This window comes from Streptomyces sp. NPDC058632 (assembly GCF_042717095.1).
GTDB lineage: Bacteria > Actinomycetota > Actinomycetes > Streptomycetales > Streptomycetaceae > Streptomyces.
On sequence record NZ_JBHXQZ010000021.1, the window covers coordinates 1 to 90,305 of the forward strand.

Sequence of the window (90,305 nt, forward strand, 5' to 3'; positions counted from 1 at the left end):
GTCCACGTGCCGCAGCACCACGGCCCGTCATGAAGCGAACCGACGACCGGCTGATCCCGGTCCTGCTGCTCTGCGCCCAGGCCGTGATGCGGCCTGGGCGGCGCCGGTGCGTGGCAACGTCACACCCGCGTCCGCCCTTCTCGTGGCCGTCCTGGTCGCCGGACCGGTGACGGCCGCACTTGTCCTGGTCTCCGCCGCCTGCGCGCTGGGCGCGGGGCCGCTGCAACCGCCCGGACCCGGCGTCCTGAGTTCCGGCATTACCAGGAAACCGATCACCCGGCGGCCTTCACGAGCTTCCCGTGCCGGACGGCTCGGGAAGAAGGCATGTGGCACGCGCCCTCTTCCGGCTGGAGGCTGACGCGGGCGGACCCAACCACATGAATGATCACTACGGGTAACCATGCGCAGGAGGGCCTTCCACGGAACCGCCCTTTGAACTGCGACAGGGCGTGAACCGAGGGGACGGTTACTCCGTTGAGTGATCGAACGGTTGTCGTCCACAGTGGGGAAAAGCATGGTCACCGTCGAAGGAACCAGTACTGCTCGGTTCGAACCGGTCCGAGCAGCACTGGCAGCACACATCGAGTCCGGCGAGGAATTGGGTGCGTCGATCGCCGTCGACGTCGACGGAGTCATGGAGGTCGACATATGGGGTGGGCACGCCGACGAGGCACGAACCGTTCCGTGGCAGCGGGACACACTGGTCAGCCTGTGGTCGGTCACCAAGACCCTCAGCAGTCTGGCGGCTCTTGTCCTCGTCGACCGGGGAGCGCTGGATCTCCACCGTCCGGTCGCGGAGTACTGGCCCGAATTTGCTGCCCAGGGCAAGCAGGACATAGAGGTGCGGCACGTCCTGGCACACACCTCGGGGCTCTCCGGCTGGCAGCAGCCCTTCACCATGGACGACCTGTGCGACTGGCCGACGGCGAGTACCCGACTGGCCGGGCAGGCGCCCTGGTGGAGGCCGGGGAGTGCCTCGGGCTACCACGTGCAGACCCAGGGCCAGCTTGTGGGAGAGCTTGTCCGGCGGGTCAGTGGCCGTACCCTGACCGAGTTCGTCGATACCGAGATCGCGGGGCCGTCGGAAGCCGACGTCCAGATCGGTGCGCGGGAAGCCGACTGGCCGCGTATCGCCGGGCTGGTGCCGCCGTCGCAGGCCCTCGAAGTACCCGCCGATCTCGATCCCGAGGCCATCTTCACCAAGACGTTGTTCGGAAGCCCCGCCCGGGACGAGCACGTCGACACACCGCAATGGCGCCGCGCCGAACTCGGAGCCGTCAACGGACACGGCAACGCACGGGGCGTGGCCCGTGCCCTCTCCGTGATCTCACGACACGGCGAGGTGAACGGCCTCCGGCTTCTCTCCCCGGACACCGTGGACAAGATCTTCGACGTACAGGCCGACGGAGTCGACCTGTTCCTGGGCGTTCCTGTGCGCTGGGGCATCGGCTATGCGCTCGCCGACCCGAGGACGATGCCGCACATGCCCACCGGAACGGTCTGCTTCTGGGTCGGCCGGGGCGGTTCGATCGTCATGATGGACCTCGATCGGCGCGTCACGTTCGCGTACACCATGAACCGGCTGGGCGCCGGACTTCTTGGCTCGGAGCGCACCCACGGCTACATCAGGCACGTCTACGAAGCTCTCGACGCCACGGACTGAAGGCCGCCCTCCGGGGTGCGGTGCACCCGGCGGTTGGTGACCTCAAGCCATCCGGCCGGCTGCGTGTCGAAGTCGGCCGGGGAAGCGAACACCCTGCCGGGCAGGAACGACGTCTCCAGGTAGCCGTTGCCTGTCCGATCGAGTACGCGAGCAGCACGCGGCCGTTCACGCCTTGCTGGACGAGGGACTCGGGCTGCGGCCCATCGCCCGTCGGCTCGGCCTGGCCCACGCGGCCACCGCGGACGAACTCCTCGTCCGACGGTGAACCGGACGCACCAGCATCCTCGATCCCTACAAGCCCCACCTGCACCAGCGGTGGGCGGCACCGCCGCCCGGCACCTGTTCGAGGAACTCCGTGCACTGGAGCCAAGACAAGTGCTCGCAGGCAGCGCGGCCACCCCGGTGGTGAGAGCGTCGTGAAGAGGTACGTGCACAAGCTCCGGGAAGCGTTCCCGCGCGACGATCCCGCCCCGCAGGAACCCGTCCACGCGTGACGTGACCAGCTGGATCACCCGCCGTCCCGACCGCCTCGACGACGACCGGGCCCAGCAGCTCAAGCAGATCCTCGCCCGCTGCCCCGAGCTCGACCGCACCGCCGAACACGTGCGGGCCTTCGCCGAGCTCATGAACAACCGCCAGGGCCGGCATCTATTGTGCCAGTGGATCGAGCGTGTCCAGGCCGATGACCTGCACGGCTTCGTCAACGGCCTCCCCCCAGGCCTCTGCCGCGCCAGGCATTCCAGTTCTCACGGGAAACCCGAAATTCTCCATGCGGGCCACACAGCAGGTCATGCCGCTCCCGAAGAGGGCGCCCGGCTTCACAAGCATGCTCTGGATGTCGCCCACGTGACCTTCGCGGCCACAAGGTCGATACTTCCCCCATAGGGCCCCACCGACACGCAGTCGACCCACCACAGAAACCTGACACACCGTCGGCAAAGTCGGCGTTGGGTCGGCATCAGCACCGCCAGCACTCGCTCACGACCGCCATGAACCGTCAAGACCGACAACTGATGAACCCACCCTGACCAGTGCGAACGCGGGTCAGAAGCCCACTTGCTGAACTCCCTGGGAGGTACCCATGAAGATGCTCATCAACGTGCCGGAGACCGTGGTCGCGGATGCGCTGCGGGGGATGGCTGCGGCGCATCCCGAGCTTGCGGTGGATGTGGAGAACCGGGTGATCGTCCGGCGGGACGCTCCCGTGGCCGGGAAGGTGGGTCTGGTCTCCGGCGGGGGTTCCGGGCACGAGCCGCTGCACGGCGGGTTCGTGGGGCCCGGGATGCTCTCGGCGGCCTGTCCCGGAGAGGTGTTCACTTCGCCCGTGCCCGACCAGATGGTGCGGGCGGCTGCTGCCGTGGACAGCGGGGCCGGGGTGCTGTTCGTCGTGAAGAACTACACCGGTGACGTGCTCAACTTCGACATGGCCGCCGAGCTGGCCGAGGACGAGGGCATCCGGGTCGCGAAGGTGCTGGTCGACGACGACGTCGCGGTGACCGACAGTCTCTACACCGCGGGCCGGCGCGGCACCGGTGCGACGTTGTTCGTGGAGAAGATCGCGGGCGCGGCGGCCGATGAGGGACAGCCGCTGGAGCGGGTGGAAGCCCTCGCCCGGCAGGTCAATGAGAACTCCCGCAGTTTCGGCGTGGCCCTGACCGCTGTCACCACGCCCGCCAAGGGCAGCCCCACCTTCGATCTGCCGGCGGGCGAGCTGGAGCTGGGCATCGGCATCCACGGCGAACCGGGCCGGGAACGGCGGCCGATGATGACCTCGGGCGAGATCGCCGAGGCCTCAGTCGACGCGATCCTCGGCGATCTCACGCCGCGCAATCCGGTCCTGGTCCTGGTCAACGGCATGGGCGGGACCCCGCTGCTGGAGCTGTACGGCTTCAACGCCGAGGTGCAGCGGGTGCTCGGCGAGCGTGGTGTCCCCGTCGCACGGGTACTCGTCGGCAACTACGTGACGTCGCTCGACATGGCGGGTGCCTCGGTCACCCTGTGCCAGGTCGGCGAGGAGACACTGCGGCTGTGGGACGCGCCGGTGAAGACCCCGGGGCTGCGCTGGGGCATGTGAGGAACACCGGGACAGAGGGTTCACCGTTCCTAGTACGCAAGGAGTTCCAGTGCTCGATGCCGACTTCTTCCGCCGTTGGATGGCCGTGACCGCCGCCTCCGTCGACCGTGAGGCGGAGCGGCTCACCGCTCTCGACTCGCCCATCGGTGACGCCGACCACGGCAGCAACCTCCAGCGCGGGTTCGGTGCGGTGCGGGCCGCGCTGGACAAGGAGCCGCCCCCCACGCCCGGCGCCGTGCTCACCCAGGCCGGGCGGCTGCTGATCTCGACGGTGGGCGGCGCCTCCGGGCCCTTGTACGGGACGCTGCTGCGCCGCACCGGCAAGGCACTCGGTGACACCACCGAGGTGAGCAGGGAGCAACTGGCCGAGGCACTGCGCACCGGGGTGGACGCGGTGCGGCAGCTCGGGGGTGCGGCGCCGGGCGACAAGACGATGATCGACGCGCTGGTGCCCGCGGTGGACGCGCTCGGTGACTCCTTCGCCGCGGCGCGGGCCGCCGCCGAGGAGGGTGCGGTGGCCACGACGCCGTTGCGGGCCCGCAAGGGCCGGGCCAGTTATCTGGGCGAGCGGAGCGTCGGACACCAGGATCCCGGGGCCACCTCGTCGGCCCTGCTGATCGCGGGTCTCGCCGACGCCTCCGAGGCCGTCGAAGCCGGGGAGGCGTCCGGTGAGTGACGGCGGGGAGCTGGTGGGCATCGTCCTGGTGTCCCACAGTGCTCAGGTGGCGGCGTCGGTGGCCGAGCTGGCCAAGGGCCTGGCGGGCGTCGGCGGTGCCGTGTCCGTGGCCCCCGCGGGCGGCACGGAGGACGGGGGTCTCGGTACGAGCGCCGGCCTCGTCGCCGCCGCGGCCGCGTCCGTCGACCGCGGCGCCGGGGTCGCCGTCCTGACCGACCTCGGCAGCGCGGTGCTCACCGTGAAGGCGCTGCTCGCCGAGGGCGACGAACTCCCGGAGCACACCCGGCTGGTGGACGCGCCCTTCGTGGAGGGCGCGGTCGCCGCGGTGGTCACGGCCTCGACGGGGGCGGACCTCGCGGCGGTGGAGGCCGCGGCGGCGGAGGCGTACACCTACCGGAAGACCTGACGAGCACGGGTGTGGCGGAAAGTGACGGCGGGCGGTTCGGCTCAGTCGCCGTTCACGAACCGCCGGGCCAGTTCCTCCCCCGTCGCCACCGCGGCCTTCCGGTCCTCGATGGGGGTCACCCGGCTGTCCTTGAACACTATGTAGGTGACACCGGAGGACGTGCCGCCGCTCAGCGGGTCGGGATCGATGCCGAGCGCTTCGGCCGTCGCGTAGGACGCCTCGCCGATGATGCCCGCGGGGCCGGTGTCGCCGACCACCGCGTACTGCACCTGGTCGCCGTACACGACGGCCACCACCGAGCCGCCGCGGACACCGTGCGCCCGGTAGTCCCAGAGCGCGCTCGGCGCCGGCACCACCACGAAGGGCAGGGTCGCGGAGTTCAGCGGACGTCCGTCGGACTGCGCGAACGCCGTGGAGGGGGAGAAGTACGGGTCGGTGGCCGTGCTGCAGCGGACGCTGGGCCGTCCGTCGCAGTCGATGTCCATGTCGGCCTTCCAGAACACGGCGTCGTCGGTGCCGCACACCGGGATGGTGGCGGGGGCACCCTGGTCGCTCCGGTATTTGCCGCGGGAGACGGGGGTGCAGTCACGCACCTCGGCCAGCAGGTCGGCGGCGCCGACGGAGCCGACGGAGCCGCCCTGCTGCGCGACCGGTGATGGTGAGTGGGCCTGCGGCGAGGTGCTGTGCGACGAGGTGCTGTGGAGCATCGTGGGGGTGATCACGGCGACGCCGGCCACGGCCAGTGCGAGCGACTGGACAGGGATCACGGTCTACGGGCCTCTCGTAGGGGACATTGACGGGCACTCGGCCTCGGCCCAATCTCGTCCCGGACCCGTGGCGCGGCCACCGCAGCGGGGCCGTACGGTGCACGTTCGACCGCCGGGTGAGGGGCCGGGTGCCCGGGCCGGCGCCGGTGTCCGTGAGCGGCTGGAGTCGCCCGAGCCGCCGCACCGCCCTCTTGATGTGATCGCGTCACCCACGTCACCATGGGGCTGGACTATTGGTCCGGACCATCCCCGTGTGCTGTCGGGAGGCGGAGTCGTGCGAGGTGTTCCCGTCGCCGTTGCCGTGCCCCCGCGCCGCCCTCCCCTGCCGCGCGGTGGTGCGCCCCGCTCGTCCCTCCCGCTCCGTGGTGTGCTCGTGCCGGCCCTTCTCCTGGTCGTCTCCTGCGGCGGCGCGTCCGGAGCCGGGAACGGGGACGGCGGGCAGCCGCCCGGGGCACCGGCGGGTGTCACGGCCGAGGCCGGCAGCGCCACCAGTGTGCATGTCATGTGGAACACCGTCGCCGCCACGAGCGCCCGGGTGAGCCGGTACGAGGTGTACCGGGGCACCACAAAGGTCAAGGATGTACCCGGTTTTGAGCACATGGTGGACGTCACCAGGCTTCGGCCCTCCACCACGTACGTCTTCACCGTGCGGGCACGGGACGCGGAAGGGCGGCTCGGGCCGCACAGCCGGGAGATACGGGCGACGACACCGGCGGTCACCGCGGCCGACCGGTCCGCGCCCGGCCGTCCCTCGGGCCTCCGCGGCAAAGCGGTCGGCAGCAGGGCGGTCCAGCTGTCCTGGTCCGCCTCGACGGACGACCGGGGCGTCCTGTCGTACGACGTCCACCAGGGAGAAACGAAGATCCACAGCGTCGGCGGGAGCCAGACGGCCACCGTGGTCACGGGGCTTCGGCCGGGCACCCGCTACTCCTTCACGGTCCGGGCGCGGGACGCGGCCGACAACCTGTCTCCCGCCGGTGCTCCCCTCCGCCTGACCACCCCGGGCAGCGACGACGGCCGCGCCGCGGCCCCCACCGGCTTCCGCGCCACGAGCCACCGGACCGAGGGCGCGTACCACATCGGCCTCAGCTGGGTACCGCCGCGTGTGGACGGGGTGATCACGGAGTACCAGGTGCAGCTGGACGGCCGCCCGGCCACCTCCGTCGTCTACGGCGGACAGGCACCGCGCGACCGGGCGACGTACAGCTTCTACGCCGGACGGGAGGCGGGGGTCAGCCATCGGGTACGGATCCGGGCCAGGCTGCCGGACGGAACCTGGGGCGGATTCTCCACGGAGCGCACGGTGACGACGGGCCCGAGGCGCTGAGCCGGGCCGAGGCGGACCGGACCGGGCCAAACCAGGCCAGGCCAGGCCGACGTGCGGGTTCGACCGGGCGACGGACGTCGTCACCTGCCCGGCGGCGGCCGGAATGCGCCGTGGACCGGGTGCGCATTGGCTGGGCCCGTGGCAGCACGGGCGCTCCCCGACCCTCGGCGGCGCAAGGGATGTACCGCCGGCCGTGCCGCCGGAAGGCAGTTCACATGCGCTACTCGAAGCCTCTGGCCCGTTCCGCTCTGACCGTCGCAGCCGCCGCCGCGCTGCCCCTGGCGCTGGCCGGCCCGGCCGCCTCGGGTCCCGGCATCTCCGTGAGCACGACCGGTTCGACCGTCTCCGTGATCACCACCGCGTGCGCCCAGCTCAACGGCAGTTGGGGCACCGCGTCCCTGCTCGACAGCAACCAGTCGAATTTCTCCGAGGGCCGTCAGGTTGCCCTGTCGGGAACCGGCGCGGGGCAGTCCGCCGCCTGGTCGGACGTCGGCTCGGGCACCCACACGGTGATCGTGATGTGCTCGAACGGGACGACCGCGGGCACCCAGTCCATCGTCGTCTCGCCCGCCGCCACTCGCACCCCCAGCCCGTCGGTCACCGCCTCGCCCTCGCCGTCCCTCGGAGTGATGGGCGGCATCGGAGGAAGCTCGACGGACTACGGGACGGTGACACTGGTGGCGGGCGGCGCGCTCGTCGGTACCGGTCTCGTCGCCACGGCCTGGTACCTGCGCCGACGCAACAAACCGAACCGGTTCTGAGACGGCGCCGGTCGCCACCATGTCCGACGCGCTCCGGTCGGGCGGCCGGCGTCACTCCCGTCCGGAGCCCGAACCGTCCGGCTCCGCATGCCGGGAGCCGGACGGTTTCGTGTGTGCGGGGCCCCGAGGCTCGGCCCCCTCGACGTCCGCCGGCCGCGCGTTCACCGTGATCTTCGTGCTGTCCTCGTTCTCCGGGTTCTCCGGGTTCTCCGGGTTCTCCGGGTTCTCCGGGTTCTCCGGGTTCTCCGGGTTCTCCGCGAGCTGCCGGTTCTCCGCGAGCTGCCGGTTCTCCGCGAGCTGCCGGTTCTCCGCGAGCTGCGTGAACTCCGGGATCTCTGCGAACTCCGCGAGCGCGTGCCCGAGCCACCCGGTCCAGAAGGTCTCCAGGTCGATGCCGGCCCGGAGCACCAGATGCCGCAGCCGGTCGTCCGGGGCGTCCCTGCCGGGCGGGAAGTCCCGTCGCTCGATCTCCCGGTACTCCGCCAACTGCCTTTCGTGCAGTTCCAGATGACGCCGGAGGTCGGCCTCGAGGCCTCCGGCGCCGACCACCGCCGCCGCCCTCAGCCGCAGCAGCAGCGTGTCGCGCATCGGCTTGGGGTCCTGCGCCGTGGAGGCCCAGCGGGCCAGTTCGGCGCGTCCCGCGGGCAGGACCTCGTAGGCCTTCTTCTGCCCGCGGGCGGGTTGTCCGGCGGACAGCGCCCGGATCAGGCCCTCGGCCTCCAGTTTCCCCAGCTCACGGTAGATCTGCTGATGCGTCGCGGACCAGAAGTAACCGATCGACTTGTCGAAGCGACGGGTCAGCTCCAGCCCCGACGACGGCTTCTCGAGCAGAGCGGTGAGGATCGCGTGCGGGAGTGACATGGTCCCATCCTAGGGACGGCCCAGGGTCGGGTCAGAGAGCCGCCGCCAGCTCCGTTCCCTGCTTGATGGCCCGCTTGGCGTCCAGCTCGGCGGCCACGTCGGCGCCGCCGATCAGATGGACGGGGCGGCCGGCGGCGACCAGCTCCTCGTACAGGTCGCGGCGCGGTTCCTGGCCGGTGCACAGGACGATCGTGTCCACCTCCAGGACGGTGCTCCCACCGTCGACGGTGACGTGCAGGCCCGCGTCGTCGATACGGTCGTAGCGCACGCCGGGGACCATGGTGACGCCGCGGTTCCTCAATTCGGTGCGGTGGATCCAGCCGGTGGTTTTGCCCAGGCCCGCACCGACCTTGGAGGTCTTGCGCTGGAGCAGGTGGACGGTGCGCGGCGGGGCGGGCCGCTCGGGTGCGGCGAGGCCGCCGGGCGTGCGGTGGTCCATGTCGACGCCCCACCGGCGGAAGTACGTCTCGGGGTTCTCGTGCGCCTTGTCGCCGCCGTCGGTGAGGAACTCGGCGACGTCGAAGCCGATGCCGCCCGCGCCGAGGACGGCGACCCGGTCGCCGACGGGGGCGCCGTCACGCAGGACGTCGAGGTAGCCGAGCACGCTCGGGTGGTCGACACCGGGGAGGTCGGGGACGCGCGGGATGACGCCGGTGGCGACGACGACCTCGTCGTGGCCTGCCACGTCGTCGGCCGTTGCCCGGGTGTCCAGGCGTACGTCGACGGCCAGTTCGGCGAGCCTGGTGCGGTAGTAGCGCAGGGTCTCGTCGAACTCCTGCTTGCCGGGGACCTTGCGGGCGACGTTGAGCTGGCCGCCGACCTCGCTCGCCGCGTCGAACAGGGTGACGTCGTGGCCGCGTTCGGCGGCGCTGACGGCGCAGGCCAGGCCGGCCGGTCCGGCGCCGACGACCGCGACCCGCTTGCGGTGCCTGGTCGGGGACAGCACCAGTTCGGTCTCGTGGCAGGCGCGCGGATTGACCAGGCAGGAGGTGATCTGCAGGTTGAAGGTGTGGTCCAGGCAGGCCTGGTTGCAGCCGATGCAGGTGTTGATCGCTTCGGGCCGGCCGTCCGCGGCCTTGGCCACGAAGTCGGGGTCGGCGAGCATCGGACGGGCCATCGACACCATGTCGGCGTGTCCCTCGGTGAGCAACTGCTCGGCGAGTTCGGGGGTGTTGATCCGGTTGGTGGTGACGAGCGGGACCGAGACCTCGCCCATCAGCCGCTTGGTCACCCAGGTGTAGGCGCCGCGCGGTACGGAGGTGGCGATGGTCGGGATGCGGGCCTCGTGCCAGCCGATGCCCGTGTTGATGATCGTGGCGCCGGCCGCCTCGACGGCCTTGGCCAGCGTGATCACCTCGTCCAGGGTCGAGCCGCCGGGGACGAGGTCCAGCATGGAGAGCCGGTAGATGAGGATGAAGTCCTCGCCGACCGTCTCGCGCACCCGGCGGACGATCTCGAGGGGGAAGCGCGTCCGGTTCTCGTACGAGCCGCCCCAGCGGTCGGTGCGGTGATTGGTCTGCGCGGCGATGAACTCGTTGATCAGGTAGCCCTCGGAGCCCATGATCTCGACGCCGTCGTAACCGGCCTGCCGGGCGAGGCGGGCGGTGTGGACGTAGTCGTCGATGGTGCGCTCGACGTCCGCGTCGGTGAGTTCGCGGGGTGTGAACGGGCTGATCGGCGCCTTGACGGGACTGGGGGCGACCAGGTCCCGGTGGTAGGCGTACCGGCCGACGTGCAGAATCTGCAGGGCGATGCGTCCGCCCTCGCGGTGCACGGCCTCGGTGACGACGCGGTGCTGCTCCGCCTCCTCGTCGGTGGTGAGCTTCGCGCCGCCCTCACCGGTCCGCCCCTCGTGGTTGGGTGCGATGCCGCCGGTGACGATGAGGCCGACGCCGCCGCGGGCGCGGGCGGCGTAGAACCCGGCCAGGCGTGTGAAGCCGTTCTCGGCCTCCTCCAGGCCTACGTGCATGGAGCCCATGAGGACCCGGTTGGGCAGGGTGGTGAAGCCCAGGTCGAGGGGGGACAGCAGGTGCGGGTAACGGCTCATCGGGCCCTCCGTGCGCGGTGTCGTCCCTCTGTTGTAGAGGACGCGCACCCGCTTTTGCAACTAGTTGCAAAAACGTGGTGGAGGGCACACCGGCCCGGTGACGCGCACGGGCGGGAGCGCCCTGTCCGTGCGTACGTCCCGCTGTCCCGTCGTCCCGGCCCCGGCGGCGGTCACCGGCTTTCGAGGCGGACGTGCAGTTCCTCCTCCTGGTCGCCGGAGACCGTGCTCAGGTCGTGCACCGTGAACAGGTCGTTCAAAGTGGCGCGGAACCGGTCGATCGCCCAGTAGCCGCCGTACACGTCGGCGTCGACCGAGGACGCCAGTCGCACCGGGTCACCCGGGCGGGCGCCGCCCTCGTGCGGGTCGGCGACGTCGAACGTGCCGAGCCACACCGTCGGGCGGGTCTCGGAGAACTCCTCCGGCACGTCGTCGGAGCGCCGGTCGGACGCGAAGCACGCGCGCAGCATGTCGAACACGATCCGTGCGTCGTTCTTGTCGCACCCGCTGAGCTCGACCGAGACGGATTCCGGGTGCGGTCGCTCGCTGCCCATGGTGATCGCTCCTCTCGTCGCCACGCCTTGTCAGGCGGTGTCATGCCTTGACAAGGGGCGTTCCCGCCCCTCCCCCGGCAAAACACCGCGTGCGCGGGAGCACCGCCCGCGCACGACCGGCGTGCCCGCGGGATCGCGGGGCACCCGGCGGAGGAAAGGAAGACGGTGGAGGAGACAGCCGGAGAGGCGGAAAATCGCCCCCACGCGCGGTAGAACAGGTGATGGCGGCACCGTCACGGCGTGCCGCGGAGATCGGCGAAGGCGGGGCGTGCGATGAGTTCATCCGGGTCACCCCTGGTCGAGGGCGACGGAGACGGAGCGGTCCCCGGGCCGGTCCGTCCCAGCGGGCTGCTCGACGTGCTGCGCGTGGCCTCGGTGGTGCTGGACCCCGAAGGCCGGATCGTGCTGTGGAGCCCTCAGGCCGAGGAACTGTTCGGGTACGCCGCCGAGGAGGCGCTGGGCCGGTACGCCGCCCGGATCATGGTGCACGAGCAGTACCTGGATCTGGTCGTGAAGCTGTTCTCCGACGTCATGCGGACCGGGCAGAGCTGGGCCGGGGCGTTCCCCATCCGGCGCAAGGACGGCAGCACCCGGCTCGTGGAGTTCCGCAACGTGCGGCTGACCGACGACCGGGGCGCCGTCTACGCCCTCGGCCTCGCGGTCGACCAGGCGACCGTGCGCCGGATGGAACAGGACGTGGCGCTGTCCACCCGGGTCGTCGCCCAGTCCCCGATCGGGCTGGCCGTCCTGGACACCGACCTGCGGTACGTCTCGGTCAACCCGGCACTCGAACGGCTCAACGGCGTCCCGGCCGAGGACCACCTGGGCCGCACGGTCCCCGAGGTACTGCCGCAGCTGGACATCGGCACCGTCGAGGCCACCGCGAGGCAGGTCCTGGAGACGGGGGAGCCGGTCGTCGAACAGTTCATGATCGGCCGGACCCCGGCCTATCCCGACGAGGACCACGCCTGGTCAGCCTCCATGTTCCGGCTGGAGAACGCGCTCGGCTCGGTGCTGGGCGTGGCCCTGTCGGTGGTGGACGTCACCGAGCAGTACCGGGCGGGCCTCGAGGCCGAGCGGGCCCGGCGCCGGCTCGCTGTCGTCGCCGACGCCTCGGCGCGGATCGGCACCACGCTCGACCTGGAGCGTACGGCGCGTGAGCTGGCCGAGGTGGCCGTACCGGAGCTGGCCGACGTGGCCGCCGTGGACCTGCTGGGCGGGGTGGTCCTGGGCCGCCGGAGCACCCTCGGTCCGACCGAGCCGGCGGTGATCCGGGCGCTGGCGGTCAAGGGCACGGGCGCCGGCTCGGGGGACGCCCTGCTGGCCGCCGATCCGCCGGGCGGGGTGACCCGGTACGCCCCGGACCGGTTCGTCACCGAGTGCGTACGCACCGCCCTGCCCGTGCTGCTGCCGCAGGTCAAGGACGAGGACCTGCCCCGTATCGCCCGTTCCCCCCAGGCGGCCGAACTGCTGGGCCGGGCGGGTGTGCACTCGTATCTGGCCGTGCCGCTGATCGCGCACGGCGAGGTGCTCGGCGCGCTCGACCTCAAGCGCGTCAGCAACCCGCTGCCGTTCGGCGAGGACGATCTGCTGCTGGCCCGGGAGCTGGCCGCCCGCGCGGCGGTGCAGATCGACAACGCCCGCTGGTACCAGAACGCCCGCGACGCCGCGCTCACCCTGCAGCGCAGCCTGCTGCCCAGCCATCCGCCCGTGACGGGCGGGCTCGAGGTCGCCTCCCGCTACCAGCCGGCGGGCGCCACCAGTGAGGTGGGCGGCGACTGGTTCGACGTGATCCCGCTGGACGGCGGCAGGACGGCCCTCGTCGTGGGGGACGTGATGGGCAGCGGCATCCCGGCGGCGGCCACCATGGGGCGGCTGCGCACGGCGACGCACACGCTGGCCTCGCTCGGTCTCGATCCCGCGGTGCTCCTGGAGCACCTCGACCGGATCACCGGCGATCTCGAGGACGCCATCGCCACCTGCGTCTACGTCGTCCACGACTCCCGTGAGCGGCAGTGCCTGATAGCCAACGCGGGGCATCTGCCGCCGGTGCGGGTCAGGGCCGGCGGCACCCCGGAACTGCTCGATCTGCCGACCGGGGTGCCTCTGGGGGTGGGCGGCGTCACGTTCTCCACCACCGTCGTGGGGCTCGAGCCGGGCGACCGGCTGGTGCTGTACACCGACGGCCTGGTCGAGACCCGGCACCACCCGCTGGACGAGCGCCTCGACCGCCTGCTCACGCTGCTGCACGGCCGGTCCGACCACTCCCTCGAGGAGATGTGCGACCTGCTGCTGCGCACCCTGCACGAGCCCGACAACTTCGACGACGTGGCCCTGCTCATCGCCCGCGCCACCCTGCCCGGCGGTGCGGCCTCCCCCGGCCGTCCCGCCGCGTCGGGCGGAGCTACGGCCTGACGCCGATCACGACATGGGCGTACTCCTCCTCCGAGACGGCCAGACGGGTCCGCAGTCCGGCACCGGTGAAGGCGGCAGCGGCGGCGGGGGCCTGGCGGCGGCTGGTCTCCACCAGGAGACAGCCGCCGGGTGCCAGCCACTCGGGGGCCCCGGCGGCCACCCGGCGCAGCACGTCGAGCCCGTCCGCGCCGCCGTCGAGCGCGACGCGCGGCTCGTGGTCGCGGGCTTCCGGGGGCAGCAGGCCGATCTCGTCGCTGGGCACGTAGGGCACATTGGCCGCGAGGATGTCGACCCGGCCGCGCACCGTACCGGGCAGCGCATCGAACAGGTCTCCGGCGTGCACCAGGCCGCCGACGTCCGCGACGTTGCGGCGGGCGCAGCGCACGGCGGCCGGGTCGATGTCGGCGGCGTGCAGTTCGACCGTGCCCAGTCCGTCGGCCAGGGCGGCGCCGACGGCACCCGAACCGCAGCACAGGTCCACGACGAGGGCCGCGTCGGGTGCCTGCGCGAGGGCCTGCGCCACGAGGAACTCGGTACGGCGCCGGGGGACGAAGACGCCGGGGGCCACGGTGATCCGCCGGCCGCTGAACTCGGCCCAGCCGACGACTAGTTCGAGGGGCAGTCCGCGGGCCCTGTGCGCGACCATCTCGGTCGCGTGGTCCGGGGTGGGCGCGGCGGCGAGGATCAGTTCGGCCTCGGCCTCGGCGAAGACACAGCCCGCGGCGCGCAGCGCGGCCACGACGGGGTCCGGTGCGGCGGGCGCGGACGGGGTGACGGGCGAGGAAGAGACGGAAAGGGAGGAAGCCTGCGAGGAGCGGGACAGCATGGCGGCAGGAGCCTTTCGAGAGCCGAGGATGCTCCCGCGGTCACCTACTGGGGGCGATCCGCGTCGCTTCGTGGTGAGAGCACCCGACCTGACAGAGCGGTAATGGGTCTCACCCCCTCGGCCGTCGACGACTGGGACCGTCCGCAGCCGGACCGCAACAGTACCCGACGACATCACCGGCTGTCCGGCGCGTTTCCTGTGGCCGGCGAGCCCGCGGGGCGGGCGGCCCGCAGGGGGCCGGAGACCGGGCAGGACCGGTGTGTGCGGGTGTTTCCGGGCCACCCCGTACGGTTGGGTCCCGAACCACCTGCACCACTCGCAACGGAATCGCCGATCACGTGAACATCACCCGCGGCTTCACCGGCCGCCCCCGCCTGCACAACCCCGGTCTGCCGCCCGGCCAGTACGACGCGGGCGACGAATGGCCCGTCCTGTCCGCAGAGGTCACGCCCGACCTCGCGCCCGCCGACTGGGCGCTGCGGATCGACGGGCTGGTGGCGGAGCCCCGCACCTGGAACTGGGAGCAGGCCCACGCCCTGCCGGCCTCGGCGTACGAGGGCGCGATCCACTGTGTGACGAGCTGGTCGAAGTTCGGGGTGCGGTTCGGGGGCGTCTCCCTGGACGCCTTCTGGGACGCGGCCCGGCCCCATGGGTCCGCCACACATGTGGTCGCCTACTCGCACACCGGCTACACGGCGAACCTGCCGCTCGCGGACCTGACCGGCGGGCGGGCCTGGATCGCCTGGGAGTACGACGGCAGGCCGCTCGCACCCGAGCACGGCGGCCCGGCCCGGCTGATCGTGCCGCATCTGTACTTCTGGAAGAGCGTCAAGTGGATCGCGGGCCTGCGGCTCCTCGACCACGACGAGCCGGGGTTCTGGGAGGGCAACGGCTACCACGCGCGCGGCAATCCCTGGGAGGAACAGCGGTACTCCGGTGACTGAGGTGGCTGGAGTGACTGGAATGGCCGAGGCGACCGAAGGGACTGCGGTGACGGAGCGTGCGGTGCAGCAGCAGGGGGCACGGAGCCGGGGGGCCGAGGCCTCGCCGGCGCCGTTCGCCCCTCCGACGCGGTTCGCCGTGCCCGGACGCATCGGGGTGAGCGAGCAGACGGCCTCGGTGTGGCGGACGGCGACACTGACCGGCATCCGTCGCGAGACCCCGCGCGCCGCGACCTTCCGCTTCGCCGTGCCGGACTGGCCGGGGCATGTGCCCGGCCAGCATCTGCTGCTGCGGCTGACCGCCGAGGACGGCTATGCGGCCCAGCGCCACTACTCGATCGCGTCCGCGCCGGACGACTCCGGGCACATCGAGCTGACCCTGGACCATGTGGCGGGCGGCGAGGTGTCGGGCTGGTTCCACTCGGTGGCCCGGCCCGGTGACCGGGTCGAGGTGCGCGGTCCGCTGAGCGGCTTCTTCGCCTGGCCGGGCGACCGGCCCGCGCTGCTGGTGGGCGCCGGCTCGGGCGTCGTCCCGCTGATGTCGATGGTGCGGCACCACAGGGCCCGGGGCCTGTCACTGCCCCTGCGGCTGCTGGTGTCGGCGCGCAGTCCCGAGGAGCTGATCTACGGGGGCGAGTTCGGTGCGGAGACCCTGCCGGTGTTCACCCGCAGCGCGCCGGTGGGCGTGGCCGTGGGACGTATGGCGGCCGCACATGTGGCGCCGCTCCTGGCCGAAGCCCCTCCGGGTGGGTGGGAGGCCTATGTGTGCGGTTCCAACTCCTTTGCCGAGCATGCCTCCAGGCTGCTCGTCGCGGCCGGACAGCCCGTGGACCGGATCCGTATCGAGCGCTTCGGCTGACCCGCGCCGGGAGGCGGGAGCCGGGGCTGCCGCTCCAGGCCCATCGGCGGCAAACGCTTTCCACGCCCTTTACCTGCGGCTCTCTGTTCCTGCGTATACATGGACCGAGTCCGGCGAAGGGTCTGGCGGGCGCCACGACGGCCCACGTACGGTGTGATCGCTTCGTACGGTCCCGGCACAAAGGCGGTCCTTCACATGCCCCTGTTCGACCTTCCCCTCGACGAACTGCGCGCGTACCGGAGCGCGTCCACGGCACCGGGCGACTTCGACGCGTTCTGGACCAGGACGCTCACGGAGGCGCGGGAGCACGATCTGGACGCCCGCTTCGAGCCGGTCGACACCGGCCTGTCCACGGTGCGGGTCTTCGACGTGACGTTCGCCGGGTTCGGGGGCCACCCGGTCAAGGGCTGGCTGACGCTGCCGGCCGGGGCCGGGGCGCCGCTGCCGCTGGTCGTGCAGTTCATCGGCTACGGCGGTGGCCGCGGGCTGCCCCACGAGCATCTGCTGTGGGCCTCGACGGGCCGGGCGCACTTCGTGATGGACACCCGCGGCCAGGGCAGCGCCTGGGGCGGCGGTGGCGGCACGGCGGACCCGGAGGGCGGCGCGCCCGCGTATCCCGGGTTCATGACGCGCGGCATCGACGCGCCCGAGAACTACTACTACCGCCGGGTGTTCACGGACGCGGTACGCGCGGTGGAGGCGGCCCGTTCCCACCCCCTGACCGATGCGGCGCGCACCGCGGTTCTCGGCTCGAGTCAGGGCGGCGGCATCACCCTCGCGGTGGGCGGCCTGGTCCCGGACCTGGCGGCGGTGGCCCCGGACGTGCCGTTCCTGTGCGACTTCCCGCGGGCGACGACGCTCACCGACCGGCATCCGTACCGGGAGATAGGCCTCTACCTGAGGACGCACCGGGGCCGCACCGACGACGCCCTGCGCACTCTGTCCTACTTCGACGGCGTGCACTTCGCCGCCCGCGGCTCGGCACCCGCGCTCTTCTCGACGGGACTCGAGGACCAGACCTGCCCGCCCTCGACGGTCTTCGCGGCGTTCAACGCATGGACGCACGACGACAAGTCGATCGAGGTGTACGACTTCAACGACCACGAGGGCGGCGGCCCCTTCCAGGAGGCAGCCCAGCTCCGGTGGATGCGCTCGCACCTCTGAGGGACCGAACCCCTGGCTTTCGGACAGGACGGCTGCGGCGGCTCCCGCGATTCATCCGCTCCCGGAGAAGAGGACCCGGCCGCCGCGGCACCGCACGCACGCCCCCGCACGGCACCGTGCGGCGGGCATCGCCCCGGTCCCGTTTCGGCCGAACTTCCGGACCGCTCTTCCCTGGTGGTTTAGACCAATGGTAGATGTGGTGGCGCAACGAACCCACACCACTACGGGACGTCACCAACAGGAGGCGCGGTATGGCCCGCACCACCCCGCACGACCCTCCGCAAGCCTCGCCACCCACCCCACCGCACACCGTTTCGCACGGCCCTCCGCACTTCGGCGAGGAGCCGCTCTACCGGCGGATCGCGACGGAACTGCTCGGCGAGCTGCGCGACGGAGTCATTCCGCCCGGCGAACGGCTCCCGGGCGAACGGCAGTTGGCCGAGCACTTCGGGGTGAGCCGGGAGACCGTACGACAGGCGCTGGAGGTGCTGCGCCGCGACGGTCTGGTCGCCACCGACCGGCGGGGCAGCCATGCCACCCTGCAGGGGCCGCCGGTGGAGACGCCCGCCTCGCTCACCTTCCCGGTCGGCGCACGGTACGCCGGCCGGGACGCGGGGGCACGGGCCATCGTGTCCTGGGAGTCTCCGCCGCCCGGGCACGCCGAGGCGCTGGCTCTGGCACCCTCCCGGCCGACACTGGTGCACCGCTACTGGTCCGCGTCGGCCGACGGACGCGAACTGCGGACGGCGGTGAGCTCGTTCTCCGCCGTCGCGCTCTCGGAGGTCGAGGAGCTGGCCCGCTGTCGCGACCGCGCCGACGGCGCCGCGGAGTTGCGGCGCGCCTACGACTGGCTGCGCAGGGCGGGGCTGACACTGCACCACCGCGACACGATCACCAGGATCGCGGGCACGCCGTCCGTACGGGTCACCCGGCGGGTGCACGACCAGTACGCCCGGCCGCTGGAGATCACGGAGCTGATCGTGGACACCCAACAGGATGCGCTGGTCTACGAGTTCACCCTGCCCGCGGCGGTCTGACCGGCCCTAACGGCCGGCCCGCTGCTCCTCGGGCCGCTCCGCGACGACCAGGCGGACGCGCGGGCTGCCGTCCGGCCGCTGCCCGAACCCGGGCAGCGGGTGGAGCGCGACCCGGAATCCGGCCCGGTCCAGCTCGCGCTGGAGATCACCGAAGCCAAGGGCGCGGTAGTACATGACGAACGGCGGGCGCCACACCGCGTTACGCACCCGCATCGCCACGTCGAAGCCCAGCAGCGCCCCGTACGCGAGGGAGCCCGGCCGGGGCGGGGCGGCCACCGGGAAGGCGAACCGTCCGCCGGGCCGCAGTACACGGTGGACCTGGGCGAACAGCCCCGGCAGCTCAACCGGCAGGAAGTGGCCGAGCGCCCCGAAACTCACCACCAGGTCGAAGGCCGGCCCGAACGGCAGCGCCCGCGCGTCCGCCCGCACCCAGCCTGCCGTCGGCCCTTCGGGCCGGGTCCGCTCGCGCGCGACGCCGAGCATGCCCGCGCTGAAGTCGACGCCGGTGACACTTCGGTGGCACACCCGCGCCAGCACGTCCGTTCCCGCGCCGGTGCCGCAGCACAGATCGAGCCCGGAGCCGAACGGCCCCAGCCTCCGCAGTGCCGCGGCGGTGGCCTCGAGCACCGAGTCGGGCGTACGGAAGGGGGTGTGGTCGAATTTCGGCGCGAGGAGGTCGTATCCGCGTTCCACGGACGACAGCGCCTGGACGGCGAGTTCACGCAGGCGGGGGCCTTCTGGGCTGAACATCGGATCAGCCTAGCCCCGCGGGATCGTCCCGGGAGGCTGACCTCGTCCGCACGGTGCGATCCGCCGACTGTGAGGAGTTGTGATGCGGGCATTCCGTGAGGCCGTGGAGGCGCACGACATGGACGCCGCCGAAGCGCTGCCGGCCGAGGATGTCGTCTTCTCCAGCCCGGTCGTCTTCAAGCCGTACACCGGCAGGCCGGTCACCGCGGCGATCCTGCGCGCTGTGGCGGAGGTCTTCGAGGACTTCCGTTGTGTGCGGGAGGTCGACGACGCGAACGGCCGTGACCACGTGCTCGTGTTCACCGCTCGGGTGGGTGACCGCGCGGTCGAGGGCTGCGGCATCATCCACGTCGACGACCACGGTCGCATCGACCGACTCACCGTGATGGTGCGTCCCTTGTCGGGCGCGCAGGCGCTCCGGGCTTCCATGGCCGCGGAGTTCGACCAGACCGCACGGGCCGCACAGGACCGCTCGGCCTGAACAGCTGCGTCCGGACCGCTCCGCCCGAGGCCCTCGCTCCGAACCGCTCCCCCAGCCCGTCCCGAGGGCCCGCCGGTCGCTTCCGGCGGGCCCTCCTGCGGCTGCCTCCTTCACGCATGCACACCCCGGTGGTACGGTGCGAACAGCATCCGTTTCGCGCCCTCCTTCAGGCGCCGGTGCCCGTTCTTCCTCGGATTCTCATCGGTGCGCCGTTCCGCCCGTGGTTTCGGGCCGGCCGTCCGGCATTCCCACACCACCTCGTGAGCGGGGCTTCACCGCCATGGCCGAGGTGCTGTTCCCACCGCCCCGGGCGCTGAATGCGTCCCCCTGTGCGGTTCTCCCCTTCCCAGCGTGTGTTCCTTCCCTCCAGTCGTGCCCGAAAGGACCGGCCCCATGACCACCACCACACTCGACCGCCCCGGCATCCAGCAGCAGCCCCGGCCCGTCAGCGGCGTCCTCGACATCGTCCCGTCCGGCACTCGCCACGAGGAACTGCTGCTCACTCCGGCGGAGTTGACGGCTGCCCGCGGTCTGCGCAGGGTGCTGCGGTCCCGGGACGGGCAGTCCGGCCTGGAGACGCTGCTGGAGCGGATGCGCGAGGCCCCCGACAACGCGACCTTCCTCCGGCGCGTCCAGCCCACCCTGCCCGGCAGCTGACGCCCCGGGCAGCCGACCGTGCCCGGCACCCGCCCGTTCCCGCCGCTGCGCCTCCCGGCCGCGGACAGCCGTCGCCGTCGTACCGCCGTGCGGCATCCGAGTGCTTGCGGAGGGCCTCCGGCCCGGTCACCGCGGCCGTCCGGGGTCCCCTTCCTACGTTTGCAGTATGACTATCGGATTTGCTTCGCGGGCGGCCGTATCCACCTGTGCCCTCTGCACAGCGGGCCTGCTGGCGTTCGCCCCCGCCGCGGCGAGCGCCGGTACGCGGGCGGACCCCGCGCCGTCACCCGGCTCCGGGGCACGGACGGCCACGGGACCGCGAGCCGCACCCGCGGCGGCGCCGAATGCGCTGCTGTACCGCTCCGGCACCCAGGTCCGCCCGCGCGCCGGGGCGCCCGAGGTCCCGGAGCCGTCCGCCCGGTCGTGGCTGGTGGCCGACGCCGGCTCCGGTGAGGTGCTCGCCGCGCACGACGCGCACCGCAGGCTGCCGCCCGCCAGCACCCTCAAGACCCTGTTCGCGCTCACCCTGCTGCCCGTCCTGCCCGCCGGCATCCGGCACACCGTCAGCGAGGAGGAACTGGCGGGCATCGGCCCCGGCAGCAGCCGTGTCGGGGTCGCCGAGGACCTCACCTACCGGATCTCCGACCTGTGGAACGGGGTCTTCCTCGGCTCCGGCAACGACGCCGTGCGCGTGCTGGCCTCGCTCAACGGCGGCTGGAAGGTCACCGCCGAGCGGATGCAGGACAAGGCCCACGCCCTCGGCGCCCACGACACGCGGGTGAAGTCGCCCGACGGCTACGACGCCCCGGGCCAGGTGTCGTCGGCGTTCGACCTGGCGGTGTTCGGCCGGGCCGGACTGCAAAACCCCGACTTCGTCCGGTACTGCTCCCTCGAGGAGACCGTCTTCCCGGGCCGCGACGACGGGTCGTACGCAATCCGCAACACCAACCGGCTGCTCACCGGCTCGGACGGGGTGGAACGGTACCCGGGGATCGTCGGGATCAAGAACGGCTACACCAGCGGCGCCGGCCACACCCTCGTGGCGGCGGCCCGCCGGGACGGACGCACCCTCGTGGTGACGGTGCTGAACCCCCGGTGGGGCGGTGCGCACGCCGTGTACGAGGAGGCCCGCACGCTGCTGGACTGGGGGTTCGAGGCGTCGGGCCGAGTCGATGCGGTGGGATCGCTGGACGCCCTGCGGGTCACGTCGCTGCCGGGGCCCGAGGCACAGCCCGCGCCCGCCCCGGCCCTCACCGCGGTTCCGGCGGCACGGGACGACGGGCCCGAGCGGACGGTGGTGTGGGCCGTGGCGGGCGCGGCACTGCTGGGCGCGGTGGGCACGGGCCTGTTCCTGCGGCTCAGGTGGGGTCCGGTGGTACCGGACTGACCGGCCGCGACGCGTGTCGCCCACCGCACCAGCGCTCCGCGCACCTCACCCCACGCCCCATCACACCGCTCGGCGCTCCGAGAGGCCGTCAGCGTCGTGCGGCGGTCCCGGGCAGCGGTTCCAACGCCGGTACGGGGCGAAGGCCGCCGACCGGCAGGCCGCCGCCGAGCAGCGGTTCGCCGGTGAACGCGGTGAGCGCGGCCGGGTCGACCCCGGCGTGGACGAGGGCGGCCGCGGTCACCGGGACGCGTGCCCGGTCGGCTCCGTCGGAGATCTTCACGGCGACGGCACTGCCGTCGGGCAGGGCGGCGACCTGTACGCCCTCGAAGCCGTCCTTGGCGAGCAGCCCGGGTACGGCCCCCATCAGGGCGGCGACGTCCCGGCCGGAGCCCGAGGCCATCGCGGGGTGCTCACGCATCGCGTCGGCGACCCGGGCCTCGGGGGTGCCGGGCGGGGCGGTGGTGATCCGGGCGGCGGCGCGGGCGAGGCCGTGCAGGGAGACGGCGAACAGGGGTGCGCCGCAGCCGTCGACGGTCACCCGGGCGACGCGCTGCCCGGTGAGCTCCTCGACCGTCCCGGCGACCGCCCGCTGGAGGGGGTGGGCGGGGTCGAGGTAGTCGCCGAGGGACCAGCCGTTGAGGCGGGCGGTGAGGAGCATGGCGGCGTGCTTGCCGGAGCAGTTCTGGGCGAGCCGGGAGGGCGGGCGGCCCTCGCGCACCCAGGTCTCGCGTACGGCGCTGCCGAACGGCAGGTCCGGGATGTTGCGCAGGTGCTCCTCGGCGAGTCCGGCGCCCGCGAGGACGCGCCGGACTCCGGCGAGGTGGCGTTCCTCGCCGGAGTGGCTGGCGGCGGCGAGGGAGAGCAGCTCGCCGTCGAGCGGGAGCCCCGCCCGCACCATGGCGACGGCCTGGACGGGCTTGAGCGCGGAGCGCGGGTAGCAGGCGGCCTCGATGTCACCGAGCCCGAGCCGGACCTTCCCGTCGGCGCCGAGGACGACGACGGAGCCGTAGTGGACACCTTCCACGACCCCGCCGCGGACGAGCCGGGCGACGGGGGCGTGGAAGGGCTCGCGGACCGGGGGTGCGGCCGCGGGGGACGTGCTGTTCATCGGGATCGGTTCTCCGTGGGGGCGGGCCGGTGGGGGTCCATCGGGGTATGCGTGTGCGGGACCTCGCCGTCCGCCGCGCGGACCGGGCGCACGAGGGCCGTCAGGGCCGTCCCGACCCGGTCGAGATGGTGGGACATCGCGTCGGCGGCGTCCTCCTCGGAGCCGTCGGCCAACGCCTGGACGATCGTGCGGTGCTCGCGGTTGGACTGTTCGCGCCGGTCCCCGAGCTGGTTGAGGAAGGCGGACTGGCGGGCCAGCGCGTCCCGGATCTCCTCGATGACCTTGCGGAACACGGGATTCTGGGCGGCCTCGGCGACGGCGAGGTGGAAGTGGGTGTCCATGGCCGCCCAGACGGTGGTGTCGGTCTCCCGGTCCATTCGTTCCAGCAGGTGGTGCAGGAGGCCGAGGTTCTCGGGGGTACGCCGCCGGGCCGCGTAGCGGGCGGCCGGGATCTCGACGTGGCGGCGCACCTCCAGCAGGTCGCCGGCCGCGTAGTCGCCGAAGGTGGGGTCCCCGACGGCGTCGGCGACGACGAAGGTGCCCTTGCCGGTCCTGGACGCGGTCAGGCCCATGGTCTGCAGCGCCCGCAGCGCCTCGCGCAGCACGGCCCGGGAGACCTCGAGGGTGCGGCACAGCTCCGCCTCGGAGGGGAGCTTGTCCCCGACGGCGTACTCGCCGCGCTCGATGGCGTCGCGCAGGTGGGAGAGGACCGCCTCCATCGCGCTGACGCGCCGCGGCCCGAGCCCACCTGTCCGGCTGTCCGACAGGTTCACGGAGGTGATGGTGCGGGTCGGACGCGAGAGGTGTCAAGCCGGACAGGACGGTGCCCGCGCGGGGGCTGCCCACACCCTCGTCCCGGGGGTCGTCACCATTCTGCGGCGGGGCTCGCGTTCCCATACTCACGTACATGGCCGATCCAACAGTGCTCGATCCGACGATGCTCACGGAGAACCCGCCCGCCTCCCCGTCCCCGCGTGCCCGCGGGAAGGGGAGCGACTTCGCCGAACTGTCACGGCGCATGGCCGCCGAAGGGCTGCTCGGGCGCCGCCCCCTCTACTACACCCTGCGCCTGGGGACCGTGGGCCTCGCCCTCGCGGGAGGTGTCGCCGCCTTCCTCGTCCTGGGCGACAGCTGGAGCCAGTTGTTCGTCGCGGCGGCCCTGGCCGTGGTCTTCGGGCAGCTCGCACTGGCCGCCCACGATCTGGCGCACCGACAGGTGTTCTCGCGCCGGCGCCCCAGTGAGGCCGGTGGTCTGCTGGTGGCCGACGTGCTCCTCGGCATGAGCTACGGCTGGTGGATGGACAAGCACACCCGCCACCACGCGAATCCCAACCACGGGCGCAAGGATCCGGATGTCGCCCCCGACCTGCTGGTCTGGTCGCGACGCCAGGCGAGCCGGGCTCAGGGCCCCGCGCGGTTCATCGGCAGGCACCAGGCCGCCCTGTTCTTCCCCCTGCTGACGCTGGAGGGCCTCAACCTGAGTTTCAGCAGTTTCAAGGCCCTGCGCGGCCCGGCGGTGAAGCGGCCGCGGCTGGAGGGGACCCTGCTCGTCGTCCACTTCGCCGTGTACTTCGGCGGCCTGTTCGCGGTGCTCTCCCCCGGCAAGGCGCTTGCCTTCGTCGCCGTCCACCAGGGTCTGTTCGGGATCTGCCTCGGCTCCGTGTTCGCCCCCAACCACAAGGGCATGCCGATGGTCGAGGAGGGGGAGCGGCTGGACTTCCTGCGCCGCCAGGTCCTCACCTCCCGCAACGTCACGGGCGGTGTGTTCGTCGACGTCTTCATGGGCGGGCTGAACCACCAGATCGAGCATCACCTCTTCCCCAGCATGCCCACTCCGGCTCTTCGCCGGGCCCAGGTCATCACCGAGCGGTACTGCGCCGAGCTGGGCATCCCGTACTGCCGGACGGGGCTGTTCGCCTCGTATGCCACGGCGCTGCGCCATCTCAGGAGCGCGGGGGAGCCACTGCGCGAGGCCCGCTGACGGACGGCGGCCCGCCTTCCGGCGGGAGGGCGGCAAGGACGGGCGGCCCACTACGCCCACAGCGCGCCGGCCAGGGCCGCGCCCGCGAACGCCGCGCCCAGGCCGGCCGCGACGCTCGCCACGACGTTCACGGCGGCATAACGGGTGGCGCCCGCCTCGGTGAGGCGCAGCGTCTCGTAGGAGAAGGTGGAGTACGTGGTCAGGGCGCCGCACAGACCGGTTCCGAGCAGCAGCTGGAGCCGCGGGCCCGCGGCGCCCGCGGCCACCGCGCCGGTGAGCAGGCCGAGTGTCAGGCAGCCGGCGACGTTCACCGTGAAGGTCCCCCAGGGGAAGACCGAGTCGTGCCGCGACTGCACCGCGCGGTCGGTGAGGTAGCGCAGGGGCGCCCCGGCCATGGCGCCGAGGACGACCAGCAGCCAGGTCACGGGCCCTCACCCCCCGTCCCGGGCGCGTGGGCACGACGGCCGCCGTCCAGGTACCGGACGACCTCGCAGGCCTCGAGGGTCACCAGGCCTTCGGTGACGAGCGCGTCCAGCTCCGGCAGGAAGGCGCGTACACGCTCCTCGGTGTCGACGACCACGACCGCCACCGGCAGGTCCTCGCTCAGGGACAGCAGCCGGGAGGTGTGGACGAGCGAGGAGGCGCCGAACCCCTCGATGCCGCGAAAGACACTGGCGCCCGCCAGTCCTGCCGCATGGGCACGGTGGACGATCTCCGAGTAGAGGGGCCGGTGATGCCAGGTGTCGTTCTCGCCGATGAGCACGGTCAGGCGCAGAGCGCTGCCGGTCAGCCGTGTCATGACTGCCTCCTCTTCAGAACGCGGCGGGTCGCGGACGCGGCCGCCCACACGGCGGCCAGCGCCGCGAGCGGGGTGACGGCGAGGTAGACGAGGGCGGGACCCCCGCTGCCGCCGTCGAGCAGGTTCCGGCCCTCGACGGCATAGGACGAGAAGGTGGTGAAACCTCCGAGGACACCGGTGCCGAAGAACGGCCGGACGAGGGGGTGGGCGGCCCGGGCCCCGGTGAGGACCGCCATGAAGACGCCGATCACGGCGCAGCCGGTGATGTTGACCCACAGGGTCGTCCAGGGGAAGCCGTCCGCCGGTGTCGGCCACCACAGGGAGGCGGCATGGCGGGCGGCGGCGCCCGCTCCCCCGCCGGCTGCCACCACGGCGACGACGGGAGCGTGCGCGCGCAGGACGGGGCGTGCGCGGTGGGTCCGGGTGGAAGGGGGCGGGGGTGGCACGGGCGTACGTCTCCTACTCGTCGAGCGGCCCGGACGTGCGGGCGCGCGTCTGCAACAAGTAGGGACCGTTGGCGGCGGTGCCGCGGTTCGGGTACGGCGGGCCCCACCGCCGCGCGCCGTAAGACGTGCTCGCGGCCGAGTGCCAGTTTAACGCCCGCGGCCACGGGAGCCCGCGGACGTGTATGCCGTCGGCCGTATGCGCTACCAGCCCTTTTCGAACATCCGCGCGACCTCGGCGATCCGCGCCTCGTCGCACCGGTAGTACGGACGCCCGGCGGCGCCTCCGGTGCGCAGCAGGCCGACGGCCGTGAGCAGCCGGAGGTGGGTGAGGGCGACCGGGTGGGGCATGCCGAACCGGCCGGCGACGGCCTCCGCGGTGGCGCCGTGCCCGGCGCGGCCGGGTTCCCTCAGCCAGGCCAGGATGTGCAGCCGTGTCCCGTCGTCGGGAGTCCTGATCATGTCGTCCGCCTCCGCCCCGGCGTCCGCTCCGGGCACTGACACCGTCCCGCGACCGGAGCCCTCGTGTCATGCGCTCCGGCACCTTGTCCGGGAGCCGGCCCACCCCGACCACGAAGTGGTCGGACAGCGTCTCGTCCGGAGGCACGGGGCCCGGCCGCACACGTACCGTGGGTGCGGCCGGGCCCCGCCGTGAGTCAGGAACTCACGGACTCACCGGTGACCGAACCACGACATCGCGGGCAGTGCCCGGTCGTCGTAGCCGAACAGCGCCTGGTTCTCCCAGCCGTTGCCGGAGGCCGGGTCGGCCGGGTCCCAGCCGTTGCCGGTGCGGGCGGTCCAGGTGGCCTCCCAGTAGAAGATCCCGAGGCCCCGCCCGTTCGGGACGGCCTCCACGATGCTCGCCACGTCGTTCATCCACCGGGTCTGGCCCGCCGTGGTCGCCGGGTAGCCGGGGACGAGTTCCCCGGTGAGGTCGATGATGTTCTCCAGCCCGTCCTCGCTGTCGAGGCGGAACGGATAGGCCGTCTCGGCGAGGAAGACCGGCTTGCCGTAGCGGGTGGCGGCGTCGTCCAGGGTGGTCTGGACGTCGTGCAGCGTGCCGTGCCAGTAGCCGTAGTACGACAGCCCGATGGCGTCGAATTTCACGCCCTGGGACACCGCGTTGTCGAACCACCAGCGGGTGCCGTCGAGGTCGCCGCCCTCGGCCAGGTGCAGCGCGACGGTGGTGGACGGGGCGACCGCCTTGACGGCGTCGTAGCCGGAGTTGAGCAGGCCGGCGAGCTGCGTCCAGTTGCCTGTGGAGCCCTCGTTCCAGAGCATGCCGCCGTTGATCTCGTTGCCGACCTGGACCATGTCGGCGGTGGTGCCCTGCGCCTTGAGGGCGCTCAGGACGTCGTACGTGTGCTGGTACACGTCCGTCTTCAACTGACTGTAGGAGTGTCCTGCCCAGGCGGCCGGCTTGGTCTGCTTGCCGGGGTCGGCCCAGGTGTCCGAGTAGTGGAAGTCGACCAGCAGCTTCATGCCCTGGGCCTTGACCCGCTTCGCCATGGCGAGGACGCGTGCCTTGTTGTTGTAGCCGTCGGCCGGGTTCACCCAGACCTTCAGGCGGGCGTAGTTCATTCCGGCCGAGCGCAGGATGGCGACGCCGTCACCGGCGCTGCCGGAGGCGGTCCGGTAGACGCCGCCCTTGGCCTCGCTCTTGGGCAGGGACGAGATGTCGGCGCCCTTGACCGCAAGTCCGGAGGTGCCCGGGGCGAAGGTCAGATCGTCGACGTTGATCCAGTTGCCCGCGTCGGCATCGCTGTGGACGCTGATCGTGCACTGGTTGTTCGTCACCCTGACGGGCACGACGATCCGTATCCAGTCGCTCGCGGACACCGGCAGGTCGGTGCGTTGTTCGGCGCCGCCGCAGTTCTTGAGGGCGAGGTAGGCGGCGTTCTGGCCGCCGCCGGAGCGGACCCAGGCGGTCAGCTTGTAGTCGCCGTTGGTCAGACCGGACAGGTACTGGTACGTCTCCACCTGGTAGGCCGAGGACGACCAGTGGGAGAGGCGGTGGCTGCCGCTGCGTCCACCGGACTCGGAGTACGAGGCGGCGGTGGAGCCGTACTCCGACCAGCCGCCCGGGGTGGCGGCACCCGAACCGTCGGCTTCGAAGCCGCCGTTGGTGAGGGTGCCGGCCGCGGTCGCGGTCTGGGCGGGCAGTGCGGTGAGGGAGAGCCCCGCGGCGAGCGGCAGCAGCAGGGCCCTGAGGACGGCCGTACGGGTGTGTGTGCGCGTGCGTCTGGGATGGAACATGGGTGTTCGTCGTCCCTTCGACGTGGGGAGAGGAACTGCCCCCGCCCGCGGCGGGGGCCTCCCTCCGCCCGCGGCGTGTGCTGCTCGCACGGGCGGAGGGGAGTCGCGGCTCAGCCGTCGAGTCGCACGACCCGGACGGCTCCGGCCGGGACCGCCAGGCGGCCCGCGGCGCGTTCACCCGTCAGCAGCTCGGTGCCGGGGGTGTCCAGCGGCACCTTGGTGTCGCCGGCGGTGTGGTTGATCACGAACAGGAAGGTGCCGGACTCCCCGGTGCGGCGCACCACTTCGACGTCGCGGGGCAGGCCGGCGCGCGGGGTGATCCCGGTCTCCTCGACGGCCCGGCCGAGCAGGGTGTCCAGTCCTTCGGCACCCAGGCGGGTGGAGACGTACCAGGCGCTGCCCTCGCCGAGGCGGTGCCGGGTGACGGCGGGGCGGCCGGCCGTGAGGCCGTCGGCGTAGGTCCAGACGGTCTCGGCGCCGTGCGGCACCACGAACTCGGACCATACGTCGGCGTCGAGCTCGGAGCCGTCGGGGCCGGTCAGACGCACCCGCCCGCCGGCCGGGAGCGGCGAGAACTCCTCGACGGTCAGGCCGAGGACGTCCCGCAGAGGGCCGGGGTAGGCGCCGTCGTGCACGGCGTCGTGTTCGTCGACGATGCCGGAGAAGTAGGAGACGACGAGGGTGCCGCCGTTCTCGACGTACTCCTTGAGGTTGTTCCCGGCCGCCTCGGTCATCAGGTACAGGGCGGGGACGACGACCAGGGGGTATCCCGACAGGTCGGCCTCCGGGTGCGCGAAGTCGACGGTGAGATGGCGGTCGTAGAGCGCCTCGTAGAAGGAGTCGGCCCGTTCGCGGGCGTCGTGGTCCTCGCTGGGGTGCCAGTCGAGGTTCTGCGCCCACCAGGAGTGCCAGTCCCACAGCACGGCGACGTCGGCCTCGGTGCGGGTGCCGCGCAGGGGTGCCAGCGCGTCGACGTGCGCGCCGAGTTCGACGACCTCGCGCCACACGCGGGTACCGGTGCCGCCGTGCGGGAGCATCGCCGAGTGGAACTTCTCGGCGCCGCGCCGGGACTGGCGCCACTGGAAGAACATGGCGCCCTCGGAGCCGCGGGCCACGTGGGCGAGGGAGTTGCGGGCCATCTGGCCGGGTGCCTTGGCGGGGTTGCGGGGCTGCCAGTTGACGCCCGAGGTGGAGTGTTCGAGCAGCAGCCAGGGGGCGCCGCCCGCGACGGAGCGGGTGAGGTCGGCGGACATCGCCAGGTTCACGTGGGTGCGGCGGCCGTCGGTGATCAGGTAGTGGTCGTTGGTGACGAGGTCGACCTCGCGGCCCCAGGCCCAGTAGTCCATGGAGTCGCACTGGCTGAGGGCCGTCATGAAGTTGGTGGTGACCGGGATGCCGGGCGCGAGGCGGTGCAGGATGTCCCGCTCCGCGGTGAAGTTCTCCCGCACGGTGGCGTCGGCGAACCTCCGGTAGTCCAGCGCCTGGCCGGGGTTGCCGACCGTCGGGGTGGCCCGCGGCGGGTTGATCTGCTCGAAGTCGGCGTAGCGCTGGCCCCAGAAGGCGGTGCCCCAGGCCTCGTTGACGGCGTCGACGGTGCCGTAGGTGCGGGCGAGCCAGCGGCGGAAGTGGGCGGCGCAGCCGTCGCAGTAGCAGGCGGAGACGGGGACGCCGTACTCGTTGTGGACGTGCCACATCGCGAGCGCGGGATGGTCTCCGTAGCGCTCGGCGAGCCGGGTGGTGATGTCCGCGGCGGCGGCGCGGTAGGCGGCGTTGCTGTGGCAGATGGCGCCGCGGGAGCCGAATTCGTAGCGCACTCCGTCCGCGGTGACCGGCAGCGCGTCCGGGTGGGCGCGGTAGAACCAGACGGGCGGCACCACGGTGGGCGTGCCGAGGTCGACGCGGATGCCGTTCTCGTGCAGCAGGTCCAGGACGCGGTCGAGCCAGCCGAAGTCGTGGACGCCGGGCTCGGGTTCCAGCAGGGCCCAGGAGAAGATGCCGACGCTCACCATGGTGACGCCGGCCTCACGCATCAACCGGACGTCCTCGGTCCAGACGCTTTCCGGCCACTGCTCGGGGTTGTAGTCCCCACCGAAGGCGAGCCCGGTGAGGCCCGTGGGGGTGGTCTCCGGCATGGATTGTCTCCCGATATGTCGAACCGCTGGGAACGTGCACACACACTTTGGGTGGCACGAAGCCAACATAACCGCACAGCAACAACCATTGACAAGTGTCCGGGATGTTTCTCTACTGTGAACGCTCACAGAGCAGCGCGAGTCACGGTACGAGCCGCGCGCAGCTGGGCAGCAGGTCTTCGCGAGAGGCGGGGGCCCAGGTCAGGGGAGAGTTCCATGCGATACACGAAGCACCGTCGCCTCGTGAGTTCCGCCATAGCGGTCACGCTCGGCGCCACCACGCTGGCCGCGTGCGGCTCGTCGTCGGACGACGACAGCGGGGTCCAGTCCGGTCCGGTCTCACTGACGTACTGGACCTGGGCCCCGGGCATGGACAAGGTCGTGGACCTGTGGAACGAGGGTCCCGGCAAGAAGGAGCAGATCAAGGTCACGGTGAAGAAGCAGGCGTCCGGCGACACGCTGGTCACCAAGATCCTCACCGCGCACAAGGCGGGCAAGGCCCCGGACCTGGTGCAGGCGGAGTACCAGGCACTGCCCACGCTGGTCAGCAATGACGCGCTCGCCGACATCTCGAAGGAGGTGGGCGACGCGAAGAGCAAGTTCGCGGACGGCGTCTGGCAGCAGACCACGCTCGGCACCGACGCGGTGTACGCGATCCCGCAGGACATCGGCCCGATGATGTTCTACTACCGCGAGGACCTGTTCAAGGAGTACGGCCTGACGGTGCCGACGACCTGGGACGAGTTCGCGGACACCGCGCGCAAGCTCAAGGAGGAGTCGCCGGAGACGGACCTGACCACGTTCTCCGCCAATGACTCGGGGCTGTTCGCGGGGCTCGCCCAGCAGGCCGGCGCGCAGTGGTGGACCACGTCCGGCACCAAGTGGAAGGTCGGCATCTCCGACGACGCGACCAAGAAGGTCGCCGAGTTCTGGGGCGGCCTGGTCAAGGAGGGTGCCATCGACAACCAGCCGATGTACACCCCGGCCTGGAACAAGGCGCTCAACACCGGCAAGCAGATCGCGTGGGTCAGCGCCGTGTGGGCGCCGGGCACACTGAGCACGGCCGCGCCCGACACCAAGGGCAAGTGGGCCATGGCCCCGCTCCCCCAGTGGACCGACGAGGAGAACCGCACCGGCAGCTGGGGCGGCTCCTCCACCGGCGTCACCACGGACTCCAAGAACAAGGAGGCCGCCGCGAAGTTCGCCGCCTGGCTGAACACCGACCGCGAGGCGCTGAACGCGCTGGCGAAGGAGAGCGGCATCTACCCCGCCTCCACCTCGGCCCAGCTCAGCGGCGCCTTCACCAGCCCGCCGGAGTACTTCTCCAACCAGCCGGACTTCTACAAGAAGGCCGCCGAGATCGCGCAGAGCACCGCGCCGTCCGCCTGGGGTCCGAACGTCAACGTGGCGTACACGACGTTCAAGGACGCCTTCGGTGCCGCCGCGAAGAACAAGTCCGACTTCGTCGCCGCCGTGGACAGCATGCAGCAGGACACGGTCGCCGACCTGAAGAAGCAGGGCTTCGAGGTCGCTCCGTGACATCCCCGGCACGTGGGAAGGCGTACGGGGTCGAAGGGGCCCCGTACGCCCGCCCGTCCCGCACCTCTGCCCTCAGGCGCACCCGCAGCGCCCCCTTCCTCTTCCTGATCCCCGCGACGGTTCTCTTCCTGCTCTTCTTCGCGCTGCCCATCGGGTACGCGGTCTGGCTCAGCTTCCGCAAGGTGCAGGTGTCCGGGCTCGGCCTGGGCGCGGGTGCCCGCAAGGAGGTCTGGGCCGGCCTGGAGAACTACACCGCCGCCCTCTCCGACAGCGAACTGCTGGACGGCGCGCTGCGCGTGCTCGGCTACGGCTGCATCGTGGTTCCGGTGATGCTGGGGCTCGCCCTGGTGTTCGCGCTGATGCTGGACTCCGAGCGGGTGCGGCTCGCGCCCTTCACCCGGCTCGCGATCTTCCTGCCGTACGCCATCCCCGGCGTGATCGCGGCGCTGCTGTGGGGCTTTTTGTACCTGCCCGACGTGAGCCCGTTCTACTTCGTGCTCGACAGGTTCGGCCTGCCGCAGCCGGACCTGCTGGACGGCGGTCCGCTGTTCCTCGCCCTGTCGAACATCGCGGTGTGGGGCGGCACCGGCTTCAACATGATCGTCATCTACACCGCGCTGCGGGCCATCCCTCTCGAGGTGTACGAGGCGGCGAAGCTGGACGGCGCCACCCCCCTGCAGATCGCGCTGAAGATCAAGATCCCGATGGTCGCGCCGTCGCTGGTGCTCACCTTCTTCTTCTCGATCATCGCGACGCTCCAGGTGTTCAACGAACCGACCACGCTGAAGCCGCTCACCAACTCCGTCTCCACCACATGGAGTCCGCTGATGAAGGTGTACCAGGACGCCTTCGGCAACGGCGACATCCACTCGGCCGCCGCGCAGGCCGCCCTCATCGCGCTCGCCACCCTGGTGCTCTCCTTCGGCTTCCTGCGGGCCGCGAACCGACGCAACAAGCAGGAGGCGGCCCGATGAGTTCCGTGGCCCTGAACAAGGCCGAGCCCGTGGCCGGCACCGCCCCGGGCACCGGCCGGGCTCCGGCGCGGCCCCGCCGGACCGCCCTGGTCCCCACCCTGACGCTGCTGCTCGGCGCGCTGTACTGCCTGTTGCCGGTCGCCTGGGTGGTCATCGCGTCCACCAAGTCCGGCAGTGAGCTGTTCTCCACGTTCACGTTCTGGCCCGGCACCGGCTTCACCGAGAACCTCTCCGACCTGAACGCCTACCGCGACGGCGTCTACTGGACGTGGATGGGCAACTCCGCCCTGTACGCCGGCCTCGGCGCCCTGCTGTCGACGTGCGTGTCGGCGGTCAGCGGCTACGCGCTGGCGGTCTACCGCTTCCGGGGCCGCGAGACGCTGTTCAACGTGCTGCTCGCGGGTGTGCTGATGCCGCCGGTGATCCTCGCCGTCCCGCAGTACCTGCTGCTCGCCCAGGCGGACCTCACGGACTCCTACCTGTCCGTGCTGCTGCCGCAGATCCTCTCCCCGTACGGCGTCTACCTCGCGCGGATCTACGCCGCGGCGTCGGTGCCGTCCGACGTGGTGGAGGCCGGGCGGATGGACGGGGCCGGCGAGTGGCGCATCTTCACCCGGGTCGCGCTGCCGATGATGCTGCCCGGACTGGTGACGGTGTTCCTGTTCCAGTTCGTCGCGATCTGGAACAACTTCCTGCTGCCGTACATCATGCTCAGCGACGACGAGAAGTTCCCGATCACGCTCGGTCTGCACACGCTCCTCGAACAGGGCGCCAACACGCCGGCGTTGTACACCCTGGTGATCACGGGCGCGTTCCTCGCGGTGTTCCCGCTGGTCGCGCTCTTCCTGGTCATCCAGCGGTTCTGGAGCCTGGATCTGCTGTCCGGAGCCGTAAAGTCATGACCATGAGCAACACGGGGGGCAGGCGCAGGCCGCCGACGATCCACGACGTGGCGCGCGAGGCCGGTGTCTCGCGCGGGACCGTCTCGCGCGTGCTCAACGGCGGCCACTACGTCAGCCCGTCCGCGGCGGAAGCGGTCAACGCCGCGATCCGCAGAACGGGTTACGTGGTGAACCGGCACGCCCGCTCGCTGATCACCGGCCGCTCCGACTCGGTCGGCTTCCTGCTGACTGAGCCTCAGGAGCGGTTCTTCGAGGATCCCAACTTCAATGTCCTGCTGCGCGGTTGCACGCAGGCACTGGCCGCGCACGACATTCCGCTGCTGCTGATGATCGCCGGTACGCAGGCCGAACGGCGGCGCATAGTGCGGTACATCACCGCCGGGCACGTCGACGGGGTGCTGCTGGTCTCCAGCCACTCGGGCGATCCGGTGGCCGAGGAGCTGCGGGCGGCGGGCATCCCGCTGGTCGCGTGCGGCAAGCCGATCGGGCTGGGTTCCAAGGTGAGTTACGTGGCCGCGGACGACCGGGACGGCGCCCGTGACATGGTGCGCCATCTGCTGTCGCTCGGCCGGCGCAGGGTGGGCATGGTGACCGGCCCGCTCGACACTCCGGGCGGCGTGGAGCGCCTCGCCGGGTACAAGGAGGTGCTCGCCGAGGCCGGCATCGGGAGCGACGAACGGCTCATCGTCTCCGGCGACTACAGCAGGGCCAGCGGCGCGGCGGGCGCGGAGCGGCTGCTGGCCGGGGCGCCCGACATGGACGCCGTGTTCGTCGCCTCGGACCTGATGGCGCAGGGCGTGCTGACGGCACTGCACCGCGCGGGACGGCGGGTGCCCGAGGACGTGGCGGTCGGCGGCTTCGACGACTCCCAGGCCGCGGTCTCCACCAGCCCCGGCCTGAGCACGATCCGTCAGCCGTGGGACCGCATCAGCTCCGAGATGGTACGGGTCCTGCTGGCCCAGGTCGGCGGCGAGGAGCCGGCCACGGTGATCCTCCCGACGGAACTGGTGAAGCGCGAGTCGACCTAGGAACGCGCGCCGGGCCCGGGCGTGACGCGCATCGCCCAACCGTTAGTTGAATACCGAACAAGTGTTACCGTTCGACCATGACAGCAAAGACGGCCGGCGCCGGGCTCGAGGAGCGGTGGCGGGAGATCCTGGCGGTGCACGCGCGCACCCTCGGCGAGATCGACCGCGCGCTGCATCCGCACGGCCTCGGCGCATCCGACTTCGAGGTGCTCGACCTGCTCGCGACCGCGTCGCCCGAGGAGGGCGAGCAGTGCAGGGTGCAGAACCTGGGCGGGCGGGTCCACCTCAGCCAGAGCGCGCTGTCCCGCCTCATCGCCCGACTGGAGAAGGACGGCCTGGTCGCCCGCAGCATCTGCGCGGAGGACCGGCGGGGCGTCTACGTCACGCTCACCGCCGAGGGCCGCGGCCTGCACGCCGAGGTACTGCCGCTCCAGCGCGCGGCCCTGGCCCGCGCGCTGGGCGAGTAGTCCGCCGCACCGGACGGCCGCGGCACGCCTAGGGACGGGCGAGCAGGGTGCGCACCCCCTCGGACGTCAGCGTGAGGCGGTGTTCCGAGCTGCCGTCGATGGTGAGGGACAGCTCGTCGGCCGGCCACTGCGCGGCCAGTGCCCCGAGCGGCACCAGCCGGTAGCGGGAGACGAAGGGCAGCAGCCCCGACATCTCCAGTTCCGAAGTGAACACCGGCACCACCTGGATGCCGTCCGGCTGCTCCATCACGGGCAGCGCGACCGCGCCGGGCTCGGCGGCCTCGTCGCCCGCGTCGTCGGGCACGGGGATGAGTACGTCACTGTGGGCGAGGGCGTCCAGTGCCGCCGCGTCCTGGGTGTTCTCGGCAAGAGTGTCCAGGGCCCGCTGGGCGGACGTGGGGTCGTTGTTCTCGTGCGCGGGTGTCTCCATGGCAGTTTCCCTCGTAACGGCGGTCGTACGGACCCGTCCCGGACGAAATCGGCGGATCGGCAGAACGGCGGATCAGCGGTCGGGCCGGGATCCGCTCCGGGCACGGTCCTGCACGCGTACCCGATCGCGCGGGCCGCAATCCTGCCCGGCGTCCGAAGGACGGGCACCCCCTCCGACCGCCCTGACCGGCGTGGTTATCATATGAGCGCCGCCTAGCTCGAAAGATAATCCTGTGACTGTCAACGAAGACTCGTTCACCAACTGGAAACACCGCGAGGAAATCGCGGAGGCGATGATCCCGATCATCGGGAAGCTGCACCGCGAGCGGGACGTCACCGTCCTGCTGCACAGCCGCTCCTTGGTGAACAAGTCGGTGGTCTCGATCCTCAAGACCCACCGCTTCGCCCGTCAGATCTCCGGCCGGGAGCTGTCGGTCACCGAGACGCTGCCGTTCCTCCAGGCGCTCACCGCGCTCGACCTCGGCCCCTCCCAGATCGACCTCGGTCTGCTCGCCGCGACCTACCGCACCGACGACCGCGGACAGTCGGTGGAGGAGTTCACCGCCGAGGCCGTGGCGGGTGCCACCGGTGACCACAAGATCGACCGCCGTGAGCCGCGCGACGTCGTCCTCTACGGCTTCGGCCGTATCGGCCGGCTCCTCGCCCGCCTGCTCATCGAGAAGTCCGGCTCCGGCAACGGCCTGCGGCTGCGCGCCATCGTGGTCCGCCGGGGCGGCGAGCAGGACATCGTCAAGCGCGCCTCCCTGCTGCGCCGCGACTCCGTGCACGGCCAGTTCCAGGGCACGATCACCGTGGACGAGGCGAACAGCACGATCGTCGCCAACGGCAACACGGTCAAGGTGATCTACGCCGACGACCCGTCACGGCTGGACTACACGGCGTACGGCATCAAGAACGCCATCCTCATCGACAACACCGGCAAGTGGCGCGACCGCGAAGGTCTCTCGCAGCACCTGCGTCCCGGCGTCGACAAGGTGGTGCTGACCGCGCCCGGCAAGGGTGACGTGCCCAACGTCGTGCACGGCGTGAACCACGACACCCTCAAGCCGGACGAGCAGATCATCTCCTGCGCGTCCTGCACCACCAACGCGATCGTCCCGCCGCTCAAGGCGATGGCGGACGAGTACGGCGTGCTGCGCGGCCACGTGGAGACCGTCCACTCGTTCACCAACGACCAGAACCTGCTGGACAACTACCACAAGTCCGAGCGCCGCGGCCGCTCCGCGCCGCTGAACATGGTGATCACCGAGACGGGTGCCGCCTCCGCCGTCGCCAAGGCGCTGCCCGGCCTCGAGGCGACCATCACCGGCAGCTCGATCCGGGTTCCGGTGCCGGACGTCTCCATCGCGATCCTCAACCTGCAGCTGGGCCGCGAGGCCGACCGCGGCGAGGTGCTCGAGTACCTCCGTGAGGTGTCGCTCACCTCGCCGCTGAAGCGTCAGATCGACTTCATCAGCGCCCCCGACGCGGTCTCCAGCGACTTCATCGGCTCGCGGCACGCCTCGATCGTCGACGCCGGCGCCCTCAAGGTCGAGGGCGACAACGCGATCCTGTACCTCTGGTACGACAACGAGTTCGGTTACTCCTGCCAGGTCGTCCGGGTCGTCCAGCACGTCTCCGGAGTGGAGTACCCGACCTTCCCGGCGCCGGCGCCGGCGCCGGTTCCGGCTTCCTGACCGGCCGGGCACGGGCCGCCGGGAAGGACATATGGACGGAAGGTACGCGAAAGGTGCGGCGGGGCGTGGTCGGCGAGCAGGCCGGCCCTGCCTCGCCGCTCTGCGTCGACTTCCTCAACTACCCGTAAGTAAGGGCCTGTTCAGGCCCCGGGTGCCGATGCGGTGGCGAAACCGTGTCACGCCGAGGTCCGGATCGGTAACGATCGGCTCGTATCGGTTGCCCAACCCGGCACAGTTCCTAGTCTGCGGACATGGCGCTCTTCAGTAGTCGTACCGGTAAACGTCCCCGTATTGTCCCCGCTCTCGACGACGACGCCCTCGCGCGCGTCCTGCGGCAGGTGAGCAAGCGCGGTGGGGGCGTCAAGTCGACGGAGGTGACTCTCGTCGCGGGGTTCCTGGAGGAGACCGGGGACAACTGGGACCGGCGCAGCCACCGGGTGTCCGTGCTGGCCGGGGAGACGGCCGAATCGGGGTCCGACCTGGCCTCGGCCTGGCTGACCAGATCGCCGAAGAATCCCGACGCACTGGTGTTCCACTCGTGGGTCGGCCTGATGCGCGGCCTGCGGGACAGACACCTGGAGGACGCGGGACAGCTGGTGACCCAGTGCCACCGGGCCGCGGAGCTGAATCCGGCGGATCCGCTGCCCTGGGTGGCCCTGCTCGGCATGGCCCGCCTCGAGCGGTATCCGCAGAGCGAGGTCAACGCCATCTGGCGGGAGGCCACCGGACGCGACCGCTGGCACCGCGAGGCCTATCTGCAGATGCTCGCCCATCTGTCGCCGGAGGAAGGGGGCTCGAGCGCGGCCGTCCTCGACTTCATCGATGTGGTGCGCACCCGGATACCGGCCAACGCGCCGTGCGCCGCGATCGAACTGACCGCTGCCGTCCGGCAGTACCAGGGGCTGGTGGCGCAGGGCGGTGTCCGGGCCATGACGGCCGGTCAGCTGTGGGACGGCGGACAGGTCGCGGCCTCGCTGGAGCAGGCCGCCTCCCTCTGGGCGAAGCCGGGGTTCTTCCAGCACGCGGCGGCCCAGGCGGATTTGAACGTCCTGGCGTACGCGTTGTGCGCGGCCGGCCGGGCCGTCGACGCGCACCATGTGTTCGAGGTGCTCCAGGGCATGGTGACCCCGTGGCCGTGGAACGACGACGGACCCGCGGTCCAGCGGTTCGAACAGCACAAGGCCAAGGCGGAGCGGGGACGGCAGGGCGGCGTCAGAGGAGCCTGACGCCGCCTCACCGCGCACACCGTCAGTCCCGTTCCCGGGCCAGGATGTCCGTGACGGCCTTCCGCAACGCCGTCGCGGGGTCCGCCGCGGCTCCTTCGGAGCGCCATGCCACGAATCCGTCGGGGCGGACCAGGACCGCGCCGTCCCCGGTGACGCCGTGGGCCTGGGCCCAGTCCACGCCGTCGGCCGGCACCAGGTCCGCGGCGGGGCCGGTGCCGATCCGGTAGGCGTCGATCGGCGCCCGCAGCTGCCGTGCCGTCTGTGCCGCCGCGGTGTGCCAGGCGCCGTCGCCCGACTCGCCGGTCAGCAGCACCAGGGACCGCTCGTACAGGTCGAGGGTGGAGATGCGGACTCCGTCGCGGTCCAGCCACAGGTGGGGGGCCCGGGTGCCCGGTTCCCCCGTCAGCTGCAGGCCCTCCGGGACGACCGGCGCCGCCGGGTCGCCGCCCACGACCGCGCCCTGCGGATAGCGGTAGCCCAGCGCCACGTTGAGGATTCCGCCCTTGGGGCCCTTGCTGCCGGCGCCCGCCGCGGGCGTGTAGCCGGGGTGGCTGTGCTCGACCGAGCGGTTCGAGGCGCGGGCGCTGGTCGCCTCGGCCACCGGGCGGCGCTCGGCGTCGTAGGACTCCAGCAGTCCGGGGCCCGCCCAGCCGCCGTGGACGGCGGCGAGCTTCCAGGCGAGGTTGTGCGCGTCCTGGATGCCGGTGTTGGAGCCGAACGCCCCGGTTGGTGACATCTCGTGGGCCGAGTCCCCGGCGAGGAACACCCGGCGGTCGGTGTACCGCTCGGCGACCCGCTCGGCGGCGTGCCAGGCGGCCCGGCCGGTGATCTTGACATCGAGGTCGGGCACCCCGACCGCCCGCCGGATGTGGGCGACGCACCGCTCGTCGGTGAACTCCTCGATCGTTTCGCCGTGTTCGGGGTGCCAGGGAGCGTGGAACACCCAGTTCTCGGTGTTGTCGACGGGCAGCAGTGCCCCGTCGGCCTCCGGGTTCGTCAGGTAGCAGACGATGAACCGCCGGTCGCCGACGACGCCCGCGAGGTCGCGGGAGGAGAAGGTGACGCTCACGTTGTGGAACAGGTCGCCCGGACCGCTCTGCCTGATGCCGAGCCGCTCCCGCACGGGGCTGCGCGGGCCGTCCGCGGCGACCAGGTAGTCCGCGCGGATGGTGGTGTGCTCGCCGGTCTCCCGGCTCTTGACCTGGGCCGTCACCCCGTCGTCGTCCTGGTCGAACGACATCAGCTCGGTCGCGAAGCGCAGATCGCCGCCGAGTTCGCGGGCGTGGGCCAGCAGCACCGGTTCGAGGTCGTTCTGGCTGCACTGGCACCACCCCCCGGGGCTGAACCGGGCCAGCCCGCCTCCGGGGTCGATCTCCTTGAACAGCCACTCGCCGTCGCCGTCCACCAGACTCGGCGTCTGCATGATGCCGTGGTTGTCCGCGAGGACCGACGCGACCTCCCTGATCTGCTGCTCCACTCCGGCCACCCGGAACAGCTCCATGGTGCGCACGTTGTTGCCGCGCCCGCGCGGGTGGATCGACGTGCCCGTGTGACGTTCGACGAGCAGGTGCGGCACGCCCAGACGCCCCAGGAACACGGACATGGACAGGCCCACGAGGGATCCGCCGACGATGAGGACGGACGTGTGGTGGCCGGTCTTGCCGGCCTCTTGCGATCGGTTCATTGAAGTGCCTCCAGCGTCGCCCTCGACGGGCGATGGAACAGGACGCGGCATCCATGCCCGGTACGGACCGGTTCGCGTCCCGGCCGCACCCGGTTGACGCGTGGTTCACCCACCTGCCCCGTGTGTCTCGCGGACATCGCGGGGCGCGTCAACGATCGGTTCAGGGCGAGCCCGGCCGTTTCGGCGACGGGTCCGTTCCCGACCTCCATCGAGGAACCTTCATGAAGAAGAGGAGAGGTGCACCGGATGACCACGACGGAACGCACGACGGGACCCGTGCCGGGACGCATAGCGCAGTCGGCGTTCGACGGCTCCAGGCTGCGGGTGATTCTGCTGCTCGACCTGTACGACGGGGCACAGGAACAGTTCCTCGAGGCCTACGAGCACATGAGCAGCAAGGTCGCGTCCATTCCCGGTCACATCCAGGACCAGCTCTGCCAGTCGATCGAGAACCCCTCGCAGTGGCTCATCACCAGCGAGTGGGAGAGCGCCCTCCCCTTCCTCGCCTGGGTGAACAGCGAGGAGCACATCGAGATCGTCCGCCCGATGCACAGCTGCGTCCGCGACACCCGCTCGATGCGTTACAGCGTTCTGCGCGAGACGGAGCCGCGCACCGAGCGCAAGGCGCGGTCCGGTCTGCAGGCCCAGGCCCGCGTGGGCGACGGAGTGGCCCGCCACGCGCTCACCTTCACCGTCAAGCCGGGCAGCGAGTCCAAGGTCGCGGAGCACCTGACCGGGTACGCCTCCCCCGAGGCCCATCTGGACGGGAACACGCGACTGCGCCGCACCTCGGTGTTCATGCACGGCAACCGCGTGGTGCGGGCCGTGGAGGTCGAGGGCGATCTGCCCGCGGCGCTGCGCCACGTGGCCGCTCAGCCCGGGATCCGGGCGGTCGAGGAGGCCATAGACCCCTACCTGGAACAGGAGCGGGATCTGTCCGAGCCCGGCTCCGCGCGGGTGTTCTTCACCCGGGCCGCGCTCCCCTCCGTGCACCACGTCCGCGCGGACGGCCCCGAGCCCGCCGGCCTGCGGCGGCACGCGCTGTACTACCCGGCCGTCGAGGGCCGGGGCACGGAGCTGGCCCGGTTCCTCGCCCATCAGGACGAGGCCGCGGCCGGCGACCCGGACAGCCCGGTCTTCACGAGTACCGTCTTCCAGCGCGACGACGTCGTGGTCCGCATAGTCGACGTCACCGGCGACCTCGACCGCGACCCCGAATGGGCCCTCGGCGTCAAGGGCGCGGGGAAGGCGGCGGAGCTGGAACGGCTCCTGGACGGCGCGGCGGTCGGCGTCGACGCCCCGCTGAACTCGGAACGCAACCTCAACCGGCTGCTGTCGCACGCCGTCATGCTGCCCGTCACCGACCGCGACGCGGCGGATTTCTGACGGCACACCGTGGTGACGTCCGCGGCTGCCCCGCCCGGACGCCCCCGCCCCACCCGGAGGTACCAACCATGTCCAAGCAGCATCCACGCATCGTGGACCTGAGCGAGACGGAACCCAACAGAAGGCGCGGAGGCGATCTCAGGACCCTCCTCACCCCGGCCACGGTGGGTTCCACCAGCGGCTTCATGGGTCTGGCCGTCATCCAGCCCGGTGAGCGCATCGGCGAGCACTACCACCCGTACTCCGAGGAGTTCGTGTACGTCGTCAGCGGCGCGCTCGAAGTCGACCTGGACGGGGAGCCGTTCGCGCTGCGGGCCGAGCAGGCCCTGATGATCCCGACCGACATGCGGCACCGCTTCCGCAACGTCTCCGACGCCGAGGCCCGCATGGTCTTCCACCTGGGCCCGCTCGCCCCGCATCCGAGCCTCGGGCACGTCGACACCGAGGAGAACGCCGGCTCCGAGGCCGGCCCCCAGCTGACCGTGGGCGGTCCGGTCGCGTCCGGGACCGGACAGGGCCGGCCTGCCGAACGCAGTGAGGCCATAAAGTGACCCGCCGGGTGGCCGTCACCGGTATCGGTGTGGTCGCTCCCGGTGGCACCGGGGCGACAGCGTTCTGGGACCTTCTGGCGGCCGGCCGCACCGCGACCCGCGGCATCACCCTGTTCGACCCGAGCGGCCTGCGTTCGCGGATAGCCGCCGAGTGCGACTTCGACCCGTTCGACCACGGACTCGATCCGGATCTGTGCCAGCACGCCGACCGGTACATCCAGTTCGCCGTGGTCGCCGCCGGGGAGGCCGTCCGCGACTCCGGGATCGACCAGGCCGACGGCGACCCGTGGCGCACCGCGGTGTCGCTGGGCAGTGCGGTCGGCGGCACCACCCGGCTGGAGCACGACTACGTCCAGGTCAGCGAGCACGGCACCCGCTGGGACGTGGACCACCGGGCGGCCGACCCCAAGCTGCACCTGGCGTTCCAGCCGAGCACGCTCGCCTCGGTGGTCGCCGAGCAGTTCGGCGCACGGGGTCCGGTGCAGACCGTCTCCACGGGCTGCACCTCCGGGCTCGACGCAGTCGGATACGGCTTCCACACCATCGCCGAGGGCCGGGCCGACGTCTGCATCGCCGGGGCGTCCGACTCGCCGATCTCACCGATCACGATGGCGTGCTTCGACGCCATCAAGGCGACGTCGCCGAACAACGACGACCCGGAGCACGCCTCCCGCCCCTTCGACGCGCACCGCGACGGGTTCGTGATGGGCGAGGGCGCGGCGGTCCTGGTCCTCGAGGAGTACGAGCACGCGCGGGCCCGTGGCGCGCGGATCCACTGCGAGATCGGCGGTTACGCCACGTACGGAAACGCCTACCACATGACCGGTCTGACCACCGAGGGCCTGGAGATGGCGCGAGCCATCGACAGCACCCTCGACCAGGCCCGTCTCGACCCCACACTGATCGACTACGTCAACGCGCACGGCTCCGGCACCCGTCAGAACGACCGGCACGAGACGGCCGCGGTGAAGCGGTCCCTCGGCGCCCACGCCTACGACACGCCCATGAGCTCCATCAAGTCGATGGTGGGGCACTCGCTCGGCGCGATCGGCGCGATCGAGGTGGTGGCCTGTGTGCTCGCCCTGCAGCACCAGGCCGTGCCGCCGACGGCGAACTACGAGACCCCCGACCCCGAGTGCGACCTGGACTACGTGCCGCGCACCGCCCGCCCCCGGAAGCTGAGGAACGTGCTCTCCGTCGGCAGCGGGTTCGGCGGCTTCCAGTCCGCGGTGCTACTGACCGGGCCGGGCGGGAGGACACCATGAGCAGCACTCGGCAACCCCGCCGCGCGGCCGTCACCGGCATCGGTGTGATCGCGCCGGGCGGACAGCGGACCGACGCCTACTGGAAGTCCGTCAGCGAAGGCATCAGCGTGCTGGACCGGATCACCCGCGAGGGCTGCGGACACCTGCCGCTGCGGGTGGCGGGCGAGGTCCGCTCCTTCGACGCGGCGGCCCTCATCGAGGACCGGTTCCTGGTCCAGACCGACCGGTTCAGCCATTTCGCGATGGCGGCTGCCGCCCTCGCCCTCGACGACGCCGGGATCGGCAGCGGTGATCCCGCGGAGCCGTTCTCCATCGGCGTGGTCACCGCGGCCGGTTCCGGCGGCGGTGAGTTCGGACAGCGTGAGCTGCAGAAGCTCTGGGGGCAGGGCCCCCGGTTCGTCGGCCCGTACCAGTCCATCGCCTGGTTCTACGCCGCGAGTACCGGCCAGATCTCCATCCGCAGCGGTTTCAAGGGCCCGTGCGGCGTGGTGGCGAGCGACGAGGCCGGCGGTCTCGACTCCCTCGCGCACGCCGCCGGGGCGGTCCGGCGGGGCACCGACACGATGGTCGTCGGGGCCGCGGAGGCCCCGCTGGCCCCGTACTCGATGGTCTGCCAGCTCGGCTACCCCGAGATCAGCACCGTCGGGGACCCGGACCTCGCCTACCGTCCCTTCACCGCGAAGGCCTGCGGGTTCGTGCCCGCCGAGGGCGGTGCGCTGCTCGTCGTCGAGGACGAGACCCGGGCCCGTGAGCGCGGGGTGCCGGTGCGGGCCACCCTCGCCGGCCATGCCGCCACCTTCACCGGCGCCTCCCGGTGGGAGGAGTCGCGGGAAGGTCTGGCCCGTGCGATCCGCGGCGCCCTCGACGAGGCGGGCGCCGCGCCGGAGGACATCGACGTGGTGTTCGCCGACGCGATGGGCGTACCGGAGGCGGACCGCGCCGAGGCGCTGGCGATCGCCGACGCGCTGGGCGCGCACGGCAGGCGGGTCCCCGTCACGGCGCCGAAGACCGGTTTCGGACGGGCCCACTGCGCGGCGCCCGTGCTGGACACGGTGGCCGCGGTGCTCGCGATGGAACACGGTCAGGTGCCGCCCACACCCAACGTGTTCGACATCTGCCACGACCTCGACCTCGTGATGTCGCGCGCTCGGCCCGCCGAGCTGCGCACGGCCCTCGTCCTCAGCAGGGGACTCATGGGCTCCAACGCGGCGCTGGTCGTGCGCCGCGGCGAATCCGCCCGGTAGGTCCGGGCGGGGAAGGAGCAGACACTCATGATCACCACCGAAGTGACCGTCGACGAACTGGCCGTCCTGATGAAGAAGGCGGCCGGCATCACCGTCGACCCGCAGGAGCTGAAGCAGGCCGTGGAGTCCCCCTTCGACTCCTTCGGCCTCGACTCGCTCGGCCTGCTCGGCATCGTCGGCGAGCTGGAGAACCGGTACGGCCTCTCACTTCCTCCCGACTCGGAGCGCTGCAAGTCGCCCCGGGAGTTTCTGGACCTCGTCAACAGCACCCTCAAGGCTGGAGCCTGAAAGTGGCAGGACACACCGAGAACAGCATCACCGTCGACGCTCCCTTCGACCTCGTCTGGGAGATGACCAACGACCTGGAGAACTGGCCGGACCTGTTCAGCGAGTACGCGTCGGTCGAGGTGCTCTCCCGCGAGGGCGACACCACGACGTTCCGGCTGACCATGCACCCGGACGACAACGGGAAGGTGTGGAGCTGGGTCTCCGAGCGCACCCCCGACCGGGCACGCCGGACCGTGCGCGCCCGCCGTGTCGAGACGGGCCCGTTCGCCCACATGGACATCCTGTGGGAGTACGAGCAGCTGCCGGACGGCGTCCGGATGAACTGGACGCAGGACTTCGCGATGAAGCCCGACGCCCCGGTCGACGACGCCTGGATGACGGACAACATCAACCGCAACTCGCGTACGCAGATGGCGCTCATCCGGGACCGGATCGAGCAGGCCGCCGGCGAGCGCAGGGGCACCGCGTCCGTCACCTCCCGCTGACCGCCGACCGATCCGGAAAGGACCGTCGATGCACCACGCACTCATCGTGGCCCGTATGGCGCCCGGTTCGGCGACGCAGATCGCCGATGTGTTCGCCGCCTCCGACCGGGGTGAACTCCCCCGTCTGGTCGGGGTGAACAGGCGCCGGCTCTTCCAGTTCGGCGACGACGTGTATCTGCACCTCATCGAGTCCGAGCGGGACCCGGCGCCCGCCATCGCGAAGGTGGCCGGACACCCCGAGTTCCGCGGCATCAGCGAACGGCTGGAGGCGTACGTCAGCCCGTACGACCCCCAGACCTGGCGCGGCCCCAAGGACGCCATGGCGCAGTGCTTCTACCACTGGGAGCGCGGCGCCGGCTCCTGAGCGCCGGCCGGAACAACCCCGAGGCCGCCGGTCCCGCGCATGTCGCGGAGCCGGCGGCCTCGGGGTTGGACCCGGCCGGCGCGGTGCGGATCAGCCGGGGGCGGTGCACTCGAAGGCGTGGACGGCGCGCTCCGGGCCGCGCGGCCGCGCGGATGCCCGCCAGGGCCCGGCGGGTGCTGTCGTCGTCCCACTCCAGGACGTTCTTGACGAGGTGGAGGTCCGCCCGTACGGGATGTGGCCCGGCCGCCCCCGATGTCCACGACGGAGGAGACGTCGCCCGGGTGGTCGAAGAACTCCCGGCCGTGGACGTCCTCGAAGACGTTGCCACCCGGGCGGACCGCTTCGTCGAGGAGCGGCCGGACGTTCCAGGCCCGCGGTTCGGAGCACCACAGGGCGATGCACCGCAGGGCGATGCACCGCAGGCTGTGCGGCTGGGTCTTCACCGCCCGAACGAGGTCGTCCACGGTCCTGGGGGTGTCGTCGGCTCCGGTGAGGACGATGCCCGTGCCCTGCAGGAAGGGGCGCCGGGGTGTGGCGGCGCAGTGCTTGTTGTCGGCGTGGAGGTGATCGTGGGTCACCCGCAGCTCACCGGCGGCGGACTTGGACCCGTCGCCCGCCACCAACACGGCGACGCAGTTGCCGGTGGCCTCGTTGTGGGAGACGGTCGGGTTCCGCGCCCGGAGCCGGCCGGGCAGACTCACCCCCCTCGGCCCGGAGGAACGGTATGACACCCCGCCACCGCTGATCACCCGGGTGAGCCGTGGCATCGGACCGCCCGGCCACGAGCTTCACGGTGACCTCCCGGGAGCGCCGCGGGCGGCCGCTGCCGGGCGGGACGCCGGTCATCTCCGCTGCGCGGGCAGCGGCGCGTAGTGGAACTCGATACCGCACAGCAGGACGGTCTGGCCGGGCGGACAGACGATCTCCCGTTCCGGCCGGTCGGCGGTGCGGCACCGCAGCCGGATGGGCGGCTGCTCGCGGAGCGGGCCGGGGACGCTGCGGATCCTGACCGATCCGTCGCCCTCGAGGAGCGAGGAGAGATCCACGGTGACCTCGCCGCGTCCCTGCAGGGGGATCTGCACGGGCTGCCGGTTGTCGACCCCTTCGGCGGACAGCAGGCCCCGGACCGGGCGGTACCGGCGCAGCAGCAGGACGGCCACCACGGCCAGGAGCGGCAGGAGAGCGCCCAGCGCGGCGGCCCACCGCGTCGGGTCGACGGTGACCTGCGCCGTCCCCCGCACCGTCAGGGACTCCCCGGCCGGGACGGTGGCCAGCCGTGGCCGCCGGTCGGTGAACCGCTCCGCGGCCCCCGCCACCGGGGTGCTGACCCGGCCGTCGACGGACAGCTGCCAGGTCTCGGTGCGAGGGCCGCTCCCCCACCCCTCGCGTTGGGCGGTGGTGGAGCTGAGCGTGATGTCGATGTCCCGGGACTCCCCCGGCTCGAGGTCGACCGAGCGGGGCAGGCCACCGGTCGGCTCGATGCCCTCGGGGAGCCCTTCGATCCGCAGGCCGGTGACGCGCACGGGCAGTGCGTCGGTGGTGGCCGTCAGCCGCAGGCGGAGGTCCGATCCGGCCGGTACCGGCCCGTCGCCGGACGCGCCCGGCCAGGAGACGGACACGCCCTTGCCCTTGTCTCCGGTCACGGCCCGGTCGGCCTGGAGCAGACGGGTGTCGTCCTGGGCCGCCGTCATCGCCTCCCGGGTCCGGGATCCCGACGCGTCGAGCATGCGGTAGCTCGGAAACACCTTGGCCAGGACCTGCTCGACCTCGGCGCCGGGGGCCAGGGCGATGCCGTAGCCGGTCAGGGTGCGGTCGGCGGGCAGGCCGGAGGCCTGTTTGCGCAGGGCGGGCCAGCCGCTCGCGGTGAAGTCGCGGTACTTGACGTCGTCGGGCGCGTGCATCTGCGCGTCGGACAGCAGCAGCACCCCGCCGACATCGGTGCCGGCCCGTTGCAGTCCGTCCAGGGCCTGTTCGAAGGCGCGCCCGAAGTTGGACGCGGGGCCGTCGGGGGTGGCGGGCAGCGCCTGGTCGAGTTCCGCGAGGGCCTCGTCGCGGGAGACCATGTCGCAGGCGCGCGCACTCCCGCTGAAGGGGATCAGGCAGACCAGGTCCTCGGGGTGCAGGGATTTCAGGAACGCGGGGAGCACCGACCGGACCTTGTCGTACGAGCCGTCGTTCGCCATGGACTGCGAGGTGTCGACGACGATCGCGTAGCCGGCGCCTCGGGTGCCCACCACCGAGTCCAGGAACTGCTCCAGGTCGCCGGAGTCCGCGGCGCGGGCGGGAGCGAGGGGGCCCGGCACGGGCCCCAGGGTCAGGAAGGCGGCGGCCAGTGCCGCGGCGAGTGCGCGCCGGGCGGGCCGGGCGGGCCGGGAACGGTTGTTGCTCATCGGTCGGTGCTCCCTCTGTTCCACTTCTTGGGCTTGCGCGGCGTTCCCGGTGCCAGGTTGATGTGGGCCATCAGCCGTATCCACCGCAGTTCCCGCACCCGCGAGCGGCGTGCGCGCAGGTCCCGCTTCGCCTCCCGGAGCACCGGCCCGGCCTGCCATCCTCCGCCGCTGTGGCCGGAGGCCCGGCCGGCCATGACCATGCGCCTGATCTCGTGCAGGATGTCCGTGGTGACGTCGATGCCGCACTGGTGCTCGGTGAGCAGCGCGCGTTCCAGATGGCCGAAGAGCGCGGCGCGTTCCCCGTCCTGGGCCTTCTCCCACCAGCGGCCGACCGCTTCGACGGCATGGCGGCCCACGGCGGATTCCAGGTCGAGGGTGAACGGCGCCCACATCGCCGCGATGTCCCGGGAGGAACGGGGCAGCCGGGCGGCGCGATCGAGGCGTTCCAGCGGGTCCGGCGCGCCGCCCGTCCGGGCGGCGCCGCCGACGACGGGTGGACGTCCGTGGCCCGCGCGGGGTCCGGTGGCCGCCGGAGCGGAGCGGGAAGGAGGGCCGGCGCCGGGTCCGGTTGCGGTGGGGGGGCCGGTGCCGGTGTGCCGCTCCGGGGCGGCCTGCCGCACGACCTGGTTCTCCTGCGCCCGGCGGGTGGCGCGCAGGTGTGCGTTGTGGGCGGCTTCGCGCTCGGAGAGCCGCTGTGCCTGGACGGCGCGCTCCCGCTCCCAGGCCGCCTGCCGTCGCCGCCATTCCTCGTCCCGGGCGGCGACGCGCCGGCGCAGGTCCGCGGCGGCCGCCGGGTGCGGCACCTGGAGGAGGGCCGACAGCACGACGGACTCGCCCTCCTGGCCGCAGGGCTCGTCGAGCACGGGCCCGGCGAGCTCGCTCACGAGCAGGTCCAGGAAGGGCTCCAGGTTCCTGTCCTGGAAGATCTGGTGCAGGCTCCGGGCGTAGGCGAGGCATGCAGCCTCGCGCCACGGGGGCCCGACGGGAGGAACGTCCACCAGACAGCTCAGGACGTCGGCCGACGCCCTGCAGTGCTGCCACACGTCCGGGTCCGCGGTGAGCAGGCCCCTCAGCGTACGCCCGTCCGGAGGCCCGAACGGGGCCTCCGGGGCGGCCTGGTCCGCACGGTCTGCGGGGGCGGCGGAGGCTGCGTGGGCGGCCGGGTCCGGGGAGACCGGCGGGTGTTCCGGAGCCCGCGGGTTCTCCGGGGTGTCCGGTGTCCCGGCCGGGGAGGGTTTCCGCGATCCGCCCCGGTTCCTGTTCCGGCCCAGGAAGGGAAGCCGGAAGGTGGCTCCGTCCTCGCCCGTTCGTCCGCCGTCCCCGGGCTCGGCGGCGACGGCGTACAGCTGCGGCCACAGCCACCCGACGGCCTCGGCCGTCCAGTCGGGCCGCCGTGCGCGGACGGTGGCGGTGAGCACATGGACGGCGTCCTCGGCGGTGGGACGCGGCTCGGCCCGGGACGCCCGCCTCGCCTCGCGCACCGACAGCACCGCCCAGGCGCGCAGCCAGGCGGGAGCGTCGGGCGCGGCCGGCGCGAGCGGGGTCAGCCAGTCCACGAGCCGCGCGGGGTCGGCCGATTCCCTCGCGAGCACCTCCAGGGTGAGCCGGCGCGAGTCCCAAAGGGCGCGCACCGCGTCGGCCCGGCCGTCGGCCACCCTGTCCGGGCCCAGCAGGCACAGGCACTCTGCCGCGTACCGCAGGCGCCGGCCGTCGGCAGGCTGTCCGGGGCCGGGCAGCAGCCGCAGCACCTCGGCCTCCTTCCGGCACTGTTCGACCAGCCGCCACAACGCGTGCAGCCTGGTGCGGCACGAGGTGCTGTCCACCGCGTGCGAGGCACCGCTCAGGACCACGTTGAGGAGGGCTTCCGCCATGAGCACGGACACCCGCGGTCCGGTCCTCTCGTGCGTCCAGTGGCGGTGCAGCGCCTCGTGCAGCTCCCGGCCCCCGGGTTCGACCGCGTAGGCGATCCCGCACTCGACGAGCCGCAGGAAGCCGTCGGAGTCCGTGTCCTCGCCGTCCGTCAGGCTGTTCAGTCCTTCGGCCACCACCTGGACGGACGGTTTCCCGGCCTCGACGGCGCTCACCGCCGCGCGGAACGGGTCCAGCCGGCCGAGGGCGCCGAGCAGCGCCCCGTGGTCGGCCGGCGCGACGGGCGCGTCGAGCCCGCGCAGCCCGGCGGTGACCGCGTCGAAGCCCACGACCTCGATCAGGCGGGTGAGTTGACGCCGGTAGTCCTCGGGCGGGCCGGCCGGCACCTGCGGCGGAGTGCCGAGCCGCACGCACCGGGCGGACGGCGTGTGCTCCGGCCCGAAGGCCAGCTGGGTGGGCGGTTCGTCGCCCCCGTCGACGCAGCTGCCCACGCGCAGCCCGCTGCGTACCCCGTACGGCAGGAGCCCGACGACGGCGTCGAACACGGCCAGCCGGGCCCGCGCGTCGAGCCGGCCGCCGCCGGTGATGACGACGGGGCTGCCGTGCAGCAGGAGCGCGGCCACGGACGCGGCCCAGTGCACGGCCGCCACCCACCGCTGCCCGGTGCCGGCGGTGCCGTGCACGTGGTCGGCGATCGTGTCCAGGCCTTCCGCCAGCCCCTCGACGGCCGGTGGGTGCACCTCCAGCAGGATGCTCTCGTCGTGCTCCGGTGGCAGCCCTACGGGGGCGACGGCGTCCCACAGGGTGGTGTACTCCACCCGCTGACGCACCAGTTCGGCGGAGTCCATGAGCAGGTAGCGCGTGGGGGCGACGGCCCGGTTCGCGCCGTCGCGCAGGGTGGAGGTCTCCATCACGGAGACGCCGGTCCACAGTTGGTCGGTGAAGGGCAGACCCACCACGGAGATCCAGGGCAGCCGGTCCTGCACGGCCGCCGCGGAGGGCGGGTTGCCCAGGCTCGCCGCGATGATGTACTCGGAGAACATCGCGCGGCGGGGCGCTCCCCCGGTGCAGTGCATCACGTCGTACTCGGCCAGTGAGCCCGCTTTCTTGCCGTACCAGGCCCACAGCGCCTCCACGGTGAACGCGTCGTTCACGGACGGCCTCCGTTCCGCATGCCCAGGAGCAGGGCCACCAGCGGTTCCATGACGTTGTACGGGCTGAGCGGGCCCACGATGCGCTCCGCCCCGTCGACCACGTTGACGTTCCCGAAGCGCCGCAGGTCGACGGAACCGCCGGGCATCGTGCCGAACCCGATCGCCGAGGAGGTGAAGAAGTGCAGGCGCGAGGGATGGACGTTGGCGCGCAGGGTCTGCCCCACCAGGCGCATGGTGCTGCCGTGCAGGTCGTCGGCGAGCCAGTCGAAGAATCCGGCGGGGTCGGACACCACGGGCACGCCGTTCGGCCCGAGGTCGGTCCAGCCGCCGCGCCGGGCCCGGTGGAAGATCTCCGGGTCGTCGAACTTGGTGAGACAGACCGCGAGGTGGTGCGGAAGATAGGGGCCGTCCAGCCGGTTCTCCTGCATGCACAGGCGGGTGATCCGGGTCAGGGCGCCGTTGAGAAAGGCGAACGAGTCGCTGTCCTTCGCCTCGCGCACCGGGTCGAAGAGGTAGACGAGTCCCTGGGCCCTGGCCAGGTGATCGATGCTCCGAGCGGCGAGGCCGTCGCCCCTGAGGTCTTCGTAGGCGCCGCCGGGCACGTCGAGCACGCTCAGCTCGAACTCCACCCGGTTCGCCGGCCGCCTGCGCCACAGGCGGCGCCTGCCGAAGGCGGTGCCGCTGAGGTCCCCGCGAAAGCGCCAGGCGTACGAGCGCACGGCCTGGGTGGCCCGGGGGAACACCCCGCCGATCGCCAGGTCCCGCGCAGTCTCCACCATGAACCTCTCCGACACGTCGTCGGACGGCACCACCTGCCACCGGCCGAACGGACCGGACGGGTCGAGCGCGGCGAACCGCAGGGCGCCCAGGAACGTGGTCTTGCCCGAGGAGGGACCGCCCCAGACCCCGATCCGGGTCTCCCCCTCCTGCTCTCCCGGGGTGAACTCGACCGGCGGGGCGTACGCCGGCTCGCTGCCGACGTACTCGGCCTCCCCGTCCGCCGTGTTCCGCTCGTACGTCCTGCTCGCCATTTCCACCGGTGGGAACCGGGGTTCGTCCGGCTTGTTCTCATTCATGGTGCTCACTGTCCTTCTGGCTGGGTGGTACCGCCGACGAGTCGATACGCGCGCCAGGGCGGCGGGCGGTTCCGAGGGCCGCCGGTGCGGTGGCGGGGTCGGTCAGCAGCCCGGGGGCTCCGGCGGGGCGCCCCAGGGCGTGGTCGACGCACGAGGCGATGTCTTCGGGGGTGTGTGTCCCGAGGGTGAACAGGTGGTCGCGGCCGAGGTCGCGCCAGATGTGGCGGAGCCGCTCGCGGGTCTGGGGACGCCAGCCTCCGGAGGTGTCCACGGCCGCCGCGTCGCGGACGCCGATGACGGTCAGGTCGGGACAGACCACCGTACGCAGCCGGCGCAGGGCTTCCTCGTAGTCGTACCGCTCGGGGCAGGGCAGGCTGAGGTCGGACTGCTGGCGGGCGGGGTGGGGCGGCCTGCGGGCCAGGACGAGCAGCAGGTGCCGGGCTCCGTCGCGCCAGTGCCGCCAGTGGGCGGCCGCGTGCAGGGCGTCCTCCAGCGGCGCACCGTAGTCGTGCCGTACGGGCCGTACGGGGAACCGGCGGACGGCCTCGGCGGCGGCCTCGGCGGAACCGGGGCCCCAGACGCTCAGCACACAGTCGCCTTCCGGTCCGGCGCGCACCGGCAGGACCTTGTGGTCCTCGTACCCGACGAGTCCGATCCGCAGGCCCGTCGGGGCCTTGGGGATCTCCCCACCGGGCCGGCCCGCCCCGGGGCCCGGCGGGACGGCGGCGCCGAGGTGACGGAGCACCGACCGCAGGAAGCGGACGCGGCGCTCGGACTCGGCCTGGGAGCCGCCGAGTTCGAGCAGGAGCAGTACGTCGGCGGCGGTGGCCCGGGGCGCGTCGGCGCCGGCGCCCGCGCCCCGGTCGGCGTCCGCGTCCGAGTCCGCGGCGGTGGAGTGCGGCAGCGTTCGCCCGGTCCGGCTGTCGGTGGACGACTCCGGTTCCGTGAAACGGAGTCCGCCGTGGCTGTCGAGGGCGACGGTGACCGTGGTCCGGCGTCCGGGCCGCACCCGTGTGCGTCCCGTGTGCAGCACCGGCCAGTCCTCGGTCCGGGCGCCCCTGGCCGTCACCAGCGGAAGGGCGAACACGTCGTCCTGTGCACGGTCGGCATCGGCGGCCGGGGGCGCCTTTGGACCCGCACGCGTGCTCGCGTCCCCGTCGCCGGCTCCATCCGCGTCCGCCAACAGCTCGACGGAGGCGAACAGTTCGCCTTCCTCGGGCAGCGTCGTACCGCCCGGGAAGAGGATGCGGGCCCCGGCATCCGCCCGCTGGTCCGGTGAGCCTCCCGGGGCGGGCCGGGTGAGCAGGGCGTAGCCGTGCCGCAGCGGAACCTGGCGGCAGACACCTTGGACGATGTCGTCCAGGGCGCGCGGGTCGGCGGCGTCGAGGAGCATCCGGGCCGCGGCCGGTGTCCTGGCCGTCAGGGCTCGCGCCGCGTAGCTGGGCCAGCGCCAGCCGTGGGCCTGGCCGACGAGGACCAGCGGGACGGCGCGGCCCTGTGAGCGTGCGGCGTCGAGGGGGGCCAGCATGGCGGCGAGGGCGCGGCGGACCGCGGGCTCCCATGCCTGGTCGGCGGCCCGGGGCACCCCGCGTGTCCCGTAGGGGGGTGTGACCCCGATGCCGCCGGCCAGCAGGAAAGCGCGTTCCGCCGTCGACGCGGGCAGCCAGGGCGCTAGGTCCGGCCACCTCAAATCGCCGCCCGGGGAGTTGTGCGTCCATCCGGTCCCCTGCGGGCAGCGGCCCAGCTCCCGCAGGGCCAGTCCGGTGGCGGAGATCCCGAGGACGCAGACGGCGTCGTACTCGCCGGCCGCGAGCGCGGTGAGCAGGGACACGGCGCCGGCGGGGCTTCCCGCGACGTCCCTCCGCTCCCCCGTGCCGATCGGGCCGGGGAAGCCGGACGGATCGAACGGGTCGGGGGCGTCGAAGGGGCGCGGGCCATGGACGGCCGTCGCGGGGGCGCGGCGGATCAGAGGGCTCAGCCGGAGGTCGACGGTGCCGCCCGGCGTCACGCCGCGGGAGCGGCCTTCGGCCGCCAGGTGCCGGGTCGCGAGGACGGCCGCGGACATGTCCCAGGACCAGCAGGCGGCGATCTCCGCGTCCCGCGCGGCCGGGCCGCCGGCCGCCGTCGCCTCCCCCGGCTCCCATCCGCAGGCTCCGCAGCGCCGTCCGGCCCCTCCCGACCAGCAGACGGGGCAGTGCCCGGGCGGCCAGGCGGCGGTGTACCCGGCATCCGTGGACCGCGGCCGGCCGTGCTCGGGTCCGTCGCGGCGGACGCGCGTCACGCGCGGCGCCCACGGGTCGCGGAAGGTCCGGCGCCCACGGGTGCCGGACCTGCGTCCGGCCACCTGCCACTCATCACGGTTCCCCCCTCGGGCCGCCGCCCCCGTCACCGCCCCGGGTCACAGAACCCCCGTTCACGGGGTGCGAACTGAGCACGCGTCAGCGATCGTAGCGGGGCACTCACCCCGTTGTCCGAGGAAAAGCCAGAATCCATCCTTCTCTTTCTTGAAATGCATGTACATCATGCAGTGTGGTGATATGACTGAATTCAGTCCGTGGCCGGACGACGGCCCCCTTCCAGGGCCAGCCGACGTACGGCGCCGTCGAGGCCGACCGCGATCAGCCCGTCCTCGACCGGCCTCAGCCCCGAGACGGAAGGCAGTTCCCAGCGCCTCAGCAGACGGCCGTCGTGGACGGCGAGCAGCCGGATCCCACGCTGGTCGGCGACGCACACCGCCGAGCCGTCCACCAGGATGTCCAGGGCGCATGGCGCCGCCCCACCGGCCGCCCGCGTCGTCCACAGCGGACGGCCGTCGTCGGCGCCCAGCGCGGTGACCGAGCCCTCCGTGGTCGCGACCACGACTGCCCGGCCGCACCCGACGGCGGCGAGGTGGACGGTGCCGCCGGCCCGCACCGTCCACACCGTCTCGCCCGTCGCACGGCACAGGGCTGCCACCGTCCCGTCCGCCCCCGGCGCGACGACGGCGTCGTCCAGCGCAGTCACCCCGGCCGGACCGGCGGCACGCAGGTGCACGCCCCACAGCCGGCCCCCGTCGTCCATCCGCCGGCACACCACCTGGCCGCGGTCGGTGCGGTAGACCACCGTGCCGACGGCGACCAGCGCTCGTCCTGTCACGACTCCGGCGTCCTCGACGGCCCAGCCGCAGTCCCCGGAACGGAGGTCGAGGACGCGCGCGCTCCGTCCTTCGGCGACGAAGAGGCGGTCCGGGTCGTCGCCGGGGGCACCGGACCAGCCCAGCGCGTGCACTCCCGCCGAGAACCGGTGCCGTGCGTGCTCGGGGCCGGCCGCGGCCAGCCGGACATGGTGCACCGCTCCGTCGGCGGCGCCCAGCACCACCGCGTCCCGCGCCGGGATCAACCCGCCCCGCACCGGTGCGCCGAGATCCAGACGCCACAGGGGCCGCCCGCTCCGGAACCCGACGCCGTACAGGACCCCGCCCGCCGTGGCGATCAGCACCATGTCCCCCATCAGCCAGGGGGGTACGCGCAGCCAGTCGTGGCAGTGCCAGACCCAACGCTCACCGGCGGCCGGTGCGGGTGCGCGCTCCTGCACGGACGCCGGAGCGGGCTCCGGTGCGGCCACCCGCACCGGTGTCGGCGCGTATGCGGGCACGGTCGGCGCGAGTCCGTCGCCGGTGCGGTTCCCGGGGCGCCACGGTCCCCGGCCCGCCGCCCGGCCCGTGTCGCGGCCTCGGGCCCGCTCGGTCTCCCGCTCCTCCGTCTCCTCCCACGCCAACTGGTCGGCGCGCGGCCCGATGAGGGCACGGAGCGTGTCCATATGGTGCCCGAACACATGGAGCGCCGCCGGCGGGTAGGGGATGCGGTCCGTGTCCGTCGTGCGGGCCAGCCCCGCGCGTACGTCGTCCATCGAGGGGCGCTCGGTGTCGGTGAACCGGAGGCACGCGGTGACGAGGTCACGCAGCGGACCGTCGCGCAGGCCGGTGATGTCCGGTGGTTCCGTCAGGGCGCGCAGCCTGATGTCGAACTGGTTGCGCCCGCTGTAGGGGGGGTGTCCCGTCGCGGCGAAGAGCAGGGTCGCGGCGAAGGCGAAGACGTCGGCGGGCCCCTGGGCGCGGCCGAGACCGCTCGCCTGCTCGGGGGCGGCGTACTGGAAGCTGCCCATGGCGTCCGCGGTGACGGTCAGGCTGGGATTGGCGGTGAGACGTACGAGGCTGAAGTCGATGACCCAGGGGCGGGTCGCGGTGACGAGCACATTGCTCGGTTTCAGGTCCCGGTGATAGAGCCCGGAGCCGTGCAGGGCGGCCAGCGTGCCGGCCAGTCGGCGGCCGAGGGCGAGCACCGTGGTCTCCGGCAGCGGGCCGGCGTCGTCGACCAGCCGTTGCAACGAGGGGCCGGGCACGTACCGGGTGGCCAGCCAGGGGCGGCGGGCGGCCGGGTCGGCGTCCAGGAGTTCGGGAATGCCTTCGCCGCCGGCCCGGTCGACGGCCTCGATCTCGCTCCGGAACCGGGGCCGCAGCCGCTCGGACTCGGCGACATCGGTACGGATGAGTTTGACCGCGGCGAACCGCTCCCGGCCGCCCGGTTCCTCCTGTCCGAGGAAGACCTCGCCGAATCCGCCCGCGCCGATACGGGACAGCAGCCGGAACCGCCCCAGCCGCCGGGGGTCCTCACTTCTCAGGGGCTCCATCGAGGACACCGGTCAGGCCTCCCCGTGCGCGTCGGCCCGCCGGCCCGTCCGGTGGCGCGACCCCTCGTCGCCGGGGAACGAGGCAGGGGCGGTGCGCCGGGCGAGCGCACGCAGCAGGCCGTCGGTGCCCAGTTCCTCCCGCAGCATCCACAGCCGGGCCAGATGGGCGCGGGCCGGCGACGAGACGGGCTCGGGCGGGGCGTCCTCGTCCACGACGCGCCGCCGTGGCGAGGACGCCTTGGTGTAGCAGATCCAAGGGGCGTCAGCGGTGGCGTCCGGGGCCCAGGTCGACGCGCTCAGCGTGGCCCGGTACCCGTAGGGCAGCAGGGAGGCGACGGCGTCGATGACGCCGATCCGGTCGAGGGCGAACCGGTCGCCCTGTGCCCGCAGGGCGAGCGGCGCCTCGAGCGCGACGGCGGCGACGGCCGCCGCCCAGCCGAAGCCGGCCTCCTCCACCCGCCGCGCGGTCCGCTCCACGGGGTCGGCCTGCGCCGTGAGCAGCACGGGCTGCGGCGTCCCGCTCTCCTCGGTCTCGCCGGGCACGGGCAGCTGCACGGGGCGTACCGCGTTCCACAGGGAGACCAGTCCCAGCCCGTGCCGGGCCAGCTCCTCGTAGGGCACCAGGAAGCAGCGGGTGGTGGCGGACCGCCGGCCCGAGGAGTCCCAGGTGGCCTCCGCGAAGCTGTTCCAGTCCGTCACGGAGACGGTGATCCACCTGCTGCCCGTGGCCTCCACGCCCGCGCCGCAGACACCGAAGGAGATCCAGGGCAGGACCTCGCCAGGACGTCCCGCGGTGGACCACGGCGGCGGGGTGCCGAACAACGAGGCCCTGATCACGCGTTCGAACCAGGCCGTCTCCGAAGGGCCGTCGCTGCACCGCAGGACGCGGTAGTCGCTGACGTCCGCCGGGAGTTTCGACAGCACCGCCCAGCGCGCGCGCAGACTGAGAGTGGGGGTCATGTCAGGTGCCTCCCGGCGCTCGTCCCAGGTCGATCAGCGGTTCCAGCACGTTCACCGGCCGGGCGGGACCGCGCAGCACGGGCAGGCCGTGTTCGTCGTGGGTGCGGTTCGAGCAGTCGTCCAGGTTCAGCGCGCCGGCGGCGCGGTGGAAGCCGATCGCCGACACCGCGTACCACCTGACGTGGTCCGGGAGGAAGAAAGCCTTCGTCAGCGCCCGTGCCCGTGCCACGTAGCCGGAGTCGTCCGCCAGCCAGCCGATGTAGTCCTCCGCGTCCGCGGCGGGCACGCACGGGTCGCCCTGCGCGTTCTGCCCGACCCAGTTGCCGCGCCGGGCGTTCTGGAAGACCGAGGGCTCGTCGAACTTCGTGACGCAGAAGGCGACGCGGTGCGGCAGGCGTCCCCGCACCAGCCGGCGCTGTTCGTGAAACTCCCGCAGCAGTCGCTCCAGGTGCGGGGCGAGGAACTCGGCCTGGGGACGGTCCCCGGTGGGATCGACCAGGATCACCAGATGCCCGGCACGGCCCAGGTGCTCGTGAATGACGCGGTTGTCGCCGTAGGTCTCCCATTGGTAGGTGCGGCCGCTGGCATCGCAGAAGTCCAGGGCGAAGTCGATCCGCTCCGGACGCCGCCCCCGCGTGAGCTCGGCGCGGAAGACGTACGAGAAGTAACTCGGGCCGGTCGTCCCCTCGGGAAACCGGCGGGCCACCGCCAGCGTGTTGGTCTGCTCCACGAGAAAGAGCTCGGCCCGCTCGCTCTCGGCGACGATGTTCCAGCGGCCCAGGTCCGGTGACGCGCCCGAGGCGGCCAGTCCCGCGGCGGCCAGGAAGGTCGTCTTGCCGCTGTAGGCGGCCCCCAGGACGGCGATCGTGCGCCTCGTCTGCGGCTCGGTGGCCTCTTTCGAGGTGTGAACCGCGGGCTCCCTGGGCTCCTTGGCCTCCTCGGGCTCCTTGGTGTCGGCGGACTCCGGTACCCGCAGGGGCGTGCGGTCGGGCGTGACGGGGGTGGAGGCGGGGGCGGCCTCGGGCGCGGGGACGGGCGGCGGGAAGCGCACCGGGGGCGAAGTCGGGGTCGGCGGCTGCGGCTGCGGTGATGGCGGGCGACCGGTCGGTACCGGGGAGTCGACCGCCTGTGGCTCGACCGCCGCGCTCCCGGGCGGCCTCCGGGTGGGGGCGGGGGCGCCCAGGACCGGCGGGGACTGTGCAGGAGCGCCTTCGCCGGCCGGGGGCGCGAGCCCGTCGAGCCCGTCGACGGCCGCCTCGATACGCCGCACCGCGTCTCCGTAGGCGGGACCCATCCCTTTCAGGATGCGCACCGCGATCTCCGCGAACGGACGGGTTTCCGGGTCGATCTGGCTGATCAGCCGGCTGTCGCGCGGCGACGCCAGCAGGGCGGGGAAGGCGAGCGCGGTCCGGCCCCGCATCCTGGCCACCTCGCTGGACACCCTGTCGAAGACCCGTACGGCCTCGACCCGGTCCATGCTCTCCAGCAGGATCTGCCGGGCGTTCCCGGTGAACTCGTAGGCCGGATCGTCCATCGGCGCACCGGATCCCTCCTGGCGACGCACCAGCAGCCCGCTGAAGAACACCTCCGCCAACGGCGCGGGATCGTAGGGCTCCTGACGCCACGTGCTGGTCACCATGTGCGTCAGCCACATGGTGGACAGGCTCAGCGGCACCACGGCGAGACTGCGCAGCAGTCTCCGGGCACGCCTGCCGGCGACGGCGTCGAAGTCGTCGAGCAGTTCGCCCGCGTCGGCCGGGTCCGCGGGCGCGGTGTCGGGGGCGGGTTCCCGGACGGCCTCGGACCGGGCGCCGGGCGCGAGGACCGGGCCGGAGGAAGGATCGTTCCGCTCCTTCCCCGGACCGGCGGCGACGATCCAGGCCGAGGCGGACACGCTGCGATCGTGCGCACCGGTGATCAGTGCGGCCCAGCGGTTCAGCGGACCGGGCGCGAGGGGCACGACGGGGACCGCGTGCGGAGGTCCACCGGCCGGGGGGCAGCCACCGGGCCACAGGTCGGCCGGCGACCAGCCGGCCGGTGTGAACCGCCGGGCGAGGCCGGTGAAACGCCGTGAGCGGGCCCCCTGGGACTCCGGATGGAACGTCACCGGCAGCGGGTCGATCCCGGTGCGCCCCCACAGGTAGCGAGGCAGCAGATGGACGATCACCACCGGTCCGTAACCGGACAGCAGGTGGACCTGCTCCGCCATCCGCCCGTCGTGCCAGCCGGTGCCGACGCCGTCGGTGACCAGGGCGATCAGGCGTCTGCCGTCGGGCTCCAGCAGCGTGCGCAGGCTGTTGGACCCGCCACCGGCGGTCGTCGGCACGGTGCGGGCGGTCCGCGAGTCCAGCCGGCTCACGGTGATGGACCGGAAGACGCCGTACTGGGCGACGGCCCGGGCCAGTTCGCGCAGCATCGGCGTCCACAGCCGCATCGACGAGCCGGTGTCGCACACGAGCGCGAGGTCGAAGTACGGTTCCTCGGCGGGCTCGACCATCGGCACGACCATGCCGGTGGCCGCGGCCCACTTGGCTGTGGCCTCCTCGTCCACCGCGGTCTGTACGGGCGAGGGGCCGGTACGGCGCAGCGGCCGAAGGGCGTTGCCCAGTTCCAGGCGGCCGGGCAGCATCCGCGGCGGCAGGGGCGCGTCGACCAGGGCGGTGGCCTCCCCCGCTCCGGTGAGCAGGGGCTCGGCTTCCGGCAGCCACAGGGCCATGCCGGCGGTCCGCTCGCCGGCTCCGGGGCCGGCGGCCGGCGTGGCCGGACCGGCCGGTGCCTGATCCGTCGGACGCGGACCGGGCCCCGGGCGGCGTGTCGGCGACGCCGGAGACCCCGCGGGCAGGCGTGCCGCCAGCCAGGCGGTGTCGAGCACTTCGCTCAGGCCGACCCCGTCGCAGTTCAACAGCGCCTGCGCGACCTCCGGTTGCACCGCGTCACACCCCGGAGAGCGAATGGAACACCGCGTTCGTGATCGTCTCCAGGTCGTCCGGCCCCAACTGGGCCGTGAGCCTGAGGCGTACGGCGTTGATCAGCTGGTCGGGTGAGAGTTGACGGCCGGCGGTGGTCAGTCCCTTGTACTTTTCCAGGACGTCCGCGACCTGGGAGAGGTCCTTCAGCTCGGGGACGTGTGCGCGGAGGATCTCGTGGAGGCGCTCCCCCTCGGGCCGTTTGAGGGTCAGGAAGAGACAGCGACGGCGGAAGGCCGGGGGAAACTCCCGGTCGCCGTTGCTGGTGAGGATCACGAGGGGGAACTGTGCGCACCGGACCCGGCCGTCGTGCACGGGCACCCGGTCGTTGCCGTCCCAACTGAGCACACGGACCGGCGACTCGGCGACCCTGCGCAGCTCGGGGATCTCGTAGCCGCCCGTTTCGAAGACGTGCAGCAGGTCGTTGGGCAGGTCCACGTCACTCTTGTCGATCTCGTCGATCAGCAGCACGCGGGGCCTGCGCCGGGGCAGCAGCGCGTCTCCCAGCGCGCCGAGCCTGACGTACTTGCCGATGTCCTCGTGCCGTCCGATGTCCCCGGACCGGCCGACGTCCCCGGACCGGCCGACGTCCCCGGACCGGCCGGTGCCCTCGGCCCCTCCGGTGTGCTCGGACCATCCCGCGTCCTTGCGGGTTCTGGTGTCCCCGGGGCCACTCCCCGGCCGGCACCACGCCGCGTCCGGGGGCACGGTCTTGCGCAGGTTCATGTCGTGCAGGCGGCCCAGCACGTCGTATTCGTAGAGCCCTTCGCGCAGAGTGGACCGGCTGGTGATGCCCCACCGCAGGACAGGTCCCAGGCCGAGTTCCCGGGCGACGGAGGCCGCCAGGGTCGTCTTTCCGGTACCGGGCGGACCGGTGACCAGCAGGGGCCGGCGCAGCTGGATCGCAGCGTTCACGAGGTCGTGCGCCTCCCGGTCGCCGCGATAGGCGACCGCCGCCTGTTCGTCCCACGACGCCGCTTCCCCGGTCTCCGGTGGCGGCACCGGGAGACGGCTGTTCGAGGGGTCCCGCGAGCGCAGTGCCGTCTCCTTCTCGGGGGGCACCAGCTTGTGGAGTCCGAAGGAGCGCCAGGGCGGAGGCTCGGGAATGCCAGGGGGCAGGTACGCCCGGGTGCGGGGCTCGCCCCAGTGTCCGCGGTAGACCCACCAGTCGGGAACCGCCGAGGCGGCGACCGGCCCATCCGTCATTGCTCGTCCCTTCCGTGCATCCGTCCTTCTGAACATCCGTCCCTGCGGTGCTCGCGGGCCCCGGCCCCCTGGGGGCCGCTCCTCCGGTCAGGGCGGATTCAGGGGTCTGCGGAGCCGGGGAGAACGGCGCGGGTCGTCGAAGAGCACGACCATGTCCCGGAACACCTCGGCCTCGGCGCCGCCCGTTCTGCGGAGGTCGAAGACGATTTCGGGCAGGTCGTGCAGGGGGCGGCCGTCGAGTCGCCGCAGCAGGCTCTCCCGTACGAGCACGCCGTCGCAGACCGCGCCGTCGTCACCGCCGCGCTTGCAGCCGTCGGCCGGGGGCCGGGCCGGCCATATGGCCAGCAGGGCACCGTTGTTGAGGGCCGTACCGACGAGATCGACGTGCGCCTGGTCGGCCAGGGGGCGGGAGAGCACGATGCCGGCACACGGGTCCGCGCCGCAGTCCGCGCCGCCGTCGGCTCCGGCCGCGGTCGACGCGCTTCCGGCACCGTTGACCGCGTTCAGGGGGAGGGCGGAGCCCTCTGGGCCGGCGTGCCGCTCGGATTCCGCTTCGCCCGTGGGACAGGACGGGGCGCAGACGGTCCACTGCAGTCGTGCCGCGGGGACGGAGTCCAGGAGAGAGGCCCTGCCCTGCCAGCTCAGTGCCTGCGGGCCTCCGTGGTGGCGCCAGCCGTCGCGGAGCACCACCGGTCCGCCGTCCCCCAGCGACGGCGCCCTCCCGCTGGGCACCGAGAATCTCGGCAGGGTGTCGAAGCGGTGGCCGAACAGGTCACGGTCGACGATGAATTCCACCCAGGCGCCGTCGAGCGCGGACTGCACCTTGGCGTGGGCCCTGCCGTAGATCAGCTTGACGAGGTGGGAGAACTCGTCCTTGCGCCAGCTCTGCCTCGGCAAACTGATCCGCTGATGCTTGTGTCCCGTGTAGAACCACGCCTTGGCGCGATAGAGCGGCCCTCGGATGCTCCGGGGCTCGGCGCGCTCGGCGGAGGCCTCGCCGTGGCTCAGCTCGTCCAGCCGTTCCAGGTCTATGACCAGGTGTCCGCGCCGTCTCTCGGGCGTGGGCGGAACGGACACTTCCGCCAGTGGCGGGAGGTCCTTGTCCGTGGCCCAGGACGCGTACCACTGGTGGATGCCGTCCCGCAGACGCTCGAGGCGTGCGAGGACGACACAGAGATCGGTGATGCAGTGGGTGCCGTCCGCGCGGTGGGGCAGTTCCGTCACCCGCACGGCCATCTGGGGCAGGGTCAGGTTCTCGTCGACGGCAAGACGCGGGCCGTAACGGTGCAGCCACTCCCACACCGCGTCCTCCTCCTTTGGGGTCAGGCCCGCCCCGCTCAGCGTCCGGCACAGCGTCTCGGCCTGGGTGACGGTGAGCGCCACGCCCGGCAGGAAGTTGCGGTCCACGAGCCTGTCGCCCTGGTGGCTGATCCAGTAGTGGGTGGGAATCTGGCCGTATTCGGGATCTCCTTGTCCGTAGCCCTCACGGAAGCGTGCCGCGAGATCGACGGCGGTCTGCCGGATCTGTTTCAGATCCAGCGCGCCGCCGGTCGGCAGCGCTTCCAGTACGTCCAGGAGCCGACCGGTGAACACTCCGCCCCTGCCCTCGTCGAAAAGGGCCTGCTCGCCGTGGCGGGCGCCGTAGAGCACGAGCCCCAGCCAGTCCGGATGGGGGACGGTGCCGGCGGCGACGGTCAGGGTCCGGGCACCGCCGTCGGCGGTCCTGGTGGTGTCCGCTTCCCGGCAGGCGTCGATCACGAACAGCTGGCGTCCGGGTCTGCCGGGGCCCGCCATGCCGCGTTGCAGGTCCTCGAGTGCGACGCGCTGATTGTGGGGAAGGTACAGCAGGTGGCCGGCGGGGTTCTCGCGGCTGATCCCGCCGTGCCCGATCCAGTAGAGGACGAAGGCGTCGTCCTCCCCGAGTCCGCCCGCAGGGTGGGGACCGGCCGGGCCGAAGAACTCGAGGATCGGGACAAGGTCGGCGGATGCCAGATCGGTTCGTACGTCGGCCGGTACGCCGGCCCGTCCGGCGCCGGCCGAGGCCGCCCGCAGCCGCGCCGACACCGACTCCTCCAGCGACTCGGCGGCGGGCGGCCGGCCGGGCCGCGAGTCGGACAGGGGCTCGGGCGGCGGGGCCGGCTGCGGGCCGGACAGGTGGTCGGCGTTGGTCAGGAAGGTGACGGAGCACGGCTCGTCGACGTGGTTCACCAGCCAGGACGCGAAGCGGAGGCCGGAGGCCAGGGAGCCGGGCATGGGCCGCAGCGACGAGCCCTCGTACGTCTCCGGGCACACCACCAGAGCGCGTACGACCATCGATCAGCACTCCTCGACAGCCGTGCGCACCGCGTCGTAGACGCGCGGTGTGGTCCAGTAGGCGCCGTGCGCCCGGGGGAACGGCTCACGGGTGTCGACCTCGACGTCCGTGACACGCCCGGCGAAGTGGTCGTCCGCGGGGAAGGCCAGGAGGTCCTCCTCGTCGACGACGTTCACCCAGCGGGCCCGGAAATGGTCCGGCAGGGGTGCGCCGAGGCGGTGCGTCGCCAGCGCGTCCAGGCCGTACAGGTAGGGAACTTGGCTGCCCACGGTCACCAGCAGCCGTACGTTGGGCAGCGCGTGGGCGACCAGGCTCTCGAAGCAGGCGATTCCGCCGAGGCTGTGCCCGAGCAGGACCACCGGCCCGTCGATCTCCCTTACCCGCTCGGCCAGATAGGTCCGCAGCGGCTTGCCGCGGGCCTGGTAGAGCAGGATGTCGCCGAGCGCCGGTGTGGCGCGGGCCAGCAGGGTGCTCCGGTGCCGCCGGACCACCGGACGGGCCATGTGCTGTGCCGTGGACCAGGCGACGGCCCGGGCCCTGTCGCCCATGCCGAGGGCGGCCCCGCCCAGCCGCTTCTCCATGACGCGGCACAGCGTGTCGCGTTCCGCGGCGGACACGAGGACGGGGCCACCGTCCCGTTCCCGGAACCTGATGTACGCGGCGGTGACGGACCGCGCGACCAGGTCGTGCGACGCCCGTGCGGCGAGAAAGGGGAGGGCCACTGCGAATTCCCGGGCATGCAGCAGTTCCGTGACGGCTGCGCGGAATTGCTCGCCGGGTTCGCCTGCCGGAATCAATTCCCCGACTTCCGGATCGTCCGGCATGGCGCCGATACGCGTCCTCAGCAGGTCCAGCGCCCTCGGCGAGGTGGCGGACGCGTCGTCGGAGGCCGCCAGGACCGCCGTCCGGATCTCGTAGAGCGGATCGTCGTACAGCCGGGCCCACACCGCCCTCTCCACATCCGACCAGGTCACTCCGTGCCCCTCGGGGGCCCAGGCGGGTCCCGTGCCGTCCCCCGCGTCGGTCTCGTCCGCCGGAGTCACGCCCAGGACGTCGCCCCAGGAGCACGTCTCCACCACGGTGTCCGGCAGCACTTTCCGGAAACCGTCCACGAGGGTGTCGAGTGCTTCCCGCTCGCGTTTCGACCGAACGCCCGTTCCGTGAACGAACAGAATCGTCTTCATACTTCTTCGCACATGTCCCCCCACCCCGGTGCCGCGACCATGAACACCGCGACGGCCGCCAACGGTAGCGCGACCCGAGGAATCCTCTCCGCACATTCCTTGAATTCATCTCACCCGGACGAGGATTCACCTTTCCGGAAAGACGATGGAGCCCAATCGATCAGGAACAGACAGAGCGAAAGAACGCGTCGGCGGGGATTCACCCGCAGCACACGGACCGGTCCGAGCTTCTCACCGGTGCGCATGCCGACGAGGTGCTGGAAGCGGGGAACCACGCCGCCGGTGCGGTACATGCCCACGCTGCCGTCGGCGGAGACCGCGGCACCCTCGCCCGTCCGGTCCCGGCGGCCGGCCCCGGACAGCGGCCCGGTGGGATCGAAGCGCGGTATCCGATTGCCCTGCGGCGATCGGTGCATGAGCGTCTTGGCCCGGTCGTCGAGCGCCGCCTGGTCCATCAGCCGGCCCTCGGTGTCCCTCTGACGCGTCCCCCCTTGCGGAAGAACGCGGAACCCCCGTCGCTGCCGAAGACCTCGATGTGGCCGTTGTACGAGTAGGCGAGGACGTATCCGCCGCTCCTGCTCAGCGCCGCGACCTCGAGGTCGCCGATGTCCACGGCGGAGCAGTTCTCGCCACCGTCGGAGGTGGAGCAAACGCTCACCGTGGTCTTGCACCGCAGTGCCAGGCGACTGCCGTCGGAGCTGAAGTCGACGTCCGAGGAGCAGTCGATGTCATCGTCCGGATCTGCGTCGACGCTGAAGGCGCGACGCCTTCCCTCCTGGGCTCCGGGGCTGATCGCCCGGACTTCCGTGAAACCCCCTCTCCCAGGGCACACGTCGCGAAGAACCTCCCGTCGGGAGAGACGAGGGAGGTACCGTCCTCGGACCAGGAGGCGATGCGCTTGCCCGAACCGCTGACCAGCCGGAGGTCCCCACCCGGGCGGCTGAACAGTACGTGTCCCCTGTCGGTCAGCTGATCCGGTACGAAGCCGTCGCCCGGCCCGCCAAGGGCGGTCTTTCCTGGCATGGCGTGCGGTGCCGTCGGCGTTCCCGCGGGGTAAGGGGTGCTGCCGAGGCTCGGTCAGGCCTGAACCGGTGGCCGAGCGGGCCGGGCGGCCGTCGTGGTGCCGGGCCCGCGCAGGAAGCGGATGACCGGGTGGCCGGGATGCCGCGTCACCTCGGCGCGGACGCCGTAGACCTCCTCGATGAGGGCGGGGGTGAGCACGTCGGTGGGATGGCCCTCGGCGAAGGCGCGGCCGTCGCGCAGGACGAGGAGCCGGTCGCAGTACATCGCGGCGAGGTTGAGGTCGTGCAGGGCGATCACCGTGGTGACCGGCAGGCCGGCGATCAGGTCGAGCAGGTCCAGCTGGTGCTGGATGTCGAGGTGGTTGGTCGGCTCGTCCAGCAGCAGTTCGCGCGGTTCCTGGGCGAGGGCGCGGGCGATCTGGGCCCGTTGGCGTTCGCCGCCGGAGAGGGTGTGCCACGACTGGGCGGCCCGGCCGGTCAGACCGGTGCGCGCCAGGGCGGCGGTGACGGCCCGTTCGTCGGCGGCGGACGCCGGGTTCCAGGCGCGGCGGTGCGGGATGCGGCCGAGAGCGACGACGTCGCGGACGGTCAGGTCGGTCTGCGTGTGGGCGTGCTGTTCGACGGTGGCGACGCGGCGCGCGACGGCCCGGCGGCCGATCTCGGGCAGGGGCCGTCCGTCGAGCTGGACGACGCCGGCGGCCGGCGCGAGGACGCCGGCCAGCAGGCGCAGCAGTGTCGACTTGCCGGAGCCGTTGGGTCCGATGAGGCCGACGGTCTCGCCGGGGCACGGGGCGAGGGTGACGCCGTCGACGATGAGGCGGCCGTCGGCGCGTCGGCCGACCCGGTCGGCCCGCAGGCCCCCGTCCGGACGGGTACCGCCCGCTCCCGGGTCGGGACTGTGCTGGTCGGGGCTGTGCTGGTCGGGGCAAGGGCTGTTCATGTCTTCCTCCGGCCTCGGTGGAGCACGACGATGAAGGCCGGTACGCCGATGAGGGACGTCACCACGCCCACCGGGACCTCCTGAGGGTCGACGACGGTGCGGGCGAGGGTGTCCACCCACACCAGGAACACCGCTCCGGCCAGCGCGGTGACGGGCAGCAGCCGGGCGTGGCCGGCGCCGGTGAGGGCGCGGGTGGCGTGCGGCAGGACGAGGCCGACGAAGCCGATCGCGCCGGCGCAGCTGACCAGGACGGCGGTGAGCAGTGCCGTGGCACAGAGCAGTACGAGGCGGGCGCGGGCGATGTGCACACCGAGGCCGGCGGCGGCCTCCTCGCCGAAGGCGAAGGCGTCCAGAGTGGTGGAGTGCCCGAGGCAGGCGACGAGGACCGCGGCGAGAGCCACCGCGCACAGCAGCACCTGGCCCCAGTCGGCGCCGGCGAGCGAGCCGAGCAGCCAGAACAGCACGCCCTTGGTGGTCTCGGCGTCGGCGGAGGTCAGCACGATGAACGAGGTCAGCGCGGAGAAGAGTTGCATGGCCGCCACGCCGGACAGCACCACCCGGTCCATGCTTCCGCCGAGGCTGTGGCTGAGCAGCATCACGAGCGCGAAGGAGACCAGGGCGCCGGCGAAGGCGCCCGCCGACAGCGACACCGCCCCGCCGCCGATGCCGAGCACCACCACGGCGACCGCGCCCGTGGACGCCCCTGAGGACACGCCGAGTACGAACGGGTCGGCGAGCGGGTTGCGCAGCAGGGACTGCATGACCGCGCCGCACAGGGCGAGTCCGGCGCCGCACAGGGCGGCGAGCAGGGTGCGCGGCATCCGCAGGTTCCACACGATGCCGTCGCGCAACGGCGTCAACGTGCTCTCGCCGCCGCCGAGGTGGGCCACCACCGACGCCCACACGTCGGCGGTGGAGATGTCGGCGGGCCCGATGGTCACGGCGACGGCGACGGAGGCGGCCAGCGCCGCGAGCCCGCCACCGGCCGGCAGCAGGGTGCGGAGGCTCACTTGGTGAGCCCGAGGTCGCGCAGGCCGGCGGCGACCTGTTCGATCCCTTCCACGGTGCGGATGGAGGGGTTCATCGCCTGGCCGCTGAGCAGGACGTACCGCTTCTCCTTCACCGCGGCGAGGTGGCGCGTGGCCGGATTGGTCTCCAGGAAACGGATCTTCGCCTCGGCGGTTTCCGCGGTCTGGGACTTGCGGGTCAGGTCGCCGAGGACGATGACGTCGGGGTCGCGGTCGGCGACGGTCTCCCAGTTGATCTGCGGCCACTCGTCGTGAGTGTCGGAGAAGACGTTCTCCGCACCGGTCTCGCGGGTGATGGCACCGGGGGCGCCGCAGCAGCCGGCCAGGTAGGGCGACTGCGAGTTGGCGAACCAGTACATGAGGGAGATGCCGGAGGCGTCCAGGCCGTCGGTGGCCTTGCGCACCCGCTCCTTCAGCTCCGCGACCAGTTCTTCGCCGCGTTCCTCGATGTCGAACGCCCGGGCGAGGTCGCGTATTTCGCCGTAGACGGTGTCGAGGCCGAGCGGCTTGCTTCGAGAGCCGTCACCGCCGCTGTCGTTGTCCTTTCCGGCAGAGCAGTCGGCCGGTGAGACGTACGTGGGTACGCCCAGCTTCTCGAACTGCTCACGGGTGGCGACGCCGCCCGTGCCGAGCGTGGAGACGAAGGAGGCGGTGACGAAGTCGGGTTCGGTGTCCAGCACCTTCTCGAAGGACGGGCTGCTGTCCGCCAGGCGGGGCACCGACGCGTCGGCCTCCTCGAGGCCCTTCATCACCGGGTCGGTCCAGGTGGCGGTGCCGGCCATGCGGTCGGCGAGGCCGAGGGAGAACAGGATCTCGGTGGTGCCCTGGTTGAGGGAGACGACCCGCTGGGGTGCGGACTTCACCGTGACCTGGTGCCCGCAGTTGTCGAGGGTGAGCGGGTAGCCGGACGCGGCGGGCCTGTCCGAGCCCTTGCCGGCGTCGTTGTCGCCGGAGCCACCGCCGCAGGCGGTGAGCAGCAGGGCAGGGGCGAGGAGAAGGGCTGCGGCGCGGCGGCGGGGAACGGGGAGAGCACGGGGCACGGGGACGCCTTGCCTGTCGGGGCTCGTACGCGGAGCCTGGCCTGCAAAGGACCCCACCGCCCATGGCGGCGGGGTGCCAGCAGGTCTTCGGACTCGGGTTCGTCCGGACGGAGCGCCTTCCCGGGGCAGTGCGCGCCGTCCTTCCGGCCGGCCCGCCGCCCCAGTGGCGTCATGAATGCTCCGCCCGTCCCCCTCACCGCTGCGCGTCAGTTCCGGATTCTCACCGGATTCCCTGGCCTCGGATGTGGCACGACTGGCCCCGGAAGCGTATCAAGATCGTCGGTCGGGCGGCCTGGACGGAGCGTGTGGGGTTGCCGTACCCGGTGCCGTCGGTGGCGGTGGTGGCGAGCCGGTCGGGCGTGGTGGCGAGCCGGTCGGGCGTGGTGGCGGGCCAGAGGGTTCGGATGAGCACGCTGCGGCCGTTCTCGCGGGTGGGCGGACGTCTCCCGCCGGGCCGTACCGACGTGGGCAAGGACCTACTGGCCTCCTCCAGCTCCGGGCCGGTGGGCACGGTGCTGGGCGGGACGCCCCTCCCCCGGCCCGCTCGCTGCTCGGCGTCCGGCCCGCCTGCGGACCGCCGTCGAGCAGGCACACCTGTCCGGTCCGGCCCACGAGGAGCAGGAAGCCGACGCGCGCGCCCGACACGCACGAGGACCCGGCGCGCCCGGCCAGTCCTTCCCGGCATGGGAGCGGGACGGTGCGCGCACTCGACCGGGCGGACGCTCTCACCGGTTGCTCCGCAGGTGACGCACGACCAACAGGGTGGCGCACACCGCGGTGACCAAGCCGGCAACCAGGTGCACGCCGAGACCGGCCCCCATGGACGAGGCCACCGTGTTGCCGACGACGCTGATCGTCAGGACCAGCCAGAGCAGGGTGCGGATCACGACCGCGCCGCCGTTGTGGTCCGGTGCCGCACCGCGGTCGGCGACCTGCGTGAAGCGGGAGGCATCGGTGTGCGTCATGGAGGACTCCTTCGTCGAAGTGTGCGAGGTCGTCGACGCTACGGACCGGTGCCCTGCGGGCCGATCCCCCGGGCCGCCGAATCGGTGGTACAGCAGGCTGTACCGTCTCGCCCTCGCCCTCCGCCCGCGGAGGCAACGGCACCCTGGCCCCGAACGGGCCGCGGCCTGCGCCGGCGCCACCCACGGAGCGTTCGGTGCCGGCCGTCGCAGGTGCCGGCCGTCGCAGGCGGCGGCGCCCATGCGCCGGACGGCCGTGCGCGCCCTCCCCCCGTGCGCTGTCCCTCGGACGGTCAACGGCGGCGCAGTGAGGGGTCGAGCAGCGCGGGCGGGGTGTCGTTCTTCTCGTGCGCGGCCAGGTCGGTGCCGGGGGCTACGACGGCGTCGATCGCGTCCAGTACGTCGGCGGGGAGCACGGTGTCGGCGGCGGCGAGTTGCGAGCGCAGGTGGTCCAGTGTGCGAGGGCCGATCAGCGCGCTGGTCACAGTCGGGTGCGCGGTCGCGAATCCGAGCGCCGGCTGGATCATGGTCAGGCCGGCCTCGTCGGCGACCTCGGCGAGTCGCTCGACGGCGTCGAGCCTGGCCCGGTTGGAGGGGATGGTGGTGTCGAAGCGCTGCGGCATGAACGTGGAGCGGTTGGTGGCGACGTCCCGACGGCGAACCGGATCCGGTTGGCGACCGAGCCGCCGTAACGGTCCGTGCGGAGGGCGGCGTTCACGGCGCGGTGCGAAGGGCCGGCAGGGCAGGGTCCACTGCCTCACTCGTTCCTGCACCGCGGGCCCCACCCGCACCTGATCCTCACGACGCTGCGCAGGCACCTCGTCCGGAGACGTCCGGCACCCCCTGCCGATGCCTGGACATCGCGCCGGGCCCGCCCGCACTTCTGACGGGCCCGGCGCGGTTCACCCTCTTACCGGGTCTTCACGTGGCCGTACGCGTCTCCTGGTCGGCCACGGCCGGGCCTTCCATGACCACCTCGGAGGGCCTGCTGCCCCGGTCCATCAGACCGCCCGTGAAGGCCAGGCCGAGGCCGGCCAGGGCGAGAGCCGCACCGGCCAGGCTGGGCGCGGCCCAGCCCCAGCCCGCCGAGATGACCAGGCCGCCGATCCAGGCACCGCCCGCGTTGGCCAGGTTGAACGCGGAGTGGTTGGAGGCCGCCGCCATCGTCGGAGCGTTCTTGGCCTTGGCCATGAGCAGCATCTGGACGGGCGTGGTGATGAGAGAGCCCATCGCGCCGATGACGGTGATCGTCACCAGGGCGGGCACGACGCTGTGCACGGTGAAGTAGAACGTCACCAGTGCCGCGGCGAGCAGCGCCAGGCCCGCATACAGCGTCGGCCGCAGGGCACGGTCCGTGAGCGGACCCGCGATCAGTGTGCCGAGCGTCATGCCGACGCCGTAGAGCGCGAGGACCAGAGTGGTCGAGGAGTCCGATATCCCCGTCAGATGCGTCAGCATGGGCACCAGGTAGCTGTAGACGGCGAAGAATCCGCCGAACCCGACCACGGCGACGGCCATGCCGATCGCGACCTGCCTGTTGCCCATGGCCCGCAGCTCGGTCCGGATGCCGGACTGCCGGCCACGCGGCTGGTGGGGGACGAAGCAGGCCAGCATGACGAGGGCGACGAGTCCGATGACGGTGACCGCCCAGTAGGCGGATCGCCAGCCCAGCTGCTGCCCGAGGGCCGTGCTGGCCGGGACTCCGACGATGTTGGCGACGGTGAGACCGAGGAACACCCTCGAGACGGCACGTGCCGCGCGCCCCGGGGCGACCAGTCGTGAGGCGACGACGGCGCCCACGCCGAACAGCGCTCCGTGCGGCAGGCCCGCCAGGAACCGTGCGGCGAAGAGCAGGCCGAAGTCGGGAGCGAGCGCGGACGCCGCGTTGCCGACCACGAACAGTCCCGACAGGAGAAGCAGCAGTCGCTTGTGGGGCATGCGCGCACCGATGCCCGTCAGCAGGGGCGCGCCGACGACGACACCGAGCGCGTAGGCGGAGACGAGGTTGCCGGCGTGCGGCACGGACACACCGATCCCGTCGGCGATCTGGGGCAGCAGCCCCATGGTGGCGAACTCGGTCGTGCCGATGGCGAACGCGACGACGGCCAGGGCCAGCAGAGCCAGCGGCATGGTGCGGAACAACTTTTCGAAGGCAGCGGTAAGGAGCGGGGAACAGGGGGCGACGTCGGCCCCTGGCCCCAGAGCTCAGAATTCTCGGCCCATGGCAATCGTTGCGGGTTCGAGCTGCACGCCTGGGCGGCGGCGCCGCGGGCACTCCCGCGGACCGGTGATCATTCAAATAATTGACTGGTCATATATTGACACGTGGCAACGTTGTCCACGGTCCCACAGCGTTTCGCCCCCTTGCTCACGGCGCCCCGGGTCCGGCGCAGAGGAGGCGGTGTGCCGGCCGTCACGTTCCCGCCGCCCCGGCGGACGGCGGGAACCGTACGGAGGCCAAGGTCGAGTGCTGCTCCCCCGTCACCGCACGGTGGGCTCGTACGTCCAGCGCAGCAGGGCACCGAGACCGCCCACCGGGATGTCGGCGTCGTCCCCCGCGCCTTCTTCGGCTGCCTCGAAAACCTCGGGAGCATCGGAAACATTCCGAGGATCCAGTGGCGGAACGACCAGCACGTCGGCGGTCGTGACGGCGGCCGACCGCAGCAGCGCGTCGTCCGCGCGGGCGGAGACGGGATCGCTCTCGCCGAGGATCTGCGCATCGGTCCGGCGCACCGCCACCTGATCGGGCTCCGCGCCCACCCACGTCTCACGGCTCAGGTCCGGCCCGTCGGGCCGGATCAACAGGGTGTCGATACGGTGCTCGCGTGCCGCCTCCACCACGGCCGGGACGCCCTCGACGGCGTCCGTGGGCCGGTCGGTGCCCACCCGTCCTGCGCGGAAGCGTTCCAGCACCTCGTCCACATGACGGCGGGTGTACTGACTCCGGGCCTGCTCGATGGCCTGCTCGAGTGCGGGTGAGGACGAACCGGCGGCACGGCCTCCGTGCTCGGTCTCCACCGTGACCCCGCGGACGGCGTCGGGGAGCCTGTCATGCACCGCCGGCCGTTCGCGGGGGTCACCGACCAGCACGACCAGATCGGCGCCGGACTCCTCGTACGCTCCGGCCAGCGCCCGCGCGATCTCGTCGGCGTTGTGCTCCCAGGTGTTCTCGGCCTTGAGCTGGAAGTGCCGCTCGGACCAGTCCGCCGTGGGCGTGCGGTGCATCGGCCGCTGCCGGCCCTCCACCTGGCCGGCGTCCCGCGGGCGCCCGGCCGCCCCGCGCACCTCGAAGTCCGCCCCGGCCCGGTCGACGTACGCCACGAGGCATACGGGATCCTGACCGGCCAGTTCCAGCAGCGGGGTCAGGCGTGGCAGAGGACCCCAGGCCGTGATGTGCCGCTGCGGGGGCCGGGAGAGACGATGCCCGAGCACGACCTCGCCACCAGCGGCGAAGACCACCCGGCCCGCCGGGTCCTCCGCGGGGCTCACGCCCATCAGGTCGTCGTGGACCGCCTGCGTGGTCGCCTCGTCAGCGCCGTACTCCTCCAGTGTCCGGCAGGCTTCCCGTACGGACAGTTCGCGCCGCTTGGCGCCCGACTCGTCGTTCTCGCCGGGGCCGAAATAGACCGTCGCCCAGGGGCCGGGACGGTCGAAGAGCGGCTCAAGGAATGACAATTGCATGGTTCCTCCCCATACGTCCCAGCGGTTCTGGGGCCGAGTGCCCGCACGGCGGCCGGGGACACCCACGGTTGCGCGACGTGTCCTCCCCCCGGAGGGCCGGTCAGGCCGCCTTGGCGGCAGCGAGCGCCTCGTCGGCCAGCGGCTTGTCGAGGGCTGCGTGGACGAGGCCGTCCGCCGGCCGGGCCATGTCGCGCCGGGCGACGAACCCGTCCGGTCTTTCGGGCGAGGCCGGCAGCAGGTCACGCGGTACCGCCTCGTACGCCCCGTGCGACCGTGCGCGTCGAGGGCCGAGCGGGTGACCGTGTACGTGCGGGCACGCCGTTCAAGAGGCGGGCGAACCCCAGCAGGCCGACTCGTGGGTGTGCGGCCCGGTGGGCGATGGCGAGTTCGTCCGTCCGCACGGCCGGACCGCGCCACTGCCTGAGTCGGTCGCTGCATCGTGCTACCGCGTTGTGGCCCCCCGATCCGCCTCTCGACGTGTCGGCATGAGGGCTGCGCACACCCCGACGCAGAACTATGGTGTCCCACCACATGTGCGCCTGACCTGCGTGTTCCTACGATGTGTCGACAATTCATTCGATCGGAGCTGCGACCTGCTGCTTTCCCGCCACCGAGCCCCCCGGAGTCAGCACCGAACCAGCGCCGGAACAAATCGGGCCGGGTGAGGAACGGGGACGTGCCCGATCCGACTGGCTGCGGGTCCGGCCACGGATGTCAGGAACCGTTGTCCGGGTCGCCAGGCATGTGACCGCTGTGAACTCATCGGCAACGGCGTGTACGCCCTGTTGCGGCGCCCGGGCAGTCCGCCGCGCTGCGTGCCGACCGTCACTGCTGCCCGGCACGATCGAGGAGTTCCCGCGCTACCAGGGCCCGGTCGACACGGCGTCGCTCCGTTGCACCACCGAGCCCGTCGAGCCGGGCCCCGAACGCTTCTCCTCCCCTTCGAAGCCACCCGGGACACCTTGAAAGTCGTGGATCGACGGCTCGCACCACGCCGGGAACTGCACCCACAAGCCCCATGACGTCACACACGTCTCGTCCGACGTGACAAGCACCGGACCCGGTGGGCAGAGGGCACCTGGCCACCTCACGGCGTGGCCCACTTGACCTTGACACAGTGACAAGGTCTTCACTGCGGCCAGGGAGGTGGTCCCGATGACCATGCCGAAAGAGCACACGGACACGATGCGAGCTCTCCGGGGATTGGAGGACAGCAACTCGTCGGCGCGGCTGCGGGCCGCGCTGGCGGTCGGCACGGCCCCAGACCCTCGGTTCGTCGACAAGCTCATCGAACGATGCGCGATCGAGCCCGAGTTCCATGTGCGCGACATGCTCACGTGGGCACTCACCCGCCACTCGTCATCAAGGACGGTCCCGCGGCTCATCGATGAACTCCGCTCGGAGCGTGCGCAGGCACGAAGTCAGGCGGTGCATACGCTGTCCAAGATCGGGGATCGGCAAGCGTGGCCGGCGATCACACAGGCGCTTCTGACCGACGCCGACGACGAGGTGGCGCGGAGCGCCTGGCGGGCAGCGGTCGTCCTCGTGCCCGAGGGCGAAGGACCCGGGCTGGCCGGAGTGCTGGCGACACAGCTCGGGCGCGGCGGACGTGAGACGCAGTTGAGCCTCAGCCGGGCACTGATCGCACTCGGTGAGGTGATCACGCCGATCCTGCGCGCCGCGAGGACGGATCCCGCCCCTCGCGTGCGTCAGCACGCGATCGCCGCGGGACGGCTGTGGCGCGACCCGGATGCCGGATTCGAGTTCGCGATCGAGGAGGCGAAGCGCCTCGTGGCCCTCGGTACGACCAGCCAGGAAGGATGACAGGCAGTGTTGATCGGTGATGTGGCACGACGGTCCGGGGTCAGCGCCCGCATGCTCAGGCATTACGACTCGCTCGGCCTGGTGCGGCCCACGGGTCGTACCGAGGCCGGATACCGGGAGTACTCCGGCGAGGACATCCGGCGCATCTTCCATATCGAGAGCCTGCGGTCACTGGGGCTGTCGCTGCGTGAAGCCGGACGCGCGCTGGACGATCCCGGCTTCACACCCTCGGAGCTCGTCGACGACCTCGTCCGCCGGACGCGAGAACGCATCGCGCGCGAGACGGAGCTGCTCACGCGACTCCGTCGGACCGGTGCCGCGGAACCCACCGGCTGGGAGGAGGTCCTCCGGATCGTCGCACTCCTCCAGGCCCTGGGGTCGGAGAATGCCGGAAAGCGCCAGCGCGCGGCCCTGTCCTCGGTCGGAGAGTCCCCTGCGCCGGTGGAAGCCCTCGTCGAAGCGGCGCTGAGCGAGACAGACCCGAACGTCGCCGGAGCCCTTCGATGGGCTCTGGCGCGATCGGGCGGTGGCGGACCGGCACTGCTGGCGGAGGGCCTGCGCTCACCGGTGACCGAGGTCCGGAAACGTGCCGTCCGGTCCATCGCCGGGATTCCGAACGGCGAGGCGACCGCACTGCTGCGGGACGCCCTCACGAACTCCGACATCGTGGTGCGCAGGTGTGCGGCTCTGGCACTCGGGGCACGTGGGGTGGCCGACGCGGTCCCGACGCTCGTCGACATGATCGTCGAGGAGACGAACGACGTCGATGCGGCCGATGCGCTGAGCACGCTGGCGAGTGATCCCGCGTTGGCGGACCGGATCGCCACCGGGCTCGTCGACCGCCTCGCCCACGACACCATCGAACCGTCTGCACGTCGACGGCTGACGCAGGCGCTCGCGGACATCCCGGGGACCACCGCGTCACGCGCCCTCGCGGACCTCTCACATGACCGAGATCGTGCCGTTGCGCTTACCGCGGCATACATTCTCGAGCTGCGCGACGCACGACAACGGGCCTTTCCCGGGGTGCCGGACGTTTGGGGACCGGTTGCCACCCGTCCTCGCCCCCACCCCGGCGTGAGGAAGGCGGCCCCCGGCCGGCGTCGAGACCGGCTCCGGCAGCTCCCGGGGCGGGAGCGGCCCCCGGAGTGAGGGATCATCGGGCCGTCGGGCGGTGCGGCCGGGACCGCGGCGACGCTGCCGCGGCAGGGATCAGGACGAAGCTCCTTCTCCCGCCGCCGTCGCACGCGCCCCCTCCCGGGGGTCCAGCCGCACCACGATTCCCTTCGACGTCGGCGTATTGCTCAGGTCCGCCACGCTGTCCAGCGGCACCAGCACATTGGTCTCCGGGTAGTAGGCCGCCGCACAGCCCCGTGAGGTCGGGTAGCCGACCACCCGGAAGTTCTCCGCCCGGCGCTCGGCACCGTCCTTCCAGACGCCGACCAGGTCGACCGACGAGCCCTCTTCCAGGCCGAGTTCGCGCATGTCGTACCAGTTGACGAAGACGACGCGGCGGGAGCCGTGGATGCCGCGGTAACGGTCGTCGTCCGTGTACGGAACGGTGTTCCACTGGTCGTGGGAGCGCAGGCTCTGCAGGATCAGATGGCCGGGCGGGGCGGTCAGGGCCTCGAAGTCGTTGCGGCTGAAGAGGGCCTTGCCGACGGGTGTGGCGAAGACGCCCTCGTTGACCGGGTTGGACAGGCCGAAGCCACCGGGGCGGCGGACGCGTGTGTTGAAGTCCTCGAAGCCGGGGACGACGCGGGAGATGTGGTCGCGGATGCAGTCGTAGTCGGTCTCGAAGCGTTCCCAGCGAACGGAGGCCCTGTCGCCGAGGGTGCGGCGGGCCAGGCGGCTGAGGATGGCGACCTCGCTGAGGAGGTGCTTGGAGGCCGGCTCGAGGACGCCGCGGGAGGCGTGGATCCGGCTCATGGAGTCCTCGACGGTGACGAACTGCTCGCCGGTGGCCTGCGCATCCCGCTCGGTGCGGCCGAGGGTGGGCAGGATCAGGGCGCTCTCGCCGCACACGACGTGGGAGCGGTTGAGCTTGGTGGAGATGTGCGCGGTCAACCGGCAGTTGCGCATGGCGGCCTCGCTGACCTCGCTGTCCGAGATGGCACGGACGAAGTTCCCGGCCAGGCCGAGGAAGACCGTGGCGCGGCCGTCGCGCATGGCCCGGACGGAGTCGACGGAGTCCCAGCCGTGCTCGCGGGGCGGCTCGAAGTGGAACTCGCGGGCGAGGGCGTCGAGGAAGTGGTCCGGCATCCGCTCCCAGATGCCCATGGTCCGGTCGCCCTGCACATTGCTGTGACCTCGCACGGGACAGGCACCGGCGCCGGGCCGGCCGATGTTGCCGCGCAGCAGCAGGAAGTTGACCACCTCGCGGATGGTGGGCACACCGTGCTTGTGCTGGGTCAGGCCCATCGCCCAGCAGACGATCACGCGCTTGCTCTCGAGGACCATGTCGCGCACGTCCTCGATCCGGGCGCGGGTCAGACCGGTGGCCTTCTCGACCTCGGGCCAGGAGACGGTGGCGCGCAGGTGCCGGGTGAACTCCTCGAAGCCCTTGGTCTGGGCGTTGATGAAGTCCTGGTCGAGGACGGTGCCGGGCGCGGCCTCCTCCGCCTCCAGGAGCAGGAGGTTGAGCGCCTGGAACAGGGCCAGGTCTCCGCCGATCCTGATGTGGAGGAAGCGGTCGGCGATCTGTGTGCCGCGACCGATGATGCCGCGGGGCCGCTGGGGCTGCTTGAAGCGGGCCAGGCCCGCCTCGGGCAGCGGGTTGACGGCGACGATCCTGCCTCCACGGCGCTTGCACTCCTCCAGCGCGGACAGCATCCGGGGGTGGTTGGTGCCCGGGTTCTGGCCGACGACCAGGATGAGGTCGGCGTGGTGGATGTCGCGCAGTGACACGTCGCCCTTGCCGGTGCCGAGGGTCTCGTTGAGCGCGGTGCCACTGGATTCGTGGCACATGTTGGAGCAGTCCGGCAGGTTGTTGGTGCCGAACGCGCGGGCGAAGAGCTGGAGGACGAACGCGGCCTCGTTGCTGGCGCGGCCGGAGGTGTAGAGGATCGCCTCGTTCGGGGAGTCCAGCGCCTTCAAATCGTCGGCGAGCAGGTCGAGGGCTGCGCTCCAGCTGATGGGCTCGTAGTGGTCGGAGCCGGGCCGCTTGACCATGGGCCGGGTGAGGCGGCCCTGCTGGTTGAGCCACCGGTCGGACTTCTCGGCCAGCTCGCTGATCGAGTACCGGCGGAAGAAGTCAGCCGTGACACGGCGCGAGGTGGCCTCGTCGTTGGTGTGCTTGGCGCCGTTCTCGCAGTACTCGTTCATGGGACGGTGCCCCGGTTCGGGCTCGGGCCACGCGCAGCCGGGGCAGTCGAAGCCGCGGACCTGGTTGAGATTCAGCAGCGTGAGCCCCGTACGCCGGGCCGATGTCTGGCCCAGGGAGTACTTCATCGCGTGGTACACCGCTGGTACGCCCGCGGCACAGGTCCGGGGCGGGGTGACCTCGAGGCGGTCGTCGGTCGGTTCCTCGCTCGGCGGCTTCTGCAACGTGATCTCTCCTCGCTCCGTGTCCTGCATCCCCCTGACGCCCGTGCGGTCCCGTGGCCGGTCCGCCGGGTACGGGCCCGCCGGTCAGCCGATCGGCCAGGTGGGCACATCAGGACGGCTCCGGCCCTCGGTGGGCTGGACGTGGCCCCCGCTGATCTCGCCGCGCCAGGCGCCGGTCTCGCGGCCCTGCCCCTCGGTGAACTCCTTGAAGGACGTCAGAGCGGTGTGGACCACCCGGCGGGCGAGGCCGAGAGCGGTCGCCGCCTGTCTCAGGACTCCCCGGGACCGCAGGTCGACGCGCAGGGTCACCCGGCAGTGGCCGGCGTCGAGTTCCTCGAAGGTCGCCGTGCCGGTGTGCCGGGGTTCGTCGAGGACGTTCCAGCGGACCAGCCGGTCCGGGACCTGTTCCACGATCTCCGCGTCGTACTCGTACGTCCACGGGCCGAACCGGGTCACCCAGTGGGTCATCACCGCCTGGATCTGGTCGACGCGTTTGACGGCGTCCATGAAGCGGGGGAACGTCTTGAACTGCGTCCACTGGTTGTACGCCACATGGACCGGGACGTCGATGTCGATCGACTCTTCGATGGTGCTCATGGACTTCAGGACCTCGCCCGTCTACTCGCCGTCACCGGTGGCCGCGCAGCACGACACCGGGCGCGCTCATCCACGCTCGCACCATCGAGTCTCCGGGAAGTACCGTCTTATGCCGATCGGTGGTCGGGCATACGGGTGGTCGGCGCGCACAGGCGCGCCGGCTACCTCCGGTCGGCGAAGGGCGCCGCCTGTGCGCCGCGGCCGGACCGGCGCCCCGGCCTCCTGCCAACGGATTCGGTGTCCCCGGCTTCCGTGTCGCCGGGGCGCTGCCCGGGGGTGCCCGTGTGCCGCCGGGGTGGGACGGGACGGAGGTCGCTGCCGGGCCTTCGCGGGATCGGGACGACGCCGGCACCCCTGGGGCGCCGCGAACCCCACGCCTGGTCCGCCCTCTCGAAGAACGCCGCTCCGGCATTGACACACCGAGCCTGTCCCAGGGCGTGATCGACCATGACAACATGGGCGACCGCCGTGAAGCCTCTGGCATTCCGGAACCTGCTCCTGGCAGACCTGTCCCTACCACCAGACCCGGGAAAGTCGCCGAAAGCGACTCTTCGCCGGGGGAAGCATTGGTTCGTGTCTCTGAAACGCCGGCCTGGGGACCGCACGCACACCCTGACCCAAAACTATGTTGCCCCACCACATGTGCCTCTGACCTGCGTGTTCCTACGGTGTGCCGACACGTACCCGCCCCCGCCCTCACCCCCGGCAACCTCAAGCGCATCGTCGCCGCGTCCCTCGTCGGCGCCACCGTCGAGTGGTACGACAAATCACTTGATCAGCGCTGGAACCTGCGCTTTGGGCTGCTTCATGGGCGGGAGGTCAGCACCGAACCAGCACGGGTACAGAGTCGTGCTGACCGGCGTCGCGCGGGCCTGCCTTCCGGAGGGCCCGGAAGACTGCGCTGCAGGATCACCCACCATCACTCACTGTGACGGCCGACGGGAGCCCAGGTCCAGTGGTCGCAGCGGAGCCCCTACGGACGGACGGGCGGCGCCTGTGGCTTGGGGTTCCACGCAGAGGTGTAGGGCTGGTGGTGGGCCCACTTGCCACAAGCGCCGTGCTCAGGCTGAGCGTACGAAGGCGGCGAACCGGTCGAGCGCCTCCTCGGTGTCTTCCGGTCCGAGAGCGCTGCACGACAGGCGCAGACAGCGCAACGGTCCGACGCCGGCTCCGGTCTCCGACGCCGCCGCGTCGTAGAAGTGGTGCAGCGGCGTCCACAGCACACGGTGGTCGCGGGCCGAGCGCTCCAGCACCGCGTCGGTGACGTCGAACGGCACGTCGACGACGACGAAGAAGCCGCCCTCGGGGCTGTTCCAGCTCATCCCGGACGCCGACGGGTCGGGGAAACGGCGGGCCAGCCCGTCGACGATCCGGCCGAGGCCCTCCCGGTACACCTCGCTCTCCCGTTCGTTGGCGCGGACCAGGCTGCACCCGTGTTCCAGCAGCCTCCCCCCGGCCACGGCCTGGGCGATCGGCGAGGTGTTGACGGTGACCATGCTCTTGGCCTTGGCGAGCAGGTCCGCCAGGTACGGTCCTGCCCCGACCTGTTGGTCGGCCACCGCGTAGCCGATCCGTACCCCCGGGAACACCGTCTTCGCCAGCGAACCGAGGTGGACGACACGGCGTGCGGTGTCCAACGCCTTCAGGGTCGGGAGCCGGTGCCCCCGACGCGGGAAGAGGCCGTACGGGTTGTCCTCCAGGAGGAGGATGTCCTCCTGTTCCGCGAGGTCGAGGAGGTCGCGGCGTACCGGCTCCGGCATCCGGATGCCCGAGGGGTTCGCGTGGTCGGGGACGACGTACAGGGCGCGCGGGCGCAGCCCGGCGGCGCGGGCCTCGCCGATACGCCGCCGCAGGTCGTCCGGATCGACGCCGTCCGGTCCCTCGGCGACCGGGTGCACCGGCAGGTCCAGGAGGCGTGCCGCCCCGGTGACGCCGACGTAGGCGGGCGTGACGGCCAGCAGCACGTCACGGTCGTCGCGGCGCAGCAGCCGCAGGGTGAGGAACAGTGCCTCCTGGCAGCCCGTGGTGACGAGGACGGCCTCCGGGTCGACGTCGATGCCCTCGTCCACGGACAGCTGGCGGGCGATCAGCTCGTGGATGATGCCCTTGGTGCGTCCGTACTGGAGCAGGGTGCGCCGGACCCGCTCCTCGCCGTACCCCTGTTCGGTGCGCAGGTGGTCGCTGAAGACCCGCAGCGCGCGGTGGATGTCCTCGACGTCGTAGAACCCCTCGTACGGTGTGCCGGCGGCGAGGGAGAGCGCGTCCGGGTAGCGGCCCGCGATCTCGTTGAGGAAGTTCATCGAGGAGAGCAGCGGGTCGCCCACCGAGGGGTGCAGCGCGGTGAGGTCGAGGCCGTCCGAGACCGTGCTCGCCGTGGTCATCGCGGTTCCCCTCCCGGGCTGACGACGGTGCGCAGCCGTGCCGCCGCGGCGAGGTCCGGGCAGCCGGCCAGCGCGAGGGACGACTCCAGTTCCTCGCCGAGCAGTCGGAGGACCCTGAGCACACCCTGGTGCCCGCCGGCCGCCAGGCCCCACAGCACGGGGCGGCCCAGCAGCACGCCGTCCGCGCCGAGCGCGAGGGCCTTCAGGACGTCCGTACCGCTGCGGACACCGCTGTCGAAGAGCACCTCGCACCGCCCCGCGACGGCCTCGGCCACGGCGGGCAGGGCGTCGAGCGCGGGCAGGGCGCCGTCGAGCTGGCGGCCGCCGTGGTTGGAGACCACCAGCGCGTCCGCACCGCAGGCCGCGGCGCGTTCGGCGTCGGCCGGGTCCAGCACGCCCTTGAGGACCAGCGGCAGCCGGGTGTGTGCGCGCAGCCAGTCCAGGTCGGCCCAGCTGAGGGACGGGTCGACGACGTTGGCGGTCTGCGCGGCGACCGCGCTCACGCCGCTGCTCGCGGTGCGCGGCACACCGTCGGGGCGGGGACCGAAGTGCACGGGCGACACCCCGTCGGGCAGGGCGAAGGCGCCGCGCATGTCGGCCGCCCGGCGTCCCATCCTCGGTGTGTCGACGGTCAGCATCAGCGCGCGGCAGCCGGACGCCTCCGCGCGCTCCAGCAGTTCCTCGGTGTGGCCGCGGTCGCGCAGCCAGTACAGCTGGAACCAGGTGGTGGCGCCGGTGGCGGCGATGTCCTCCACGGCGGTGCTGCTGAAGGTGCACGCGGTGAACGGGACACCGGCGTCCCGGGCGGCGCGGGCGGCGGCCAGTTCGCCGTCCGGGTGCACGGCCCTCTGGTACGCCATCGGGGCCACGGCCACCGGAAGGGCGCTTTCCGTGCCGAGCAGGGTGCGGGTGGTGCCGACGGACGAGACGTCCGCGAGCACCCGGGGAACGAGGTGGAGCCGGTCGAACGCGGCGCGGTTGGCGCGGAGCGTGAGTTCCGCGCCCGCCGCCCCGCCGACGAAGCGCTCCACGGCGGCGGGCAGGACCGCCGCCGCCAGAGCCTCCGTGTCGGCGGGGGTGAGCAGGCCGGCGAGTGCCGGGTCGGTCACGCGGTCTCCCCGTCGGCGTTCGCGGCGGCCTCGTGCTCGGCCTTCTCCGCCTGTACGGCGTCGTACAGCGCGCGGACGTTGCCGCCGCCGAAGCTGTCCGCGCCGGCGCGCTCGATGATCTCGTAGAAGACCGTGCGCTTGGGGTGGACGGTCCGCGTGAAGATCTGGAAGAGCTGGCCGCCGTGGTCCTCGTCGGCGAGGATGCGGCTCTTGCGCAGCTCGGCGATCGAGTGGCGGTTCAGCTGGAGGCGCTGCTCCAGCCGGTCGTAGTACGTGTCGGGGGTGCCGAGGAAGACGATGCCGCGCTCGAGCATCCGGTCGACGGTGCCGATGATGTCGGTGGTGGCGAAGGCCAGGTGGTGCACGCCGCCGCCGCCGTGCCGCTCCAGGAAGTCACCGATGTGACCGGCGTCGTGCTCCGGGCTCGGCGCGAGGACCGTGAAGGTGAGGTCCCCGGCGGGGCTGCGGACGGCCTTGGAGTCCATGGCCTCGGTGCCCTGGACCATCAGCTCCTCGTACACGGACTCGTAGCCGAAGACCCGTTCGTAGTAGCCGGTGCTCTCGGCCAGCCGGCCCATGGGGACGCTGACCGCGACGTGGTCGAGGACCGTCAGGCCCACCGGCTTCGGCTCCCCGGAGGCGGCGGACCCGGCCACCGGCTCGAAGCCGGGCAGCGGGACGGTCGTGTCCGTGTGGCCGGCGGGCCGCTGGACCAGGGTGTGGCGTACGTCGTCGAAACCGGCGGCGATGACGGCGGTGACCCAGCCCTCCCGCTCGGTGGGCTCGGCGAGGGGCGTGGCGGAGCGCGAGAGGGCGTCGGCGAAGGCCTCGCGGGCGTCGCGGGCGGTCAGCGCGATGTCGGCTATGCCGTCGCCGTGCCGCGCCACGTAGGCGGCGGCCGGGTGGCTGTCGTCGAGCGCCTGGGTCACCACGAGGACGATGTCGCCCTGGCGCAGCGCGAGGGAGCGGGAAGCGCCCTCGGGGCCGCCGCGTTCGGCGGTGGCGCAGACCTGGAAGCCGTAGCCGTCGGCGAAGACCGACGCGGCGGCCTCGGCATCGGTGACGTACAGCTCGACGTGGCCGACGCGCAGGGAGGTGGCGGGTGCGGTGTCTGTCATGTCGTTCTCCTCACGGGGTGTTCCGTGGTGTTCGAGGGCAGGGAGTGGGGGCTCGGAGTGGTCACTGCTCGGCCATGGCGTCGGCCAGGCTCCTGGGCCGCATGTCCGTCCAGTTCTTCTCGACGTAATCGAGACATTCCTGACGGCTCGCGGCCGGGAGGGCGACGGTCCAGCCGGCGGGGACGTCGGCGAAGACCGGCCAGAGGGAGTGCTGCAGTTCGTCGTTGACGAGGACCAGGTACTGGGCGTCGTCGTTCTCGAAGGGGTTGGTCATGGGGGTGCTCCGTACTGGGGTGGGTGGGGTCGGTCGGACAGGGGTCAGGCGGTGTGGGGGCGGTCGGTGCTCTTCAGACGTTCCGCGAGGGCACGGCCGATCTCCGTGACGGGGCCGGGCAGAGTCATGTCGTGGTGGCCGCAGGCGACGGGGTGCGGGTCGAGGCGTCCGCCGACGTACGGCGTCCAGGATGCGGGGGCCGGCGCGTCCGTCCCCGGGTCCGGTTCGGCGGTGAACAGCAGGACGTCACCGTCGAAGTGCCGGGGGACGAACTCCCGTTGCAGCCGGGCGTGGCGGGCGGCGACGCCGGGCCACACCCGCAGCGTCCGCGGCGGGATGTCGGTGAGTGGCGCGCCCTCGCGCCGCAGGACCTCGCGGGCCGCCTCCGCGTCCACCGGGCCGCCGTCCGGGAAGCCGGGTGCCTCGTGGCCGAGGAACCGCAGCAGCCGGGCGAGGACGTCACCGTCCGTCCAGTCCTGCGAGGGCGATCCGTCGGCCTCGGCACGCTTGGCGACGGCGGCGGCTGTCGCGTCGGGCGGGTAGGCGTCGAGCAGGGCCAGCAGCGCGACCTCCTCCCCCGCCTCGCGCAGCCGCACCGCCATCTCGTGGGCCACCAGGCCGCCGAAGGACCAGCCCAGCAGGTGGTACGGGCCCTCGGGCTGGACCTCGCGGATCCGGGCCAGGTAGTCCTCGGCCATCTCGCCCACGGACGCGGGCGGTTCCTCGGCCCGGGCCAGCCCCCTGGCCTGGAGCCCGTACAGCGGCCGGTCCTCGCCGAGGGAGCGGAGCAGGCCGGCGTACGGCCAGCTCAGCCCGGCCCACGGGTGGACGCAGAACAAGGGTGGTCGGGTGCCCGTGGCGCGCAGCGGCAGCAGGACCTCCAGGGCCCGCGTGGCCTCCTCGGCTCCGGTCCCGCGCCCGCTGCCGGAACGCAGCAGACGGGCCAGGGCCTCGGGGGTGGGCGCGTCCAGCAGCGAGCGGATGCCCAGGGCGGTACCGGAGCCGGAGCCGGTGGCCGAGCGGATACGGCCCAGCAGCCGGACCGCGAGCAGCGAGTGTCCACCCAGCTCGAAGAAGCTGTCCCCGGGGCCGACCCGGTCCACGCCGAGCACCTCGGCGAACAGCTCGCAGAGCCGCCGCTCCTCGGCGTCGCGCGGCGGGCGCCCGCTTCCGGGCGCGGTGAACGAGGGTTCGGGCAGCGCCTTGCGGTCCAGTTTGCCGTTCACGGTGAGGGGCAGGTCCGGCAGGGTGACGACGGCCGCGGGCACCATGTACTCCGGCAGACGGTCCGCGACGTACTGCCGCAGCAGGGCCGGTTCGACGGACGCGGGGGCCGGGTCGGCGACGGTGGGCACGGCGTAGGCGATCAGCCGTGTCTCGCCCCACCCGTCGGCCCGTACGACGACGGCGGCGCGGGCGATGCCGGGGTGAGCGCGCAGGACCGCCTCGACCTCGCCCGGCTCGATCCGTACCCCGCGCACCTTGACCTGTTGGTCGGCGCGGCCCAGGTACTCCAGTGCGCCGTCGGCGCGCCGGCGCGCCAGGTCGCCGGTGCGGTACATGCGCCCGCCCGTGCCGTACGGGTCGAACGGGTCGGCGACGAAGCGTTCGGCGGTCGGCGCGGGCCTGCCGTGGTAGCCGCGCGCCAGCTGTACCCCGGCGAGGTACAGCTCGCCGGTGGCCCCGGGCGGCACCGGACGCAGCGCCGCGTCCAGGACGTACACCCGGGTGTTCCAGATCGGCCGGCCGATCGGCACGGGGCCCCGGGCGCCCGGCTCGCAGTCCCAGTGGGTGACGTCGACGGCCGCCTCCGTGGGGCCGTACAGGTTGTGCAGCGGCACCTCGGGCAGCACGGTGTGGAAGCGGGCCGCCAGGTCGGCGGGGAGTTCCTCGCCACTGCACACCACCCGGCGCAGTCCGGTGCACCCGGCCGCGGCGGGCTCGTCGAGGAACGCGCCGAGCATCGACGGCACGAAGTGCGCCGTCGTCACGTGTTCGGCGCGTATCAGCTCCGCGAGGTAGGCCGGGTCCCGGTGCCCGTCGGGACGGGCGACGACCAGGGCCGCGCCGGTGACGAGCGGCCAGAACAGCTCCCACACGGAGACGTCGAAGCCGGTCGGGGTCTTGTGCAGCACCCGGTCCCCGGCGGTGAGCCCGTACGCGTCCTGCATCCACAGCAGGCGGTTGACGACGGCCTCGTGCGAGACGGCGACGCCCTTGGGCCGGCCGGTGGAGCCGGAGGTGTGGATGACGTAGGCGGGGTTGCGCGGGTCGGGGGCGGTCTCCATTCCGGAGATGCGCGTCTCGTCGCCGGTGTCGGCGTCCACGACGAGAACGGGCGTGTCACCTGCGGGCAGCGGGGACTGTGCCGCCACCGCTTCGGTGACCAGGATCCGGACCGGTTCGGTGTCCCCAAGGAGCAGGGCGATGCGTTCCGCCGGAAGGCCCGGGTCGACGGGGACGTACGCGGCGCCCGTCCCGAGTACCGCCAGGAGGGCTATGACCAGGTCGGCGGAGCGGGGCACGGCGACGGCGACATGGGTCTCCGGTCCGGCTCCGGCCCGGCGCAGGCGGTCGGCGAGGGCGGAGGCGCGGGCGGCCAGCTCGCTGTAGGTCAGCCGCTGTGTCCCGTGGACGACGGCCGGCGCGTCGGGTGTACGGGTGACCTGGGCGGCGAACAGCTCGGGGAGGGTGGTCGGCGCGAGGGGCACCGCCGTGTCGTTCCACCGGGTGAGGACCAGTTCGCGTTCCTCGTCACGGAGCACGTCGACGGCCACCAGCCTCCGGCCGGGCTCCGTGGCGAACTCCCGCAGCAGCAGGCCCAGCCGTTCCGCCAGCGCGGTCACGGCCGCGTGGTCGAAGTGCGCGGGCTGGTAGCCGAGGCGGAGGGTGAGGGCACCGCCCGGGGAGTCCGGTGAGCCTTCGGTTCTCCGGGACCCCTGGGTCACGATCAGGCTCAGCGGGTAGTGGGTGGCGTCCCGGCCCTTCACCCCGGTGAGCCGCGGCCCAAAGGCGTCCGCCCGAGGGGCGAGCGACTCCCGGTCGACCGGGTAGTTCTCGAAGACCACGAGGGTGTCGAAGAGCGCGGGGTGGCCGGACAGCCTCGTGACCTCGCTCAGACCGAGGTGCTGGTGGGTCATCAGGGACGACTGGCCGGTCTGGAGTCCGGTGAGCGTCTGGCGGACGGTTGCCCGCGGGTCGAGGGCGACCCGGACGGGCAGCGTGTTGATGAAGAGTCCGACCATGGACTCGATCCCGGCGACCTCCGGCGGGCGGCCCGCGACCGTGGCGCCGAAGACGACGTCGTCACGGCCCGTCATGCGGGACAGCAGCACCGCCCAGGCGCCCTGCACCAGGGTGTTGACCGTCAGGCCCGCTTCCCGGGCCAGCCGGTGCAGGGCCGCGACCGTGTCGGAGGGCAGTTCCAGGGCGACGTGGCCGGGTTCGGCCGTGGACGCGCCGGCCGCCGCGGGGGCGAGCAGCGTCGGCTCGTCCAGCCCGGCCAGCTCGGCGGTCCAGGCGGCCCTGGCGGCCTCCCGGTCCTGGGCCGCGAGCCAGGCGAGGTAGTCGCCGTACGGGGTGACGGCGGGCAGCCCGGCCGCCGAGCCCCGCGCCGCGTACAGCGTGAACATCTCGCGGAGCAGCACGGGCATGGACCAGCCGTCGAGCAGGATGTGGTGCGGCGTCAGGACGAGGCTGTGGTGCTCCTCGTCGTGCTTGACCAGCGCGATCCTCAGCAGCGGAGGCCGCGACAGGTCGAACCGCGCCGACCGCTCCTCCTCGGCGACGCGGTCACGCCGGACGGTGTGCTCCGTCGCCGGTACGCCGGTCAGGTCCACGGTGCGCCAGGGCAGTTCGGGGTCGCGCACGATGACCTGGACGGGGGCGTCGGTGGCGTCGTGGACGAACCCGGCCCGCAGGTTGGCGTGCCGGCGCAGCAGTGCCGTCCATGCCTCGCGCAGGACCGACGCGTCCAGGGGGCCGGCCAGGTCGAGTACGAGCTGGGCGGTGTAGACGTCGGTGTCCTGGGCGTCGTACAGCGCGTGGAACAGGAAGCCGTCCTGGAGCGGGGAGAGCGGAAGGACGTCCTCCAGGCCGGGATGCGCGGCCTCGAGGGCCTCCACCTGCTCCTGGGTCAGGGGCACGAGGGGGAAGTCGGACGGCGTGTGGCCGCCGGTCTCGGCGCCGGTGCGCGCCAGCGTCTCCAGCGACCGCAGCCACCGCTCGGCCAGGTCCCGCACCTCGGCCTCGTCGAGCAGCTCCCCCGCCCACGAGAACGTCGCCGCCAGCACCGGGCCGTCCGCCCCGTCGACCGTGACGGCGTTGATGTCCAAGGCGTGCGCGAGCGGGGTGGCCGGATCGGCGTCGGGTCCCCCGGGCTGTGCGACCGGCGACCAGTCGGCACCGGGCGGGGAGGCGGACGTCGGCGTGCGCCCGAGGTAGTTGAAGCCGATCTGCGGCTCGGCGAGACCGGCGAGCACGGGCGCGGTGTCGGCGTTGAGGTGGCGGAGGAGGCCGTACCCGAAGCCGTCGCCGGGTACCGCCCGCAGCTGTTCCTTGACCCGCTTGACGGCGTCCGCGGGGTCGTCCCCGGAGACGGTGACGTCGAGCCGTACGGGGTGGACGCGGGTGAACCAGCCCACCGTGCGGGAGAGGTCCACGTCCGCCCGGTCGCCGTCGCGGCCATGACCCTCCAGGTCGACGAGCACCCCTCCGTCGGGGTCCACGCCCCGCGCCTCGCGCCACTGGCGCACCGCGAGGGCCAGCGCGCCCAGCAGCACGTCGTTGACGCCGCCGTGGAAGGCGGCCGGGACGGACGACAGCAGCGGTGCCGTGTGCGCCCCCGGCAGCGTCACCGTCAGGTGCCGCGCCGTGCCGGCGGTGTCGCGCGCGGGGTCCAGGTCCCGGCTGCCGAGCGTCGGCTCACCGCTTCTCGACGTCTCCTGCCAGTACGGGAGTTCCTCCAGCAGCGCCGGGTCCTGCGCCCGCTCGCCGAGCAGCTTCGCCCAGCGCCGGAACGACGTGCCCACCGGGTCCAGCCGCACCGGCTCCCCGGCCGCCACCGACTCCCACGCCTGCCGCAGATCCGGCAGCAGGA

At 72.4% G+C, this 90,305-nt stretch carries 72 protein-coding genes, 3 pseudogenes and 1 riboswitch; of the genes and pseudogenes, 32 read left to right on the top strand and 43 right to left on the bottom strand.

Annotation, left to right across the window (positions count from 1 at the left end; all coding sequences use genetic code 11):
* The first annotated feature begins 514 nt into the window (after positions 1-514).
* From ACFWVE_RS10650 to ACFWVE_RS10670, 5 genes are all read left to right on the top strand, one after another.
* Positions 515-1,663, top strand: a complete 1,149-nt coding sequence (locus ACFWVE_RS10650) for a serine hydrolase domain-containing protein (protein WP_384010536.1) — start codon at positions 515-517, stop codon at positions 1,661-1,663.
* 495 nt (positions 1,664-2,158) lie between these two features.
* Positions 2,159-2,548 (top strand): hypothetical protein, encoded by a 390-nt coding sequence (locus ACFWVE_RS10655; protein WP_384010539.1) that lies wholly within the window; start codon positions 2,159-2,161, stop codon positions 2,546-2,548.
* Between the two features lie 196 nt (positions 2,549-2,744).
* A complete protein-coding gene (dhaK, locus tag ACFWVE_RS10660) occupies positions 2,745-3,737 on the top strand; it encodes a dihydroxyacetone kinase subunit DhaK (protein ID WP_384010541.1) in 993 nt (330 codons plus the stop codon).
* Between the two features lie 49 nt (positions 3,738-3,786).
* Entirely contained in the window at positions 3,787-4,413 is a 627-nt protein-coding gene (gene dhaL, locus ACFWVE_RS10665; RefSeq protein ID WP_384010544.1) for a dihydroxyacetone kinase subunit DhaL, read from the top strand.
* On the top strand, positions 4,406-4,819 hold the full coding sequence (locus ACFWVE_RS10670; protein WP_384010547.1) for a PTS-dependent dihydroxyacetone kinase phosphotransferase subunit DhaM: 414 nt from the start codon (positions 4,406-4,408) through the stop codon (positions 4,817-4,819). Before dhaL ends, ACFWVE_RS10670 begins: the two co-directional genes overlap by 8 nt.
* Positions 4,820-4,860: 41 nt before the next feature.
* On the opposite strand, the gene ACFWVE_RS10675 is transcribed toward ACFWVE_RS10670, so the two are convergent.
* Positions 4,861-5,583 (bottom strand): glycoside hydrolase family 75 protein, encoded by a 723-nt coding sequence (locus ACFWVE_RS10675; RefSeq protein ID WP_384010767.1) that lies wholly within the window; start codon positions 5,581-5,583, stop codon positions 4,861-4,863.
* A 376-nt stretch (positions 5,584-5,959) separates the two neighbouring features.
* On the opposite strand from ACFWVE_RS10675, the gene ACFWVE_RS10680 reads away from it, so the two are divergent.
* Both ACFWVE_RS10680 and ACFWVE_RS10685 read left to right on the top strand, forming a co-directional pair.
* Positions 5,960-6,913 (top strand): fibronectin type III domain-containing protein, encoded by a 954-nt coding sequence (locus ACFWVE_RS10680; RefSeq protein ID WP_384010549.1) that lies wholly within the window; start codon positions 5,960-5,962, stop codon positions 6,911-6,913.
* 215 nt (positions 6,914-7,128) lie between these two features.
* Positions 7,129-7,674: a hypothetical protein gene (locus ACFWVE_RS10685; protein WP_384010552.1), complete on the top strand. Its 546-nt coding sequence runs from the start codon at positions 7,129-7,131 to the stop codon at positions 7,672-7,674.
* A 327-nt stretch (positions 7,675-8,001) separates the two neighbouring features.
* Here the strand turns inward: ACFWVE_RS10685 and ACFWVE_RS10690 are convergent.
* The 3 genes and pseudogenes from ACFWVE_RS10690 to ACFWVE_RS10700 form a co-directional block, all read right to left on the bottom strand.
* A pseudogene (locus ACFWVE_RS10690) lies at positions 8,002-8,535 on the bottom strand (PadR family transcriptional regulator); the annotation flags it as partial.
* 31 nt (positions 8,536-8,566) lie between these two features.
* Positions 8,567-10,582, bottom strand: a complete 2,016-nt coding sequence (locus ACFWVE_RS10695) for an FAD-dependent oxidoreductase (protein WP_384010555.1) — start codon at positions 10,580-10,582, stop codon at positions 8,567-8,569.
* A gap of 170 nt (positions 10,583-10,752) precedes the next feature.
* A complete protein-coding gene (locus ACFWVE_RS10700; RefSeq protein WP_384010557.1) occupies positions 10,753-11,133 on the bottom strand; it encodes a hypothetical protein in 381 nt (126 codons plus the stop codon).
* Between the two features lie 273 nt (positions 11,134-11,406).
* Here ACFWVE_RS10700 and ACFWVE_RS10705 point away from each other — a divergent pair, with 273 nt between their 5' ends.
* A complete protein-coding gene (locus tag ACFWVE_RS10705) occupies positions 11,407-13,548 on the top strand; it encodes a SpoIIE family protein phosphatase (protein WP_384010560.1) in 2,142 nt (713 codons plus the stop codon).
* On the opposite strand, the gene ACFWVE_RS10710 is transcribed toward ACFWVE_RS10705, so the two are convergent.
* Entirely contained in the window at positions 13,538-14,374 is an 837-nt protein-coding gene (locus tag ACFWVE_RS10710; RefSeq protein WP_384010562.1) for a putative protein N(5)-glutamine methyltransferase, read from the bottom strand. The two genes, ACFWVE_RS10705 and ACFWVE_RS10710, sit on opposite strands and share 11 nt — an antisense overlap.
* Positions 14,375-14,712: 338 nt before the next feature.
* Between ACFWVE_RS10710 and ACFWVE_RS10715 the strand changes: the two genes are divergently transcribed.
* From ACFWVE_RS10715 to ACFWVE_RS10730, 4 genes are all read left to right on the top strand, one after another.
* On the top strand, positions 14,713-15,318 hold the full coding sequence (locus ACFWVE_RS10715) for a sulfite oxidase-like oxidoreductase (protein WP_384010565.1): 606 nt from the start codon (positions 14,713-14,715) through the stop codon (positions 15,316-15,318).
* Between the two features lie 136 nt (positions 15,319-15,454).
* Positions 15,455-16,174, top strand: a complete 720-nt coding sequence (locus ACFWVE_RS10720) for a ferredoxin reductase (protein ID WP_384010773.1) — start codon at positions 15,455-15,457, stop codon at positions 16,172-16,174.
* 195 nt (positions 16,175-16,369) lie between these two features.
* A complete protein-coding gene (locus ACFWVE_RS10725) occupies positions 16,370-17,338 on the top strand; it encodes an acetylxylan esterase (protein WP_384010568.1) in 969 nt (322 codons plus the stop codon).
* A 251-nt stretch (positions 17,339-17,589) separates the two neighbouring features.
* On the top strand, positions 17,590-18,375 hold the full coding sequence (locus tag ACFWVE_RS10730; protein WP_384010570.1) for a GntR family transcriptional regulator: 786 nt from the start codon (positions 17,590-17,592) through the stop codon (positions 18,373-18,375).
* Between the two features lie 6 nt (positions 18,376-18,381).
* Here ACFWVE_RS10730 and ACFWVE_RS10735 read toward each other — a convergent pair whose 3' ends face one another.
* Positions 18,382-19,125 (bottom strand): class I SAM-dependent methyltransferase, encoded by a 744-nt coding sequence (locus ACFWVE_RS10735; protein WP_384010573.1) that lies wholly within the window; start codon positions 19,123-19,125, stop codon positions 18,382-18,384.
* An 82-nt stretch (positions 19,126-19,207) separates the two neighbouring features.
* Between ACFWVE_RS10735 and ACFWVE_RS10740 the strand changes: the two genes are divergently transcribed.
* The 3 genes and pseudogenes from ACFWVE_RS10740 to ACFWVE_RS10750 all read left to right on the top strand — a co-directional run bounded on the left by ACFWVE_RS10740 (position 19,208) and on the right by ACFWVE_RS10750 (position 21,650).
* Positions 19,208-19,606: a nuclear transport factor 2 family protein gene (locus ACFWVE_RS10740; RefSeq protein WP_384010575.1), complete on the top strand. Its 399-nt coding sequence runs from the start codon at positions 19,208-19,210 to the stop codon at positions 19,604-19,606.
* A 459-nt stretch (positions 19,607-20,065) separates the two neighbouring features.
* Positions 20,066-20,263 (top strand): annotated as a pseudogene (locus ACFWVE_RS10745) (transcription termination factor Rho); the annotation flags it as partial.
* A gap of 166 nt (positions 20,264-20,429) precedes the next feature.
* Positions 20,430-21,650: a D-alanyl-D-alanine carboxypeptidase family protein gene (locus ACFWVE_RS10750; protein ID WP_384010578.1), complete on the top strand. Its 1,221-nt coding sequence runs from the start codon at positions 20,430-20,432 to the stop codon at positions 21,648-21,650.
* Positions 21,651-21,738: 88 nt separating this feature from the next.
* On the opposite strand, the gene ACFWVE_RS10755 is transcribed toward ACFWVE_RS10750, so the two are convergent.
* Both ACFWVE_RS10755 and ACFWVE_RS10760 read right to left on the bottom strand, forming a co-directional pair.
* Complete coding sequence (locus ACFWVE_RS10755) at positions 21,739-22,758, bottom strand: asparaginase (protein ID WP_384010581.1); 1,020 nt, start codon at positions 22,756-22,758, stop codon at positions 21,739-21,741.
* A complete protein-coding gene (locus ACFWVE_RS10760) occupies positions 22,755-23,531 on the bottom strand; it encodes a FadR/GntR family transcriptional regulator (protein ID WP_384010584.1) in 777 nt (258 codons plus the stop codon). Before ACFWVE_RS10760 ends, ACFWVE_RS10755 begins: the two co-directional genes overlap by 4 nt.
* Before the next feature lie 164 nt (positions 23,532-23,695).
* Between ACFWVE_RS10760 and ACFWVE_RS10765 the strand changes: the two genes are divergently transcribed.
* Positions 23,696-24,739, top strand: a complete 1,044-nt coding sequence (locus ACFWVE_RS10765) for a fatty acid desaturase family protein (RefSeq protein ID WP_384010778.1) — start codon at positions 23,696-23,698, stop codon at positions 24,737-24,739.
* Positions 24,740-24,789: 50 nt separating this feature from the next.
* On the opposite strand, the gene crcB is transcribed toward ACFWVE_RS10765, so the two are convergent.
* The 6 genes from crcB to ACFWVE_RS10795 all read right to left on the bottom strand — a co-directional run bounded on the left by crcB (position 24,790) and on the right by ACFWVE_RS10795 (position 30,369).
* A complete protein-coding gene (gene crcB / locus ACFWVE_RS10770) occupies positions 24,790-25,164 on the bottom strand; it encodes a fluoride efflux transporter CrcB (RefSeq protein WP_384010587.1) in 375 nt (124 codons plus the stop codon).
* Positions 25,161-25,538, bottom strand: a complete 378-nt coding sequence (locus ACFWVE_RS10775; RefSeq protein WP_384010590.1) for a DUF190 domain-containing protein — start codon at positions 25,536-25,538, stop codon at positions 25,161-25,163. The genes crcB and ACFWVE_RS10775 overlap by 4 nt, the downstream gene beginning before the upstream one ends.
* A complete protein-coding gene (locus tag ACFWVE_RS10780; RefSeq protein ID WP_384010594.1) occupies positions 25,535-25,984 on the bottom strand; it encodes a CrcB family protein in 450 nt (149 codons plus the stop codon). The genes ACFWVE_RS10775 and ACFWVE_RS10780 overlap by 4 nt, the downstream gene beginning before the upstream one ends.
* 201 nt (positions 25,985-26,185) lie before the next feature.
* Complete coding sequence (locus ACFWVE_RS10785; protein ID WP_384010598.1) at positions 26,186-26,443, bottom strand: ArsR family transcriptional regulator; 258 nt, start codon at positions 26,441-26,443, stop codon at positions 26,186-26,188.
* Positions 26,444-26,653: 210 nt separating this feature from the next.
* The gene (locus ACFWVE_RS10790; protein ID WP_384010600.1) at positions 26,654-28,237 is read right to left on the bottom strand and encodes an arabinogalactan endo-beta-1,4-galactanase; all 1,584 of its coding nucleotides are present in this window, start codon (positions 28,235-28,237) and stop codon (positions 26,654-26,656) included.
* 110 nt (positions 28,238-28,347) lie between these two features.
* A complete protein-coding gene (locus tag ACFWVE_RS10795) occupies positions 28,348-30,369 on the bottom strand; it encodes a beta-galactosidase (RefSeq protein WP_384010603.1) in 2,022 nt (673 codons plus the stop codon).
* A gap of 216 nt (positions 30,370-30,585) precedes the next feature.
* Between ACFWVE_RS10795 and ACFWVE_RS10800 the strand changes: the two genes are divergently transcribed.
* From ACFWVE_RS10800 to ACFWVE_RS10820, 5 genes are all read left to right on the top strand, one after another.
* Positions 30,586-31,908, top strand: coding sequence for an extracellular solute-binding protein (locus ACFWVE_RS10800; protein ID WP_384010608.1), 1,323 nt, complete (start codon positions 30,586-30,588; stop codon positions 31,906-31,908).
* The gene (locus ACFWVE_RS10805) at positions 31,905-32,882 is read left to right on the top strand and encodes a carbohydrate ABC transporter permease (RefSeq protein ID WP_384010611.1); all 978 of its coding nucleotides are present in this window, start codon (positions 31,905-31,907) and stop codon (positions 32,880-32,882) included. The genes ACFWVE_RS10800 and ACFWVE_RS10805 overlap by 4 nt, the downstream gene beginning before the upstream one ends.
* Positions 32,879-33,784 carry a carbohydrate ABC transporter permease gene (locus ACFWVE_RS10810; protein WP_384010614.1) on the top strand — a complete coding sequence of 302 codons (906 nt, stop codon included), beginning with the start codon at positions 32,879-32,881 and terminating at the stop codon, positions 33,782-33,784. Before ACFWVE_RS10805 ends, ACFWVE_RS10810 begins: the two co-directional genes overlap by 4 nt.
* On the top strand, positions 33,781-34,812 hold the full coding sequence (locus ACFWVE_RS10815; protein WP_384010617.1) for a LacI family DNA-binding transcriptional regulator: 1,032 nt from the start codon (positions 33,781-33,783) through the stop codon (positions 34,810-34,812). The genes ACFWVE_RS10810 and ACFWVE_RS10815 overlap by 4 nt, the downstream gene beginning before the upstream one ends.
* 77 nt (positions 34,813-34,889) lie before the next feature.
* On the top strand, positions 34,890-35,279 hold the full coding sequence (locus ACFWVE_RS10820) for a MarR family winged helix-turn-helix transcriptional regulator (protein ID WP_384010619.1): 390 nt from the start codon (positions 34,890-34,892) through the stop codon (positions 35,277-35,279).
* A 28-nt stretch (positions 35,280-35,307) separates the two neighbouring features.
* Here ACFWVE_RS10820 and ACFWVE_RS10825 read toward each other — a convergent pair whose 3' ends face one another.
* Positions 35,308-35,709: an SseB family protein gene (locus ACFWVE_RS10825; protein ID WP_384010622.1), complete on the bottom strand. Its 402-nt coding sequence runs from the start codon at positions 35,707-35,709 to the stop codon at positions 35,308-35,310.
* A 232-nt stretch (positions 35,710-35,941) separates the two neighbouring features.
* Between ACFWVE_RS10825 and ACFWVE_RS10830 the strand changes: the two genes are divergently transcribed.
* Positions 35,942-37,405: a glyceraldehyde-3-phosphate dehydrogenase gene (locus ACFWVE_RS10830; RefSeq protein ID WP_384010624.1), complete on the top strand. Its 1,464-nt coding sequence runs from the start codon at positions 35,942-35,944 to the stop codon at positions 37,403-37,405.
* A 251-nt stretch (positions 37,406-37,656) separates the two neighbouring features.
* Positions 37,657-38,631, top strand: coding sequence for a hypothetical protein (locus ACFWVE_RS10835; protein WP_384010628.1), 975 nt, complete (start codon positions 37,657-37,659; stop codon positions 38,629-38,631).
* Positions 38,632-38,653: 22 nt separating this feature from the next.
* Here the strand turns inward: ACFWVE_RS10835 and ACFWVE_RS10840 are convergent, their stop codons facing one another.
* Positions 38,654-40,315 carry an FAD-dependent oxidoreductase gene (locus ACFWVE_RS10840; protein WP_384010632.1) on the bottom strand — a complete coding sequence of 554 codons (1,662 nt, stop codon included), beginning with the start codon at positions 40,313-40,315 and terminating at the stop codon, positions 38,654-38,656.
* A 246-nt stretch (positions 40,316-40,561) separates the two neighbouring features.
* Here ACFWVE_RS10840 and ACFWVE_RS10845 point away from each other — a divergent pair, with 246 nt between their 5' ends.
* The 7 genes from ACFWVE_RS10845 (at position 40,562) to ACFWVE_RS10875 (ending at position 45,898) form a co-directional block, all read left to right on the top strand.
* A complete protein-coding gene (locus ACFWVE_RS10845; protein ID WP_384010636.1) occupies positions 40,562-41,701 on the top strand; it encodes a SchA/CurD-like domain-containing protein in 1,140 nt (379 codons plus the stop codon).
* Positions 41,702-41,769: 68 nt separating this feature from the next.
* Positions 41,770-42,252: a cupin domain-containing protein gene (locus ACFWVE_RS10850; protein ID WP_384010639.1), complete on the top strand. Its 483-nt coding sequence runs from the start codon at positions 41,770-41,772 to the stop codon at positions 42,250-42,252.
* Positions 42,249-43,517, top strand: coding sequence for a beta-ketoacyl-[acyl-carrier-protein] synthase family protein (locus ACFWVE_RS10855; RefSeq protein ID WP_384010643.1), 1,269 nt, complete (start codon positions 42,249-42,251; stop codon positions 43,515-43,517). The genes ACFWVE_RS10850 and ACFWVE_RS10855 overlap by 4 nt, the downstream gene beginning before the upstream one ends.
* Positions 43,514-44,761 (top strand): ketosynthase chain-length factor, encoded by a 1,248-nt coding sequence (locus ACFWVE_RS10860; protein WP_384010648.1) that lies wholly within the window; start codon positions 43,514-43,516, stop codon positions 44,759-44,761. Before ACFWVE_RS10855 ends, ACFWVE_RS10860 begins: the two co-directional genes overlap by 4 nt.
* A 27-nt stretch (positions 44,762-44,788) precedes the next feature.
* Positions 44,789-45,049 (top strand): acyl carrier protein, encoded by a 261-nt coding sequence (locus ACFWVE_RS10865; RefSeq protein WP_384010651.1) that lies wholly within the window; start codon positions 44,789-44,791, stop codon positions 45,047-45,049.
* 2 nt (positions 45,050-45,051) lie between these two features.
* The gene (locus tag ACFWVE_RS10870) at positions 45,052-45,534 is read left to right on the top strand and encodes an SRPBCC family protein (RefSeq protein WP_384010655.1); all 483 of its coding nucleotides are present in this window, start codon (positions 45,052-45,054) and stop codon (positions 45,532-45,534) included.
* Between the two features lie 28 nt (positions 45,535-45,562).
* Positions 45,563-45,898, top strand: a complete 336-nt coding sequence (locus ACFWVE_RS10875) for a TcmI family type II polyketide cyclase (RefSeq protein WP_384010659.1) — start codon at positions 45,563-45,565, stop codon at positions 45,896-45,898.
* Here ACFWVE_RS10875 and ACFWVE_RS10880 read toward each other — a convergent pair.
* The 20 genes and pseudogenes from ACFWVE_RS10880 to ACFWVE_RS10975 all read right to left on the bottom strand — a co-directional run bounded on the left by ACFWVE_RS10880 (position 45,868) and on the right by ACFWVE_RS10975 (position 74,358).
* Positions 45,868-46,599, bottom strand: a complete 732-nt coding sequence (locus ACFWVE_RS10880) for a hypothetical protein (RefSeq protein ID WP_384010664.1) — start codon at positions 46,597-46,599, stop codon at positions 45,868-45,870. The two genes, ACFWVE_RS10875 and ACFWVE_RS10880, sit on opposite strands and share 31 nt — an antisense overlap.
* Positions 46,600-46,740: 141 nt before the next feature.
* On the bottom strand, positions 46,741-48,288 hold the full coding sequence (locus ACFWVE_RS10885; protein ID WP_384010668.1) for a vWA domain-containing protein: 1,548 nt from the start codon (positions 48,286-48,288) through the stop codon (positions 46,741-46,743).
* Positions 48,285-51,311, bottom strand: a complete 3,027-nt coding sequence (locus tag ACFWVE_RS10890) for a hypothetical protein (protein WP_384010671.1) — start codon at positions 51,309-51,311, stop codon at positions 48,285-48,287. The genes ACFWVE_RS10885 and ACFWVE_RS10890 overlap by 4 nt, the downstream gene beginning before the upstream one ends.
* Positions 51,308-52,387: a hypothetical protein gene (locus tag ACFWVE_RS10895; RefSeq protein WP_384010676.1), complete on the bottom strand. Its 1,080-nt coding sequence runs from the start codon at positions 52,385-52,387 to the stop codon at positions 51,308-51,310. The genes ACFWVE_RS10890 and ACFWVE_RS10895 overlap by 4 nt, the downstream gene beginning before the upstream one ends.
* Entirely contained in the window at positions 52,380-54,731 is a 2,352-nt protein-coding gene (locus tag ACFWVE_RS10900) for a hypothetical protein (protein WP_384010680.1), read from the bottom strand. Before ACFWVE_RS10900 ends, ACFWVE_RS10895 begins: the two co-directional genes overlap by 8 nt.
* A 203-nt stretch (positions 54,732-54,934) precedes the next feature.
* Complete coding sequence (locus tag ACFWVE_RS10905; RefSeq protein WP_384010684.1) at positions 54,935-57,055, bottom strand: PQQ-binding-like beta-propeller repeat protein; 2,121 nt, start codon at positions 57,053-57,055, stop codon at positions 54,935-54,937.
* Positions 57,056-57,067: 12 nt separating this feature from the next.
* On the bottom strand, positions 57,068-58,015 hold the full coding sequence (locus ACFWVE_RS10910) for a hypothetical protein (RefSeq protein WP_384010687.1): 948 nt from the start codon (positions 58,013-58,015) through the stop codon (positions 57,068-57,070).
* Between the two features lies 1 nt (position 58,016).
* Positions 58,017-60,944 (bottom strand): SAV_2336 N-terminal domain-related protein, encoded by a 2,928-nt coding sequence (locus ACFWVE_RS10915; RefSeq protein ID WP_384010691.1) that lies wholly within the window; start codon positions 60,942-60,944, stop codon positions 58,017-58,019.
* 4 nt (positions 60,945-60,948) lie between these two features.
* Entirely contained in the window at positions 60,949-62,187 is a 1,239-nt protein-coding gene (locus ACFWVE_RS10920; protein ID WP_384010695.1) for an AAA family ATPase, read from the bottom strand.
* An 87-nt stretch (positions 62,188-62,274) separates the two neighbouring features.
* Positions 62,275-64,500: a caspase family protein gene (locus ACFWVE_RS10925; RefSeq protein WP_384010699.1), complete on the bottom strand. Its 2,226-nt coding sequence runs from the start codon at positions 64,498-64,500 to the stop codon at positions 62,275-62,277.
* Positions 64,501-64,503: 3 nt separating this feature from the next.
* Positions 64,504-65,685, bottom strand: coding sequence for a hypothetical protein (locus ACFWVE_RS10930; RefSeq protein ID WP_384010703.1), 1,182 nt, complete (start codon positions 65,683-65,685; stop codon positions 64,504-64,506).
* A gap of 110 nt (positions 65,686-65,795) precedes the next feature.
* Positions 65,796-66,140 (bottom strand): hypothetical protein, encoded by a 345-nt coding sequence (locus tag ACFWVE_RS10935; RefSeq protein ID WP_384010707.1) that lies wholly within the window; start codon positions 66,138-66,140, stop codon positions 65,796-65,798.
* Positions 66,140-66,343: a hypothetical protein gene (locus ACFWVE_RS10940; RefSeq protein WP_384010710.1), complete on the bottom strand. Its 204-nt coding sequence runs from the start codon at positions 66,341-66,343 to the stop codon at positions 66,140-66,142. Before ACFWVE_RS10940 ends, ACFWVE_RS10935 begins: the two co-directional genes overlap by 1 nt.
* Positions 66,344-66,762: 419 nt before the next feature.
* Positions 66,763-67,647: an ABC transporter ATP-binding protein gene (locus ACFWVE_RS10945; RefSeq protein WP_384010714.1), complete on the bottom strand. Its 885-nt coding sequence runs from the start codon at positions 67,645-67,647 to the stop codon at positions 66,763-66,765.
* Complete coding sequence (locus ACFWVE_RS10950) at positions 67,644-68,657, bottom strand: FecCD family ABC transporter permease (RefSeq protein ID WP_384010718.1); 1,014 nt, start codon at positions 68,655-68,657, stop codon at positions 67,644-67,646. Before ACFWVE_RS10950 ends, ACFWVE_RS10945 begins: the two co-directional genes overlap by 4 nt.
* Positions 68,654-69,715: an ABC transporter substrate-binding protein gene (locus ACFWVE_RS10955; RefSeq protein WP_384010720.1), complete on the bottom strand. Its 1,062-nt coding sequence runs from the start codon at positions 69,713-69,715 to the stop codon at positions 68,654-68,656. The genes ACFWVE_RS10950 and ACFWVE_RS10955 overlap by 4 nt, the downstream gene beginning before the upstream one ends.
* A 60-nt stretch (positions 69,716-69,775) precedes the next feature.
* Positions 69,776-69,988: riboswitch (cobalamin riboswitch) on the bottom strand.
* A gap of 452 nt (positions 69,989-70,440) precedes the next feature.
* Positions 70,441-70,680, bottom strand: coding sequence for a hypothetical protein (locus tag ACFWVE_RS10960; RefSeq protein WP_384010724.1), 240 nt, complete (start codon positions 70,678-70,680; stop codon positions 70,441-70,443).
* A gap of 290 nt (positions 70,681-70,970) precedes the next feature.
* A pseudogene (locus tag ACFWVE_RS10965) lies at positions 70,971-71,330 on the bottom strand (aldo/keto reductase); the annotation flags it as partial.
* 268 nt (positions 71,331-71,598) lie between these two features.
* A complete protein-coding gene (locus tag ACFWVE_RS10970; RefSeq protein WP_384010729.1) occupies positions 71,599-72,807 on the bottom strand; it encodes an MFS transporter in 1,209 nt (402 codons plus the stop codon).
* Between the two features lie 351 nt (positions 72,808-73,158).
* Positions 73,159-74,358 (bottom strand): Vms1/Ankzf1 family peptidyl-tRNA hydrolase, encoded by a 1,200-nt coding sequence (locus tag ACFWVE_RS10975; RefSeq protein WP_384010733.1) that lies wholly within the window; start codon positions 74,356-74,358, stop codon positions 73,159-73,161.
* Between the two features lie 1,155 nt (positions 74,359-75,513).
* Here ACFWVE_RS10975 and ACFWVE_RS10980 point away from each other — a divergent pair.
* Positions 75,514-76,182, top strand: coding sequence for a HEAT repeat domain-containing protein (locus ACFWVE_RS10980; protein WP_384010781.1), 669 nt, complete (start codon positions 75,514-75,516; stop codon positions 76,180-76,182).
* A gap of 6 nt (positions 76,183-76,188) precedes the next feature.
* Complete coding sequence (locus ACFWVE_RS10985) at positions 76,189-77,334, top strand: HEAT repeat domain-containing protein (protein ID WP_384010737.1); 1,146 nt, start codon at positions 76,189-76,191, stop codon at positions 77,332-77,334.
* A 60-nt stretch (positions 77,335-77,394) separates the two neighbouring features.
* Here the strand turns inward: ACFWVE_RS10985 and ACFWVE_RS10990 are convergent, their stop codons facing one another.
* From ACFWVE_RS10990 to ACFWVE_RS11020, 7 genes are all read right to left on the bottom strand, one after another.
* On the bottom strand, positions 77,395-79,758 hold the full coding sequence (locus ACFWVE_RS10990) for an FdhF/YdeP family oxidoreductase (protein WP_384010740.1): 2,364 nt from the start codon (positions 79,756-79,758) through the stop codon (positions 77,395-77,397).
* 54 nt (positions 79,759-79,812) lie between these two features.
* A complete protein-coding gene (locus ACFWVE_RS10995) occupies positions 79,813-80,325 on the bottom strand; it encodes an SRPBCC family protein (protein WP_384010743.1) in 513 nt (170 codons plus the stop codon).
* Between the two features lie 1,061 nt (positions 80,326-81,386).
* Positions 81,387-82,706 (bottom strand): PLP-dependent aminotransferase family protein, encoded by a 1,320-nt coding sequence (locus ACFWVE_RS11000; RefSeq protein ID WP_384010747.1) that lies wholly within the window; start codon positions 82,704-82,706, stop codon positions 81,387-81,389.
* On the bottom strand, positions 82,703-83,815 hold the full coding sequence (locus ACFWVE_RS11005; RefSeq protein ID WP_384010750.1) for an alpha-hydroxy acid oxidase: 1,113 nt from the start codon (positions 83,813-83,815) through the stop codon (positions 82,703-82,705). The genes ACFWVE_RS11000 and ACFWVE_RS11005 overlap by 4 nt, the downstream gene beginning before the upstream one ends.
* Positions 83,812-84,933 carry a 4-hydroxyphenylpyruvate dioxygenase gene (gene hppD / locus ACFWVE_RS11010; protein ID WP_384010754.1) on the bottom strand — a complete coding sequence of 374 codons (1,122 nt, stop codon included), beginning with the start codon at positions 84,931-84,933 and terminating at the stop codon, positions 83,812-83,814. The genes ACFWVE_RS11005 and hppD overlap by 4 nt, the downstream gene beginning before the upstream one ends.
* A gap of 61 nt (positions 84,934-84,994) precedes the next feature.
* Positions 84,995-85,207, bottom strand: a complete 213-nt coding sequence (locus ACFWVE_RS11015; RefSeq protein ID WP_384010758.1) for an MbtH family protein — start codon at positions 85,205-85,207, stop codon at positions 84,995-84,997.
* Between the two features lie 44 nt (positions 85,208-85,251).
* A complete protein-coding gene (locus tag ACFWVE_RS11020; protein ID WP_384010762.1) occupies positions 85,252-90,303 on the bottom strand; it encodes an amino acid adenylation domain-containing protein in 5,052 nt (1,683 codons plus the stop codon).
* Between the last annotated feature and the right edge of the window lie 2 nt (positions 90,304-90,305).

Excerpts from the sequence above, each read along its gene's own strand:
- ACFWVE_RS10800 (WP_384010608.1), top strand. The coding sequence starts at position 30,586 with ATGCGATACACGAAGCACCGTCGCCTCGTGAGTTCCGCCATAGCGGTC.
- ACFWVE_RS10700 (WP_384010557.1), bottom strand. The coding sequence starts at position 11,133 with ATGGGCAGCGAGCGACCGCACCCGGAATCCGTCTCGGTCGAGCTCAGC.
- ACFWVE_RS10775 (WP_384010590.1), bottom strand. The coding sequence starts at position 25,538 with ATGACACGGCTGACCGGCAGCGCTCTGCGCCTGACCGTGCTCATCGGC.
- ACFWVE_RS10930 (WP_384010703.1), bottom strand. The coding sequence starts at position 65,685 with ATGAAGACGATTCTGTTCGTTCACGGAACGGGCGTTCGGTCGAAACGC.
- ACFWVE_RS10710 (WP_384010562.1), bottom strand. The coding sequence starts at position 14,374 with ATGCTGTCCCGCTCCTCGCAGGCTTCCTCCCTTTCCGTCTCTTCCTCG.
- ACFWVE_RS10975 (WP_384010733.1), bottom strand. The coding sequence starts at position 74,358 with ATGCAATTGTCATTCCTTGAGCCGCTCTTCGACCGTCCCGGCCCCTGG.
- ACFWVE_RS10935 (WP_384010707.1), bottom strand. The coding sequence starts at position 66,140 with ATGGACCAGGCGGCGCTCGACGACCGGGCCAAGACGCTCATGCACCGA.
- ACFWVE_RS10920 (WP_384010695.1), bottom strand. The coding sequence starts at position 62,187 with ATGACGGATGGGCCGGTCGCCGCCTCGGCGGTTCCCGACTGGTGGGTC.
- ACFWVE_RS10990 (WP_384010740.1), bottom strand. The coding sequence starts at position 79,758 with ATGCAGGACACGGAGCGAGGAGAGATCACGTTGCAGAAGCCGCCGAGC.
- ACFWVE_RS10910 (WP_384010687.1), bottom strand. The coding sequence starts at position 58,015 with ATGACCCCCACTCTCAGTCTGCGCGCGCGCTGGGCGGTGCTGTCGAAA.
- ACFWVE_RS10725 (WP_384010568.1), top strand. The coding sequence starts at position 16,370 with ATGCCCCTGTTCGACCTTCCCCTCGACGAACTGCGCGCGTACCGGAGC.
- ACFWVE_RS10960 (WP_384010724.1), bottom strand. The coding sequence starts at position 70,680 with ATGACGCACACCGATGCCTCCCGCTTCACGCAGGTCGCCGACCGCGGT.
- ACFWVE_RS10895 (WP_384010676.1), bottom strand. The coding sequence starts at position 52,387 with ATGAATGAGAACAAGCCGGACGAACCCCGGTTCCCACCGGTGGAAATG.
- ACFWVE_RS10840 (WP_384010632.1), bottom strand. The coding sequence starts at position 40,315 with ATGAACCGATCGCAAGAGGCCGGCAAGACCGGCCACCACACGTCCGTC.
- hppD (WP_384010754.1), bottom strand. The coding sequence starts at position 84,933 with ATGACAGACACCGCACCCGCCACCTCCCTGCGCGTCGGCCACGTCGAG.
- ACFWVE_RS10945 (WP_384010714.1), bottom strand. The coding sequence starts at position 67,647 with ATGAACAGCCCTTGCCCCGACCAGCACAGCCCCGACCAGCACAGTCCC.
- ACFWVE_RS10820 (WP_384010619.1), top strand. The coding sequence starts at position 34,890 with ATGACAGCAAAGACGGCCGGCGCCGGGCTCGAGGAGCGGTGGCGGGAG.
- ACFWVE_RS10810 (WP_384010614.1), top strand. The coding sequence starts at position 32,879 with ATGAGTTCCGTGGCCCTGAACAAGGCCGAGCCCGTGGCCGGCACCGCC.
- ACFWVE_RS10795 (WP_384010603.1), bottom strand. The coding sequence starts at position 30,369 with ATGCCGGAGACCACCCCCACGGGCCTCACCGGGCTCGCCTTCGGTGGG.
- ACFWVE_RS10695 (WP_384010555.1), bottom strand. The coding sequence starts at position 10,582 with ATGAGCCGTTACCCGCACCTGCTGTCCCCCCTCGACCTGGGCTTCACC.
- ACFWVE_RS10860 (WP_384010648.1), top strand. The coding sequence starts at position 43,514 with ATGAGCAGCACTCGGCAACCCCGCCGCGCGGCCGTCACCGGCATCGGT.
- ACFWVE_RS10740 (WP_384010575.1), top strand. The coding sequence starts at position 19,208 with ATGCGGGCATTCCGTGAGGCCGTGGAGGCGCACGACATGGACGCCGCC.
- ACFWVE_RS10865 (WP_384010651.1), top strand. The coding sequence starts at position 44,789 with ATGATCACCACCGAAGTGACCGTCGACGAACTGGCCGTCCTGATGAAG.
- ACFWVE_RS11000 (WP_384010747.1), bottom strand. The coding sequence starts at position 82,706 with ATGACCACGGCGAGCACGGTCTCGGACGGCCTCGACCTCACCGCGCTG.
- ACFWVE_RS10995 (WP_384010743.1), bottom strand. The coding sequence starts at position 80,325 with ATGAGCACCATCGAAGAGTCGATCGACATCGACGTCCCGGTCCATGTG.
- ACFWVE_RS10650 (WP_384010536.1), top strand. The coding sequence starts at position 515 with ATGGTCACCGTCGAAGGAACCAGTACTGCTCGGTTCGAACCGGTCCGA.
- ACFWVE_RS10925 (WP_384010699.1), bottom strand. The coding sequence starts at position 64,500 with ATGGTCGTACGCGCTCTGGTGGTGTGCCCGGAGACGTACGAGGGCTCG.
- ACFWVE_RS10875 (WP_384010659.1), top strand. The coding sequence starts at position 45,563 with ATGCACCACGCACTCATCGTGGCCCGTATGGCGCCCGGTTCGGCGACG.
- ACFWVE_RS10850 (WP_384010639.1), top strand. The coding sequence starts at position 41,770 with ATGTCCAAGCAGCATCCACGCATCGTGGACCTGAGCGAGACGGAACCC.
- ACFWVE_RS10815 (WP_384010617.1), top strand. The coding sequence starts at position 33,781 with ATGACCATGAGCAACACGGGGGGCAGGCGCAGGCCGCCGACGATCCAC.
- ACFWVE_RS10765 (WP_384010778.1), top strand. The coding sequence starts at position 23,696 with ATGCTCACGGAGAACCCGCCCGCCTCCCCGTCCCCGCGTGCCCGCGGG.
- ACFWVE_RS10835 (WP_384010628.1), top strand. The coding sequence starts at position 37,657 with ATGGCGCTCTTCAGTAGTCGTACCGGTAAACGTCCCCGTATTGTCCCC.
- ACFWVE_RS10755 (WP_384010581.1), bottom strand. The coding sequence starts at position 22,758 with ATGAACAGCACGTCCCCCGCGGCCGCACCCCCGGTCCGCGAGCCCTTC.
- ACFWVE_RS10735 (WP_384010573.1), bottom strand. The coding sequence starts at position 19,125 with ATGTTCAGCCCAGAAGGCCCCCGCCTGCGTGAACTCGCCGTCCAGGCG.
- ACFWVE_RS11015 (WP_384010758.1), bottom strand. The coding sequence starts at position 85,207 with ATGACCAACCCCTTCGAGAACGACGACGCCCAGTACCTGGTCCTCGTC.
- ACFWVE_RS10790 (WP_384010600.1), bottom strand. The coding sequence starts at position 28,237 with ATGTTCCATCCCAGACGCACGCGCACACACACCCGTACGGCCGTCCTC.
- dhaK (WP_384010541.1), top strand. The coding sequence starts at position 2,745 with ATGAAGATGCTCATCAACGTGCCGGAGACCGTGGTCGCGGATGCGCTG.
- ACFWVE_RS10905 (WP_384010684.1), bottom strand. The coding sequence starts at position 57,055 with ATGGAGCCCCTGAGAAGTGAGGACCCCCGGCGGCTGGGGCGGTTCCGG.
- ACFWVE_RS10785 (WP_384010598.1), bottom strand. The coding sequence starts at position 26,443 with ATGATCAGGACTCCCGACGACGGGACACGGCTGCACATCCTGGCCTGG.
- ACFWVE_RS10885 (WP_384010668.1), bottom strand. The coding sequence starts at position 48,288 with ATGAGCAACAACCGTTCCCGGCCCGCCCGGCCCGCCCGGCGCGCACTC.
- ACFWVE_RS10705 (WP_384010560.1), top strand. The coding sequence starts at position 11,407 with ATGAGTTCATCCGGGTCACCCCTGGTCGAGGGCGACGGAGACGGAGCG.
- ACFWVE_RS10685 (WP_384010552.1), top strand. The coding sequence starts at position 7,129 with ATGCGCTACTCGAAGCCTCTGGCCCGTTCCGCTCTGACCGTCGCAGCC.
- ACFWVE_RS10970 (WP_384010729.1), bottom strand. The coding sequence starts at position 72,807 with ATGCCGCTGGCTCTGCTGGCCCTGGCCGTCGTCGCGTTCGCCATCGGC.
- ACFWVE_RS10845 (WP_384010636.1), top strand. The coding sequence starts at position 40,562 with ATGACCACGACGGAACGCACGACGGGACCCGTGCCGGGACGCATAGCG.
- ACFWVE_RS10730 (WP_384010570.1), top strand. The coding sequence starts at position 17,590 with ATGGCCCGCACCACCCCGCACGACCCTCCGCAAGCCTCGCCACCCACC.
- ACFWVE_RS10980 (WP_384010781.1), top strand. The coding sequence starts at position 75,514 with ATGACCATGCCGAAAGAGCACACGGACACGATGCGAGCTCTCCGGGGA.
- ACFWVE_RS10750 (WP_384010578.1), top strand. The coding sequence starts at position 20,430 with ATGACTATCGGATTTGCTTCGCGGGCGGCCGTATCCACCTGTGCCCTC.
- ACFWVE_RS10825 (WP_384010622.1), bottom strand. The coding sequence starts at position 35,709 with ATGGAGACACCCGCGCACGAGAACAACGACCCCACGTCCGCCCAGCGG.